This window comes from Streptomyces sp. NPDC015220 (assembly GCF_043079345.1).
GTDB lineage: Bacteria > Actinomycetota > Actinomycetes > Streptomycetales > Streptomycetaceae > Streptomyces.
In genome coordinates this window covers 1-112,299 of the sequence record NZ_JBIBUK010000026.1, presented here as the reverse complement: position 1 = coordinate 112,299, position 112,299 = coordinate 1, and the positions used below count along the sequence as shown (strand labels likewise).

Below are 112,299 nucleotides of genomic sequence, written 5' to 3'. Positions count from 1 at the left end.
AACTCGCTGCTCAGGTCGTTGAAGAAGCCGAGGTCGAGATAGACCTTGTCATCGGCAGAGCAGTAGAAGGGGCCGACATCGGAAGTCGCGTCCCCGCAACCGGTGTTCACACTGCCGGTGAACAGGAACGTCGGGGCCTGCTGGTAGGGCTTGCCGACGGCTGTCTCCGTCTGCTTCCAGAACGCCTGCACACTGTCGACCACGGCGACGATCCGGCACTCCTCCTTGCTGTTGGCGTCGGCACCTGTCCGGCAGTCCGCCGCGAGGTCCGCGGCCGGCTTGCCGGACGAGGACGTGTCGCCGCTGCCCGAGCCGAACATGTCGGGGTCGACACCCAAGAGCACGGACGCGACCAGCACCACGAGCCCGACCAGTCCCCCGCCGATGGTCTTCCCGCCGCCCGGGATCCCGCCCAGCGCACCGCCCCGACCGTCCTCGACCTCGGACGTGTCCAGAGCAGCATCGTCGTCGAACCGCATACGTTGACCCTCCCACAAGCACCGAGCCGGACCGCCCCGCGTCGTCTCGCTCGCCTACCCCGTACGAGCACATCCCCATCCCGTCCTCTTCCTGCTCCGCCTCTCGAAGGAGCCGGCAGGCGACGCCGCGACGCCGCTCCATGGGTGGACGGCGGACCGCCGCCCATGAGTGTCAGTACCTCGCGTTCGCGTGGTGTCAGCACGGCAAGGTCGCGGTGGACCGCGGGGAATGCCGGGCCCGCAGCAGTCCGTGCCGTACTGGTGAACACCTCCACCGGACCGCCCGCATCCTCATGACGCCGGCCGGGGCGTACGGTCCGGTGCCGACCGCCCGGCCTTCCGCGTCGTCGAGTCCCCGGCCCGTGAGCTGTTCCCAGGGATCCGGCTGCGTCCCCTGTGGCGCGGACCGTCCGGCGCGCACGCCAACGTGCTGGAGATGGAGGCGGGCGCCTCCTGGCCGCACCGCAACGTCCACGAGCCCGGCCCGGAAGAGGTCTACGTGGTCGCCGGCATCTTCAACGACGGAGCACGCGACTACCCCCGCCGGCACGTTCCTGCACGCCCCGGCCGGATCGTGGCACGTCCCCTCGACCACCACCGGCTGCACCCTGTTCCTCTTCTACCCGGAGGGCCGACCGTGCCGTCCGGGGAGGTCGTGGGCGGGCATGCGCGCCTCGGCCGAGGGTTTCGGGGACGGGTGAGGACCTTCCCGTCACCACGTCCGTAGACGTCGGGTGGCCGCGGGACGGCACCGCGCGAACCAGCGGCGCCCGGAACAGCCTTCCCGGTACCGAGGCGCACCCGAAGTGCCCCGACGGCAGGGAGATCCATCGGAGCGACGGGAGTCTCGTCATCGTCGACGATCTTCCGGGACTCCCCCACCGACATGTCCCTACCACGGGTGACGGCAAGTGGTGCGCCGACACGAGCACGGTGACCGCGAGAGGGCTTGGGGGGTTTCAGGGCAGGAACGCGTAGAACGGGCGGTCAGGCGCGAAGTCGCGAGAACACACCGTTACGTCCCTTCCCCTGAGATAAGCCAGGAACCAGTCGCCGAACGTCATCTCGTACAGGGTCCAGGCCGGACTGTCGAACTCCTGAATGACGACGCGCCAGGGCGACGAGGGCCCGTCCGGGACGCGCAGGAAGACCGCCTCCCCCGTCGTGGCCGATGCCACCGGCATCAGCTCACCGGGGTTCGCCCCCACCGGACTCGGCAGGAACTCCGCCATGTCCTCCTCGCGCCACAGCTCGAGATCCCCCCTGATGACTTCTCCCAGGCTGTGCAGAAGGTGACCGGCGGGATGCTGCAGGTACAACTGCCCGTTGACCTCGATCGAACCGTAGGCGTCCACGATCTCACGGAAGTCCGCGGGGAACTCGATGCCGAGTTCCCCCTCCAGCTCGATCCACGGAGCCGGATCCGACCAGTTGAACCGCGGCTCACCCAACAGGGCCGTTATCTCCGCAAGCGTCGCCACCACTGGGCTCCTTCTGCCGCATCGGGCCGTGCTCGTCGTGCAGTCGACCGCGGTACGGGAGAGAGTCTCCTTCATCCAGCGGGTGCCCGACGACCGGAACCGGACCGCGGCCCGGCGAGTCCACCGCTCGTGACTGAAGCCGGTGCGACGACGGTTCGGCCCGCTGACCGTGAGGAACCGCACCGCGGTGTCCGCCGCTCCGTTCCAGGCCCTTCGAGTGTGACAGCCGGGTCCGGCTCGCCGGCGAAGTCCGTCACCTCGCGGGGGCGTTGCCGCCGCCGGCGCGGGTGTGGCCGCCCTCGGGGTCCCGCCGGGGTGACGAAATGGCGCGCAGTCGCCCTCTGACGTCCGGCCACTCCTCGCTGAGGACGGAGTAGTAGGCGGTGTCGCGCACCGAACCGTCGACGGCCCGCGCATGGGCGCGGCGTACGCCCTCGAAACGCCCGCCGATCTTCTCGATCGCCGCGCGGGAACGGCCGTTGCGGGCGTCGGTCTTCAACGTCACCCTGAGCACGCCCCAGACGTCGAACGCATGGGTCAGCATGAGCAGTTTGGCCTCGGTGTTGCATCCGGTGCCCTGTGCACTGGCAGACAGCCAGGTGCTGCCGATCTCGGCCACCGTGGGGATGGCGTCCGGCCGGGGTGTCGTGCGCCCGGGCGGCCATGACGGGGGCCAGGTCCAGTAGTCCAGGTCCAGGAAGCGAGTGGAGCCCACGATCTGGTCCCGGCGACGGTCCCGGACGACGAAGGGCAGCGCCCATCCGGTGCTCTGATCGTCCAGGGCCGCGCTCACGTAGCGGGCCATCGAGTCCCGGTCGGCTGGTACCAGGGTGAAGCCGTAGGCGTCCCGTGATTCCGACGCGGCTCGCGTCAAGTCGGGCACATGGCCTGTCTCCATCGGCTCCAGGAAGACGCGTTCGCCGCGCAGGGTCACGTTCTCGGGCACGGCGCCACGGTAGACGGCTGACGACGCATTCCGCCACGGCATTACCGGGCGCTCTGCCTCGCCAGGCCGGTTTCAGCGGCACGCTTCCGGGCGCGGTCGGCCGGGGCGTGCGGCACCGCGCGCGGTGCCCGGTCGTCGCGGTGCCGCACGCCACACCGTGCGTGGGGTTCGCCGGAACGCCGGGGTCAGGACGCGGGACGGTTGCGCGCCTCGGCCACGTCGTCGACGGCCCCGGCCTGTCCGGCCGGCGGTCACGTCCGGGGCACGACCGCGACGGGGCACGGAGCGTGGTGCAGCAACGCGTGGTTGATCAGACCCAGTTGCAGGCCCGCGACGAGCTGTCGTCGGCGGGCCCCGACGATCAGCAGGTCCGCCTCCGAGGCGGCGTCCACCAGCGCCTGCCGGGCCGGCCCGTCGATCACCAAGCGGCTCGTCAGGGTGTCGCCGTACCGCTCCACCGGGCCGCGCAGAGCGTCGTCGAGCACCTGCGCGGGCGGGCGCCGGTGAGCCTCCAGGGCGTACCACGGCGGGACTTCAGGTGTGGGGGAAGCTCCGAACCGGGGGTTCCAGGCGTGCACGGCCACCAGGCGGCAGTGCCGTGTCCGGGCCTCCCGGAAGGCGAACTCCACGGCCGTGTCGCTGCCCTCCCCCTCCTCGACGCCGACGACGATGCTTCCGAAGCGGGCGTCCCTGTGTTCCGCCGCGCCGCGCACCACGATGATCGGGCAGTGGGCTCGCGCCGCCACGGCCAGACCGACCGATCCCAGGAGCAGTCCGGGGAGATCTCCGCCGAGCCCTCTGGATCCGAGCACCAGTGCCAAGGCGCTGCGGTCCTTGCCCACCAGGGAGGAGATCGCCTCTTCGTGCACGACCTCGCTCGACACCCGTACGGCCGGAGCCGCCGCTGTGGCACGTTCGGCCGCGGTGCGGACCACGTCGGACGCCTCGTGGTCGCCGACCGCCGCGTGCAGGACGTGGAGCGGGACACCGTGCCGCACCGCCTCGGCGGCGGCCCAGGCCACCGCCTCCAGGCTCGCCTCGGACCCGTCCGCCCCGACCACCAGGGGAAGCGTCACCGCGCATCGTCTCCTCTCGTGCCGGTACCGGACGTCAGCTTCTTACGGGACGGGGAACCCTGCCACGCGAGGGGTCCTCGCGATGTCCCGGGACTCCGCCGGACGCGCCGCGCGGGACGTGCCCTGCGGGGGCCGCGGCGACGTGGGACGCGGTCCGGCCCGCGGAGGAGGTCGTCGGGTGCGCCCCTGCGCGGCGGGCCCGCACCGGCCGAGTGGTCACTGCGGAGCGAACGGAGAGACGCTTGAGGGAAGGCGGTCGACGCGTCCTCCGGCGCCTCGTTCCCGAGCGCCGGGAAGACGTACGCGCGCGCAGGGGCCGACGGCGGACGGGAGGAAGCTCATGAAGGTCGGAGTGCTGACCGGCGGCGGTGACTGTCCCGGTCTGAACGCCGTGATCCGCAGCGTCGTCCGCAAAGGTGTCCAGGAATACGGCCTCGACTTCGTCGGAGTGCGGGACGGCTGGCTGGGCCTGCTCCAGAACGCCCTCGTCCCGCTGGACGTCGCCGGTGTGCGCGGCATCCTGCCCCGTGGCGGGACCATCCTCGGCTCTTCCCGTACCAACCCGTTCAAGCACGAGGAGGGATTGCGACGTGTGACGGACACCCTCGCCGAGCACGGCGTCGACGCACTGGTGGTGATCGGCGGCGAGGACACACTCGGTGTGGCGACCGAGCTGAGCGGTCAGGGGATTCCGCTGGTCGGCGTACCGAAGACCATCGACAACGACGTCTTGGGCACCGACTACACGTTCGGTTTCGACACCGCCGTGGGGATCGCGACCGAGGCCATCGACCGGTTGCACACCACCGCCGAGTCGCACATGCGCGCCCTGGTGGTGGAGGTGATGGGGCGGCACTCCGGATGGATCGCCCTGCACGCCGGTATCGCGGGCGGCGCCAACGTCGTCCTCATCCCGGAGCGGCCGTTCGACGTGGAACAGGTGTGTGAGCAGGTGAAGAGGCGGTTCGGGATGAACTACGCGCCGATCGTCGTGGTCGCGGAGGGCGCCGTCCCCAAGGAGGGACAGCTGATGGTCAAGGATCACTCGCTGGACGAGTTCGGGCACGTGCGGCTGTCCGGCGTCGGTGAATGGCTGGCCCAGGAGATCGCCGAACGCACCGGCAAGGACGCCCGCACCACGGTTCTGGGCCATGTCCAGCGGGGCGGGACCCCGAGCGCCTTCGACCGGTGGCTCGCCACCCGCTTCGGGCTGTACGCCATCGACGCGGTGAAGGACGGTGCGTTCGGCGTCATGGTCGCCTTGCGGGGCACCCGGATCGTCCGTTTCCCGCTGGCCGAAGCCACGGCGAGGGCCAAACTGGTCGATCCGTCGCTGTACGACGAGTTCGAGGTGTTCTTCGGCTGACCGGCGCGCCGCCCGGCCGGATCCGGGTCGGGCCGGACGGCGCACGCCGTCACCCGGCGTGCGGTACGACGGCCACCGGGCACCGGGCGTGGTGCAGTACCGCGTGCGTGACCGGGCCCAGTGCGTGGGGAACCGCGCGGTCCGCGCCCGCCGGCGGATCGGTGCGGCGGCCGACGACCAGCAGAGCCGCGCCCCGGGAGGCGTGCAGAAGCGCCTGCGCCGGGTGGAGCAGCACGACATCGGTCCGCACCGTCACCCCCGGGTGTCTCTCGCGCCAGGGCAGCAGCGCGTCGGACAGTCGCAGGACCTCCTGGTCCTCCCAGGTGGCACGGTCCTCCTCGGTCACCACCAGGGTCTGCGGAGAGACGGCCTCGGCCGGCAGAGTCCAGGCGTGCACCGCCCGCAGGTCCGCACCGTGTGCCTCGGCGGCGGAGAACGCGAAGGCGGCCGTCTCACTGACCGGGCGGTGGGCGTCGACCCCCCACACGACCTGGGAGTCCCGCGGCGTGTGCGCGCCCTCCGCACACGCGCCGCCGGGCCGTGCGGGGACCATCACGACGGGGCAGGGAGCCGCTGCCGCCACCCGCAGGGCGACCCAGCCGACCGCCAGGGCGTCGAAGCCGCCCGTCCCACGCGCACCGACGACGAGGAGTCCGGCCTCGCGGGCCGCGGCGAGCAGCGCCTGCGCCGGATCACCGTCGGCCTGCACGCCGCGCACCTCGACGTCCGGATGGCGGTCGCCGAGGCCGGCGGCCACCCGCTGGAGCAGGTGCGCGCCCATGCGCCGCAGCCGGTCCGCGGCCGGTCCCGGGACGGCGGCGTCGGGAAGCGGCGGGGACGCGTGCACGAGGCGGAGCGCGACGCCACGCGACGCCGCCTCCCGCGCCGCCCAGTCGACCGCCGCCAGGCTGGGCTCGGACCCGTCGACACCCGCCACCACAGGGTGGTCCATCAGTGTCCTCCTTCGCCCGGCCGGCTTCGCCGCGGCCGCCGTACGCGCGCGCTCCTCGCCTTCCACTGTTCCACAGCGGCAACGCGGCGGCCCCCGCAGGCGTGCCACGGTCCTCCCGGGTCAGGGCCCCTGTGGCCCGCCCCGCTCGTTCGGCCTGCCGCGCTCCGCCGCACCGCCTCGGTGGGCGAGCCGATCGACGTCGAAGTGGTGCGGTGGGGCCGGGGCGTTCCGGGACCCACCGGCCGGACGGCTGGAGGCGGACCGAGATCGGACGGACCGTCATCGCCGGCCCGGCGGCGACCCGTTCGGGCCCGGGCCGATGGGCCGTCCCTCTGCCGGGGACGGCCGTCGGGACCCCGGCACGCGGCCCCGACGGCTCCGTGCGGCGCTCGCGGAAGGCCGTGTCCGCGCCGGGGCCGTGTGCGGGTGGTCGGGGGCTGCTGGGCCGATGGGGTGACCGTCATCCGCAACGGCCCGCGTACCGGGCATGAATCATCGCATCCGTACACGGGCACCCGGCGGGAGCAGTCGTGTGCGGGTGACCTTGGACGAGAAGGGGTTGTGCATGCTGGGACTGCGGCCCACCGCGGCCGAACCGGTCGGAGCGGCCCACGTGGCCGCGACGAGCCCGCGGCGCTTCGACCGGAGCGGCGTCGAGCCCGCCGTGCGGCGGGAGTTCGCGGCACTGGCCGAGCGGGCGTCGGGGGCCGTTGTGGAGTGCGCCGGGGCGGCGGCGTGAGGACGGTACCGGGAACGACGGATCACGTGGTCGTGGTGGGCGCCGGGCTCTCCGGTCTGGCCTGCGCGCTGCACCTGGTGGGCGCAGGCCGCCGGGTGACGGTCGTCGAACGGGACGGCGGCCCCGGCGGCCGGGCGGGCCGTGTGCGCCTGGGCGGCTACGAGGTCGACACCGGGCCGACGGTGCTGACCATGCCGCACCTGGCCGACGAGGCGTTCGCCGCCGTGGGCGACCGCCTCGACCGGCACGTGGAGCTGACGGCCCTGCATCCGGCCTACCGGGCGTGTTTCGCCGACGGGACCTCACTCGACGTGCACACCGACGGCGAGGCGATGGAGGCCGAGGTCAGGCGGTTCGCGGGACCGGCCGAGGCCGCCGGCTACCGCGAGTTGCGGGACTGGCTGGAGCGGCTGTACCGGGCGCAGATGAGGCGCTTCATCGACACGAACTTCGACTCGCCCTTCCAACTGCTGCACCCGGACCTGGCCCGTCTGGCGGCACTGGGCGGTTTCGGACGGCTGGACCGCCGGATCGGCCGTTTCCTGGCCGACCCCCGACTGCGCCGTGTCTTCTCCTTCCAGGCCCTGTACGCGGGGGTCGCGCCGGCCAGGGCGCTCGCGGCCTACGCGGTGATCGCCTACATGGACACCGTGGCCGGCGTCTGGTTCCCCAAGGGCGGCATGCACGCGCTGCCGCGCGCCATGGCGGACGCGGCGGCCCGGGCGGGTGCCGAGTTCCGCTGGTCGGCCGGGGCGAGCGCGCTGGAACGCTCGGCGGGACGGGTCCGTGCGGTGCGTCTGGCCACGGGCGAGCGGATCGCCTGTGACGCCGTGGTGCTGACGTGCGAGCTGGCCGCCGCGCACCGGCTGCTGGGCCGCGCACCGAGGCGTCCGGTGCGGCTGCGTCACTCGCCGTCCGCCGTCGTCCTGCACGCCGGAACCGACCGCACGTGGCCCGCTCTCGCCCACCACACCCTGTCCTTCGGCGCCGCCTGGGAACGCACCTTCGACGAACTCACCCGCTCGGGGCGGCTGATGAGCGATCCGTCCCTGCTGATCACCCGGCCGACGGCGCACGATCCCGGCCTGGCTCCGCCGGGCGGACACCTCCACTACGTCCTGGCGCCCTGCCCGAACACCGACGTGGGCCCCTCCGCCGCCGCATGGCGCGGCCTGGGACCGCGCTACCGCGACAGCCTGGTCGCCGAGCTGGAGCGCCGGGGCCTCGAAGGGTTCGCGGACAGCGTCCAGGAGGAGCTGCTGGTGACGCCATCGGACTGGGCGGCGCGGGGGCACACCGCGGGCAGCCCCTTCTCGGTCTCCCACACCTTCGCCCAGACCGGCCCGTTCCGCCCGCGCAACCTGGTGCGCGGCCTGGAGAACGCCGTGCTGGCGGGCTGCGGCACCACCCCCGGCGTCGGCGTGCCGACGGTTCTCCTCAGCGGCAAGCTGGCCGCCGCACGTGTCACCGGCGGGGATCCCGGCACCCGTCGCGCCCGCCCGCGCACCCGTGCGGCGGCGAGCAGCGCCCGGGCCGTCGCGTCGACCGCCGGAGGCGTCCATGACCCGTCGTGAGCTGGACGCCGCCGGGATCACCGACCCCGGCCTGCGCGACGACTACACCCGGTGCCGGCGGCTCAACGCCCGTCACGGCAGGACCTACTTCCTGGCCACGCGTCTGCTACCGGTGGAACGCCGGCCGGCCGTGCACGCGCTCTACGGCTTCGCCCGCTGGGCGGACGACATCGTGGACGACGTCGACCGTCCCCGGACGGCCGAGGAGCGCGACCGTGCGCTGCGGCGCCTGGAGAGCGAGCTCGCGCACGGGCTGCGTACCGGCGAGGGGACCGAACCGGTGGTCCGGGCCGTCGCGGACACCGCCGAGCGGTACGGCATCGAGCACACGCTGTTCGGTGACTTCCTGGTCTCCATGCGCAGTGACCTGCACGTCACCGACTACGCGACCTACGCCGACCTGCGCGCCTACATGCACGGTTCGGCCGCGGTGATCGGGCTGCAGATGCTGCCGGTGCTCGGCACGGTCGTCCCCCGTGAGGAGGCGGCACCGCACGCGGCGGCGCTCGGAGTGGCGTTCCAGCTCACCAACTTCCTGCGGGACGTGGGCGAGGACCTGGACCGGGGGCGGGTCTACCTGCCCGCGGACCTGCTCGCCGCCCATGGCGTGGACCGGCCGCTGCTGGAGTGGAGCCGCCGCACCGGGCGTCCCGACCCGCGCATCCGCGCGGCCCTCGTCGCCGCGGAGGAGCTGACCCGAGAGGTGTACCGGGCTGCGGAGCCGGGCATCGCCATGCTCGACCCACGGACACGCCCCTGCATCCGCACCGCGTTCACCCTCTACGGCGGCATCCTCGACGCGATCGCGGACCAGGAGTACATGGTGCTGCACCGGCGTGCGGTGGTCTCCCGCGGGCGCCGCGCGGTCACCGCGGCCACCGGAGTCCTGCAGATCGCCGGCGCGCGCCGGCGCGCGCGCACCGGGCTCCAGGCGCCCCAGGCGGACGGCGCCGCTCTCCGGTGGAAGGGACCCGTGAGGTGAGCGGCCGAGCCGGCCGGGCCCGCTGGACACCGCCCCTGCGACGGCGCCGCCGGACGGACTGGGCGGCACAGGCCGCGACGTGGCGGGAGGCACGCCCGGCGCTGATCGCCGACGCGCTGAAGCGGGCATCGGCACGTCCCTCCGGCAACTGGTTCGTCGTCGGCGCCTCCCGGGAGGTACGCGCCGGTGGCCGTCCCCTCGGCAGGACGGTCGCCGGTGCCGAGGTCGTGCTGTGGCGGTCGGACACCGGTGAGCCGCACGCGGGTCCGGGTGTCTGCCCGCATCTGGGCGCGCCCCTGCGGGACGGCAGGGTGGTGTGCGGCACGCTGGTGTGCCACTGGCACGGACTGGCGTTGGACGGTGGGCCGCTCACCGGCTGGGACCCGTATCCGGTCCACGACGACGGCGTACTGGTGTGGGTCCGGCTGGACGAGGTCGGCTGCGAGGAGCCGTCGGACCGTCCGGCCGTGCCGGTGCGGCCGGCGAGCGGCGGCGTGGACGCCGTCTTCACGGCCGTCGGGCGGTGCGAGCCCCAGGACGTGGTGGCCAACCGGCTGGACCCCTGGCACGGTTCCTGGTTCCATCCTTACTCGTTCGTGGACCTGACGGTGTCCAGGCCGCCCCGGGGCGAGGAGGACGACGCGTTCGTCGTCGACGTCTCCTTCCGGGTGACCGGCCGTCTGGTGGTGCCGGTCCGGGCGGAGTTCACCGCTCCCGGGCCCCGCACGGTGGTCATGCGCATCACGGAGGGCGAGGGGTCCACATCGGTGGTGGAGACCCATGCCACACCCCTGACCCGCGAGTCGGACGAGCGGCCGCGGACCGCCGTCGTCGAGGCGGTCGTCGCCGCCTCGGACCGGCGCGGCTTCGCCCTCGCACGGGCCGCGGCGCCCGTGCTGCGCCCGTTGATGCGCCGGAGCGCCGGCCGGCTGTGGCGCGACGACCTCGCCTACGCGGAGCGGCGCTGGGAGCTGCGCAGCACGGGCCGGTTCCCGGGGTGAGCGCGGCGGGAGCCGGGGGTCCGCGGCCGTTCCGGCGCGGGGCCCCACCGGCCCGACGCCGTACGTCCGCGTATCCGCGCTGCCCGGCACGGCGCGGGGCGACGGTGCTCAGCGGCTGCCGGCTCCGCCCAGTGCCCGCAGTGCGGGTGAGCGGCCGGCCCGGGGTACCGTCCACAGCGTCTGTCCGCGGACGGCCCAGCCCGCGAGCAGGGCCCCGGCCGCCAGGAACCCGGTGGTGGCGGCGCGTTCCATCAGGGCCACGGGGAGGTCGCAGCGGATCGCGTCACCGGCGAGCGTCACCCGGGGGTGGGGAGTCAGTACGGCGGGCCGCCGGGCGTGGGAGCCGACCCGGAAGAAGGGGCAGTCGGAGCGCCATTCGTGCCGGGCGTCCACGATCCGTGCCTGCCGGGTCTCCGGGTAGACCTGGTACAGGCTGTCGACGAGGCGCCTTCGCACCGCTTCCGGCTTCGCGTCGGCGGCGACGGCGTAGGCGTGCAGTTCCACCACCGAGCCGCCGGTCCTGGCGGCCCAGCGGGCGGCCTCGCCCTCGTAGCGGTCGAGGACGCTGATGTTGTCGAGGCCGTCGTAGCCGCTGGTTCCGAGGAACCCGGAGCGGTCGGCGCCGACCGGCCGGTCCAGCCAGAGCCGGGAGACGAGGAAGGGCGGCGCGGTGTCCAGGGCGGCGACGTCCTCGCGCCAGGCCGGGGTGCCCAGCCCGGGGGAAGCCGCGACGAGCCCGCGCAGTGCTCCGGGGTCGAGGGCGAGCACCGCGCCTTGGTGACGGTCCACGGCGTCGTCGGTCCGCACCCGCACTCCCCCGCCGTCGCCCGGGTGGATGCCGCGTACGGGTGTGCCGGTGCGGATGTCCGCTCCGAGGCGCTGGAGGTACTCGCCGAGCGGCTCCCACAGTGCCTGGGGGAAGGGTTCGTTCGGCACGTCGAAGAGCAGTCCCTCGGCGGATCCCAGGAAGTAGATGTGGAACATCAGGAGCAGTTCGGCGGCGGACATCTCGCGCGGGTCGGCGAAGAAGCTGCGCGAGAAGACCTCGAAGGCCAGATGGCGCGCGGCTTCGGGGAAGCGGACGCGTTCCAGGAACGCGGTCGCGTTCATGCCGTCGAAGCGTTCGTAGACCTCGGGTACGCGGACGTCGAGGAGCGGCAGCGCGGCCCGGGCGTCGATGGCGGCGAGGTCGCGCCAGCCGAAGGTGGGGCTCAGCGCGACGAAGCCGAGCGCGCTGAACGGCGGTGTGCGCGGGACGCGGGCGAAGCTGTCGGTCAGCCCGTCGCGGTGCCGGAGCGGGTAGTCGGGCAGCGGACACAGACGGTCGAGCCCGGGATCGGTCCGCCGCAACAGGCCGCGCAGGTTGTAGTACTGCCGGAAGAAGGCGTGGAAACCCCGGCTCATGGTCACCACGGAACCGTCGGCGAGGCGGGTGCGCCGGCCCGCGAGGCGGCCACCGAGCGACTCCTGCCGTTCGTAGAGGGTCACGCGGGCGCCCCGTTCGGCCAGCAGGGTGGCCGCGGCCAGACCGGCGATCCCCCCGCCGACCACGGCGATGCCGGGCGCGTCCTCGGGGTCGAACCGGTCCCGGCCCGGCGCGGGCGTGATGACCTCGGCCTTTCGGTCGCGGCCTCGTCGGGCCGCGCGCCGCGGGGCGCTCACCGGGCGTCCTCAGCCCGCACGGCGGCGGCTTCGCGGGCCAGGAAGGTGTGCACGATACCCGTCTGCCATCCGGCGACCGGGAGGGCGCGCGCGCCGGTGAATCCCGCACCCGAGAGGCGCGTGGTGAAGGCGGGGACGGTGTCGAAGTCGAGGACGCTGCGCCACAGATGCCGGTAGAGAGCGCGGTCGCCGCTGATCGTGCCCGCCGGGATGATCACAGCCCGGCACACGGTCGTCCACAGGGCACGGTGTGCGGCGGAGCCGCTGAGACTGTACTCGTGGACGGCGAGGCGGCCGCCGGGCCGCAGCAGCGAGCGCACGGTCGCGAGGACGCCGTCCGGGTCGGTGACGTTGCGGAACAGGTAGGCGGCGAACACCGCGTCGTACGGTCCGTCCCCGGTCGTCGCCAGTTCCTCGGCGGTCAGATGCCGGAAGCGCACACGGGCCGGCCACGGCTTGGCCAGTGCCCGCCGCAGCATCCCCGACGAGGCGTCGACAGCCGTGATCCGGGCGCGGGGCGCGGCCCGCAGCAGGGCCCGGGTGGAGGCGCCGGTGCCGCAGCCGAGGTCCAGCACGTGCAGGCCGGCCCCGCCCTGCGGCAGCCGAAGACGACGCGCCGAACGCAGGAGGTCGGTGCGGTATCCGGGGTTGAGGGCCGTGAGGCGGTCGTAGGTGCGCGAGGCGTGGTCGAAGGCGCGTGCCAGGTCGTGATCGCGCAGCAGCGTCATCGGTGGCTCTCTCCGATTCGTGGGGCGGGTCGGCGGCGGCGGGGCAGAAAGGGCAGTTCGGCGACGGTCCGGAGCATGGGGCCGACGGGCGTGCGCAGCCCGATGCCCCATTCCTCCCACAGGGAGGTGTCGCCGTCGAGGAAGCGCAGCAGGCGCTCCGGCGGAACGCGCCGGAACAGGCCGGTGAAGAAGTCGGGGCCGTTGATCCGGCCGGTGTCCAGGGCCCGCAGCAGTACCGCGTCCATGGCGAGTGCGCGCCGTCCGTGCGGCGGGGGCACGGTCGCACGGCCCGCGCGCAGGGCGGCGGCGATGGCCCGGCTCTGCCGCTGGACCGCGGCGAAGGTGTATCCGGTCGCGGGGCGGGTGGCACCGCCCGCGGCGCCGATCCGGAAGACGGCCGGCCCCACCCGGCGGGCGAAGCGCGCGTCGGTCATGGGGATGACGCCTTGCTCCGCCGACTCCACGGTGAGCGCGCCGAGTCCCAGGACGTCGCGGCCGTAGTGGGTCAGCGCGGCCTCGTACGCCTCGACGGTCAGCGGGGTCCGGGAGAACTCGGTGTACTCGACGAGCGCCCGGTGCGGGGCCAGGGGCAGTACGTAGCCGAAGGCGAGCCCGTGGCGCGGTTGCGGCACGCGGAAGTCCATCAGGTCGGCGACCGAGGGGTCGAACCGGTCCGCGCGGGTGCGCACGAACCAGCCGCGGAAGTGCTGCATCAACTGGGTCCGGGCCGGCGGCAGTGCGCGCCGCGGGCGGGAGTCGAACACATGGCGGGCGCGCAGTGACAGATTCCGGCCGTCGGGGGTCGTGCAGCGCACCTCCGCGCCGTCGGCCGTGTTGCGGACCGTGTCCGCCGTCGCGCGCAGGACGCGCACGCCGGGGGAACGGTGCAGGCGGGAGTGGACCAGGCGTTCGAAATCCGTGGACCGGAGCATGCGGTAGCTCAGCGGGGACGGGTCCACGGTGATCGCGCGGCCGTCGGTGCCGTGGACACGCAGCCGGGACCAGGAGGCGCTGACCGCTTGGTCGAAGTCGCCGGTGCCGCGGTCCCAGTAGCACCACGTGCGCTCGGGAGGGCGCAGTGGGCCGTCGGGGGCCTCCACGAGGGTGACGGTGGGGGAAGCGGACGCGGTCAGCCGGTGGGCGAGGGCGAGTCCGGCCGCACCGCCGCCGACGATCACCACGTCACACGTCACGTCGGGCGTGCGGGGGCACCCGCTCATCCGGCGAGCCGTTCGGCGGCGGGTGTCCCGTCCGGGGCGGTGGGCGACGATCCGGCCCCTGCCGCCGGCACGTCGGCGGCAGCCGTCACGACACGGCGGGGGTCGCCTCCCGCCGGGATCGGCGGGACCTGGGCCGCCCGGCGACGGGCCACCGGTCCGAAGGCCGTCACCATGGTGTTCGGCCCGCCCGGTGCTCCCTTCGCATCGTGCGGGGCGCGGGCAGGGGACGCGGGGTCGTACGCCCCGGGAAGGACGCTCGGCGCACTCGGGCGTGACCGAGCGGTACGGGCGGTACCGGCGGCACTGGCGGTACGGGCCGGATCGCGTCCGGCGGGCGCAGACCGGGCTCCCCGGCCGGCCGGTTCGGCCGTGCGGGCATCGCCGAGGGCGCCGGTGGCGGCCACCGGTACGCGCGCGCCGTTGAGGTTCACAGTCCACTCCGATCGCAGGGGCCCGTCGCGCTCTTGCTCCTCCATGGTCCTTCGGCGGGCCCGCCGCCGTCGGATGCGGCGCGCGGTTCGGTTCGGCCCTCGGCCTCGGGCGGGGTCGCGGAGCTGTTCCCGGGCGGCCGGCGGGTCCCGGCGGTGCCCTGTCGCCATCCCGGCCCGGCCGGGCGGACCCGCTGACCGTGCGGGCTCTCGTCGCATCGACGGGGCGGTGCTCCGCGCGTCAGGACGCGGGGCGCGTCCGCGTCCGCCGCGCCGGCCGTCCCTCGCCGGCCAGGTCGGGCTCCAGGACCGGCCGACGACGGCTCGGTCCCGTGATCTCGCAGCGCACGTCCACGACGCCTTCGACCGAGCGGACCAGTCGGACGACCAGCGGCACCCAGGAAGTGTCCGGGACGCTGCCCGCGAGGGTGACCACCCCCTCGTGCACCTCCACGCCCAGCGACTCGAGCGGGACCGGGAACCGGCCGGCGACGACCTGGCGCCGGACCTCCTCGGCGATGTCGTCGTCGTCGCGGAGGAAGACGCTGAGCAGATCGGAACGGCTCACGATGCCCGTGAGCCGCCCCTCGTCGTCGACGACGGGCAGCCGTTTGACTCCGTGCCGGGCCATGAGCCGGGCGGCCCCGGCCAGGGTGGCGCCGGCGTGAACGGTGACCGGCGGGACCGTCGCCAGATCCCGGGCGGTCACCGCCCGCGCCTTGGCCGCGCCGTCCGGGCCGCCCGGCCGGCCGGGCAGGTCCGCGTCGTGGTCGCGGAACTCCTCCTTGCGCAGCAGGTCGGCCTCGGAGACCACGCCGATCACCCGGCCGCGGCCGTCCAGCACCGGCATCGCGCTGACGTCCCACTGCCGCATCGTGCGCACGATCTCCTTGAACGTCGCGCCGCCGGCCAGGGCGACGACGGTGCCGGTCATCACGTCGCTCACGGTGAACTGGGAACCCTGCATGGCGTCCTCCCGCCTGTCCGGTCGGCGACGGGTCAGAAGAAGGAACCGAGGCCGTACAGGCTGCGGCCGCCGACGAGTTCGCGGCCCGTGACCAGTTCCGGTTCGATGCGGACGAGGACTTCCCGGGGCGCAGGGGCCCAGGAGCGCGGCCCCTGCCGGGCCGGCGTCCGGAGCCGCCCGGGATCGGTCACCACGGAGACGGAGCCGGTGACGACGACGCTCCATCCGGACTGGGCGACCGCGTCCACTTCGTCGGCCCCGACGGCGACGACCGCGCCGTCGACCGCACGGACCAGTTCGGACGCGGAGGAGGCCCGCAGCAGCACCGCGCCGTCGTCGTCCAGGCAGAAGTCCACCGGGAGCACCGCGGGCAGGGCGTGGCGCGTGTGGACGATACGGCCCACCGGAACCGTGGCCAGCAGCCGAAGGCATTCCTGCCGTTCGAGTTCGCGGGAACCGTCGTCGCTGTACATCGGCCGATCCGCCCTCCTCCCGCTCCGTGATGACGCGGTGGCTGCCGTCGCGCCGCACCGCCCTGTCGGGGGCGCGATGCCCTGTCCGGGGCGCGACCCGGGCCCCGCACCGCCGACGCCGGGCTCGCCCCGACGGCTCCAGCGTGTCCGAGGGGCCGCGTGCGGCGCTTGGGCCGGTCGGCCCCACCGGTGCGCCGACCGGTGCGCCTCCGGCGGGCACCCGCGAACGTCGCCGTCGTCCTCCGCCCCTGCCGGGACCGTTGGGAGGCGGGACCCGCTCCGGGGCGGCCGGGGCCGGTCACCGCCCGCCCTGGGACGGGACCGTTTGGCGCCGAGTACCGCGGAACCGCGCGGGGATGCGTGTGCCGGGCCGGCCCGCCCGCCCGGCGGTGCTGCCGTCGCAACCCCGGCGCCTGCCCAGCCCCTCCGGACGGACGGCGGTAGGCCGACGCCGGAGCCGCGGGCGCTTCGGTCCCGGCGGAAGGGGCCGAACGGCCCTTCCCCGGCCGAGGCGGCCGGTCTTTGCTCTGTACATGGGCGAGAAGACCACCAGGCCGACGGTGAGTCACACCGTCCGCACGATCGGCGCCACCACGGTGGTGACCCTGCGCGGCGACGTCGACTTCGCCGCACGGATCCTCCTGGGCATGCGGCTCGACACGCTGTCCTCCGGGCCCCGGCCGGACCTGCTGCTCGACCTGCGGTCCGTGTCCTTCGTCGACTGCGCCGGGCTGGGCCTGCTGTGCCGGGTCCGCAATCGTGTGCTGGCCCGCGGTGGCCGGCTGCGGCTGGTCACCGGCAGTGCGCCCTTCCGGCGGCTCCTTCGGCGCACCGGCCTGGCCGGCGTCTTCGAGCTCCTTCCGGAACCGGGAGGGACGGAGCCGGCCCGGCCGCCGACGGAACGGCGCCCACTGGTCCCGGCGGTACGGGACTGACCGGCGCCTTTCCTGTCCGGAGCGGAGTCCGGCCGGACACCGTAGGCCGACCGGCCCATGCGGCTCCTCCCGTTGTCGAGGCCTGGATCGTCCTGGTGGTGTGGCTGGTGATCCTGATCGGCGGGGCGGTCGTGTGGACGGTGACGGCACGAGCCGCCGACCAGGAGTTCGGCGAGGGCGGGCGGGCGGTCAGTGCTGCGGGTGGGGGTGTGCGCGGAAGGCGGGCCGCCCCCGTTTGGCGGCGGTGCCTTTCGTCAGACGGCCCGCTTCGACACGCAACTGGATCGCGTGGAACACCTCGACCACCCCCAGGACGATCGCCATGATGCCGGTCACCAGGGTGAGCGCGGCGATCGAGCCGAACGGCGAGACGATCAGTACGACGCCGGCCAGCAGGGTGATGATCCCCAGGAACATCTGCCAGCCCCGTGCCGGTATGCCCGGCGACGCCCCGGCGGCCGCCGTCATCATGATGCCGCGCAGCAGCCAGCCGAACCCGAGCCAGAGTGCGAGCAGCAGGATCGACTCCAGGGTGCCCCGGAAGCAGACGAGGCCGAGCAGTACGCAGAGCGCGCCCGTGATGAAGTGCAGGGCCCGCAGGTGTCCGGGTACGTGCGTGCCGAAGGCGGAGGCCAGTTGGAAGACACCGCTGACCAGCAGGAAGACACCGAAGAGTACGCCGACGACACGCAGCGTCTCCCCCGGCCAGACCAGGACGATCACGCCCAGGGCCACCGAGGCCAGGCCGATGGTGAACAGGGCCTGCCAGCCGAGGTTCACCAGCGCGCTGAGGTTCGCGCTCTCCGGTGCGGCGGTCGGGGGCGGGGCTTCGCGTGGCGGGTTGTGGCCCGGGGATTCGGAGGGTGATGTCATGCCGTCCACCTCTTCCATGGCGCAGCACAGCCGAGTCGGAACATCTCCATCGTCACCCATGCGGCGCGGTCCCGCGCGCGGCGACGCGGCCCGACGGAATCCGCCCGTGGTGCCTGACCGCGCGGCAGGCCATCGACAGTCCGGTATGCCCAGGGCGCCCGCCTCGGGTCGCCCTGCCCGCTCACCGGTCCGGGCGGCCGCCCACCGGGTCGCACCGTCTCCAGGGTCGTCCGGAAGCGGGACCACGACCCGCCCAGTGCCCGCGAACGCGGCGGCGGTGCGGGTATGTTCCGCACACGTGCGCCGGACGCTCTCCAGCCGGCCGGAGTTTCCCTCCCACCTGTCCACCCGCCGGCGATGAAGTCCGTTCGGTCGCGCCGCCCGGGCGGTCCGGGCCGATGACCGCGGCCGGTGCGGCCGAGGGCGGGTCCGCCCTCGACCGGGCTCCCGGCAGCGTCGGGACCGGCCCGCCTGGAACTCGCGTGTTTCAGGGGCCGCGCAGCCAGTCGTCGACCATGCCCCGGGTCGTCGCGTCGTCGAACCCGATCCGTGAGTCGTCGACGCGGTAGGCGAGTTCGTCGACGACATCGACACCGGGGCCTGCGGCCGGAGCATGACGGCCCCGGGCGGTCGGCGGCTGTGACGCGGCGTCCGGCAAGCCGGGAGGGGAGCGTTTTCGCGCAGGGCGTGCGCGTGCCGGCCGCCCTGGGTGAGGGCGGGTCCGTCGGTCCAGGCCGTGGGCCGGCTCCGGGTCCACGAGCGCCTGGGCCGGAGCGTCCGCGAGCCCGCTCCGGCCCCCGTTCACCGCCCCGCCGACGTGGTCGGCCTCGAAGGCCGCCTCGTCGCCGACCGCCCGGGCGGGAGCCGAGCCGGACGTGGCGCGGGAGGGGCCGGCCTCGTCCACCACGCTCCCCCGCGATCCGTCAGTCGCCGGACGGTCCCCGTACATCGCTCACCGGAGCGTGCCAGACCAGTCTGGTGCCGCCGCCGTCGGGGCCGGTGAGCTCCAGGTCGCCGCCGAGTTGCCGGGCCCGCTCGGCCATGTTGGCCAGCCCGCTGCGGCGGCCCCCGGCGGGGATGCCCACCCCGTTGTCGGTGACGGTGAGGCGTACGGTCCTGCCGTCGGTCTCCAGCGCGATCTCGACCCGGTCGGCGTGCGCGTGCCGGGCGACGTTGGTCAGCGACTCGGACAGCACCGCGATCACGTGGTCGGCGGTCTCCCTGGGCACATGTGTGTCGAGCAGCCCCTCCATCCGCACACTGGGCGCGAAGCCCAGCACCCGGGCGGCCTCCCCGACCACCCGCACCGCACGCGCCCGCAGTCCGGGCGCCGCCTCGTCACCGTGGCTGCGCAGCCCGAAGATCGTCGATCTGATGATCTTTATGGTCTCGTCGAGGTCGTCCACGGCCCGCAGCACCCGTTCCCGGGCGCCCGCGTGGTCGATGAACCGGCCCGCGCTCTGCAGGGTCATCCCGGTGGCGAACAGCCGCTGGATGGCCAGGTCGTGCAGGTCGCGGGCGATGCGGTCGCGGTCCTCCAGCAGGGCGATCTGCTCGGCGTCCCGGCGCCGCTCGGCGAGCTCCATCGCCAGGGCGGCCTGCGCGGCGAAGCCCTTCAACGTCTCCAGCTCCTGTCCGGAGAAGTCCCTGGCCCCGCTCTCCCGGGCCAGCAGGACCACTCCGCGTACGTGGTCGCCGGCGCCGACGGGGACCGCCACGGCCGGTCCGAGGCCGGCGAACCGGGGCGGCCCGGCCGTGACGCGTTCGTCGTGCGCGACGTCCGGGCTGCTCACGGGCGCGCCGTCGGCGAACGCCTTCCCGGTGAGGGTGCCCTCCACGGGCAGCACCAGCCCGCGGTGGGCCTCGGCCTGCCGGCCGATGGCCAGTTCCACGGTGAGCGTGTCGGTGTCCCTGACCGGCGTGGACATCGCGGCGAGCACCGAGCCGGTGATCTCCCGGGCGCGTTCCGCGATCAGTCTGAGGACCTCCGCCTGGGCGGTGCCCGACATCAGGCTGCGGGTGATCTCCGCGTTGGCCCGCAGCCAGCGCTCGCGCAGCCGGGACTCCTCGTACAGGCGGGCGTTGTCGATCGCCACGCCCGCCGCCACCGCCAGGGTGGACAGGACCGACTCGTCCTCCTCGTCGAACTCCAGTCCGTCCCGTTTCTCGGTCAGGTACAGGTTGCCGAACACCTGCTCGCGCACCCGGATCGGCACCCCGAGGAAGGTGTGCATCGGCGGGTGGCCGGGCGGGAAGCCGTACGACGCCGGATGCTCGGACAGCTTCGCCAGCCGCAGCGGCTCCGGGTGCCGGATCAGCTCGCCCAGGACGCCGTGCCCTTCCGGGAAGGGGCCGATCCGGGCGATCTCCTCCTCGCTCACCCCGATGGTGTGGAAGGCGGACAGGCGCCTGCCGTCCGGGCCGATCACCCCCAGCGCCGCGTACCCGGCGTCGACCAGCGTCGCGGCCGCGTCCACGATGCTGTGCAGCACCTGCTCCAGGTTCAGCTCCCGGCCGACGGAGAGCACCGCCTCCAGGAGGCTGTGCACCCGGTCCCGGGTGCCGCGGGCCGCGTCCAGGCGCGCCTGCAACTCCTCCAGCAGCTCATCCAGCCGCAACTGCGGCAGCCGGACGCGGACCTCTCCCGACTCCTCGGAGCTTCCCACCGCTGACCCTCCGTCGCGAAGAGCCAAAAGCCGTTCCACCCCCTCGACCACGGTAGTCGCTGCCGGCCGGGGACGGCATCCGAACGTCGAGCGGGGCCGGCAGGCGGCGCCCGGTCCCGCCCGGGGTGCGCCGCGTCGTACGCCGGTCAGGTGTCGGCCGGGCGGGTCGTGCCGACGGGGCGTGAGCCGTCCGGCGACCGCCTCCCGGACTCCGGGGTCACCGGGGGTCGCCTTGGCACGTGGTGTCCTCACCGGTGTCGTCCCGGTCGTAGCCGAGCCGGCTCACCACCTCCACCACACCGTCGACGCCGTCGCACAGCCGCACGGCGACCGGGATCAGGCTCTTGCGCCGCACTGTGCCGCTGAGCACCACCCGGCCCTCGGCGACCTCGACCGTCAGCGCCGACGGTGGGAGGCCCAGCGTCCGGACGAGGACGTCCTCGAGGATCTCCTCCTGGATCGCACGGTCCCTGCGGAGGAACAACTGCACCAGGTCGCTCCGGCTGATCACGCCGACCAGCCGGCCGTCGCCGCCCACCACCGGCAGCCGCTTCACCCGGTGCCGCTCCATCGTCCGGGCGGCACGCACCGCGTGCCATCCGGGCTCCGCCACCACTGCGGGGCTGGTCATCAGTTCCCGGGCGGTGGTGCCCACACCGCCGGACGTGCGCCTGCGCAGCAGGTCCGCCTCGGACACCACCCCGACGGGCCGATCCTGGTCGTCGACCACCGGGACCGCGGTGATGTCGTACTCGTCGAGAATGCGCGCGATCTCCTTGAACGTCGTGCCCGGCCGCACGCTCACGGCGGCGGGCGTCATCAGATCGCCGACACTGCGCTGCCTCATGGCTCAGCGTCCTCCTCACCCCGCTGGGAGCTGCCTCGCCGACCCGCGGGGCGCGCCGGGGCGGTGGGGTCCGGGCGCGCCGGCTCGGCTGCCGGCAACCCCAGTCCACCGCACCGCTGCCCTTTCCGCTGAGGCCGAACAGCCCTCCCGGGAGCCCCGAAGGTCCTCCGTCCGGCGCGTCGGCTCCTGACGGGAGACGTACGCACGGAGGGAGCCTGGGTGGGCCGATGGCCGTGCCCCGCGCTCGAGTCACCGTCCGTCGACCCGACGACGGTCGAGGACGCGGCGGGGCTCAGCGCGGAATCACCCACTCGGGCGGGCCGGACACGGTCCAGCGCCGGTCCTGATCGAAACCGGCGCGGCGAAGGCCCCTTGACCGCGGCGAGCCGTCGGTGATCGTGGAGCAGAGTGTTCGAACGGGGGCGGGGAAGGAGTAGAGCGGGAGGGAGGACAGGAGACAACCGTGACCGCCCTCGCGATCTTTCTCCTCATCGTCGGGACGCTCTTGGTCCTGCTCGGAGCACTGCTGGTTCTCCTCGGGACGCTGTTGATCGCTGTCGGGGCGGCCTTGATCCTCATAGGGGTGGCCCTGATCGCCGTGGGCGCGTTCCTGCTCGTCCGGAGGCTTCTCGCCCGCGGTCGCACGCGATCCCACTCGTGGTGAACCGGGCGGCGGCCGTTCGGCACGGCCGCCACCGACCACCGGCGGCGGTGGCCCGCGACCGTCCGACGGTCGTCCGCATGGGCGCGCCGGGGCGTCCGGAGGCGCGCGGGCTGTACTGCTGCCTCGGCTTCCGGGAGCTCTCGCGTGACGTGTCTCTGGTCAAGACCACGGCCGCGGGCTGAGGACCGGTCGTCCGGGCGGCCACTGGTCAGGCACTGCGGCGGGGCTTCCTGGCAGCGGTCTTCTTCGCCGCGGCCTTCTTCGGCGCGGGGGTCTTCTTCGCCGCCGCGCTCTTCCCGGCCGCCGGCTCGCCGCCCCGCTGCCGTGCCGAGGCCTTCTTGGCCGGCAGTTCGTGCACCTCGGCTCCGCCCGCGTCGCCGCGAGAGGCTTTCGCCCGGGCCACGGACTCGTTCAGGGCGGCCATCAGGTCCAGCACCTTGCCCGGCTCGGCCTCGGGCTCCGGCGCTCCGGCCGGCTCCCGGTGCTCCCGCTTGGCCTCGATGATCTCCTCCAGCGCCTCGGTGTAGGTGTCGCGGAACTCCGGGCCGTCCAGGTCCTCGCGGGTCATGCTGTCCATCAGGGCCAGTGCCCCGTCGATCTCCTCCTCGGTCACCCGTACCTGGGGCGGGGCGACCTGCGCGGGGTCACGGATCTCGTCGGGCCAGCGCATCAGATGCAGCACCAGCACGTCCTCGCGCACCCGCAGCAGCCCCAGACGCTCACGGCCGTGCCACGCCCACTTGGCGACCGCGACCTTCGACGAGCGGGCCAGCGCCTGCCTCAGCAGCTTGTAGGGCTTGGCGGCGACCTGTCCGTCCGGGGCGAGGTAGTAGCCCTCACCGATGCGGACCGGGTCGACGGAGGCGAGCGGCACGAACGCGTCGATCTCGATGGCCTTCGCCGTCGGCAGCGGCAGGTTGTCCAGCTCGGCGTCGCTGATCGGGACGACCTGCGTGCTCGACCACTCGTACCCCTTGCCGATCTCGCCCTGCCCGACCTCACGCCCTTCCAGCTCGCACACCTTCCGGGTCCGGATCCGGCCCATGTCCGACAGGTGGTACTGGTGGAAGTGGACGCTGTGGTCCTCCGTCGCGGACTGGACGTGGATGGGCACGGTGACCAGGCCGAAGCTGATCGCGCCGGACCAGATCGTGCGAGGCATACCGGCAACCTCCGTCACGGGACCCCGAGCACTACCAGGCTACGAGCCCTCCCCGGCCGCGGCACACCCGGAGCGCGGCGCGGGCACCGGGGCGCCGCGCGCCGCGTCCCCGGGCTCCACGGTCGCGCCACGCGTCACCGCCGGGAGAGGAGACGGGCAGGAGGGTGTCCGGGGCGGGAGGAACCCGCGGTGATGGACCCCGCGGGTTCCTCCCCGGCCGCGTCGAGCGAGGTCCGCGCCAGTCGGCCCGGCCGGCCCCTGATCCGTTCGGCGGCCTGACCGGCCGGAAAAGTGACTGCGGGCGCGAAGGCGACCAAGTCAGCGGCTCGACCGTCTGGTTGACGCGCCGGGCCGCCCGGAGACGTCCGGACCACCACCCGGCGCGGGTGCCGTCCCCGGGGCCCGACCGTCGTCGTTCGAGACCGTGTCCGGCCGTGGAAAACCGACAACTCCGGAACCGTTTCAACTCTGGTAAGGGTCGCCGCCCCCGCCGGTGACACCTCCTCAGGGCAGATTGCCTGCTCAACTACCTTTTCCGCGCGCGACACTTGGCCCGTCGGCGTAATGTCGGACACGTAGTCTTCGCTCCGACGGATGGAGCCTCTCATGAGCATCAGAGGCATTGACGTGTCGTCGTTCCAGCCGGACGCCTACGACGTCTCAGGGCTCGACTTCGTGTTCATCAAGGTCACGGAGGGCCACAGCTGGACGAACCCCAAGTGGGTCGCCCAGCGGCAGACTGCCCGCAAAGCGGGACTGGTCACCGGCTTCTACCATTTCGCCCGCCCTGGACCGTACGAGGTTCAGGCCGACTACTTCCTGTCCAAGATCAACCTGGTGGACGGTGACATCCTCGCCCTCGACTGGGAAGATCCCAGAGTCTCCGGGGAGTGGAAGGACGCCTGGATCAAGCGGGTGCAGCAGAAGGCGCCCGGCCACAAGGTGATCCTCTACTGCGACCGGGATTTCTGGTTGAACCGCGATACGACCTCGTTCGCCGGTGACGGCTTGTGGATCGCCGAGTACAACGGCCACCCCGGCAGGCCCGACATCGAGCACTCCTGGGTTTTCCACCAGTACACCGACCATCCGGTGGACATGGATCTCGGGAACTTCGACGACAAGGCGGAACTGGTCACATGGGCCTGACAGCCGACCACCGCTGAACCAGCCGCCCCGCTCCCGGCGGATCTCGCACCTTCGCCTCACCACGGCCGTCGGGTGTGTCCGACGAGCACCGCCGTCGGGCATCAGGCGCGGATCGACCGGGAGATCGGCTCTGCCGTCCTACCGCTGCGTCCGTCCTACCGCTGCGTCCGGTCCGGAGGAGGGGCGGGTTCAGGCGTCGGTCCAGGTCCGTCCGCGCTCGTCCACCTCGATGCGCTGGAAGCGCGGCCCGGGAAGTGTGCCGTGCCGATGGCGACGTCTCCTCCGGCGAACCGGTCGAGGAGTTCCTGCCGGGTCTTCAGGGCGTGTCCGACGTCGACGTCGGAGAGGAAGGAGATGCCGGTGTCGTTGAGCTGGAGCGGGTGGTGGACGGAGTCCGCGATCGGATACACCTCTTGGCCCGCGTCGGTGATCTGCACCATGTAGTGGCCGGGGGTGTGACCGGGTGTGTGGTGGGCGACGACCCCGGCGGCCGACTTCGACGCCCTCCCGGTCCGCGACCGCGACGCGGCCCGCCACCTGTTCCTCGACGCCGAGGCCCGCACTCGGCTGCCCGACTGGGAGAAGGCCGCCCGGGACACCGTCGCCTCGCTGCACCTCCACACCGGTCGCCACCGCACCGACCCCGCCCTGCCCGCCCTCATCGACGACCTGTCCGTCCGCAGTGACGACTTCCGGCACCGGTGGGCGCGGCACGAGGTCGCCACCTGCACCCACGGCACCACCCGTTTCCACCATCCCCTCGCCGGCGGCCTCACTCTCGGCAATGAGTCCTTCGCCCCCACCGACGACCCGGACCTGCGCCTCCATCTGCTCACCGCCGGGCCCGGCAGCGCCGATGAACAAGCCCTCGGCCTCGTCGCCGGCAGGCCCTTCGCACCGACCGAGCCCCCCTCCGCCGGCAAGGGCCCGGCGAGCGAGGGCGACGGGTAACCGGCCGGCTGGAGCAACACGACCGCGCGCCTCGGGGAAGCCGTGTCCCGAGGAGGGCTGGGAGGGACGTACCCACCACCTTCCGCCGTGTTCGTCCGCACTGCCGGCCACCCGCTGAGCGAGGCGTGCCGACGCTGCCGGGAGGCGCCCATCCGTGCCTGTCTGTCTGCTGCCTGTCTGTGACGGCGCCGGGCACGACGCGACGGGCGCCGCGCGCGGCCCACGCCCCCCGGTTCGGCAGTGCCCGGGCGGGCGGCCGGGGAGGCGGGCGGCGCTCGGCGGCCCCGACGCATGGCGCCGAGGGGCCCACCGGCGCCGGGCGCCCGACCGAACGCCGCTGCCGAGGGGCACCGGCGGGGGCCCTACCGCCATCCGCACCACGAGCCTCCGCGAGCCGGCCCTTCCTCTCCCCTGCGACACCGGCGGACGGGGCGGGAGCACATGGGGGTCCGGCGCCCCGTGCCTCACATGGAACCTACGACGGTCCGCATGTCAAGCATCGACCATCGACTCGCCGGTGTTTTCCGTCGTCCCGGCACCCCAAGGAGTGAGCAGCCATCAGAAGATCACCTTTTAGGAGTAATTGTCATCCAAACTGCCCGTCGCCGCGCCGTTCTGACGTCTTCTCAGGTAGTCGCGGAGGTGGCGCGGTGGCGCTCCCCGTACCCCGATCGGCCCCCTGGGCCAAGAGATCCGACATGCCCGACATGACAGCTCTTGGGGGCGTTAGTACGTTCAAATGCATCGGCTGCCACAGCCGGCTTCTATCTGAGACTGAGACAGGAGAGCAAGAGACATGGCCATGACCCGTTCCCACGCGCTCGCCGCGGCCGTGGCGGCCGCCGCGGCCCTGACCGCGACCGGCATCACCTACGCCACCGCCGCGCCCGCGCCACAGTCGGCCCCGGCCGTCGTCCAGCAGGCCCCCGTCCAGGCCCCCGCCCCCGCCCAGGCCCCCCCGGCTGCCCCCGCCCCCATGGGCGGCGACGTCGGCGGCAACGGCGGCAACGGCGGCAGGGGCAACGAGGGCAATGAGCGCGGCGGCAACGAAGGCAACGAGCGCGGCGGCAAGAACTTCGAGGAGGGCTGGATCCACATCAACGAGCGGTCCTACTCCGCCCGTCCCGGCGGTTGCATCACCGTCGTCAGCGGTCTGGGTTCCAAGAGCCTGAACATCCGCAACGACAGCCGCCGGACCGTCGAGGTCTTCCGCGGCGCCACCTGCGACAACGGCGCCCCGATCGCCACCGTCGGCCCGCGCAGCTCCAGCGACGGCGTCCGGACCGGCCACGTCGAAGGCGGCGTCCACGTCAAGAACGGCGTCGTGGGCAGCTTCCGCGTCGTCGAGCGCCACAAGGGCGGCGAGTACTGATCCGGCGCACCACCGCGACACACGACACACCGGAGAACGCCGGCCCGCCGTAATCAGGCCGGGGCTCCACCACCAGGCGCATGACACGAGAACCCCGGCCCGTCAAGATCGGGCCGGGGTTCTCGTGCGGGTCGGCGCCGTACGGGACGCCGTCCGTCCGCGGGCCGGGCCCGCAGCGGAATCCAGGGCGGGGGCGGCCGGACGACCGGGGCAGCGGCCGCGACGACGCCGGGAAGGGCGCGGCCGCTCCCGGCTCACCGGGTCGCGACGGCTCGTGTGGTCTTGCGTTCAGCCGGTCGACGGCACGCTCACGGCGCCGCGTTCCCCGTGCCCGCCGTCACCCCGTGGCGAGCATGCCTTCGCGCAGACGCGCCAGGCAGCGCGAGAGCAGACGTGAGACATGCATCTGGGAGACGCCCAGACGTTCGCCGATCTGGGCCTGGGTCAGTTCCTCGACGAACCGCCAGTGGATGATCCGGCGGTCGCGTTCGTCGAGCGTGGCGATCAGCGGGGCCAGGGCGTGGAAGTCCTCCACCAGTTCGAGCGCCGCGTCGTCGACGCCGATGAACTCGGCCAGGGGCGTCTCGCTGTCGTCGCTGGTGCTGAGCGCGGCGTCCAGCGAGGCGGCGCTGTAGCCGTTGGACGCGATGCGGGCTTCGACGACCTCTTCCTCGCTCAGGCTCATGAGCTCGGCGAGTTCCTTGACGCTGGGAGTACGGCCCATCCGGCTGCGCAGCTCCTCGGTGGCCCGGGCGAGGTGGACGCGGGCTTCCTGCAGGCGGCGGGGAACGTGCACCGCCCAGGAGGTGTCACGGAAGAAGCGCTTGATCTCGCCGACGATGTACGGCACGGCGAAGGAGGTGAACTCCACCTCGCGGGCGAGCTCGAACCGGTCGATCGCCTTGATCAGCCCGATCATGCCGACCTGGACGATGTCCTCCATCTCCTCCGGGCCCCGGCTGCGGAACCGGCCGGCCGCGAAACGGACGAGGGACATGTTCATCTCGATCAGCGTGTTGCGGGCGTACTGGTACTCGTGCGTGCCCTCGTCCAGAGTGGCGAGCCGGTCGAAGAACAGCTTCGACAGCTCCCGGGCGTCCCTGGGGGCCACCTTGGCGGCGTCGCCGATCTCCGGCAGCGCCGTCCGCTCGCTCTCCTGGGTGCTGCTGGCCGTGATCGTCATCGTCGGTGCCCCTCCCGCCCTTGTGTCCGGGCCTGGTTTCCACTGTCTCGAGGCCGCGCTTACCCCCAGCGCGGCCGGTCATGTGCGGCAATCCCTCATTGGCCGGGGAACGTCGCAGCGAATGACAGCCGTGCGCGTCGTCCGTCACACGCGGCAACCGTCTTCGTCGTCCGTCACACGCGGAGGCCGTATTCGTCGTCCGTCACACGCGGCCCTCGCCTCTCGGCGGGCGGGATCCGCGCCGGCGCCGCGGCCTTGCCGCTGCCCCGCGCGGCGCCCTACTTCCGTCCCGCCTCGTCGCGGGCCTGCTGGAAAGCGTCGGAGATCGTCTGCGCGGCGCCGGACAGAACTCCCTTGGTCGCCCCGCGGGCCCCCGACTCGGAGATACGTCCCGGAAGTTCGGTGATCCCCGCGGGCTTGCGCGGACCCGATTCCAGATCGAGGCGGTTGCACGCCTCTGCGAAACGCAGATAGGTGTCGACGCTCGCCACCACGATGCGTATGTCGATCTTGAGTATCTCGATGCCGACGAGGGAGACCCGCACGAACGCGTCGATCACCAGTCCCCGGTCGAGAATCAACTCCAGCACGTCGTACAGACCGCTGGAGCCTCCCCCGCCGCCCCGCTGCGTCGCCACGGTCATCCCGGTCAGCCCTTCGCCATGGTGTGCGGTCGTGCCCCGACCGTTCTCCCGGTACCCGGCTGTGTCCGGAAAGGCCGCGGCGCCCTGGAAGAGCCGGTGGCTCCCCTACCGCCCTCCCAGACCCGGATAACCGCGAGGTCCGTTCTCAAACGGAAGCCGGCGACCGACCGGCCCGTCGCGCCACCGGGTCGGCTCCTCGTCACCGGCCCCGGCGCCACCGGCACCGTGCTCAATCACCGCCGTCCGTGGGACGTGGGAGGTCACAGCCGTGGATGGTGGTGAGCTCGGCCAGACCGGAGATGGTCAGCACGGGTGCCAGGAGGGGGTTCGCGACGAGTTCGATGCGGCCGACGTGGCTGAAGAGCACGCTGAGGCCCGCGCTGTCGAGGTACTCGACGCCGGTCAGGTCGAGGACGAGGCGGCCGGTCGTGCCGGCGAGGGCGTCGGCCAGGACGTCGGTGTTGCTCATGTCGATCTCGCCGACCGCGGTCAGCAGCGCGGTCCCGTCGGACCGTCGGCCGGGCGTGAGGGTCAGGGGTGCGGTCATCAGGCGATCCTCGTATGCATGTCGACGGTCGTGCCGGACGGGCCGGAGGTGACGGTGACCTGGCGCATCAGTGCGCGCATCAGGCTCATCCCCCGGCCCCGGTGGGTGTTGAGCTCGGGCTGCGGAGTCTTCCAGCGTCCGGTGTCGGCGATGGTCAGGTGAAGGTCGTCCACGAACGCCTCGGCCCGGAAGTACACGGTCTCGCCGGGGCTCTCACGGTGTCCGTGCTCGATGGCGTTGGCACAGGCCTCGCCTGCGGCGACCAGCACGTTCTGCACGGTGCCCGGTGGCAGGTCGCACTGGTCGAGCCAGCCGCGCAGGGCCTTGCGGACCGGTGCGAGCTGAGAGGACTCCGCCGGGAAGGACATCTCCAGGGGCGCCGGATGCCGGTACAGCAGCAGGGCGACGTCGTCGTCGTACCCGCTGTCGGGGGCCAGCCTGGCCATCACCTGGGTGGCGAGTTCGTCGACCGCGGTGTTCCGGCCGTCCTGGAGGGCCTCGCCGGCCTGGCCGATGCCCGCGCTCAGCGGGCGGCGGCGGCGTTCGACGAGCCCGTCGGTGTAGAGCAGCAGGGTTCCGCGCGCGGGAATGGTGCAACTGCCCTCGGGACGCTCTCTGCCGGGGCGGACGGCCAGGGGGAGGGAGCGCGCGTCCTCCAGGAGCCGGGTGGCGCCGTCGGGGTGGACGAGGATGCCGGGCGGGTGTCCGGCGCTGGAGTAGGTGAGCTGTCCGGTCTCGGCGTCGAGGACTCCGCAGAAGACCGTGGTGCAGACCGCTCCGGGAATGCCGGCGGCGAACCGGTCGAGGGCCATCAGCGTCTGGGCGGGGCTCGCGTCCTGCAGCAGCAGGGCCCGGCAGGCGCTGCGCAGCTGGCCCATCACGCTGGCGGCTTCCAGACCTCGGCCGACGCAGTCACCGACGACGATGCCGATGCGGCCGTCGGCGAGGGTGACGGTGTCGTACCAGTCCCCGCCGACCTCCAGGGGCCGGGTGGCGGGCTCGTAGCGGACGGCGAACCCGTCGGGCAGGTGCGAGGGGCCGAGGATGGCGCGTTGCAGGGCGATGGCGGTCTCGCGCTGCTGGTCGATCTGGTGAGCGCGGGCGAGGCCCTGGGCGAGGTGGCCGCCCAGCAGGGACAGCAGCAGCTGGTCCTCGCCGGTGAAGGGCCGGTGCTCGCCGAGGTCGATCCACAGGGCGAGCGGCCCGTCGGGGTGCTCCAGCAGGATGCCCGCCCCGTTGTGGTCGGTGACCGGGGTCAGGAGCGGTCCGCGGCGCAGGTCGGCGAGGAGTCCGCGGCGCTCGGCGGGCACCTGCTGCCAGGTGAGCGACGGGTCGGTGGCCGTCAGTGTCGGTTCGTCGCCGTGGTCGAACCCCGCGGCCATGACGGTCCGGGCACGCCACAGCTTCTTCAGCTCGCCCAGCGCGCCGCTGAGCGCCTCGTGCAGGCTGACGGCCCGGGACAGGCAGGTGCTCAGCGCCGCGAGGGCGCTCTCGCGCTGGATGGCGTAGTGCTCCGCGGTCACGTCGCGGAAGGTGCCGACGACGACCTGGCGGTCGGAGTCGGGGTCCCGCACCTGGTTGAAGGTGGCGCTGACCCACAGCCGGTGGCCGTCCTGGTGGGTGACGGGGATGGTGTAACTGCCCCGGGTCCGGCCGAGCAGTACGGCGAAGGCGTTGGCGACCTGCCGGTGGGCCTCGGGGTCCGTTCCGGCGTCCGGCCACCACGGGTGGACGGGCTGGTAGGGCAGGCCCTCGGGACCGTAGCCGAGGATGCGGGTGAACGCGGCGTTGATCTCGACGACCGCGCCGTCCTCGTCGCAGACGAAGAAGGCTTCCTGGAGGGAGTCGACCAGCGCGGTGCGCCACCGGGCGTGATGGGTGCGCAGCCGCGCCAGCTCGATGTTGGCGCGGACGCGGGCGAGGAGTTCGGCCGCCGCGAACGGCTTCACGAGGTAGTCGTCCGCTCCGGCCTGGAGGCCCTCGATGGACGCCTCCTGCCCGGCCCGGGCGGAGAGCAGCAGCACCGGCAGGGACGCGGTCCGTGGATCGGTCCGCAGCTCCGCCACCAGGGCCAGACCGTCCAGGCGGGGCATCATGACGTCGCTCACGACGAGGTCGGGAGCGTCCACGCGGATCGCTTCCAGGGCCTGCCGGCCGTCCTCGGCCGTGCTGACCCGGTAGCCGGCGCCGCGCAGCAGCCGGGTGAGGTACTCGCGCATGTCGGCGTTGTCGTCGGCGACGAGCACCCGTGCGTCGGCCGCCGGACCGGCCACGGACCGTACGTCGGCCGGCTCCGCCGTGTCCCGGAGCTGCTCGGTCGGAGCGGTTTTCCGCGCCGTGTCGCCGGGCAGCCAGCGCAGGGCTTCCTCCACGTAGGGATCGGTCGTGGACGGGGTCGGGGTCCTGGCCGAGCCGGCTTCCGGGAGCAGGGCGTCGGCGGGCAGGTGCGCGGCGCCGAACGGCAGACGGATGGTGAACCGGGTGCCCTCGCCCACGGCGGAGGTGGCGGTGATGGTGCCGCCGTGCAACCCGACCAGTTCCTTCACGAGGGCCAGGCCGATGCCGCTGCCCTCGTTGGAACGGGAGCGGGCGTTCTCCATGCGGTGGAACCGTTCGAAGAGCCGGGGCATCTCCTCGGCCCGGACACCGATCCCGGTGTCCGCCACGGTCACCACCGCCTCGTCGTCCTCGGCGCGCACGCCGACGCGGATCGAGCCGTCGAAGGTGAACTTCAGGGCGTTGCTGAGGAGGTTGAGCACCACCTTCTCCCACATGCCCCGGTCGACGTAGACCGCCTCGGGCAGCGGGACGCAGTCGACGTGGAAGTCCAGGCCCGCCTTGTCGATGGCGGAGCGGAACACGCTCGCCAGTTCACCGGTGACCGCGGCCAGGTCGACGGGCTCGTAGCTCGCCTGCATCCGGCCGGCCTCGATGCGGGAGAAGTCCAGCAGGGTGTTGACCAGTTTGCCCAGCCGCAGCCCGTTGCGGTGGATGATCTCCAGTTCCTCGCGCACGTCCGCGTCGGCGTCGGCGAGGCGGGTCCGCAGTTCCTGGACCGGTCCCATGATCAGCGTGAGCGGGGTGCGGAACTCGTGGCTGATGTTGGAGAAGAAGGTGGTCTTGGCGCGGTCCAGCTCCGCGAGTTCCTCCGCGCGCCGCTGCTGCGCCTGGTAGCTGCGGGCGCTGGCGACTCCCGTGGCGACGTGCGCGGCGACCAGTTCCAGGAAACCGCGGTAGGCGTCGTCCAGGGCCCGGTAGCGGTTCAGGCCGACCACCATGAACCCGTACGAGGGGCCGCCCTGCCGCAGCAGGGGCACCACCAGCGCCTGGGTGGGCGCCTCCGTCCAGGCCCCGGTGGGCAGGTCGGTGAAGAGCGGTCCGTCCAGCGGCATCAGCGCGGACTCGCCGCGGGCCGGCGCGGCCGTGGGCCACACCGTCCCGGCCTCCGGCCGGACGGTCCGCACGGCGGCCGGATGGCCGGCCGGTATCCCGGTGGCCGCGGCGAGCCGGGCGCTGCCGTCGTCCTGGAAGAGATAGGTCAACGTGAACGGCAGATCACGCGGGTTCCCGTCCATCTGCTGGCGGGCGAAGTCGAGCATCTCCTGCTCGGTGCGCACCACGCTGGGGTCGGAGCCGAGGTCGCGCAGAGTGGCCATGCGCCGCTCGCCGATGACCCGCTCGGTCTCCTCGCTGACCACGCACAGCATGCCGACCACGTGGCCGGCGTCGTCGCGCAGCGGGCTGTAGGAGAACGTGTGGTAGCTCTCCTCCGGGTATCCGGCGCGTTCCACGAAAAGCAGCAGCGCCTGGTCCCAGGTGGCGTCGCCCGTGGTGAGGACGGTGTCGATGCGCGGGCCGATGTCGTCCCAGATCTCCGCCCACACCTCGCTCGCCGGCCGTCCCAGGGCCCACGGGTACTTGCGGCCCAGGGTGGCGCGCCGGTAGGCGTCGTTGCAGAAGAACGTCAGCTCCGGCCCCCACGCCATCCACATGGAGAACTTCGACGAGAGCAGGATGCTCACGGCCGTCCGCAGGCTCTGCGGCCACTCGGCCGGATCGCCCAGCGGGGTCGCCGCCCAGTCGACCGCCTCGAGGTCCCGGCCGACCTCCCGGTCGGCGGTGAACACGTCGGCCCGTCCACGCGACGGCACGTCGAGTTCGGCGTCCTCGGAATGTGCCACTGCCCACCCTTTCCATCGCGTCCGTCTCTCGCGGAAGCGCCGTCCATCGGCCGCGGCCATTGTGCCGTCCGGTCGCGCGCCGGAAGCCTCCGGAACCGTGACAGCGTGCCCCGACCGTGGGGCACCTGCACGAGTTCTTTGACGCGATCCGTAGGATAGGGCAACCGTGCCTCGGGCTGACGGGCACGGCAGCCGGGGAGGGACGGAGAAACCATGAAGGCGACCGAGGACGACTTCCATACGGGTATGGGAGCGGCCTCGGACGACGAGGACCGGCTCGCCGCGGTGCGCCGTTACCGGATCCTGGACACCGCGCACGACGGCGCGTTCGACAGGATCGCCGCCCTCGCCGCCCGTGTTCTGGACGTTCCCATGGCCGCGGTGGCGATCGTGGACAGGGACCGGGTGTGGTTCGTGGCCACGCACGGCCTCGACGCCGGTGAGATCGCCGACGCCCCGGGGCTGTGCGCCTCCGCCGTCCCGCACGGGGAGCCCCACGTCGTCACCGACACCCTCACCGATCCGCGTACCGCCGAACACCCCCTCGTCCGGGGCGGCGCCGGCATCCGTTTCCACGCCGCCGCCGCGATCACCACGGCCGACGGTCACCGTCTGGGCACCGTCAACGTCCTCGACACCCGTCCCCGCCGCCCCACCGACGACCAGCTCGAGGCGCTGCGGGAGCTGGCCGCACTCGTCATGGACGAACTCGACCTGCGCCTGGCCGCGATGCGCACGGTCGCCGCCGAACGCGAGCGGCGCACCGACGCCGAGCGTCTGGCCCGCACGCTCCAGCGCACTCTGCTGCCGCCGACCCTGCCGTACGTGCCCGGGCTCCACGCGGCCGCCGCCTACCACACCGCCTCCTTGGACGAGGTCGGCGGCGACTTCTACGATCTGTTCCCGCTGGACGGCGACCGCTGGGGCTTCTTCCTCGGCGACGTGTGCGGCAAGGGCGCGGAGGCGGCGGCCCTGACCTCCCTGACCCGTTACACGCTGCGCGCCGCGGCCATCTACGACCCCGATCCCTGTGCCGCCCTGCGCAACCTCGACACGGTCCTCAAGGGCGAGTACCAGGGCGACACCCCCCGGTTCTGCACCGCCGTGTTCGGCGTGCTCCAGCCCGCGCCCGACGGATCCTTCAGCGTCACATTGGCGGGCGGCGGCCACCCTCCGGCCCTGGCGATACGCGCGGACGGCTCCGTCGAATCCGTGGCGACGACCGGCGGCCAGCTGATCGGTATGCTGCCCGACCCGCAGTTCGTGGAGGTCACCACCCGGCTCGCACCCGGCGACGTGCTCCTGCTGTACACCGACGGGCTCATCGAGGCCCATACCGCGGAGGGCGGCATGCTGGGCGAGGACGGGCTGGCCCGTCATCTGTCCCTGCACGCCGCTCAGGGAGCGGACGGCCTGCTCGCCACGGTGGACAAACTCATCACCGACCTGGGGGCCGGGGTCAGTGACGACACCGCGCTCCTCGCCCTTTCCGTCCCGCCGAGCCGCGTTCCCCCAGCCGCACAGGAGAAAAGGTGACAGACCGCACTCTGACCACCGCCCGTCACACCCACCCGTCCGGCGCCGTGGTGCTGGCGGTGGCCGGCGAACTCGACCACCACACCGCCCCCGATCTGACCCTGGCGATCCAGGAGACCGCCTTCAGCCAGGACGCTCCGGTGGTGATCGACCTCTCCGACCTCGCCTACTGCGACTCCACCGGCATCACCGTGCTGATCACCGCCTACCGTCGTGCCGGGGAGGCGCGCACCCGGCTCGCCCTCGCCGGGCTCAGCGCCGATCTGATGCGCGTCTTCCGCATCGTCGGCCTCGACCAGATCTTCACCTTCCACCCCGACGTGGAAGACGCCATCGGCGCCCTGTCCTCCTGACGCGCCGCCGCCCCGCGCGGTCCGCGGGAACCGGCTCCGCACCCGCACGGCCCGGCCTGGCCCTTGTACCGCTCGCGGCCGCTGCCGGGGCGCGTGGGCGACCGCGCCGGCAGCGCGCCCGGGTGCGGTCGGCCGCCGGCCATGCCACGGCCGGCGACGACAGGACCGGCCGGCCGCTGGCTCTCGCACGGGCTCGGGCCGGGATCCGCCGTGGGGCGGATCGGCGTGCCACCGGGGCGGGCCGCCGCCCGACGCCGTCCGGAAGATCGCCGCGGCCCGTCCGCCGCGCCCTCCTCGCGCTCACGCCCGCGAGTCGCGGCGGACCCGCCGGGCGCGGTGCGACTCACCGGGGGCGATCAGCAGCAACGCCGCCCACAGGGCGGACTGGACCGCGGAGCCGAGCACGGTGCGCACGCCCGCCCCGGTGGCCATGGCGGAGGCCAGAAGACCGACGGAAAGGACCAGGAACGCGAGGTAGAACAGCGGAGCCGAGCGGAGGATCACGGCCGCCCATGCGGAGAACCGCGACGCCCCCCGTTCCTGACGCGGCGTCATGAAGCCGCTCGGACGATCGTTCATGTCATCACTCCCAGGAAAACCGATCGGACCGCTCGCGGTGTCCCGCCTCCCCCGGCCGGTGGGCACGGTCGCGTGGCCCTCGACGGACGGCCGCCGAAGCGGCCGGTTCGTCCTTCACGGCGACCGCGACTGCGGCCCGAACGCCCGCGCCAGGTCCACCGCCGCCGTCGTACACGGCGGAACGACGGAACTCACGGCGTTCCTGCCGCGTCCGGTGTCTTCGCCGCACCGGCTTCCCCGCCCGGCCGGCGGGGCCCCCGCTTTGTTACGGGTGCCCCGGCGCAAGCCGTGGACACTCGTTGCCGGGGGCCGTCTCTGCCGGGTGGCGTGGCCGTGGGGCCCGCCCGGAGCGCCGGCCCCGGCGCATCCGGCTTGTCCTTCCTCCGGAGTTCCGGCCTTCTCCGGCCCGCGCGCCCGGTCGCGGGGGGCGTCCGGGCGAGGTGGGTCGCCGTACCCGGCGCCATACCCGAAAGGCGCACGTCTGAGCTGCGGGAACAGGGGTATCCGAGGCCGGAACCTGGTCGCCCTAGCAGTGGGGAGTCACCGTGTCGTCCACCGACGTCGTCGAGCTCATCCTGAAGGACCATCGGCGGATGGAGGATCTGTTCCGCACCATGCGCAACGCGGAGGCCGACCGAGCCGCCGCTCTCGAGGAATTCGCGCATCTGCTCATCGCCCACGCCTCGGCCGAGGAGGACGAGGTCTATCCGGCCCTGCGGCGTTACAAGAACGTGGACGGCGACGACGTCGACCACAGTGTGCACGAGCACCACGAGGCCAACGAGGCGCTGCTCGCCCTGCTCGAGGTCGAGGACACCGGCTCCGAGGAGTGGGACGAGAAACTGGAAGAACTCGTCACCGCGGTCAATCACCACGCGGACGAGGAGGAGCGGACCCTGCTCAACGACGCGCGGGAGAACGTCGCCGCCGACCGCCGTTCCCAGCTCGGCGCGGCATTCCGCGAAGCGCGCGCCAAGTATCTGGACAGCGGGTGCGGCAGCGTCGACAACGTGCGCGAGCTGGTTGCTTCCGTCCGCGGGTGACCTTCTCCTGCGGCGAGCGGCCTGAGGAGCGGTCGGCTGCCCCGGACGTACGGGCCGGGCCGCCGTGTTCGCGGGGCCGGGGACGCCGGGCGGGCGGCCGCCGGGGCGCGCGCGACAGCGGACCCGGTTCCGCGGCTCCGAGCGGTGCCGCTCGGGCCCTGGCCGGACGTCAGGGGGCGGGCCGGCCGGACGTCGCCAGGGGGCGCGCTCGGGCGATGAGAAGGGCCACGTCGTCATGGCCGTCGGGGTGCCGGAGCTGCTTCAGGAGCTGGTCGCAGGTCTCTTCCCCGGAGCGGTTCGGCGCCGCGAGCAGACGCAGCAGGTCTTCCAGGCGTTCGTCGATGGGGTCGCCGCGGGTTTCGACCAGTCCGTCGGTGTACAGGACCAGTCGATCGCCGGGCCGCAGGCCGAGGGCGGTGGTCTCGAAGGGGACGCCGCCGACTCCCAGCGGGGTGCCGGTGGGCAGGTCGAGGAGTTCCGGTGACCGTTCGGCCCGGATGAGGACCGGCGGCAGGTGGCCGGCCGAGGCCACCCGCAACTGGGCGTGGTGGGGGTCGTAGACCGCGTACACGCAGGTGGCGATGTAGGGGTCGAGACCGTGCGTGATCCTGTCGAGGTGAGTGAGGATCCGGGCCGGGTCGAGGTCGAGGTCGGCGAGGGTGGAGGTGGCGGTGCGCAGGCGGCCCATGGTGGTGGCGGCCTGGATGCCGCTGCCCATGACGTCGCCCACCGCCAGGGCGGTCCGGTCACCGTCCAGCGGAATGACGTCGTACCAGTCGCCGCCGACCTCGCTGAAGGCCTGTGCGGGCCGGTACCGGGCGGCGACCTCGAGCCCGGGGTGGCGGGGCGAGAGCCGCGGCAGCAGACTGCGCTGGAGGGTTTCGGCGGCGTTGCGGATGTGCTGGTGCAGGACGGCGTTGTCGATGCTCAACGCGGCGCACGAGGCGAGCTCGCAGGCGAGGGTGAGGTCGGCCTCCTCGAAGGGCCGGGGGTTGCGGGCGCGGGCCAGTCCCATGACGCCGATCATGTGCCCGCGGGCGATCAGGGGGATCGCCATGTCGGTGTGGACTCCGGCCTTGGCGAGCAGTCGGGCGGCCTCGGAGTCGGCGGCGATGCGCGCCAGGTCACCGCCGTCCAGGTGGCTGATCAGCAGGGGCCGGCGGGTGCGGATGCAATGGGCCGCCGGGTGGGCCGCGTGGTAGGCGGTCAGACGGCCTGGCGGAACGAGCGCCCGGGCGGCCTCGGTGGGGTAGGCCATCTTCACCGCCAGGGCGCGGAACAGCGCAGGATCATCCTCGGCGGCGCCCGTGTGCCCCGTGTGCATGACGGAGTCCAGCAGGTCCACCGCGACCATGTCGGCCAGGTCGGGCACGAGCACGTCGGCCAGTTCCTGTGCGGTGCGCTCCACATCCAGGGTGGTCCCGATGCGGGCGGAACCGGTGGCCATCAGGCGCAGGCGCCGCTCAGCCCGTTCGGCTTCCCTGGCCGCCCGGTAGCGGTCGGTCTCGTCCACCACCACGGTGACGATGCCCAGCACTCGCCCGTGGTGGTCCTCCAGCCGGTAGAGCGACATCGCCCAGGCGTGGACGTTGTGCGGGTCGGCGGGAGTACGGCCCACCACCTCCTGGCCCACCACGGGAACGCCGTTCGCCAGCACCTGCCGCATCGCGGCCTCCGCACCGGAGAACGGCGCGCTGGGCAGGATCTCCCTGAAGCGCCGGCCGATGTGGTCGGCGTCGGCGACGCCGTGCATCTCCGCCAGGGCAGGGTTGACGGCCAGGTACCGCAGGTCGGTGTCGAGAACGGCCAGCCCGATCGGCGCCTGGGCGACCAGCCGGGAGGACAGGGCCACCTTGCGTTCCAGATGCTGCAACGTGGACCGGTCGGTGGCCAGGCCCAGCGCGTAGTGGTCGCCGAGGCTGTCCGTCAGCCGCATGTTGCGGAACTCGATCATCCGGGTGCTGCCGTCCTTGTGCCGGACGGGGAAGGCGCCCGCCCAGCCGCGGCCGGTCTCCATCACCTCGGCGAACAGCTCGATCGCCGCGTCCCGGTGTTCGGGGTGCAGGAGCAGCGGCGCGGCGTACTGGCCGACCGCCTCGCCGCGGGCGTAGCCGAACAGCTTCTCGGCCTGCGGACTCCACATGTCGATCCGGCCGTCGGCCTGCACCAGCACGGCGGCGACGCCGAGCACATCCATCAACCCGCTCGGGCCCGCCGCCACGCCCTCCGGACGATCCGGCCGCTCGGGGCGCTGCTTCGCTCGGCTCATCGCACTCGCTCCTTCCACCCGCCGGCCTCACCGGAGCGGCCGCGGCGGTACGGCGGGCAGGCGCGGCGGACTTCCCGCTGATCGGCGCTCCCGTCCACGGGCGCGCGGCGGAACCCGCGACGGCCGGGGGGACACGCCGGGGAGGACGCCACGTCCGGAGTCGGCCCCGCGTCCCGGGCGATCAGCACGAGATCCATGGTGGGCTCACCTCACCGGGCCGGTCATCACTTCACTCCTACCCCGCCTCGCCGCCGACGGTCCTGGGCGACGCCGGCAGTGACGCACGGCCGACGGTGGGTGACGTGTGCCCACGGGCGGCAGCGGGGGCAGTTTCCGCATGCCCGGTAATGGCTCCGTTCATCATTCACTCACTTGGGGGAATTTCGTGGGATTGTCCGACCGCAGGCGGCCGTCGACCGGACAGGGAGAAGGGCGCGGGACGTCCGAGGTGCGGACGGGTCGGCCGCCCGGCGGCCGATCGTTTCCGGAGCCCTTCGACGGTGATCCGGTGGAGCGCGGTCGATGGAAGGGTCACGGGTCTGTTCGCATGGGGGTGGCCGACTGGGCCGAGTGCGTTTCCTCCTCGGTCGCCGGGGATGGCCTCGACGCTTCCGGGACCGATGACTCCGGTCCCGGGCGAGCCGTGTCGTCGTGGCGGCACGGACACCGAACTCTCACTGAACTCTCACTCGAATTATCCAGTATCCCCCGGGCGGGTCGAGGTGGCGGCCCGCGGCTCGTCGTCGAGGACGGCCGCGTTCGGGCACGGGCTTCTCCACGGCCTGTCGGCCGTTGCCGGGCGGCGCGCGTGCCGATTCCCGTCGGTCTGCGTGCGGACCGGGCGGGAGCACTGACCGACGCCGGCTTCGACGCACCGGTGTCAGGTGTTGGAGCCGCCGTTGGTGCGGCGCTGTCCTGAACGGCTGCCGTGCCAGTCCAGCACCAGGGTGGTGGCATCGTCCGTCAGCTCTCCCCCGCAGGCGTCGTCGGCCGCCGCGGTCAGCGCCCGGACCACTTCGCGGGGGTGTTCGTCACGGGTTTCGCGGATGAGGGCCGGCAGGTCGACCGCGGCGGCGTCGCGCTCGTGCATGCCGTCGGTGATCAGTACCAGGCGGTCGCCCGGCTCCAGGCGGAGGTGCTGCACCCGGTAGGTGACCGGAACGGGCACCCCGAAGGGCAGGTCGACCTTGACGGCCAGCTCCTCCACGTGATCACCGCGCAGCCGCAGCGGCCAGGGGTGGCCGGCGTTGACCAGCTCGCAGGCGCCGGTCTCCAGCTCGACGCGCGCCAACTGTCCGGTGGTCATGCCGCGGGCGTTGCCGGTGATCGCCCGGTGGGCGGCGTACGCCTGGTCTAGGAGGCCGAGGCCGGCGCGGCGGGCGCCGCGCAGGGCGTTGACGGTCAGCGTGGCCAGCAGTGCGGAGGCCGTGTCGTGCCCCATCGCGTCAGTGATCGACAGATGGAGGACGTTCTGGTCGAGGGCGTAGTCGTAGGTGTCGCCACCGATGTCGTCGGCCGGGGCCAGGCCACCCGCCAGGGTGAAGTGGGCCGCCTCGCAGCAGGACGCCGACGGCAGCAGCTGGTGCTGGATCTCCGCGGCCAGGCTCACGACGGTGGTGCGCCGGCCCCAGTGGTAGAGGTCGGTGAAGCGGCTGTCGGTGACCACTATGTACGCCAGTGCGTGCGCTGCCTGCGTCACCGCCTCGCGGACCGTGTCGTCCGCGTGCGGCACCACCATGTCCAGTACGCCGATGCAGTCGCCGCGGTTGGTCACCGGCGCCACCAGCCGGCAGCCGCCCTCCCCCGCTTCCTCCTGGTGCAACCGCTGGGAGCGCAGCACCCGGGCGTAGACGCTGCCCGCCAGTTCGATGCGCTCCGCCGCGCCGGGCACCTGCCCCACCGGTCCGGCCCTGGGCAGCCGAACGGCTTCCCGGCCGAGCATGTCGACGAAGAGGAACGACACCTCCATCGCGGAGAACCGCTGCGCCAGGTTCCGGGCCACCACGTCCACCGACTCCACTGGAGCCGCGTCCTCCGCCGCCCGCAACACCTCGTCCAGGCCCAAGCCCTCATCACCGGCCACAGGCACCTCCCCGGTCCGTCCGCCCGGGTTCCCCGCGGTCCGGCCCGGATGCGCCGGAGCGCGCGGTGACCGGGACGGCCGGCCCGGCACGGCGGACCCGACGGACGGGGAGGAACGCGGCCGACGCCGGGCGGGAGCCGGTCGTGAAGGCCCGGGGGCGGGCCGCGGAGCCGTCCGCGGCAGGACGGCTGCGGCGGTCGGGGCGAGCGTGAGCGCGGGTGGGCTCAGCGACGGCCGCCGCGAGCGGCGTCCGGTGGACGCTCGCGCAGTGCGCCGTACCCCAGGAAGTAGGCGGGGAGACGGCGGGTCAGCGGCGACCCGGCGAGCAGGCCCGCCGTGCGCCGGGCCCGGTCCGCGCCGCCCAGGGGCTGCTGTCCCCGCAGGATCGGGCCGATGAGCTCGGCGTGGGCCATCCGCTGGAGCGCCTGGGTCGCCACCGTGGTGGGACGGCGGCGGCGCTGTACCGCACGCACGTCGCCCAGGCCCACGGTCCCGCTGCGCAGCGGCTCGACCAGGTGCCGGGCGGCGGCGACGGCGTCCTGCACGGCGAGGTTGATGCCGATGCCGAAGACCGGGGACATCGCGTGGGCGGCGTCGCCGATGCAGAGCAGGCCGGGACGGTGCCAGCGGCGCAGACGGTCCATGCGCACGTCGAGGAACTTGACCTGCTCCCAGGAGCGCAGGACGTCGCAGCGGTCCGCGATCCAGGGAACCGCGGCGGCGAAGCCGGCCGAGAAACGGCCCAGGCCGGCGGCGCGGCGCTCGGCATCACTGCCCTTGGGGATGAGGACGGCGCACTGCCAGTACTCGCCGCGGTCGATCAGCGCGGCCATGAACCGGTCACCCGCGGCGCCGACGAGCCCGCTCGGGTCGTCCTCGTTCCGCGGCAGCCGGAACCACCAGGCGTCCATCGGGCAGTCGAAGCTGCGCAGTCCCAGTTCCGGACGGGAGCGGGCCAGTGATCCGCGGCCGTCGCAGGCGACCGTCAGGTGGGCGCGCAGCTCGCCGTGGCGGCCGTCGGCGTCGCGGTAGCGCACCCCGGTCACCCGTCCGTCCTCGACCAGGAAGGAGGTCGCCTCGGTGCTCATCCGCACCTGGAAGGACGGCTCGCGCCGGGCCTGCTCCACGAGGAGGTCCAGCAGGTCCCACTGGGGCACCATCGCCACGTAGTCGTACGGCCCGCGCAGCACCCCCAGGTCGGCCACCGTGACCATCGACCGGTCGGCCCCGACCGGCAGCCGGACCGTGCGCACCCGCCGCTGGGGCAGCCGGGCGAAGTCCTCGGCCAGGCCCAGGTCGTCAAGAAGTGCCAGCGTGGACGGGTGGACCGTGTCGCCGCGGAAGTCGCGGAGGAAGTCGCCGTGTTTCTCCAGCACCGTCACGGCGATCCCGGCCCGGGCCAGCAGCAGGGCGAGCACCATGCCCGCGGGGCCGCCACCCACCACACAGCACGTGGTCCGATCCATCACTGCCCCGCCTTTCCGGAGAGCGGTAATTCATCGTGTGATGAAAATTTTACCCCTTACCTGCCCGGCGGAACCCGCGGCCGGTGTGCGGGCGACGCCGCTTCCGGCCCGGGGGCGCGCCCGTGCGGGCCGCGGGGCCGTGGGGCTGTGGGTGGGGCGTGCGCCCATCACCGAGGAGAGCTCTCAGCAGGGGGTCGCCGGCGGCACAGGGCGCCGCTGCCCAGGGCCACGGTCGCGCGGACGCGCATCGGGCCGTCCTCCCGGCGTGAGAGCAGCACCACCTCGGTGACCTGGGCGGACAGCGTGCCCAGCCGGGCGGTGCACTCGGCGGCGAGCTCCCTGGGCCGCCGGGACCGGCCCAGGGAGAGATGCGGGGTGAACACGGCGTGGGGACCCGCGCAGCTCGGGAACCGCTCGACGAGCGCCTGCCGGAGTCCGGTCCACGGCGTCGTGCCCGCCGCGGCCGGGTCGAGCCAGACGGTGGCGTACGCCCGGTGGCGGAAGACGCGCACCCCGGCCAGCCGCGCGGCGAAGGGTTCGGTCAGTGCCAGGGCGGCGGACAGCAGCGGGGCCGCCCGGCCGAACTCCTCCTCCGGTACGAATCCGAAGAGCAGATTGACGTGTGGCGGCCACCGTCGCACCTGCGGGTCGTGCTCCCGGCGGATGTCCTGGATCGGCGGCCACAGCTCGGGCGGCGGCAGCCACGCCACCGCCGTGCGCGGCGTCGGCGCGGCGTCCAGGACGGCCTGGGACGGCTCCGTCTCCATGCCGCCATTGTCCACCGCCGCCCTCCCCGTGGCGGCCCGCTCGGTGCGCGGGGACGGGGCCGCCGGGGCGGACCGCGCCTCGGGCCGGCGTGGTCCTCGGCCCCCACGCCTGCCCCACGCTCACCGCGCCCCGGTGCCGGCGGGGCGCCTCGATCCGCCGGACGCCATCGGTCGGCGAGCCGGCGGGACAAGACACGAACTGTTCATACGGAGAGCGGAATCGACGTGTTCCTCAGGGTCGTTGACACCGTCATGACTGTGGGAGCGACCATCGACACGACCGGATCCGCCCTGCCCGTCGAGGAGGTGGTACGTCAGGCTCGCGAGGCGCGGGCGTCCGGCCTGAAGTCCCTCTGGTTCGGCCAGACCTTCGGCTACGACTCCCCGACGATCGCCGCGATCGTCGGCCGGGAGGTACCCGACATCCACCTCGGCACCTCCGCGCTGCCGGTCTTCGGCCGCCATCCGCTGCTCGTCGCCGGCCAGGCCCGCACCGTCCAGGCCGCCACCGGCGGGCGCTACCACCTCGGAATCGCCCTGGGCACCAAGCTGTTCACGGAAGGCGCCTTCGGGCTGCCCTTCGACCGGCCGGTGGCCCGGTTGCGGGAGTTCCTCACGGCGTTGCGTCAGTTGACGGAGTCGGGCCGGGCGGACTTCGAGGGCGAACTGCTCACCGCGCGCACCCCGCTGCCGGCGGCCGTACCCGGCGCCGAGCCACCGGTGCCCTTGCTCGTCGCCGCGATGGGACCGCAGGCGCTGCGGGTCAGCGGCCGGCTCGCCGACGGCATCCTGCCCTACCTCGCGGGGCCCCGGGCCCTGGCGGAGCACATCGTCCCGGCCGTCACCCGCGCCGCCCAGGAGGCGGGCCGTCCCGCACCGCGCGTGGTCGCCTTCGTCCCCGGCGTCGTCACCGGCGAGCCGGACCGGGTGCGCGCCACGGCCCACGAGGCACTCACCTTCTACCAGCAGATCCCGTCCTACGCCCGGGTCATCGAGCAGTCCGGCGCCGCCCACCCCGTCGAACTCGCGGCCATCGGCGACGCCAAGCACCTCGCCGAGACGGTCCGCCGCTATCGCGACGCCGGTGCGACGGAGGTCGTCGTCTCCGGCAGCGAGCTGGGGGGCCGGGACGACCGGCTGCGTACCTGGGAGGCGCTGGGCGAACTGGCCTGACGGTCCCGGCGCGGCCCGCGCGGTGGCGGGGCCGAACCGGCGGGCGCCGACGGTGTACGGCCGCGGCACGGCGCCCGCGCCGGCACCGCGGCCCGTCCACCGGGCGGGTGGGGCGCGACCGCCGGAACCGCCCGCGGGCACCGATGTCAGTGGTGGCTGGGAAGCTGTGGGCATGGACAGGGACGAAGAGCTGCTGCGTGGCCGGGTGTACGGCCAGGACCACGACGACCCCCGTCAGGGGCCGCAGCCCGGCCGCACCTACGCCGAACTGGTGGGCGGGCCGCTGGACGGCCTGTTGCTCGACATAACGGACTGGTCGCCGGGCGACGTCGGCACGGGTGCGGCCCTGCCGACGGAGCTCGGGCGGTTCGGCGCCGGCGGACGGGCGCTGTACGATCCGCGCCCCGGCGACGGACGCCGCTGGGACTGGTCCGGCGACACGCCCTGACGGTCGCTCCGGTGACCGCCGCTCAGGGGCCGGGTGCGCGGCGGGGCCGGGCGTGCGCCCGCGGCCCCCGGGACCGCGGAGCCCGTGGACGGCCGCGGACCGCGGGCGGCGAGAGCCCCGGTACGCCTGTCCGCCCGTGCCCCTGGCGGCCGTCCGCTGCCTCGCCGCTTCTGCGACGATGAGGATCGCCGCAGGTGCGACGGTTGGGAGAACTGGCCGGTGAACGACGTGACCCCGGGTGTCGAGGCCGTGGGCCGAGGCGCGGACGGCGCGACCCTGCGCGCACTGCTGTCCTTCGACGACGGAGAGGCCGTACGCCTGCTGTGCGCGCCGGCCGGTCCGGACACCGCGGTCGGCCGGGTCGCCGTGGGCCTGGACGACCTGGGCGCGGGGCAGGAGGACGCCCTGCTCCTGGCCGTCGGAGCCCCCGCCGTGCCCGAGACGGTCCGGCAGGCCGCCCGGCAGGGTGCCCGCGCCGTCGTCCTGGGTGGCCCGGCGGGCGAGGCGGACGGCCGTGCGGAGCTGGTCGCCGCCGCCGAGGAGAGCGGTGTCGCCCTGCTCGTCCGCGCCGGGGGCGCCGACTGGGCCCAGGTGGCGGCCCTGCTGCGCAGCGCCCTGTCCTACGCCGTCGCGGGGAACGCCGGCCCGGACGGGGCGTCCGGCTCCGGTTCCGGGACGGTTCCCTCGCTCGGTGTGCTCGCGGCCCGGGTGGCCGCCCAGGTGGGGGGTTCCATCACCATCGAGGACACCCGGTTGCGCGTGCTGGCCCATTCCGCCACCGGGGAGGCGGCCGATCCGCTGCGCCGCACCACCATCCTCGGCGGCCGGGTGCCCGAGTGGCGCGTCGCCGAGCTGCGGCACAGCGGTCTGCTGCGCGCCCTGTGGACCTCCTCGGAGGTGATCCACCGGCCGGCCGACGCGGACGGCCCCGAGCGTCTGGTCGTCGCGGTGCGCGGTGGACAGGAGGTGCTGGGCTCCATCTGGGCCGCCGCCGACGGTGGCGCGCTGTCCCCGGACGCCGCCCGGCACCTCAGGACGGCCGCCGGACTCGCGGCACCGCTGCTCGTCGGCGAGCGGCTGCGGGAGAGCGGTACGGCGCACCGCCGTCAGTCCGCGCTGCGCGGCCTGCTGAGCGGTCTCGGCGACCGCCGGACGCACGCCTGGTCGCTGGGCCTGTCCCCGGACGCGGCGTGCGCCGTCGTCGTGGCCGAGCGCCGGAGCGCCGCCGCCGGCGCCGACCGGGGGCTCGACCTCCTCGCCCTGCGGGCCGCGGCGCTGCGTCCGGGCAGCGGGGCGCTGCGCGACGGGGACCGCCTGGCGCTGCTGCTGGTGTGCGACCCCCGGCCGGCGGACCCGGACGAGCGGGAGGAGGACGTCCTCGCCGTCGTCCGCGAACTGGGCCTGCTCGTCCCGGCGGTGCCGGACGCCGCCCCGGTGTGGCTGGGCGCCGGTCCCGTCGTGCCGTCGGTGCGGGCGGCGGAGTCCCGGGAGCGCGCCGAACTGGTCGTACGGGCGCTGCGGGATCGAGAGACCCGCGCCCTGGCCGCCGGCCGGTCCCGGCCGCCGCGGCACTCCGGTCCGGCGGGGGTGGGCACGTCGGTGGAGCTGCTGCGCGTGCTGGACGCCGCGCGGCCGGTGTGGGAGACCGGCTCGGGTCCGGTGCACGAACTGGTGCGCTCGGACCTCGCCGCGGGCGGTGAGCTGCTGCGGACGCTGGCCGCCTACCTCGACACCGGGGGCGACGTACCGGAGGCGGCGCGGCGGCTCGTCGTGCATCCCAACACCCTGCGCTACCGGCTCAGGAGGGTCCGCGAGCGCCATGGTGTCGACCTGGACGATCCGGACACCCGGCTGCTCGTCGCGCTGGCCGCCCGGCTGACCGCTCCCCCGGCCGGGTGACCGGGCCGCCGGCCGGCCCCGGCTCGGCGACCGCGCGGCCCACGGGACCCGTCCGTCCCTGCTCGGGCTCTGGCACCGCGTCTTGCCACGGGTCCGGTCACCGTACCCGCCCGGCGCGTCGGGCGTCGGCCCCGGCCCGGGTTGTGCGGGTGTACGAAGGAAGCGCCCGACTTTGTGGCGCGGTCCGAAGACTCGCACACCGGCCGGGCGCGACGCTGGTGCACGTCCGCCGACCCGTGCCGCCGCGCGCCCGGGCCCCTGCCGTACGCCCGCGCCGCTGTCCGACCGAGGAGACCCCCGGATGTCCACCCCCTCCCGGAACACGCCGAGCCGACTGTCCGTCGAGCGTGCCCTGCGGCACGCCGTGGCCGACGGGATCATCGGTCCCGATCGCCCCGTGGCCGGGTTCGTCGACGTCCAGGGCGTGCGTGACAGCGTCGCCGCTCTGCACGCGGCGTTCGCACACGTGCCCGACGTCCTGCACACCTTCGCCGTGAAGGCCTGCTCCCTCGTCCCGGTGCTGCGGCTGCTGCGCGAGACCGGGATGGGCTGCGAGGTCGCCGGCCCCGGCGAGCTGCGGCTGGCACTGGACGCGGGCCTGGCGCCGGAGCGCATCGTGCTCGACGCTCCCGCCAAGACCCGTACGGAGATCCGGGAGGCCCTCGCCCTGGGCGTCGCGCTGAACGCCGACAACCTCGACGAGCTGGACCGGATCGGCGCCGTGCGCCCGCCCGGGAGCGCCTCCGTGGTCGGACTGCGCGTCAATCCGCAGGTCGGCGGCGGGTCCATCGGCGCCATGAGCACCGCGACACGGCACTCCAAGTTCGGCGTGGCGCTGCGCGACCCGGGCGCCCGTGAACGCGTCGTCGACGCCTTCGCCCGGCGCCCCTGGCTGACCCGGCTGCACGCGCACGTCGGCTCGCAGGGCTGCCCGCTGCCGCTGATCGCCGAGGGGCTGGCCGCCGCCTACCGGCTGGCCGAGGAGATCAACGAGCGGGTCGGCCACCGGCAGGTCACCAGTCTCGACCTGGGTGGCGGGCTGCCGGTGAACTTCGCCGACGACACGGTGGCCCCCACCTACGCCGACTACGTGGCCGCCGTCGAGGCCGTGGAGCCGGGTCTGCTGGACGGACGCTACCGGCTCGTCACGGAGTTCGGCCGCTCGCTGCTCGCCAAGAACGGTTTCGTCGCCGCGGTGGTCGAGTACGTCAAGGACGCCGGCGGCCGGCGCGTCGCCCTGACGCATGCCGGGGCGCAGATCGCCACGCGCACGGTGTTCATGCCCGACGCCTGGCCGCTGCGGGTCTCGGCGCACCGGCCGGACGGGAGCCCGAAGCGGACGCCGGTCGTACGGCAGGACGTGGCCGGCCCCTGCTGCTTCGCCGGGGACGTGGTGGCGCACGATCGTGAGCTGCCCGAGCTGGCCGAGGGCGACATCGTGGTGCTGCGCGACACCGGGGCCTACTACTTCTCGACGCACTGGGCGTACAACAGCCTGCCGCGACCCGCGGTGTACGGCTGCGCCGAGGCGGACGGCCGGGTGGTGTTCGCGACGATCCGGCGCGCGCAGACCATGCGGGAGATCTCCGAGGAGAGCGGCCTGGACCAGGCCGACGCGCTGCTGGGGTCGTTCGCGGCCGAGCGGTCACTGCCGTGACGGGGGCGTCCGGCGTTCCCCGACAATACGTAGCCGAAGCGAGTTCCGTTCCGATCCGCCGGGTGTCCGACCCGGCGGCCCGTGTCCCGGCCGAGGAGCCCCAGTGGTCCACCAGTCCGACGTCCCGCCCCTCGATCTGCTGCTCACCGGCGGCTCGGTGCTCGACGGCACGGGAGCCGACGCCGTCGTGGCGGACGTCGGTGTCCGCGACGGGCGGATCGCCCACCTCGCACCGGCCGGGCCCGGAGCGGCGCCCGCGGCGCGACGCACCGTGGACGCCGCCGGTCTGACCGTGGCGCCGGGCTTCGTCGACCTGCACTCGCACGCCGACTTCACGGTGCTCGCGGACGCGTCGGCCGAGGCCTGTCTGCGTCAGGGCGTGACGACGCTGGCCACCGGGAACTGCGGCATGTCCCCGTTCCCCGCCGCCGCACCGGGCGCGCCGGGACAGTGGGCGGACCTCGGCGTCTTCGCCGCCGCGGTGGACGAGGCCCGGCCCGCGGTCAACATCGCTCCGCTCGTCGGGCACGGCGCGCTGCGTGCCGCGGTGCTCGGCCAGGAGCGGCGCGCCGCGACCCGGGCGGAGCTCGGCCGGATGCGGGGCCTGCTGGCGTCGGCGGCGGAACAGGGCGCCTTCGGGCTGTCGACGGGCCTGATCTACGCGCCCGGGTCCTTCGCCGGCACCGACGAGGTCGTCGCCCTGGCCCGTGAGGCGGCCGGCCGGGGACTGCTGTACGCGACGCACATGCGCGACGAGGGCGACCGGGTCATCGAGGCGCTGGACGAGACCCTGGCCGTGGGGCGGGCCTCGGGCGCGCGGGTCCAGGTGTCCCATCTGAAGGCCATGGGGCCGGCCAACCACGGCAAGGTGCGCCCCGCCCTGGAGCGGATCGCCGCGGCCGCCGCCGGGGGCGTGGACGTGGCGTGCGACGTCTATCCGTACACGGCGTCCTCGACCCGGCTGACCTCCCGGTTGCCGGACTGGGCGATGGACGGGGGCGCGCCCGCGCTGCTGGAGCGGCTGGCGGACCCGGTGGTCCGGCGGAAGGTGCTGTCCGAGGTGCGCGAGGCGGTCGGCCGGACCTTCCTGCCCGAGGGGGTGGTCATCGCCCAGGTGCTGCCCGGTCCCTACGCGGGCCGGGTCGGCGACAGCGTCGCGGACATCGCCCGTGACGAGGGCGTGGAGCCCGCCGAGGCGGTGCTGCGCGTGCTGGCGGCACACCAGGGCGAGGCCATGATCGTCAACCACGCGATGGCGGATGCGGACGTGGACGCGGTCCTGCGCCACCCGGACACCGCGGTGGCCTCCGACGGCTGGGTGCTGAGCGCGCCCGGCGACGGGCATCCGCATCCGCGCAACTTCGGGACGTTCGCGCGCGTGCTGGGGCACTACACGCGCGAGCGCCGGGTCCTCGGCCTGGCCGACGCGGTGCGCAGGATGACATCGCTGCCGGCCTCGCGGCTGGGTCTGACGGACCGTAGCACGGTGGCGGTCGGCGCGGTCGCGGACCTGGTGGTCTTCGATCCGGACGCGGTCGCCGACCGGGCCACCTACGCCGAGCCGTGGCAGTACGCCACCGGGGTGCGGGACGTGTTCGTGGCGGGCGAGCAGGTGCTGGCGGGCGGTGCGGCCACCGGCGCCCGGCCGGGCCGCGCGCTGGCGCGCCCGGCCTGACGGCCGGTCCCGTGGTGGCGCGGGGCCCGGGCCGTGCGGCCGGCCGGACACGCCGGCCGCCGGACCGCTCGCGCCGGACGCCACGCGGCCGGACGCCCGCTGCCGCGGTTGCCCGGCCTCTGACCCACCGGTTCCTCCGCCGTCCGGGCCAGGGGCCTCACGCCGGGCCCGCGCCGCCCGGCTCGCCCGGCCGCCGGCCCAGCAGCGCCGCCCCGGCGCCGCCCAGCGCGCACACGGCGCACGCCAGCCACACCCCTACGTACGCCCCCTCGCCGGGGGTGGCGCCGGCCCCGGCCGCCGACGCGGCCAGGAGCGCGGCGATGAGGCCGCTCGCGACCGACCCGCCGAACGACTTCACGTTGTTGTAGAGCGCGGTGGCCACGCCGCCGCGCGTCGGGTCGGCGGCCTCGACGACCACCGTCGGCATGGCGCTCAGGGCGATGCCCAGGCCGAGACCGGCCAGCAGCTTGGTCGCCACGATCTCCCACAGCACCGCGTGCCGTGCCGCCAGGATCGCGAAGCCGGCCGCGACGAGCACGAACGCCCAGGCCAGGACCTGCCGGTAGCCGATCCGCCGGGCCAGTGCGACGGTGACCGCGGAGCCGACGACGGCCGCGACGACGGCGGGCAGCAGGGTGAGGGAGATACTCGTCGAGGAGAGCGCGAATCCGTAGCCCGCCGTGCGCGGGTCGGCCGCGAGGAAGGTCGCGTCGGGCGCCTGGCTCGCGAAGTAGACCACGCCGAACGCGCAGCCCGCGAGGTAGAACGGCCCGGCCCGGCGGTCCGCCAGGGACCGGACGTCGACCATCGGGTGCGGGGTGCGCAGTTCCACCCGCACCCACCAGGCGAGCAACAGGACACCGGTCACCACTGCGAGCACCACGCTCGGCCCGACCCCCTCCTCCCGCTCCAGCGCGAAGACCCCGAGCAGGAGGGCGGTCGCGCCCGAGGCGAGCAGGGCGAAGCCGGGCCAGTCCGTCGCCCCGGCGCCGCCGTGCGGCGGCGACTCGGGTACGGCCGTGAAGGACAGCGGCACGCAGAGCGCCGCCAGGGCGGCGGGGATCAGCAGTGCGGTCCGTACGCCGCCCAGCGCGCCGGCCGCCGCACCCATCACGGCCGCCCCCAGCAGTCCGCCCACGGTGAGCGCGCCGACCAGACGGGCGATCGCCCGGCGGGCGTCGGCCACCGACAGCCGGCTGCGCACCAGGGCGATCTCCAGCGGCAGCAGGGCCACCAGTGGGCCCTGCAGCGCGCGCCCGGTCCACAGCAGGGCGGGCGTGGGCGCCAGGGCGACCAGCAGCGAACCGGCCGCGACGCAGCCGAGCGCGACGCGCAGCAGGCGGCGATGGCCGTGCAGGTCGCCGAGCCTGCCGAACAGCGGCACGCACACGGTGGCGGCCAGCAACTGCACCGCCCCGACCCAGTTGGCCGCCGAGTCGCCGAGGCGGTAGGCGTCGGCGAGATCCGGCAGCAGCGGGGTGACGCCCATCTGCGTGAAGCCGCTCATCACTTCGAACAGGACGAGCAGGCCGACCGCCGCGGTCACCGAAGTCTCCCCCTCGGACCCTCGTGTGCGGGGCGCGGCGGCGCCTGTCATGGTGTCACCGCCGCGGTCTCCCCACCCGGCCGGCGGTCCGCGGCGGCGCGCCGCAGGCGTCCGGCGGCGAGGTTGGCCAGCAGCGCCGCGGCCACGGGCAGGACACCGTCGTCGAAGGAGGCGTCCGGGGAGTGGTTCATCGGCGCGGTGGCGGGGGCGCGGTCGGCGGGACAGGCGCCGACCCCCAGGAAGGCGCCGGGCACCCGCTCCAGGACGTAGGAGAAGTCCTCCGAGCCGGAGATCGGCTGCGGTGCCAGCAACGTCCGCCCGGGCCCGAGGAGTTGTTCGGCGACACCGGTGGCGAACGCCGTCTCGGCCGGGTCGTTCACGGTGACCGGGTAGCCGTCCTGGTAGTCGACGTCGGCCCGCACGCCGTGCGCGTCGGCGATGCCCCGCACGGTGCGCAGGACCGCCTCGCGCACCTGGGCGCGGACGGTTTCGGAGACGGTGCGGACCGTCGCCCTGAACGTCGCCGTCTCGGGGATGACGTTGCGGGCGTCGCCGGCGTGCAGGGATCCGACGGTGAGGACGGCGGGGTCGAACACGTCGACGGTGCGGGTCACCATGGTCTGCAGCGCCGTGACCATCTCGCAGACCACGGTGATCGGGTCCTGGGCGGTGTGCGGGGAGGACCCGTGGCCGCCGCGGCCGGTGACGGTGACGTCGAAGCCGTCGGAGGCGGCGAGCACGGTGCCGGGGCGGGTGGCCACGACCCCGGCGGGCAGGGTGTTGGCGAGGACGTGCAGGGCGTAGGCGGCGACGACGCGTCGGCCCGCCGCGTCGAGGACGCCCTCGTCGATCATGAGGCGGGCGCCGCCGTGGCCCTCCTCGCCGGGCTGGAACATGAGGACGACGTCCCCGGCGAGGTCGTCCCGTCGCTCGGCCAGCAGCCGGGCGGCGCCGACCAGTGCGCTGACGTGCAGGTCGTGTCCGCAGGCGTGCATGGCGCCGGGGTGGCGGGACGCGTAGGGCAGCCCGGTGGTCTCCTGCACCGGCAGTGCGTCCATGTCGGCCCGGAGCAGCACGGCGGGGCCGGGCCTGCCACCGCGCAGGACGGCGGTGACCGAACTGAGGGCCGTGCCGGTGGTGATCTCCAGGGGGAGCCCGTCGAGCGCGGCGAGCACGGTGGTCTGTGTCCGCGGCAGGTGCAGTCCGAGTTCGGGTTCCTGGTGCAGGGTGCGGCGCAGCCGCCGCAGGTCGTCGGTGAGCGCGTGGGCATCGGTGAGCTGGAACATGGCGGGTATCCTGCGGCCAGGAACCACTTCGCCCCCTGTTACGCCTGGATCCGCCGATGTTCATCGACCGTTTGCCGGAAACGACCGTGCTGGACGAGCTGGACGTCAGGCTCGTGTCGGTGTTGCAGGGCAGCCCCCGCGCCGACTGGAAGCAGGTCGGCGCGGCTCTGGAGGTGGACCCGTCGACCGCGGCGCGCCGGTGGGGGCGGCTGTCGGCGGCGGGCCACGCGTGGTTCAGCTGCTATCCGGTCAGCATCGAGGGTCTGCCGCTGATCGTGGCCTTCATCGAGATCGACTGCGTGCCGGGGCGGTTGTACGAGGTCGCGGCGGAACTGGCCGCGGATCCGCACGTGTTCACCGTCGAGCACGTCACCGGCGGCCGGGACCTGGTGCTCACCTGTGTGTTCGGCAGTCTGGCGGAGCTGGCCCGCTACACCGGGATGCGTGTCGGCGCGTTGCCCGGTGTGGCCGCGGGGCGCACGCAGATCGCCACGGCCCTGCACACGGAGGGCAGTCGCTGGCGTCTGGACAGGCCCGCCGCGGCTCCCCGGCGCGGTGCGGTGCGGGTGGCGGTCGGCGCGGAGCCCGGCCGGTCGGCGGTGCGTCGGGAGGAGCAGGGGCTGGTGCGGGCGCTGGCCGACGACGCGCGGCAGAGCGTGGCCGACCTGGCCCGGCGGACCGGGCTGAGCCCGACGACGGTGCGCCGGCGGCTGCGCCGGCTGGAGGAGTCACGGGCGCTGGTGTTCCGCTGCGAGGTGGCCCGCGGTCTGTCGGGCTGGCCGGTCAGCGTCAGCCTGTGGTGCGCGGCGCCGCCGGCCGAGACGGCCCGGATCACCGCGCATGTGTCGGCGATGCGCGAGATCCGGCTGTGCGCCTCGCTGTCGGGGCCGCACAATCTGCTCTTCGCCGCCTGGCTGCGCTCGATCGACGACCTGCACGCCTTCGAGTCACGGCTGGTAGCGCCGTTCCCGGAACTGACGGTCGCCGACCGGGCGGTGACCCTGTGGCCGGTGAAGCTGGCCGGTCACCTGCTCGATCCCTCGGGCCGGCGGCTGGGGTCCGTGCCGCTGGGGCGCTGGGACGAATCGGCGGTCGCGGCACAGGAGTCGGAGCTGCTCGGGCGGCTGCTCGGGCCCCGGGGCTGAGGGCGGTGCCGGGCCCGTGCTCGTCCTGGTCCCCGCCCTGTCCGCTCCTCGTGGCCGTCGCCCCTCCCTCCCCCGGTCTGCCGTCCGCGGCCCGCGGGCGGCCTCGGCTGCGGAATTCGGGGAGGCGGTGTTCGTACCGGAGAAGGGGGAACGGAGACTTGGTCACGGTGACCGCGGAAGCGGTGACGCGGTCCGCCCGAACGGGGCGCCGCGGAAGGAGGGGACCGGTGAGTGAGCAGCAGGGCCGCGACTGGGTGGGGATGGCGCCGGCGGACTTCGACCTGGACGCGCCGCTGCGCCTGGCCGTGAGCGGTGGGCCCGTCCCGGTGCCGGCGGAGCCCGACGACTGCGGCACGCAGCCGCTCTTCGGCGAGGAGCCGCCGGCCCGTCTGCCGGGCCGCCGCCGTTCCCGGCGGCCCGTTCAGCAGGACCGGCTCTTCTGACCGTCCGGCCGGCGCTCGACGGCCCGGCCGTCGGGCAGTCCGGCCGGCCGGGGCCGGGGCCGGCCGCCTGGTCCGCCCGGCCGGCGAAGACACGCTCACGCCGGACGCGCTCCCCCGCGTTTCGGGCGGGACCGGGGCCCTGGCCGACGGCAGGCTGACGGCGCGGACCCGTGGCCGTCAGCGGTCAGCGGTCAGCGGTCAGCGGTCAGCGGTCAGCGGTCAGCGGTCAGCGGTCAGCGGTCAGCGGTTCGAGCGTCGGGTGGCCGGCGCACGCGGTGGCAGGAGTTCCGCCGGCCCGGCCTCCGCTCCGCCGGGCCGGGCACGGTCGCCGGCGGACGGGCGCGGTGCGGGGCACCGTCTCCGGCTGTTCAGCTCGATCTCACTCGCCGGTCTGGCGTTGCCCCACCGGCTCGGGCACCCTGTGCGCGGTGTGCCGCAGGGGCACTCCGGCGACGAGGGTGGGGCGAATGACACCGATCAGCCGACGAGGCTTCGTGGGGTTCGGCGCTTCCGTGGCGGCGGGCGCGGCGCTGGGCGCGGGGACGCGGACGGCGGCCGCGGCCCCGAGCGCCGCGACCGGCACCATCCGGGACGTGCGGCACGTGGTGGTCCTGATGCAGGAGAACCGCAGCTTCGACCACTACTTCGGCCGTCTGAAGGGAGTGCGCGGCTTCGACGACCGCAGCGGCATCACGCTCGCGGGCGGCCGTTCGGTCTTCGACCAGCCGAACGGCGCGGGCCGGCAGTACCCGTGGAAGCTCAGCGCCACCCCGGCCGCCGGCGGCAAGGACGGCGAGACACTGGCCCAGTGCAACGGCGACCTGCCGCACTCGTGGGCCTCGCAGCACTCCGCGTGGAACAAGGGCCGTCTGGACAACTGGGTCTCGGGAGTCGGCAACGTGCGCTCCCTCGGCTATCTGGACCGCTCCGACATCCCCTTCCACTACGCGCTCGCCGACGCCTACACGATCTGCGACGCCTACTTCTGCTCCACCCTCAGCGCCACCGGCCCCAACCGCACGTACCTGTGGAGCGGCAAGGTCGACGCCTCCAGTTACGACGGCGGCGACGAGTCGGGCCTGACCTGGCAGAACTACGCCGAGGCGCTCCAGGCCGCCGGAGTGACCTGGAAGGTGTACCAGAACGCGCAGGACAACTACGGGGACAACGGCTGCGCCTACTTCAAGAACTTCACGAACGCCCGTCCCGGCGACCCGCTGTACGACCGGGGCATGTCCTCCGTGCCCCGGGTCACCGGCTCGACCCCGGACGACATCGCCGCCGCCATCAAGGCGGACGTCCTGGCCGGCACGCTCCCCCAGGTCTCCTGGGTGGTGCCGAACCAGGCCTTCTCCGAGCACCCCTACGCCACGCCCGGCGACGGTGCTCATTTCGTCCACCTGGTCTACCAGGCCCTGGCCGCCGACCCGGACGTCTTCGACTCGACGGTCCTGTTCCTCAACTACGACGAGAACGACGGCTACTTCGACCACGTTCCGCCTCCGGCGCCGCCCGCGGGCACGGCCGGCGAGTTCCTGGGCGGCGTGCCCTACGGGTTCGGGTTCCGCGTTCCGATGGTCGTCATCTCGCCCTGGACGCGCGGCGGCTGGGTCTCCTCGGAGGTCTTCGAGCACTCCTCGGTGCTGCGCTTCCTGGAGACCTGGACGGCGGCCCTGGGCAAGCCGGCGAAGTGCCCCAACATCAGCGAGTGGCGGCGCCGGGTCAGCGGCGACCTGACCGGGGTCTTCGACTTCGCCAACCCGGTGCGCGGCACCGTCGCCCTGCCCGCGACGAGCGTCATCGGCTACGCGACCTGCGGCCCGCTGCCCAACCCGGTGCCCACCACCAACGCGCTGCCCGCCCAGGAACCCGGCACCCGGCCGGCCCGCGCGCTGCCCTACCAGCCCAACGGGTACCTGGACCGCCTGGAGTTCGGCTCGAACGGCAAGGTCCTCGCCTGGTTCGCCATGGCCAACCAGGGCGCGCCGGCCTCCCGGGCGGCCCACTTCTCCATCCACCCCAACGCCTACCGCGACAGCACGCCCTGGCAGTACACGGTCGACGCGGGCGGCACCGCCTCCGACTACTTCAACATCGGCTCCGGGTACGGCGACGGCAGGTACGACTTCACGATGGCGGGCCCCAACCGCTTCCTGCGCCGCTTCCGCGGCGACGCGACCAAGGCCGGCGGATCGGCCGAGGTGAGCACCCGTTACGCGGTCGCGGCGGACACCGGGAAGCTCGCGCTCTGGTTCAGGATGACGAACTCCGGGACCGCTCCGGTGACGTTCACCATCACCTCCGGCCACTACCGCGGCGACGGCCCCTGGACGTACGCCGTTCCCGCGGGCGCCACGGCGGAGGACCACTTCAACGCCGTCGCCTACCAGAACGGCTGGTACGACTTCACGGTCACCGTCGACTCCGACACGACCTGGTCGCGCCGGTTCACCGGGCACCTGGAGACCGGCGCCCCCAGCGTCAGCGGCTGACGGCGGCGGGCCGGGGCCGCCGGGACCGGGCGGCCCCGGCGACACCGCATCGGTGCGGGCACCGCGGTCCGGCCCGCCCGCTCGCGCGGGCCCGGACCGCGGAAGCGGGGTCCGGGACCGGCCGGCCGCTCCACCGCGCCCTCCCAAAGATTCGCTTTGATGTTCTCAAAGTACAAGTGTTAACGTTTCTGTCATGAAGACAGCAGCCGCGCACCGCGCCGACGCCTCATGGGGCGCCGGCCGCGCCGCCATGGGCGTTTCGCTCGTGGCGCGCCTGCATGTCGACCTCTGCCGCTGCATGTCCGCGGCTTGTCGCGCCTGATCGCGAATCCCCGATGCAGCGGCGCCGTTGACACTTCCTCGCGGTCGCCGTTTCCTGCACGTTACCGCTCATCCTTCCCCGCGCGTCCCCCACTGGAGTGTGTCCGTGTCCACGAGCACCGCTGATCCGAAGCCCGCGAAGTCCGGCTTCCGGATACCCGTCCCGTTCTGGGCCCAGGTCCTGCTCGGCCTCGTCGTCGGCCTGGTCCTCGGCTACGTGGCCCGTACCTACGACGTGTCCTGGCTCGCCACCACCCTCGACAAGGTGGGCGGCATCTTCGTGCAGCTCCTGAAGCTGGCCGTGGCCCCGCTGGTCTTCTTCGCGATCATGGTGTCCATCACCAACCTGCGGAAGGTCAACAACGCGGCGCGCCTGGCCGGCCGCACCCTGCTCTGGTTCATGATCACTTCGCTGATCGCGGTGGTCATCGGACTGGTCATCGGGCTGGTCTCCAACCCCGGCTCGGGCTCCGACCTCACCGCCGCCGACGGCGCCAAGCCGGACCACGCCGGCAGCTGGCTCGACTTCCTCACCGGCATCATCCCGACGGACGTCGTCACGCCGTTCACCGAGCTCAACGTCCTGCAGATCGTCTTCATGGCGGTCGTCGCCGGTATCGCCGTCCTGAAGATCGGCCCGAAGGCCCAGCCGGTCCTCACCCTCTCCGAGTCCATCCTGGAGCTGCTGCAGAAGGCCCTGTGGTGGGTGATCCTGCTCGCCCCGATCGGCTCCGCCGGCCTCATCGGCCGCGCGATCGTGCAGTACGGCTGGAACCTGCTCGGCAACTACGCGACCTTCACCGCCGACATCTACATCGGCTGCGCCCTGGTCCTGTTCGGCGTCTACCCGCTGCTGCTCGCCTCCGTCGCCAAGCTGAACCCGGTGCAGTTCTTCAAGGGCGCCTGGCCCGCCATCCAGCTCGCGTTCGTCTCCCGCTCCTCGGTCGGCACCATGCCGGTCACCCAGCAGTCGGCGATCCGCCTCGGCGTCCCGAAGGACTACGCCTCCTTCGCCGTGCCGTTCGGCGCGACGACCAAGATGGACGGCTGCGCGGCCATCTACCCGGCCATCTCGGCGATCTTCGTGTCCCAGATCTTCGACGTGCAGCTCGGCGTCAAGGAGTACCTGCTCATCGCCTTCGTCTCGGTGATCGGCTCGGCGGCCACCGCCGGTCTGACGGGCGCGACCGTCATGCTCACGCTCACCCTGTCCACCCTCGGCCTGCCGATGGAGGGCGTGGGCCTGCTGCTGGCGATCGACCCGATCCTGGACATGATGCGCACCGCCACCAACGTCGCGGGCCAGGCCCTCATCCCGGTCATCGTCTCCGCCCGGGAGAAGATCCTGGACCGTGCGAAGTACGACAACGCGTCGGCCTCGCCGATCGACGACATGGAGAGCGTCTACAGCGAGCCGCAGCCCGCCGCGTCGGCGGCCGCCTGACGTTCCCGGATCCGGCTGTCCCCGGCCGGGGTCCTCGACTCCGGGCCGCCGTGGGACGCCGGGCCCGACCCGCCTCCTCAGCCCTGCCGGCCACAGCCGGCAGGGCTGAGCGCTGTCAGGGGCCGGCACGGCCCCCGGGCAGCGCCCGGGTTCGCACAGCTGGGCGGCGGGCAGCCGCGGACCGTACGGGGCGCGGGCGTCGACGGTCGGACGACGGGCGGGGCGGACGCTCACCGGCGGCCCGTCCGCCCGCGGCGTACGCTGCGCGCATGGACGCACGCGCGCTGCCCGATCCGCCGACTGCCGCCACCGCGCGACCGCGGTCGGCGTCCGCCGACGCCGACCGGCTCTCGGCGGTCGAACGGCTCCTGGCCGACGGGCGCGTCCTCGTGCTCAGCGGCGCCGGCATCTCCACCGAGTCCGGCATCCCCGACTACCGCGGGCCCACCGGCAGCCGTCGCCGGCACACCCCGATGACCTTCCAGGAGTTCACGGGCAGCGCGGAGAACCGCCGCCGCTACTGGGCCCGCAGCCATCTCGGCTGGGAGACGATCGACCGGGCGCGGCCGAACGCCGGGCACCGCGCCGTCGCCCGCCTCGCCTCGGCGGGGCACGTGTCCGGCGTCATCACGCAGAACGTGGACGGCCTGCACGCGGCGGCCGGCACCCCCGAGGCAGTCGAACTGCACGGAAGCCTCCACCGGGTCATCTGTCTGACCTGTGGGAACACCGTCTCCCGCGCACACCTGGACCAGCGGCTGCGGGAGGCCAACCCCGGCTTTCGCGACATCGCCGCCCGGGTCAACCCGGACGGCGACGCGGATCTCGCCCGTGAGCAGGAAGCGGACTTCCGCCCGGTGCCCTGTCAGGTGTGCGGCACCGGAACGCTCAAGCCGGACGTCGTCTTCTTCGGCGAGAGCGTCCCGAAGCCGCGTGTCGCCCGCTGCTACGAGATGGTCGACGCCGCGGCGGCGCTGCTGGTGGCCGGTTCCTCGCTGACGGTGATGTCCGGCCTGCGGTTCGTGCGGCGCGCGGCGAAGCAGGGCAAGCCGGTCGCGATCGTCAACCAGGGCCCGACCCGCGGCGACGCCCTGGCCCGCGTGCGGCTCGAACTGCCCCTGGGCGTCACGCTCACGCGGCTGGCCGACCGCCTCGGCGCGTAGGGCCTGTCGTCGCGTCCCCGCCCGCACCGCGACGCCTGGCACGCTCCCGGGAGCCCTCCGGGCAGAAGGTACCCGTACTCGCCGCCCCGGGCGCATGCCCGGGCACGTCCGGTACGAGGGCTTGCGGCCGGCACTCCCCCGGCCTTCGGCCCGGTCCCGGGGTACGCGCCGGACGCGCGCAGACGCGCTTCGGACGACGGGGTCTCGACGGCGGGCTCCAAAGGCGGCGCACGGGTCGGGCGGGCGGCGGCCTCAGGCCGCCTTCCGGGTGGCGCGGTAGAGCGCCTCGGACGTGGCGAGCAGTTCGCTCCGCTCCTGAACCGAACCGACCATCGGCCGGGAGCCGTCGAGCGGCACCTGGGCGGTCTCCGGCAGGAACCTCACGGTCACCAGGCCGATGGCACCGGCCGCCATCAGATAGTAGGCGGGCATCATGACGTCCCCGGTGATGCCGACCAGCGCCGCGGTGACCAGCGGGGTGGTGCCGCCGAACGCGGCGACGGCGAAGTTGAAGCCGATGCCCATGGCCGCGTAGCGGACCGCGGTGGGGAAGAGCGCGGGCAGGGTGGCGGCGCTCGGCGCGGCGAAGCAGGCCAGCAGCGTGGACAGGATCAGCACCCCGAGGACCGGCGGCCAGGTGCCGTGCATCCTGATCAGCAGGAAGGCGGGGACGGCGAGGACGATCATCGCCGCCGCCGCGACCGCGTAGACCGGGCGGCGGCCCACGTGGTCGCTGAGCCTGCCGATGAAGGTGATGAGCAGCACGATCCAGACCATGCCGATCAGCACCAGGAGGTCGGCGGAGCCGCCGGCGCGGTGCAGGGTCTCGGTCTGGTAGGTGGGCAGGTAGCCGGTCACCATGTAGTTGGTGACGTTGTACAGGAGCACGATGCCCATACAGGTGAGCAGGGCCGCCCAGTGCCTCCTCACGATGGTCCTGAACTCGCTGCCCGCCGACTTCTGGGCGAGGCTCTTCTCGTGCTCGTCGAGCTGCTGCTGGAAGGCGGGCGACTCCTCCAGCCTCAGTCGCATGTACAGGCCGATGACGCCGAGCGGGCCGGCGATCAGGAACGGCAGGCGCCAGCCCCACGCGAGCATCTGGGCGTCGGTGAGGACGAGGTTCAGCACGGTGACCAGGGCGGAGCCCAGCGCGTACCCGACGAAGGTGCCGAAGTCGAGCCAGCTGGAGAGGAAACCGCGCCGGCGGTCGGGGGAGTACTCGGCCACGAACGTGGTGGCGCCGCCGTACTCGCCGCCGGTGGAGAAGCCCTGGACCATACGGGCGAGCAGCAGGAGCACGGGCGCGGCGATGCCGATGGTCGCGTAACCGGGGATGAGGCCGATGGCGAACGTGCCGATCGCCATCATGATCATGGTGGTGGCGAGGACCTTCTGCCGGCCGAGGCGGTCGCCGAGGGGGCCGAACACCAGGCCGCCCAGCGGTCTCACCACGAAGGCCGCCGCGAAGGTCGCGAAGGACGAGATCACCTGGGCGCCCGGTGAGGCGCCGGGGAAGAAGACCTTCCCGATGGTGGCGGCGAGGTAGCTGTAGACCCCGAAGTCGAACCACTCCATGCAGTTGCCGAGCGCGGAGGCGCCGACCGCCCGCCTGAGCAGCGGCGGCTCGACGACCTGGACGTCCTCCTCCTCCAGGGCACGCCCCTTCCGCCGGAGCCTGCGGGTCAGCTCTTCGCGCACCTGCCGCGGCGCCGCCGCGACGGTCTCGCGCGGCCCTTCGGTACCGGAGGGGCCGGCCTGCCCTTCGGGTGTCACATCCGCCACCACACCACCATGTCCCGTTCACCCGGTTTTGTAACGTACCGGTGGGTCGCGGAGGAGCGGCGAGCGGTGTGTCCGGGCTGCCGCCCGGCTCGGACCGCCTCAGGCGGGGAGCCGTTTCGGGAAGGGGGAGCCGGCGGCGGCCGGGCGGGCCCGGCGGGCCCGCCCGGTTCACGCCTACGGGCGCTGTGGTCACTCCTCCGGGGCGATCCGGGCTCCGGTGCCGCGGTGGGTCACCAGGATGGCCTCCACGGGACAGGACTCCGCGGCGTCCACCACCTCCCGCGCCGGGGCGACGCTCTCGGAGGTGGGGTGCGAGGCGCCGTCGCGCAGCTCGAACCGCCCGGGTGCGGTGCCGGCGCAGATGCCGGTCCCCATGCACGCCTTCGCGTCGACCCGCACCTGCCACACCTCATCGTCCGGCCGGCCTTCGGCGCCGGGAGCGGGCCGTTCCCGTCCGGCCCCGCCGCTCATGCCTCGTCCCAGGTGATCAGCATCTTCGTCAGGCCCTTCACCCCGGACCCGGTCTTCCACACGAGGTCCTGCGCGGTGCCGGCCAGCCGCAGGCCGGGCAGCCGGGACAGCAGCGTCCGCAGCGTCACCTGGAGTTCCATGCGGGCGAGCTGTGCGCCCAGGCAGTGGTGCGGGCCGTGGCCGAACCCGACGTGCGAGGCCTCCTGACGGGTCAGGTCGAGCGCCTCGGGGCAGGTGTAGACGGTGCCGTCGCGGTTGGCCGACACGTTGGAGGTGATGACCGGCTGCCCGGCGCGGACCACTCCGCCGCTCAGCTCCACGTCCTCCAGGGCGTAGCGGGCGATGCCGCCGTCGCCCAGGGGCACGAACCGCATGAGCTCCTCCACGGCCTGGGGCACGAGGTCCAGGTCGGCGCGGAGCCTGGCCAGCTCCTCGGGGTGGCCGAGCAGCGTGTGGACGAAGTTCGGGATCTGGCTGGCGGTCGTCTCATGGCCGGCCACCAGCACGCTGACACCCATGGCCACGAGCTCGTCCTCGGACAGCCGGTCCTCCTCGTCGCGCGCCGCCACCATCACGCCGAGCAGGTCGTCCTTGGGTTCCTTGCGCCGCTCGACGACCAGGCCGGCCATGTAGGCGGACAGCTCGTCGGCGTACCGCTCCACTTCCTCGGGGGTGAAGCGCGTGGTGGAGAGCAGGGCGTCCGACCACAGCCGAAAGCGCGTCCGGTCCTCCAGCGGCACCCCCAGCAGCTCGCAGATCACCGTGACCGGCAGCGGCAGGGCGAAGCCGGCGACCAGATCGGCGGGGGCGCCCTGAGCGATCATGGTGTCGACCAGACCGTCGGCGATCGCCTGGGTGCGCACGCGCAGCTCCTGCACCCGGCGCGCGGTGAACGCCTTGGCCACCACGCGCCGGAGCCGGGTGTGCTCGGGCGGATCGAACTCCAGGATGTTGCCGGGCAGGCCCCGGTGGTAGCGCGTCCGGGGCTCGTCGCGGGTCCGGGCCAGGGCCCGGCTGAACCTGGGATCGCCCAGCACGGTCTTCACGTCCTCGTACCGGGTCACCAGCCAGGCGGGCTCGCCGTGCGGCAGCCGCACCGGGCACAGGGGCTCGCTCTCCCGGAGCTGCTCGAGACGCGGTTCGACGTACAGCTCGTCGGTCACGTTGAACGGGAAAGGGTGGGGGTTGTCGATGGTCATGCGGTGCCGCCTCTCGCGGGGAGAACCATCCGCACGGGACGTGCGCGCCGGCCGGTCCGCCGCGGGGGCGTCGGCCGGCGCGCACGTCTCGTGCCCGGACCGTCACGTTCCTCCTGGATGCGGGCACCCTAAGTAATCCCGCCGGGGCAGGCAATATCGCTTTCGGACGCTTCGCCCGGGCGGGCGACGGCCGCTCGCGCCGGCGTTCCACGGGAGCGGGCGAGGGCGGGCGGGAAGCGGCGGTCGATGGTGACGCGCGGGACGTGGACCGCGGTGTCGACGCGGAAGCCGTCGCCACCGATGTCGATGTACTTGTCGTGGGCGCCGATGAGGCACCTCGGGGTTCTCGGTGTTGAAGTCGGCGAGGTCGTCGGCGGCGAGCCAGCAGGAACGGGAGTCCTCGCCCTCCCGGTTGCCGATCGTCCGTCCGGGCCGCCGTCACCCCGGCCGCCCCGCCCGCACGCCCACCTCCGCCACCGGGCCCCAGCCGTACCCGGGTCCCCCGCGTCTCCCCGCGCGGTGGCGGCCGGCCGGACCGGCGGCAGGGCGACGTCCGCGGCGCCCGCGGCCGGTGGCCGCTCCCCGGTCGCCGGCCGTCCCGGCCCGGTCCGGGACGCCCCGTCCGGGGCGTCCCTGTCCGGGGCGTCCCGGTCCGCGTGGTCGGGCGCGTCCGGTGGTGCGAGGCTGGGACGGAGAGGTGTCCGGGCAGGGCAACCCTGGAGGGCCGATGGGACGGGACGTCCCGGCGCAGGTCTTCACCCGTGAGGACCGCCGCCGGTACCGGATCAAGATGCAGGAGTGCCTCGATGCGTTCGCGCAGATGCTGCGCGAGTCACGGTTCGAGTCCGAGCGCCCCCAGGTGGGACTGGAGATCGAACTGAACCTCGGCGACGACGAGGCCGAACCGGCCATGCGCAACAGCGACGTGCTCCAGGCGATCGCCGACCCCGCCTGGGCCACCGAGCTGGGGCGGTTCAACCTGGAGATCAACATTCCGCCCCGCCGTCTGACGGCGGGCGGCCCCGACTCCTGGGAGTCGGAGATCCGCGACGCGCTGAACCACGCCGACCGGCGTGCCGAATCGGTCGGCGCGCACCTGATCATGATCGGCATCCTGCCGACGCTGCGCCAGGAGGACGTCGGCGAGGCGGCGCTGTCGGAGAACCCGCGCTACCGGCTGCTCAACGACCAGGTCTTCGCCGCGCGGGGCGAGGACCTGCGCATCGAGGTGGACGGCGTGGACCGGCTGCGGACCTACGCGGACACCATCACGCCGGAAGCCGCGTGCACCAGCACCCAGTTCCACCTCCAGGTGTCCCCCGAGGAGTTCGCCGGCTACTGGAACGCGGCGCAGGCGATCGCCGGGGTCCAGGTCGCCCTGGCGGCCAACTCGCCCTTCCTGTTCGGCAAGGAGCTGTGGCACGAGACCCGCATCCCGCTGTTCGAGCAGGCCACCGACACCCGCCCGCAGGAGATCAAGGTGCAGGGGGTGCGACCGCGGGTGTGGTTCGGGGAGCGGTGGATCAACAGCGTCTTCGACCTCTTCGAGGAGAACCTGCGCTACTTCCCGGCGCTGCTCCCCCTGTGCGACGAGCAGGACCCCGCCGAGACCCTGGACCGCGGCGACGTTCCCGAACTGGCCGAGCTCACCCTGCACAACGGGACCATCTACCGCTGGAACCGCCCGGTGTACGCGACCGCCCACGACAAGCCGCATCTGCGGGTGGAGAACCGGGTGCTGCCCGCCGGGCCGACTGTCGCCGACACCCTGGCCAACGGCGCCTTCTACTACGGACTCACCCGCGCCCTGGTGGAGGAGGACCGGCCGGTGTGGTCGCGCATGTCCTTCTCGGCCGCCGAGGAGAACCTGCACACGGCGGCGCGGCACGGCATCGAGGCCCAGCTGTACTGGCCGGGGATGGGCGAGGTGCCGGTGGCGGAACTCGTCCTGCGGCGCCTGCTGCCGCTGGCGCACCGGGGACTGGAGCGCTCCGGCATGGACGAGGCCTGGCGGGAGCCGCTGCTGGGCATCATCGAACAGCGGTGCGTCACGGGCCGCAACGGAGCGCTCTGGCAGAAGGAGATGCTCCATCACATCGACGCCTCCACCCGCTGCGGACGGCACCAGGCCCTGCGGCGGATGACGCAGGTGTACGTCGACTACATGCACCTCAACGCCCCGGTCCACACGTGGCCGGTCGACTGACGTCCACCGGCCGGTAGCCCCGAAGGGGTGAATCCGAGCCGAGATCCGCATGTCGTGATCTCCGTGGCCACACACTGCCAGATGCCCCGTCGGGGCAGCGCCGGCAGGCCAACGGAGCGGCAACGGGGAGGACTTGGTGCAGCAGCGCACTGGGCTCGCGGACAGGGCACGGTACTGGTTCGACGCCACGTTGGCACGCGGCGCCTCCGCGCTCGTCGGCTGGCTCGCCGTGGCCTGCCTGGGTGTCGTCGTCCCGGCGAGCGCGATCCTGGTGTGGACGGACCCCCAGGGCCCCGCGTCGGTCTCCTCGAAGCTGGCCGCGGTGTGGCGGCTGACCGGTGAGACCCTGCGGCTCGGCGGCGCGACGGGCACTCCGTTGCGGGTACTGCTGTCGGTGCTGCTCGCGCTGATGGCCCTGCTGTACGTCTCCACCCTGGTCGGGTTGATCACGACCGGACTCACGGAACGGCTGACCGCCCTGCGCCGGGGCCGGTCCACGGTGCTCGAGCAGGGCCACGTGGTGGTCCTGGGCTGGTCCGAGCAGGTGTTCACGGTGGTGCGTGAACTCGTCGCCGCCAACGCCAACCAGCGGCGCGGCGCGGTGGCCGTGCTCGCCGACCGGGACAAGACCGAGATGGAGGAGGCGCTGTCCACCAAGGCGGGCCCCACCGGCCGCACCCGGTTGATCTGCCGCAGCGGCCCCATCACCGACCCCGCCGTGCTCGCCCTGACCAATCCGGCCGCGGCCGGCGCCGTGCTGGTGCTCCCCCACGACGAGCCGGACGCCGACGCCGAGGTGGTCAAGACGCTGCTGGCGCTGCGTGCCGTGCTGCCCGCCGAGGAGGCCGGGCCACCCGTCGTGGCCGTCGTGCGGGACGACCGCTACCGGCGGGCCGCGGTCCTGGCCGCCGGGCCGCACGGCACCGTGCTGGAGAGCGACACGGTCACCGCCCGGCTGATCGTCCAGGCCGCGCGCCGCCCCGGGCTCTCCCTCGTCCACCGTGAGCTGCTCGACTTCGCCGGGGACGAGTTCTACTGCACCTTCGACCCGGCCCTGGCCGGATGCGCCTTCGGCGACGCGCTGCTCCGGTACGACACCGCGTGCGTGGTCGGCCTGGTGCGGGACGGCGCTCCCGTCCTCAATCCGCCCGCGGGGACCGTGATCCGCCCGGACGACCAGCTCGTCGTCGTCACCCGCGACGACGACACCGCGCGGCTCGCCGACTGTTCCGCGCTGGTCGACGAGTCGGCGTTCGCGACGCGGCGCACGGTTCCCGTCCGGCCCGAGCGGGTGCTGCTGCTGGGCTGGAACCGCCGGGCCCCGCTCATGGTCGAGCAGCTGGGCCGGGGCGCCCCGCCCGGTTCGGTCGTCGACGTGGTGGCGGGCCGGCACGAGACCTCCGTCGCACAGGTGCGGGACATCGGTGCGTGCGTCGGCTCGGGGCTCACCGTGACGCTCCGGGAGGGCGACGTCGCGCGGACGGAGACGCTGGAGGCCCTGGACCTCGACGCCTACGACAGCGTCATCGTGCTCAGCCAGGACCCCGCCGACGGCCAGGGGGCGAACGAGCCCGACAACCGCACGCTCGTCACCCTGCTGAGCCTGCGCCACCTCCAGCGGACCGCCGCCCGTGAACCGCAGTTGGTCACCGAGCTGACCGACGACCGCAACCGGCCGCTGGCGCCCGTCAGTCCCGGCGCCGACGTGATCATCAGCGGCAAGCTGATCGGCCTGCTGATGGCGCAGATCTCCCAGAACCACCACCTGGCCGCGGTGTTCGAGGAGCTGTTCTCCGCGGGCGGCAACCAGGTCCACCTGTTCCCCGCCGCGGAATACGTGCGTCCGGGCGCCGAGGCTTCCTTCGCGACGGTCGTGGCGGCGGCCCGAGTCCGGGGCGAGTGCGCGTTCGGGTACCGCAGTCACGACCCGGCCGCGACCGGCCCCGAGCACGGACTGCGGATCAATCCAGACAAGGCCGAGCGGCGCCGGTGGAGCGAACACGACGAGGTCGTCGTCATCGGCAGGGGCTGAGCACGACGGGGCGGGCGCGCGGGGGTGGGGGCCGAGGGCCCCCACCCCTTCGTCACGAGGTGGTGCAGCCGACCGAGCCGACCGGTTGGTCGTTGCCGGTGGACGTGGCGGTGAAGCCGAAGGTGACGCTGCCGTCGGCCGGCACGACCCGGTTGTAGTCCGCGTTGCGGACCGTGACCGTGCCGTCGGCGGCGGTCGTCAGGGAGCCGTTCCACGCGGTCGCGATCCGGGTCCCGGCGCCCGGTTTCCACGTCACCGTCCAGCCGTTCAGCGGCGCCGTGCCGTGGTTCATCACTTCCACGGAGCCCTGGAACCCACCGCTCCACGAGTTCGTCACGGTGTACACGGCCATGCAGGATCCGGTGCTCGGATCGGTCGGGGTCGGGGTCGGAGTGGGCGTGGGTGTCGGGGAGCCGTGGTCGCGGATGCCGGTCACCTCGCCGTGGCCGCCGTCGAAGACGACGTCCGAGCAGGAGAAGAAGTTCTCCCGGCTGTCGGAGCGTACCCACTGCACGAAGACCAGCGCGTCACCGGAGCGGCCGGAGGGCAGCGGAAGATTCCAGTAGTAGTGGCCGCCGTCGGTGCCCGGCGAGCCCTGCTGGGGCGGGTTGGTGACGGTCTGGATCAGCTCCAGGTCGGCCCAGCGCAGCTGGGACGTCGGCGACCAGCCCGGCTTGGTCAGGTAGACGCGGAAGTCGCCCGGGTGCGCCGCCCAGTTGCTGTACTGGGCCTGGATGGTCGCCCCGGAGGTCAGGTGGGTCCGTGGCCAGTCGCCGCGGGCGGCGTTGTAGGCCGAGAAGTCGTACGGTGAGCGGTCGCCCGCACTGCACAGGGTGCCGTCCGGTACGTAACCGGCCCCGCGGCCACCGGCGTTGGAGTCGAGTACGGCGAACCAGTTGTACAGGGACGTGGCGCCGCTCTTGGCGAGCGCGTCCCGGCAGGCCGGGTTCGTCGGGTCGAGTGCGCCGGAGCTGGTCTGGGCGTCCAGGTAGCACAGGTAGGTGCGCGATCCGGGCAGCATCGCCACCCCGTGCGCTTCGGCGCGGCTCTGCCCGAGGAGGGTCAGACCCAGTGCCGCGAGGAGGGTGGCGAAGGAGGCCGCCACCGACAGGAGTCTGCTGCGTCGAGCCACGTTCTGTCCTTCCTTCCAAGGATGGTGTCCGGTCCGTTCTCTTCGTGCGTGCCGTGCGCGGGTGGTCGCTGGAGCCCCCGCCCGCCGGGGAGACTGCCGCCGGGCGGACGGGGAGGACGCGGGGCGCGGGAGCGTCCGCTGCCGTGCCGGGCGGGTCAGCCGGTGGCGCACGCGGCGCCGTTCAGGGTGAAGCCGCTCGGCTGGGCGAAGGCGCCGTCGTAGCTGCCCTGGAAGCCGAAGGCCTGGCTGCCGCCGGGGGCGATGTTGGCGTTGTGCGCCGACGCGGCGGCCGTGACGGTTCCCGACGACGCGGACATCGTGGCGTTCCACGCGTTGGTGATCCGCTGCCCGGCGGGCAGGGTGAAGGAGAGCCGCCAGCCGTCGACCGGGGCCGTACCGGTGTTGCTCACGGTGACGTCGGCGGTGAAGCCGCCCGGCCAGACGTTGGCCGCGTACCGCACCTCGCAGGCCGCCGGACCACCGGGGCCGCCGGGGTTGCCGGCGCCGGTGTTCACGGTCGAGGAGAAGGACGTCACGGCGAGCCCGGTGCCGTTCTGCCAGGGCTCGAAACCCGCCTGAATGCTCGTCAGGTACCAGTCGCTCCGGGCGAGTTGGCGGGAGACCGCCTGACGGACGAAGTCCATGACGTCGAAGCTCCAGCTTCCGATCGCCGAAGGGGCCACGAAGGACAGCACGTCGTTGGAGCCGTTGTTGCCGGACCACACCTGCCAGGAGCGGCCGGCGACCGTGGCCGTGCCGGCCTGGGAACCCACCGGCTGGACGGGCCCCGCCTTGTTCAGCCAGACCATGATCTCGGTCCGGTTCACTCCGTCGGTGCGCGGCGTCGGATCGAGCCAGATGTCGTAGGCGGCGTCGTAGACCGCGTCGTTGACGTAGCCGTACGAGATGGCGGTGGGCGCGCTGGAGATGGTGCTGAGCCGGGCCGGCAGCGCGGTGCCCGGTGAGCAGTTGGTGTAGTGGCAGCCGTTGTACACCGACGGGTACGCCTTGGGCGCGCCGTTGGTGGGCACGGAGCCGTCGGCCCGGCTGATCCGGAAGCCGGAGTCGGTGACGGTGACACACTGGGCGGCGTCGGTGCCCCAGCGGTTGTTCTGGACCACGTACCGGCCCTGGATCGTGGTCGACCCGAAGGCGTCGCAGATCTGCGTGTCGGCCCGGGCCGGCGGGGCGGCGGCCACCAGGGCGGCGACGAGGGCGAGAACGGTGAGCAGCACGCCCGACAGCCCGCGGGTGGCGTCGGGCCGGTGCGGCAACGGTCGCATGGGGGGGGCCTCTCGGGGAGGGTCGACGTCGAAGGGGAGGCGCTCCGCGCGGACACCGCTATGGGAGCGCTCCCATTCACCGGTTGGTTCGGGACTGTAGAAGCGATGCATGTCCCTGACAAGACGGTGGGCGCCATCGAATCGGGGGGAAACGCGAAGGGCCTGCTCAAGCGCCACGGGCCAGGGGCGCCGGCCGGCCGCTCCCGGCGCCGGGAGGGCGCCCGGGGCATCCGGCGCGGGCGCCGGTCCCGCGGCCGATGCGCGGGCGCGGCCGGCGGAACCGCTCTTCCCGCGCGCGTCGTTCCCGGTCCGCCCGGGCAAAGAGGTGACCGGTGGCGGTCGGCGGTGCGTCGCGCCCGTGACATTCCTGGTGGGGCGGGTAGGTGATGTTCCAGCCAGTGAATCGTGCGAGACAGTGGAGGACGCCATGTTCGAGGCCCAGGACCTTCGTCAGTGGCGGGGACACGCCGTGCACGGTGTCGACGGCAGCAAGATCGGCGAGCTGGAGGCCGTCTACGTCGACACGGTCACCGACCAGCCGTTCTTCGCCACCGTGAAGACGGGCATGCTCGGACGTCAGCGGCTGGTCTTCGTTCCCCTCGCGGGAGCGACCGTCAGCCCCGGCCATCTGAACGTCGCCTTCGACAAGAAGCTCGTCAAGGACGCTCCGTCCATCGACACCGACGGGGAGCTGCCCGTCGGGGACGAGCCCGCGATCTTCGAGCACTACAGCCTGCCCTACGCGACCGGATCGGGCGGGGAACGGCGGCTGGCCCGCCGCTGAGAGGCCGCTCGGCCCGCGGCCGGCGGCCCCGGCCCGAGCCCGCGAGTCCCTGACAACGGCCCCACGGCAGCCGCCTGCCGGCGAGCCGGGAAAGCGATCGGAAAATGCTGGCTCTCTTCCTCTTCCTCATCCTCGTGGCCGTCGCGCTGGGAGTGATCGGCGTCGCCGCTTCCGGTCTGACGTTCCTCCTGATCATCGGCATCGTGGTCTTCCTCGCCGATGTGCTCCTGCTGGGAATCCGTCTCGGGGGACGCCGTGGCAGGCGCCCGTCGCGCTGACGCCGGAGCACCGCCGTCCGGCCGGCTCTCCGGGGCCGGCCGGCCCCCGCGGCCGTCAGAACCTGGGCGTCGGCGCCTGGCTCTCCACCAGCCGGGCGGCTTCCTCCGGCGATGCCACCGAGGGCGGGGAGCCCGCCAGGGGCCGGCGCGCCGTCTCCTTCATGCACGCCACGGAGACCACTCCGACGAGCGCCGCGGCCATCGCGTAGTAGGCGGGCATCAGATCGCTGCCCGTGGCGGAGATCAGCGCCGTGATGACCAGCGGGGTCGTCCCGCCGAACAGGGACGCGGAGAGGTTGTAGCCGATGGACAGGGAGCCGTAGCGGACCTGGGTCGGGAACAGGGCCGGCAGCGCCGCCGACATCGTCCCGAGCAGGCATACCAGGGACAGTCCCAGCATCAGCATCCCGCCCGACACAGCCACCAGGCTGCCCTGCTGGACCAGCAGGAAGGCCGGGACCGACAGCAGGAGGAAGCCGAGCATGCCGGTCATCAGCACCGGCTTGCGCCCGAACCGGTCGGACATCTTGCCCACCTGGTTGATCAGCAGCATCAGCACCACCATCGTGACGATGAGGATGAGCAGCCCGTGGGTCTCGGAGTAGCCCATCTCGTCCGAGAGGTAGGTCGGCATGTACGACAGGAGCATGTAGTCGGTGATGTTGTAGGCGCCGACCAGGCAGACGCACAGGACGAGGGACGGCCAGTACTCCCGGAAGATCCTGGCCAGGTCACCCTTGGCCGTCGTCTCCACGGCGGACGCCGCCTCGGAGGCCCGGTGGACCGATTCGTCCTCCAGCTTCTGGAACGCGGGCGTCTCGTCGAGGCGGAGCCGCAGGTACAGGCCGATCAGTCCGATCGGGCCGGCCACCAGGAACGGCACCCGCCATCCCCAGGACTCCATCCCGCCGTCGCCGAGCAGCGCGGTCAGGACCGTGACCAGGCCGGCCGCTCCGACGTATCCGGCGAGCGTGCCGAGCTCCAGGAAGCTCCCGAAGAAACCGCGCCGCCGGTCGGGGGCGTACTCGGCGATGAACGTGGAGGCGCCGCCGTACTCGCCGCCCGTGGAGAAACCCTGCACCAGCCGGAAGAGGATGAGCAGGACGGGCGCCCAGAAGCCGACGGTGGCGTACGACGGGATCAGGCCTATGGCGAACGTGCCGACCGCCATCATGATCATGGTCAGTGCGAGGACCTTCTTACGGCCGACCTTGTCGCCCATCGGGCCGAACACCATGCCGCCCAGGGGACGCACCAGGAAGGACACGGCGAAGGTCGCGAACGACGAGAGCAGCTGGACGGTGTCGTTCCCGGAGGGGAAGAACACGTGCCCGATGGTGACCGCGAGATAGCTGTAGATGCCGAAGTCGAACCATTCCATGGCGTTGCCGAGCGAGGCGGCCTTCACCGCGCGTCTGACGGCGCTCTCGTCGGTGACCGTGATGTCGGTCCGCCGCAGCGGGGGATTCCGGCGCCGCTGGACGGCCCGGAACAGCGTGCGGTGGCGTTTGAGGGCGTCGGGGTCGGTGTCGATCTCCCGAAGACCGTCTGCGTTGTCCGCCATGGTGGCTCCTCTCTGCCTGCGCACGGACGTGCAGAGATCGTTTGCTCACTCGTGACAGTGGCAAACGGATCGTCCGGCGAGAGCGAGATTCGCCACCTCGTCCCGCCCGGCCCACCGGGCACCGACGGGTCCCCCGCGGGAGGCGGCGCTCCCCGGGGAACCCGGTCCGGCCGGCGCGTGGCCGGACCGCGGAGGGGCGAGGGAATCGAAGCCGTGCCGGAGGGAGCAGCCTGGTTCCGGCCACGCCCGTGGCCATCCATCCGGTCAGGTCCGTGGGCCCGCTCCTCGCCGCGCACCACTCGGCGCCGTTTCGGGCCGCCGCCCGCGCCCGCGCCCGCTTCGACGCGGCCACGGGTACGGATGCGCATACGGGTACGGACCGTCCGGCCCGATCCCGGGAGCCGGCCCACGCCCGCACGGGGGGCGACAGGGCGGCAGGGCGGCAGGGCGGCAGGGCGAGGCGGCAGGTGCCGACGACCGGCCCGGCCTAATCGTGCCGGGCCGGATCGGGCCGGGCCGGATCGGGCCGGGCCCGCGAGTCGCCGCCTCTTCAGTCGAGCCGTGTGCAGCGCAGGAAGAGATGTTCCTCCGGGGGTACGTCCGCGCCGTCCGGGGCGTATGTCCGCGAGGATTCCTCGACGATGCCGAAGCGCGCCTCCTCGACCACCTCGCGCAGACGGGCCCGCGGGTAGCCGGAAACCCTGATCCGCCCGCCGAGGAACGGGATCGGGACGTCGTCCACGTCGGCCTCCACCATCGACAGCGCGAACCGCCCGCCCGGCGTGAGCAGCTGCCGGATCGTCAGCAGTGCGACGGGGATCTCGGCGCGGGGCAGCATGAGCAGGGAGAAGAAGGCCGCGACCGCGTCGAAGCGGCCAAGGTCGAGCGGGCCGCCGGGCCGCAGGTCGGCGATGTCCGCGTGGTGGAACTCCGCTTCGGGGACGTTCTCACGGGCCAGTGCGACCATCGCGGCGGACAGGTCGACGCCGACGACCTCCAGTCCGGCCTCGGCCAGCCGGCGAGCGGTCGGCAGTCCGGTGCCGCAGCCGAGGTCCAGCACGCGCGATCCGGCGGGCAGGGTCTCGACGAGCCAGTCGGTGGCCGCGATCTGGCCCTCCTTGTGCGGGAAGGCCTCGTCGTAGCGGTCGCCGATGGCGTCGAACGCCTCGGCCTGGCCGGTGCGGTCGCGCGGCCGGCCCCCGTCGTGGAGGTCGCCGGTCGGGCTGGTCATGCCCTGTCTCCCGTTCACTCGTGATGGTCCGTTCTTCCGGGGGCGGCGCCCTCGGGGTCGGGCGTGCCCGGACGGGCTCCGGCGCGCGGGAGCGCGCCGACCGCGGCGTCGTCGCCGAGCTCCGCGGCCGCTACGGGACGTCCGGAGAGTCTCTTCCGCCGCCGCCTGTTCACGCTCGCCGAGACTACCCGGCGGACGGCTCGGCGAGCGAGGCCGCGGGGTGCGGAACCCCGGGGAGACCGTTGGGCGTTGGGCACTGCCCGCCTCCCGCGCCGCGTCAACGGCGGCGGTTGCCGTTCGCATACGGGGACGAATCGGCGAACCGGGTGGCAGTTGTGGGCGACGCCGTGCGTTCCAGGCACACTTTGCCTGTCACACGTTCCACCACAAGAGGATGATCAACGCATGATTACGCTGACGAAGGAAGACGGCCCGGCGGACCTCGACGGTGTCACCCACCTGTCCATCGGGGTGTCCTGGGACCCCACCGCAGGTGCCAGCGGCGGGGTCGTCGGCATGCTCCGTCGCAAGACCGGCACCGATCTGGACCTCATCGCCGTCGCCATGCAGGGCGCGGACCCGGTCCGTATGGCGGGCCTCGACTCCCTGGACCCCATGGGCAACGGTTCCCTGGTGCACAGCGGCGACAACCAGACCGGCCGGGGGGAGGGCGACGACGAGACGGTGACGGTGGAGTTCGCCCGGATACCGTCCAACGTCACCTCGATCGTCTTCGTCGCGGCCGCCTTCAAGAAGGGCAGTTCCTTCCAGAAGGCCCGCAACATCAGCTTCAAGGTGTACGACGCGACCGGGGGCAGTTCCCAGCAGGTCGCCGACATCTGGCCGAGCCTCCTGACCCAGGACAACGGCTGCGCCGTGGCCAAGGCCGTGCGGGTGGGCGGCGCCTGGAAGCTGGAGGTGATCAATGTGACCGGGAAGATCAAGCAGGGTGACGAGCACGCCCTGATGCGGTTCGCCGTCAGCAAGTAGCGCCTGTCCCCCGGGCGCCAACCGCTCGGCGGCGCCGCGCCGCGGGGGCTGCTCCGCCGAGCGGTCGGCGCGTGCGCCGGGACGCGGCGGGGCCGTCGCGCCCGCCGGGCGTGCTGCCGTCCGGGGCATTCGGGCTGGGCCCGGTCCTTCCCGCCCGTGTGTGTACGGCGGCCGTTCCCTGCGACGGGGCGGGCGGCCCGGTGGGGGGTGACGGACGGGAAGGACCGGAGATCACGGGTGCGGACCGTGGCGCGGGCCGCGGGCCGCACCGGGGAGCCGGCGCGGGGTCAGCGCGCCGCCTTCAGCTCCTTCAGGGCCTTGGCCAGGCCGTTGGCCCAGAGCTGGTTGACCCGCGACCGCTCGGTGGCGTTCGGGTAGCGGTTGGTGCAGGACGGGCCGGGGCCGCCGCCGGACATCAGCTCGCTGCACGGGCCGCTGTAGTGGTCCGGCAGGCCCAGCACGTGGCCGGTCTCGTGGGCCGCGACGCGGATCGAGTCGTACTGCTGGTTCTGCGCGTAGTCGAGGAAGATGTAGCCGCTGCCGTGGCCGTTGGTGGAGGCGTAGGAACCCCGCGAGTCGCTGCCCTCGTAGTAGGCGAAGTCCGCGCTGCCCGTGGTCGACTGGAGCTTGACGTTCGTCACCGAGCTGTTCCAGACGGAGGCGGCGCTCGATATCTGCGAGCGGAAGCTCGGCGCCTGGGAGGCGTTGTAGTAGACGGTCACCGACTGCAGGTTCGGGTGGGCGGCCTGCTTCTTGGCGACCGACTTCAGCACGGCCTCGAAGAACGCCTTGTTGCCGGCGGCGTTCTCGGCCGAGCCGGCGTACCGGGCGTAGCCGGCGGTGGCGGACGGGGCGGTGGACGTCTGTGCGGTGGCCGGGACCGCGGTGCCCAGCGCGGCGGACGCCAGACCGAGGCCGAGGGCGAGGGCGAGGAGTCTGCGGGGGGACTTCGGGGACGACGGCATGGGGGGCTCCTACTCGTTCTTCGTGGGGTGTGAACGATCGGTTGTGCAGGAGTCTCGGGCAGACCGGCGGTGCTGCGGATGATGGCAACCGGGGATAGCACGGGGCTATCGGGGGCCGACTCGTGCGGTTCCGTCGGGGTTTGAACGTCTGGTGCGCCGTCCCCGGGCCGCCCTACGCTCCCCCCATGGAGCTGGAGGTCAGACACCTGCGCGTGCTGTGCGCCATCGCGGACACCGGCAGTCTGCACCGGGCGGCCCGGGAACTCGGCATGGCACAGCCCTCGTTGAGCACCCAGTTGCGGCGCATCGAGCAGGCGCTCGGCGGTCAGCTCTTCGTCCGGGCGCGCACCGGGTGCCGGGCCACGCCGCTGGGGTGCGCGGTGCTGAGCCGGGCCAGGCCGCTGGTCGCCGAACTGGCGGCGCTGGTCACCGACACCCGGGCGGCGGCGGCCCGGGCGGCCGGCGGGCGCCGGCTGCGTCTCGGGGCCACCGCGAGCCGGGCGATCCCGGGCTGGCTGCGCCGGCTGCGCACCCGCGTGCCGCGGACCGAACCCACGCTCCAGATGGACGTGTCGGCGAACTCCCTGCTGCGCATGGTCGCCTCGGGCCGGCTCGACATGGCCTTCGTGCACGAGGTCGAGGGCAGCCCGCTGCGCATCCCGGCCGGGCTCTGCGTGCGGGTGCTGGTCGAGCGCGAACCGCAGTTCGTCACCCTCGCCTCGGACCACCCCGCGGCCGCGCGGAGCGAGGTGCGGCTCATCGACCTCGCCGGTGACCGGTGGATGGTCGACTCCACGGTCGACGGTGAATGGGACGCGCTGTGCCGGGTGCTGCGGGCGGCGGGGCTGGAACCCGACATGCTGCACGGCGACTACCTCACCGCGTACTCCCTGGCCGCCACCGGCGAGGTGGTGACGGTGAGCCAGCCCACCGCGCACCCGCGCTCCGACCTCGCCATCCGGCCCCTGCGGGGCGACCCGATCGGTGTGCGGCTGCTGCTCGCGGCGCGCACCGAGGCCGAACTCGACTGCGCTTACGCGGAGTTGGCTGATGCCTACTGGGAGGTGGCCCGTGCGGCGCCGGCGTACCGGGCATGGCTGGAGCGCTCGGAGGCGTCCGGCGCGGCGCGGGCTCCGGGGGCGCCCGGGACGCAGACCGCCCGGGAGGGCGCCCGCTCGGGCCCGCCGGGGCGGGAACGTCCCGTGACGGTCGGTGCGCCGGTGTCCGTCGTCGACGCCGCGCGGGCCACCGGACGGCGGGAGCCGAGCCGATGACGACCGTCCGCACCCACAGCCCCTCCCCCGCCGCCGCGTGCGGCGGGGACGCGTCGCGGGGCGGGGGAGGACGTCATGGCGGAGTCAGGACGACCAGTACCCGAGCGGCCGGGGGCACCTCGCTCGAACGGCTCGGCGGAACTGCCCGCGGTCCGCGCGTGTTCCGGACCGGAGGGCTCAGTCCGCCGCCGTCAGCCCGCGCATCGCCCGCGCGGTGGCGACCGGGTCGTAGCCCTCGGGGACGCCGGGGACGAGGATGATGTCGCCCTCGATGTGGCGTGCGCGCAGCGGCGCGATCTCCTGGTAGGCGGGCGAGTCCCACCAGTTCCGCGCCTCGTCGATCCCGGGGAAGCCGATCATCACCACGTGCCCGGGCCATCTGCCCTCCTTCACCTCGTGCTGCGCGACGTGCACCAGGAAGCGGCCGCCGTACGGCTCGAAGGTGGCGCCGATGCGCTCGATGTACTCCGCGATCTCCGGGTGGGGAGCCGCCTCTCGCAGGTGGGCGATGACATAGGCGGTCATGGCGTCCTCCGGTTCGGTGGGCTGCTGTACGACGACGAGCCTGGCAGATGCCGGGACGGGGGTCGATGACCTGTCGGGTAAGCGCCGCCGGTCACCGGGCCGCGTGGGCCGGAACCGCCGGACGGCCTCCGGGGTGGCGGTGCCGCCAGGCCCAGAAGACCGCGCAGGACAGCACGGCCCAGCCCGCCAGGACCAGGAAGGGGAAGGCGTGCTGGTGACCGGCGAAGTACACGGCGGTGTGCTGGGCGTTCACCGATGCCCCGGGCGGCAGCCACCGGCCGATGACGCCGAGCGGGGAGGGCAGCAGCGGCCAGGAGACCGCGCCGCCGGAGGAGGGGTTGCCGAGCAGCACCATCAGCCCCCACGTCGGCAGCATGGCCCAGCGCCCGAAGAGGGTGTTGAACATGGAGAAGACCATGCCGGACGCGAACATGGTCAGCGCCAGGATCATCCAGGACTCGACGAACGGCAGTTTCACGGCGTCCAGCATCCAGTCCACCACCGCGGCGATCACGAATCCGCCGAGCAGGGCGTAGGCGGCCGTGAAGAGGATCCGCTCCGAGGGGTTGAGCGCACGGGCGTGCACACTGAGCTGGATGGCGCCGACGAAACCGATGATCACGGCCGCGAGGGAGATGTAGAAGATCGCCAGGCCCCGCGGGTCGCCCTTCTGCAGCGGTTTGAGGTCGTGGACGGTGACCGGGGTGCCGGTGGCCCCGCCGACCTTCTGGGCCGCTTCCTGGAGCACCTGGGCGACCGTGGCCCCCGAGGCTCCGGAGACGTAGAGGGCGACGGCGTTCCCGGCCGTGGGGATGTCGAGCACGGCGAACACCCGCTGGTCGTCGACCGCCGTCCGAGCCGCGCCCAGGCTGTCGTAGGCGTGCAGTCTCAGGGAGGCGGCCAGCGCCTCCTCCATGCCGGCGATGAAGCGCCGACCGTGCGGCTGGTCGTAGGCGCCGACGACCGCGGTGGGGACGGTGCGCGGGGTGGGGTTGGCCATGGCATAGGTGTACGAACCGGCGAAGAGCCCGGCCGCGGCGGCCAGGATCAGGGTCAGCACGGTCGCGGGCAGGAAGGGCGAGGCGCGAAAGGCGGCCCAGCGCTCGGCCCGGGTGGGCGGCCGGCCGTGCTCCCCGTGCGGCGAATCTGACATATCGCCCACGCTAGATCATTCCACGGCCACCTCCCGCTCTCCCCTGCCCCGGGAGGCGTCGGCGGCGCACGGGCACCACGGGCTCCCGGGCCACGCGCGTGCACCGCCCGGCCACACCTGTGCGCCGCCCGGCCACACCCGTGCGCCGCCCGGCCGCGCTCGGCTCCACCCGCCCTCCCCGCCACACGGCGCCCGCACCCGCCCCGGACGCCCTGACCAGCCCGCGGTCGGCGGAGCGGGCCGCGCCGGGGAACGGCCGCAGCCCACGGCCGTCCGGAGGATTCCCGGCCCCGAAAACGCGGCGACGCACTTTTTGCGGCGCCAAGTGGAGTCATACGGGACAAAAGAGTGTGATTTGGAGCCACCTCGTGGCATGTCGGACCATGGGGACCGTCCGGCGACCCTGGACACCAGTTCGACGAGAGGCGCACCACTCCATGCACGTCACCGGAACCGCCCCGCAACCGGCTCCGGCTCCGCGGGAGAACCCCGCGGCCCCCACCCCCGGCAGTTCCGTCCAGGACTCCCCCGGCACCCCCGGCAGGCACGCCCGCCGGTTCGGGCTGCCCGTCGCCACCGCCCTGGTCATGGGCAACATCATCGGTGGCGGCATCTTCCTGCTCCCGGCCTCCGTCGCCCCGTACGGCACGGTCAGTCTGGTCGCCTTCGGTGTCCTGACGGCCGGCGCCATCGCGCTCGCCCTGGTCTTCGGCCGGCTCGCCGAGCGCGACCCGCGCACCGGCGGCCCCTACGTCTACGCCCGCGAGGCCTTCGGCGACTTCGCCGGGTTCCTCGCCGCCTGGGCGTACTGGATCACCACCTGGGTGTCGAACGCCGCCCTCGCCGTCGCCGCCGTCGGCTACCTCGACGTGCTGATCCCGGTGAACGGCCACCGCTGGACGGCGTGCCTGGCCGCGCTCACCCTGCAGTGGCTGCCCGCGCTCGCCAACTTCGCGGGGACCCGTTACGTCGGCGCGGTGCAGCTCGTCTCGACGGTGCTGAAATTCGTCCCCCTGCTGCTCGTCGCGGTCGGCGGGCTGTTCTTCTTCGACCCGCGCAACCTGGGCCCGTTCCACCCGGGCGGCGGAAGCGCGATCGGCGCCGTCTCCGCCTCCGCGGCGATCCTGCTCTTCTCCTACCTCGGCGTGGAGTCCGCCGCCGTGAGCGCGGGAGAGGTCAAGAACCCCCGGCGCAACGTGGGGCGCGCCACCGTCATCGGCACCATGGGGGCGGCGCTCGTCTATCTCCTGGGCACGCTCTCCGTCTTCGGCACGGTCGCCCACGACCGGCTGGTGAGGTCCACCGCGCCGTTCTCGGACGCCGTGAACGCCATGTTCGGCGGCTCCTGGGGCGGCTGGGCCGTCGCGGTCGCCGCGCTGGTGTCGATGACCGGCTGTCTGAACGGCTGGACCCTGCTGAGCGCCCAGACCCCGTACGCCGCGGCACGCGACGGCCTGTTCCCCGCCGCGTTCGCGCGCCGGCGGCGGGGCGTGCCGACGGTCGGCGTCGGCGTGACGGTCGTCCTGGCCTCACTGCTCACCGTCTACAACTACACGTCGGGCTCGGCCAGGGTCTTCCAGGTCCTGGTCCTGGTCACCACGTTCACGGCGACCGTGCCGTACCTGCTGGCCACGGCCGCGCAGATCTTCCATCTGGTCTCGGGGCGGGGCGAGCTGGTGAACCGGGCCCGGCTGGTGCGCGACGCCGTGGTCGCGGCGGTCGCGGCCGCCTTCTCGCTGTGGCTGGTGGCGGGCGCCGGTTACGCGGCGGTGTACCAGGGCGTGCTGTTCCTGTTCGCCGGTGTGGTCGTCTACGCCGTGCAGGCGGGCCGCAAGCAGCGGGCCGCGCGACTCGGCGGGATCGAGGACGCCGAGGAGGCGGAACGGCCCTGACCAGGGCGCCGGGGGGTGCACCCAGGATCGTGGCCGGGCGGCGGCGATGACGCCGACCGGGTGAAGTCGGTCCCGGCCACCGCGTTGACGGCCGAGAACCGACCGTAGATCGTCAGATGTCACGGTGCGACGATCACGGCACATCTCCAGGGGACCGCCGGTCCGCCGGCCACTCTCCCCTCCCCGTGCACCTCCCCCGGCCGGCCCGGGCCGCACGGCGCCGCGCTGGTGGCTGGAGCGCCTGCCGGTCGATGGGACTTCCCGGACCGCACCCACCACGGTCACCGGCGTCCGGCGTGTTCCGGGCGCCCCGGCCCGTACGACGGTCCCGCACCCGCAGCCGGCCGGCGTCCACCGGCTGCGGGTGCGCGTGTCGCCCGGCGCCCTCGCCGCCACGGTGGACGGCGGGGCGACGCTCGCCCGGTGGAGGCCCGCCGCGGATCCCGGGCTCACCGGCGGCGGCCCGGCCCTCGCCGTGCGCGACGAGGATCCGCAGCGGCCGTGGCCCCGGGTGGCCGCGCCGCGGATCCTGCCGTGCACGGGGGTGGCCGGGCCGCGCCGTGCGCGGGCGGCCACCGCTTGCGGGCCGGGCCGCGTGTCCTCAGCGGCCGAGGAACTCCAGCAGGTCCCGGTTGAACCGCTCCTTGTCGCCGTCCACCATGGCGATGCCGTGGCTGCCGCCCTCGTACACCTTGAGCTCGGCACCGGAGACGAGCCGGGCGGTCTTGCGGCCGGTGGCGTCGATGGGGACGACCTGGTCGTCGTCGCCGTGCACGACCAGCGTGGGGACGTCGAACTTCTTCAGGTCCTCGTGGAAGGGCGTCGCGGCGAAGGCGTCGACACAGGCGACCCCGCCCTCGATCGTCTCGGCCATGGCCATGTGCCAGAACGCGTCCTTGTTGCCCTGGGTGACCCTGCCGCCGGAGTCGCCGGCGGAGAAGAAGCCCTCGGCGGTGTCCTTCCAGAACTGCGAGCGCTCCTTGAGGATGCCGGCCTTGATGTCGTCGAAGACGTTCTGCGGGACGCCCTCCGGGTTGTCCTCACCACGCAGCATCAGCGGGGTGATGGCGGAGAGCAGGACGGCCGAGCGCACCCGTCCGGTGCCGTGCCGGCCGATGTAGCGGGCGAGTTCGCCACCGCCCATGGAGTGCGCCACCAGAGTGACGTCGCGCAGGTCGAGGTGGGTGATCAGGTCGTTCAGGTCGTCGGCGAAGGTGTCGAAGTCGTAGCCGTCGTAGACCGGTGTGGAGCGGCCGTGGCCGCGGCGGTCGTGCGCGATGCCCCGGTACCCGGCGTCGGCGACCGCCTTGAGCTGGTCCTGCCAGGCGTCCCCGTTCAGCGGCCAGCCGTGGATGAACACCACCGGCCGTCCGCTGCCCCAGTCCTTGTAGAAGATCTCGACACCGTCACGCATGGTGCACACGGGCATGCTGGTCACCTTTCGCCTGCGCGGGAGGAAGGGGAGCGCACCCGTCCGGCGCGGCCGGAGGCGGGTGCGGACGTACGGCGGAACACCTCCGCCGGGCTGGCGCGCCCCCTCCATCGTCCCCGCACGCGCCGTTCCCGCAATCCGGGCTCCCGCGCTCCGGGGCAGGAGGCCGGGCGGCCGGACCCGGCTCCGCGGACCGCGCAGCGGACGGGGCCGGAAGATCGTCCGCCGGCCATGCCGGACGGCAGGCGTGTGCGCCGGCACCCGGCGCCGCCGGACCCGAGCACCGGAAGGTGGCACGAGGTCCAGCGGCCCGTCCCCGCACGGCGGCCTCGCCGACCTCGACCGCGATCCGCACGCCCACCCCGAGCCGGCCTTCACCGAGCACCGCACCGCCCGGATCGTGGCCGAGCGGCTGCGCGCCGCCGGGTACGAGACCGCCACCGGCGTCGGCGGCACCGGCGTCGTCGGAGTGCTGCGCAACGGCGAGGGGCCCACGGTCGCGCTGCGCGCCGACATGGACGCCCTGCCGGTGGAGGAGCGGACCGGCCTGCCCTACGCCCGCACCGCGCGGACCACGGACGGCGGCGGCCGCGTGCTGCCGGGCCCGGAACCGCGCGGGCCTCGGCAACCGCACGGAACGCCGGGGAGCGCCCGGCGGTGGTCCGCCGGGCGCCCCGGGCCCGCACCCGGTCGCCCTTCGCGGGCGGAGCGGTCCTCAGCCGACCTCGATCAGCAGGTCGCCGCCCTCCACCTGCTGGATCCGGTTGACGGCCAGCCGGGTCACCCGGCCGGCCCTCGGAGCGGTGATGGCGGCCTCCATCTTCATCGCCTCGATGGTGGCCACGGTCGCCCCGGCCGCCACCTCGTCGCCCTCGGCGACGGCGAGCGTCACCACGCCGGCGAACGGCGCCGCCACATGGCCGGGGTCGGCGCGGTCCGCCTTCTCCGTCACGGGTACGTCGGAGGCGGCGGCGGCGTCGCGCACCTGGATCGGGCGCAGCTGCCCGTTGAGCGTGGCCATCACGGTGCGCATGCCGCGTTCGTCCGCCTCGCCGATCGCCTGCAGTTCGATGAGCAGCCGGACGCCGGGTTCGAGGTCGACGGCGTACTCCTTGGCGGGGCGCAGTCCGTAGAAGAAGTCCTTGCTGTCCAGCACACCGGTGTCGCCGAAGGTCTGGCGGTGGGTCTCGAACTCGCGCGCCGGGCCCGGGAAGAGCAGCCGGTTGAGGGTGGAGCGCGGGGACTTCTCCAGTCCCTGACGGTCCTCGGCCGTCAGCTCGTTGACCGGCCTGGCGGCCGCCCGGCCCTTGAGCGCCTTGGTGCGGAACGGTTCGGGCCAGCCGCCGGGCGGGGTGCCCAGGTCGCCGCGCAGGAAGCCGATGACGGAGTCCGGGATGTCGAAGCGGTCCGGCGTCCGCTCGAAGTCCTCCGGCGCGACCCCGGCGCCCACCAGGTGCAGGGCCAGGTCGCCGACCACCTTGGACGAGGGGGTGACCTTGACCAGCCGGCCCAGGATGCGGTCGGCGGCCGCGTACATCGCCTCGATCTCCTCGAAGCGGTCGCCGAGGCCGAGCGCGACCGCCTGGGTGCGCAGGTTGGACAGCTGTCCGCCGGGGATCTCGTGGTGGTAGACGCGGCCGGTCGGCGAGGCAAGGCCCGCCTCGAACGGCGCGTAGACGCGCCGGACGCCCTCCCAGTACGGCTCCAGGTCGCCGACGGCCTTCAGGTCCAGGCCGGTGGGGCGCTCGGAGTGGTCGGTGGCGGCGACCAGCGCCGACAGGGACGGCTGCGAGGTGGTGCCGGCCATCGAGGCGACCGCGCCGTCCACCGCGTCGGCGCCCGCCCGGATCGCGGCGAGATAGGTGGCGAGCTGGCCGCCGGCGGTGTCGTGGGTGTGCAGGTGGACCGGCAGGTCGAACTCGCTGCGCAGCGCCGAGACGAGCTTGGCGGCGGCCGGTGCGCGCAGCAGTCCGGCCATGTCCTTGACGGCGAGCACGTGCGCGCCGGCCTCGACGATCTGCTCGGCCAGGCGCAGGTAGTAGTCCAGGGTGTAGAGGCGCTCGGCCGGGTCGGAGAGGTCGGCCGTGTAGCACAGGGCGACCTCGGCGACGGCCGTTCCGGTCGCCCGTACGGCGTCGATGGCGGGGCGCATCTGCCCCACGTCGTTGAGCGCGTCGAAGACGCGGAAGATGTCGATGCCGGTGGCCGCGGCCTCCTGGACGAAGGCGTCGGTGACCTCCGTCGGATACGGCGTGTAGCCCACGGTGTTGCGGCCGCGCAGCAGCATCTGGAGGCAGATGTTGGGCACCGCCTCACGCAGGGCGGCCAGACGTTCCCAGGGGTCCTCGGCGAGGAAGCGCAGGGCGACGTCGTAGGTGGCGCCGCCCCAGCACTCCAGGGAGAGCAGCCCGGGCAGGGTGCGGGCCACGACGGGCGCGACGGCGAGCAGGTCCCTGGTGCGCACCCGGGTGGCGAGCAGTGACTGGTGGGCGTCGCGGAACGTCGTGTCGGTGACGCCGATGGTGGGCGACTCGCGCAGTCGGCGGGCGAAGCCCTCGGGGCCGAGTTCGATCAGGTCCCGGCGGGATCCGGCGGGCGGTTCTCCGGCGGGCAGCGGCGGAAGCTTGGTGACGGGGTCGACGGTCTCGGGCCGTTCGCCGTGGGGCTTGTTCACGGTGACGTCGGCGAGATAGGTGAGCAGCTTGGTGCCTCGGTCGGCGGAGGAACGGGAGGTGAGCAGGTGCGGGCGCTGTTCGATGAACGAGGTGGTGACCCGTCCGGCCTGGAAGTCGGGGTCGTCCAGGACGGCCTGGAGGAACGGGATGTTGGTGGCGACGCCGCGGATGCGGAACTCGGCGACCGCACGCCGGGCCCGGCCGATGGCAACCTTGAAGTCCCTTCCCCGGCAGATGAGTTTGACCAGCATCGAGTCGAAGTGGGCGCTGATCTCGGTGCCGGCGTGGGTGGTGCCGCCGTCCAGCCGGATGCCGGAGCCGCCCGGCGAGCGGTAGGCGCTGATCCGGCCGGTGTCCGGGCGGAAGCCGTTGGCCGGGTCCTCGGTGGTGATCCGGCACTGCAGGGCCGCCCCGCGCAGGGTGATGCCCTCCTGGGAGAGACCGAGGTCCGCGAGCGTCTCACCGGCGGCGATGCGCAGCTGCGCCTGTACCAGGTCGACGTCGGTGACCTCCTCGGTCACGGTGTGCTCGACCTGGATGCGCGGGTTCATCTCGATGAAGACGTGGTTGCCGTCGCGGTCGAGCAGGAACTCGACGGTGCCCGCGTTGCGGTAGCCGATCTCACGGGCGAACCGGACCGCGTCGGCGCAGATCCGTTTCCGCAGCGCCGGATCGAGGTTCGGGGCGGGGGCGAGCTCGATCACCTTCTGGTGGCGGCGTTGCACCGAACAGTCGCGTTCGAACAGGTGGATGACGTCGCCCCGGCCGTCGGCGAGGATCTGGACCTCGATGTGGCGGGGTTCGACGACGGCCTTCTCCAGGAAGACGGTGGGGTCGCCGAACGCGGACGCCGCCTCGCGGGAGGCCGCCTCGATGGACTCGCGCAGCGCGGCCGCGTCCTGGACGCGCCGCATGCCGCGCCCACCGCCGCCGGCCACGGCCTTGACGAAGACGGGGAAGCCGATGTCCTCGGCGGCGCGGACCAGTTCGTCCACGTCGGTGGAGGGCGCCGAGGAGCCCAGCACGGGCACCCCGGCCGCCCGGGCGGCGGCCACCGCACGGGCCTTGTTGCCCGTCAGCTCCAGCGTGGCGGCGTCCGGCCCGACGAAGGTGATGCCGGCCTCCGCGCAGGCGCGGGCCAGTTCCGGGTTCTCCGACAGGAACCCGTAGCCCGGGTAGACGGCGTCGGCGCCCGCCCTGCGCGCCGCCCGGACGATCTCCTCCACGGAGAGGTAGGCCCGCACCGGGTGGCCCGGTTCCCCGATCTCGTACGCCTCGTCGGCCTTGAGCCGGTGCAGCGAGTTGCGGTCCTCGTACGGGAAGACGGCGACGGTGCGCGCGCCCAGTTCGTAGCCGGCGCGGAACGCGCGAATCGCGATCTCGCCGCGGTTGGCGACCAGTACCTTGCGGAACATCCTGGATCCCTTCGGCCTGCCGGTGACGAGGACCATGGTGTCGGCGACACCCCTGCCACGCCATGTGAACCGGGCCACTCACCGCGGTGTCGCACGCGGGCGGGGGCGGGTCCGTCGGCCGTACCTCGCGCAACCGGGGCGAATCGGTGGATCCCGACGGCCCGTCAGGCCGCCGTCGGCGCCTCGGCCCGCCGTCCGGCGGCCGGTTCCCCACGGAATTGTCAGTGATCGGTAACAGCGGGATCCCGCAGGACCTTTTCCTCGTCATCACAAGTGCACGGCAGAACAAGGACGGCGAGAAGCGGGGCGGGGACATGGTGCGGCACGGCGGACGGGGTGGTTGGCACGGTCGGGTGCTCGGGGCGGCGCTCGGGGTGACCGCGGTGGCGGCCGCCGCCTCGGTGTGGACGGCGCAGGCGGATCAGACCGGGGACGGCCGAGCGCGGGCCGGCTCCTCGGCGAGCCCCTCCGCGCAGGGCGGCGCCCAGGCGGCCGGCGCGGACACCGCCGCCAAGGTGTCGGTGACCATCGCGCACGCCTCCGACCACGGCGCGCGGGGCGTCAACATCACCATCGACGACGGGCCGGACCCGGTCTGGACGCCGCAGGTGCTCCAGGTGCTGCGGGACAACGGCGTGAAGGCCACGTTCTGCATGGTGGGCCCGCAGGCCAAGGCGCACCCCGATCTGGTCCGGGCGGTCGTGGCGGCCGGGCACCGGCTGTGCGACCACACCGTGTCGCACGACACCGCCATGGACCACAAGTCGCAGGCCTACCAGTCGCAGCAGATCCTCGACGCCGAGCGCATGATCACCGAGGCGTCCGGGGGCGTGCGGCCGATGTACTACCGGGCTCCGGGCGGCGCGTTCACCCCGTACAGCCGCTCTCTGGCCGCGTCCCACGGGATGCGGCCGCTGGGCTGGAACGTCGACTCCAAGGACTTCGAGCGCCCGGGCGCCGCGGCCATGGTCGCCACCGTCAAGAGGGAGATCTCCAACGGTCCGACCGTGCTCTTCCACGACGCGGGCGGCGACCGCTCCCAGACCGTGACCGCGCTGCGGGAAGTGCTGCCCTGGCTGAAGCAGCAGGGTTACTCGTTCGGTTTCCCGGTGCGCTGAACGCGTCCGGGCCGCACGCGGCGTGAGGACCCGTCAGCTCGGGCCGGCTCGTCGCATCCGCCGCCGGCCAGGGCCGCGGTCGTCAGGGCGGCCCAGCCCAGGGCGCTGCCGACCGCCGCGGCCCGGCGGACCCGGCCGGAGACGGTGCGGCCGAACAGCACGGCGTCGCCGACGTCGGAGGCGATCCGCACGGCCGTGGCGGTGACCAGGGCCGGGCCCCGGGGAGCGAGGAGCATGGACAGCCCGCTCACCGCGTCGCGCCACGCCAGCGGGCGCAGCGCCATGGCGGTGTGCCGGTGGGTGCCGCCCTGCGGGTCCGTCATGCCCACGGGGCGGGCCATCCAGTCCGGCCGGTACACGGCCACCGCTCCATAGGCGACCGTCGCCGCCCCGATCATGCGCAGCAGTCCTGTCCGCACCGCACGCACCTCCGCAAAGTCGATCGCCGGCCGGGTCCGGCCCTGTTCCGGTGAGTGCGTACCCACCCCGGTGCCGGGATACCCGGTGAGGCGGCCGACCGGCCCAGTGGCACTCAGCCGCCCGGGCGGTCGCCGCGCGCACCGCTACGGCGCTTTGTCACCGTTCCGGGTGCACAGTGGAAGCAGCACTATCCTCGACGGAGGCGGTCATGATCGTCCTCGGTGTCATCCTGCTGGTGGTCGGGTTCGTCACCGGCATCTCGGTCCTGTGGACCATCGGCATCATCCTCGCCGTGATCGGCGCGGTTCTCTGGCTCCTTGGCAGCATGGGGCACGCGGTGGCCGGCCACCGGCACTACTGGTGACCGACAGGGGCGCAAGGCTCAGTCCCCTTCCCCGGCACCGCCCGCACCCGAGTGCGGCGGGCCCGCGCGCCACGGCGTGCGGGCCCGCCGCGCGGTGTCGGCGGGCCCGCCGCGCGGTGTCGGCGGGCCCGCCGCGCGGTGTCGGCGGGCCCGCCGCGAAGGCCCCTGACGCCGCACTCCCAGGGGCGGAGCCGCGGGCCGGACCGTCACCTGGAACGTCGCCCCCGGCGCGGGCCACCACTCGCCCTCGGCCGGACGGCCGGCCTCCGGCTCCCGTGGCGCGGGCCCGGTCTATTCCTCGCCGGGCGGGGTAGCCGCAGAAACGAAAGAGCAGTAACACACTGTGACACTTTGAGGCAACCATATGGCCGTCCCGCTTAGGCAGAAGGCGTCGGACGAGCCGGACCGGAACAGGAACCCGCATGGCACGCTGCGTTGGGACGCCCATTGGGGAAGTGGCACGATCAGTGCCGCCGAAGCCCGCGCCGCCGTCCGCCGTTTCCTGGACCGAGTCCGTGCCGTCGACCGCGTCACCATCCCCGACCGCGTGGCGCAGGACGCGCAACTCGTGGTCAGCGAACTGATCACGAACGTCATACGGCACGCCCCCGGAGCCTGCGGAATGGGCCTGGAGGTGCGGCCCGGCAGCGGGCTCGTGCAGATCAGCGTGTGGGACAGTTCCTCCCGGCCGCCCCGGCCGCGGCCGCCCGACGGCCGCCGGGTGGGCGGCCACGGTCTGGAGATCGTGGGTGCGCTCAGCCACCTCCTGACGGTCACGGACCGTGACCCCGGCAAGCAGGTCACCGCACAGCTCCTGCTGCCCGGCGCGCCCCTGGAGGGGTGAGCGCGGCGCGCGCAGGCGGCCGCCCCGTGCGCCGCCCCTCGGCCCGGCCGGGTCCGCCGGGTCCGAAGGGCGTCGGCCGTGGCACCTGCGGATGCGGCCCTTCGGGTGGTCGTCCATGCTGGGAGTGAACCCCGCCGCGAAGGAGTGCGCGATGAGCATGATGGACAGGCTCAAGGGCCTGCTGAAGGGGCACGAGCAGCAGACCGGCAAGGGCATCGACAAAGGCGGCGACTACGTCGACGACCGCACCCGGGGCAAGTACCGCGGTCAGGTCGACACCACTCAGGACAGGCTCAAGGAGCAGCTGGGCGATCAGGACCGGGGCCCGGACCAGCCGCCGCGGTGACGCGCCGCGCGCCCGGCCCGACAGGGCCGCCGCTGCCCGCGTCGTGCCCGGCCGGCCTCCGCGCCGGCCGGGCACGACGCGTCGAGGCCCGCCGGCTCCCCGTGGACGGCTGGATGTTCCGATCGGGGCGGACATGTACGCTCGCCCCACGCGGACCAGCCAGTTCCGTCAGGCCGGCCGTTCGCCGTGGACGCGGTGGGGTTCCGCGTCGGCCCACTTGACGTCCAGACCGAGCCCCGGCCGGCCGGTGTCCGGCCGCAGGGCGCCGTCGACGGGCGACAGCGTGCCGTCGAACACCAGGTGCTCGAACCGGACGTGGTCGTGGAAGTACTCCAGGTGCCGCAGCCGGCGTACGGCGCAGAAGGCGTGGGCGGAGACGGCGGGCGCGCAGTGGGCGGACAGGTCCAGGTGCCGGGCCGCCGACAGGCCGGCGACCTCCAGCAGGCCGGTGATCCCGCCGCAGCGGGTGACGTCCGCCTGGAGGCAGTCCACCGCGGCCCCCTCGACGAGATTGACGAAGTCCCGCGTGGTGTAGGCGTACTCCCCCGCCGCGACCTCCAGCCGCGCCGGGCCGTGTTCCCGCAGCATGCGCAGGCCCTCGATGTCCGCCGAGCTCACCGGTTCCTCGAACCACCGCACGTCCCACTCGGCCTGGAACCTGTGGGCCCAGTACAGCGCCTCCTTCCGGCCGAGCGCGCCGTTGGCGTCGGTGAACAGTTCCGGTTCGTCACCGATGGCCTCGCGGACCGCGGTCAGCCTCCGCGGGTCCTGCCCGGGATCGCGCGAGGTCTTCAGTTTCACCCGCCCGATGCCCTGTTCGGTCCAGCCGGCGAGCTGCTCGGCGAGACGATCGAGGGAGTAGTTGGTGAAGCCGCCGCTGCCGTAGACGGGGACCCGGTCGTGGTGGGCGGGCAGTGCGTGGACCAGCGGTACGTCCAGCAGCCTGGCCTTGAGGTCCCACAGCGCGATGTCGACGGCGGAGACCGCCATCGCCCCGAGACCGGGCCGGCCCGCGTTGCGGATCTGCCGGCCCATCAGCTCCCACAGTACGGGCGGCGCGGCGGGGCTCCGCCCGGTGAGCAGCGGGGCGAGTTCACCGGAGAGGAAGGTCGCGGCCGACACGTCCCCGTAGGTATAGCCGACACCGGTCCGTCCGGCGGCGTGCACCCGCACCAGGACCATGGTGGTCGAGTCCCATTCCAGGGTCCCGTCCTGCTCCTTGCCGTCGGGGCCGTCGGTGGGCAGCTCGAATGCGTGTACGTCGACGGAGTCGATCCGGCACTCGTCGAGGGCCGGGGCCGCACCGGTCGCGATGTCGCCCATCAGCGGTCACCCGGCAGGCGCTCGGCGGGGCCCGGCGCGGCGGCACGGCGGCCCGCGTTCCCGGCGGACCCGGTGTGCGCGCGGGCCGGGAGCGCGGCCGTCTCCTCGCGCCGGGTCCGGCCGAACTGCCGGCCGGGCGCGCCGGGCGCCCTCCGGCCCGTGTCACTCACGAGTCCGTGGACCCGTCCCGCGCCCCGGCCGTCGGGGGGTCGCCGGACGAAGTCGGCCACCAGCGCCATGCCGCACTCCTTCGAAGCCGCCTCTGCCGTCACCAGCGGGTGACCCACGGGGCGGGTGCGTAAACGGCGGAAGCGGCCACGTCACTCCGCCTCGCGCGGGCGGCCGCACCCGCCGCGGGCACCGTGCCGCGCCCCGAGCCGGATGCCGGCCGGGGCGGCACACGGCCTGCGCGGCACACCCGGGCCTGGGCGACACGCCCGGACCGTCTCACCCGTGAGACGGACAGTGCGGTGCAGGCGGGCGTATGTCCGCATGAGACGGAGGGGCAGCGGGATCGAATGAATCATTCAATGCGCCTATCAGACCCGTCATGGACGCCAGGCGCAGTCGTCCACCGATGGGAAGCTAGCTTTGCAGACCTCGACGACCGTCCCGCTGCCCGGTACCCGTCGCACCCTGCCCTCCCACCACTCCGGCACGTCCGCGGACCAGGAGTTGGTGTACCGGATGGCCTCGTGCCCGCCCGGACCGGCGCGGGAGACGCTGCGCGAGCAGGCCATCCGCGCCTTCCTGCCGATGGCGCGCAGGATCGCACGACGCTACGGCTCCCACGCCGACAGCGACGAGGACCTGTACCAGGTGGCCTGCATGGGCCTGGTGAAGGCCGTCGACCGGTTCGACCCGGAGCGCGGGCACGCCTTCCTGTCGTACGCGGTGCCGACCATCGACGGCGAGGTGCGGCGTCACTTGCGTGACTCCGCCTGGGACCTGCGGGTCTCGCGCGCCCTGCAGGACAAGCACCGGCGGCTGCGGGCGGCCCAGGAGGCGCTGCGCCGACTGGGACACAGCGACGGCGGCACGTACGCGGAGCTCGAACGGGTCACCGGAATGGCCGAGGAGGACGTGCGTCTCGCGCTCCAGGTGGACCGGGCACGGCGTTCGTCGTCCCTGGAGGAGGAGCGCGGTTTCGACCGGAGCCGGCCGCTGGCCGAGACCCTCGGCGCCGAGGACCCCGCCCTCGACCTGGTCACCGACCTGGTGGCGCTGCGGGCGCTGCTGCGCGGACTGCCCGTAAGGGAGCGTCGTGTGCTGGGCCTGTACTACCTCGAGTCGCTGACCCAGCAGCAGGTGGCCCAGGCGGTCGGCCTGTCCCAGATGCACGTGTCCCGGCTGATCGCGCGGACCTGCGCCCAGCTGCGCGCCCGCCTGGTGGAGAGATGAGCGGTCAGGACCGGGCGGCGCGCCCGCTCCGGTGCCGCTGGGCCGCACGGATGACCTGCGTTTCGGGCCGGACCGAGCGGTTACTCCCCCGCGTCCCGCCCCGGAGCCCGAGGTGACCCATGCGCGTCCTGCTCGTTCATCCCAGTGCCCTGATGTACTCGGAGATCTTCCTCAGGCTGGAGCCGCTCGGTCTGGAGCGGGTGGCCGCGGCGGCCCGGGACGCCGGGCACCAGGTGCGGGTGGTCGACCTCCAGGTGCTCCGTCACCGGGACCTGCGCCGGGTCGTGCACTCCTTCCGGCCGCAGGCGGTCGGCTTCGGTCTGAACTACCTGGCCAACATCCCCGAGGCGATCGACCTGTCACGGGCGATCAAGCGGGTGCTGCCGGACTGTTTCGTCTTCTTCGGCGGCCACAGCGTCTCCTTCGTCGCCGACGACGTGCTGCGCCAGGCGCGGGGCGCCGTCGACGCCGTGGTGCGCGGCGAGGGCGAGCCCGCGATGGCTCCGCTGCTCCAGGCGGTGGGCGACGGCGGACTGCGGGAGGTGCCGGGCATCGTGACCGCCGACGGGCACGGACCGGCCCCGCGCATGCTGCACGGCATCGACGATCCCCGTCCCGCCCGTGACCTGATGCGCCACCGGCGCCGCTACTTCATCGGCGAGCTCGACCCCTGCGCCTCCATGGAGTTCACCCGCGGCTGCCCCTGGGACTGTTCCTTCTGCTCCGCCTGGACCTTCTACGGCCGCAGCTACCGCAAGGCGAGCCCGCGGGCCGCCGCCGAGGAACTGGCCTCCATCGCCGAACCCAACGTCTTCATCGTCGACGACGTCGCCTTCATCCGCCCCGAACACGGCGACGACATCGCCGCCGAGCTGGAGCGCCGCCGGATCCGCAAGCAGTACTACCTGGAGACCCGCGCCGATGTGCTGCTGCGCAACACCGAGGTGTTCGAGCGCTGGACCCGGCTGGGGCTGCGCTACATGTTCCTCGGCATGGAGGCCCTGGACGCCGAGGGGCTGGACCTGTTCCGCAAGCGCGTCAATCCCGACGACAACTTCCGCGCCCTGGAGACGGCGCGGCGGCTGGGCATCAACGTGGCCGTCAACCTGATCGTGGATCCGGCGTGGGACGCCGAACGCTTCCGGCTGGTGCGCGAGTTCGCCCTGTCCGTCCCGGAGATCGTGCACCTGACGGTCATGACCCCCTACCCGGGCACCGAGATCTGGCACACCGAGTCCCGCCGGCTGACCACCCGGGACTACCGGCTGTTCGACATCCAGCACGCCGTGGTCCCCACCACCCTGCCCCTGGAACGCTTCTACGAGGAGCTCGTGCGCACCCAGTCCGTCATCAACCGCAAGCACCTCGGTCTGCGCACCGCGTTCGGCGCGGCCCGCATCCTCACCGACCGGCTGGCGCACGGCCAGACCAACTTCGCCCGCATGCTGTGGAAGTTCAACCGCGTCTACAACCCGCAGCGGCAGCTCGCCGACCACCGCCGGCCCGTCCACTACGAGCTCCCGCTGCCGCCGCGGGCCCCGGTCGGCAGCCGCCGGGAGCTGTACATCCACACCAGGCAGGCCCCGCGCTCCGGACCGCCCTCGCGGCCGTCCGGGGGCCCGGCCGGCCGGCCGCAGTGAGACGAGTCGCAGCCGCAGCGCGTGGAGGGCGCTCATGTCACAGACACAGTCCGGCGTGGACGAGCCGCGGGAGACCGCCCGTCCGCCCCGGGCCCGTACGGGCGAGAAGATCCACGACTACCTGACCACGACCGACCACAAGAAGATCGGCCACCTGTACCTGGTCACCGCGTTCGCCTTCTTCATGGCCGCGGGCATCATGGCGATGCTGATGCGGGCCGAACTGGCCCGGCCCGGACTGCAGATCATGAACCAGGACCAGTACAACCAGCTCTTCACCATCCACGGCACGATCATGATGCTGCTGTTCGCGACGCCCACGTTCGCCGGGTTCGCCAACGCCGTGATGCCGTTGCAGATCGGCGCGCCCGACGTCGCCTTCCCCCGGCTGAACGCCCTCACCTACTGGTTCTTCCTGTTCGGCGGGCTCACGGTGCTGTCCGGCTTCGCGGTCGACAACGGGGCGGCGCCCTTCGGCTGGTTCGCCTACACGCCGCTGAGCAGGGCCGAACACAGCCCCGGCCACGGCGGCGACCTGTGGGCGATGGGCCTGGTGGTCGCCGGACTGAGCACCACGCTGGGCGCCGTCAACTTCATCGCCACGATCCTGTGCCTGCGCGCGCCGGGGATGACCATGTTCCGGATGCCGATCTTCACCTGGAACATCCTCTTCACCTCGATCCTGGTGCTGTTGGCCTTCCCGGTGCTCACCGCGGCGCTGCTCGCCCTGGAGGCGGACCGCAAGCTCGGCGCCCACATCTACGATCCGGCCAACGGCGGAGCCCTGCTGTGGCAGCACCTGTTCTGGTTCTTCGGCCATCCGGAGGTCTACATCGTGGCGCTGCCGTTCTTCGGCGTGGTCACGGAGATCATCCCGGTCTTCAGCCGGAAACCGGTCTTCGGCTACGTCGGCATGGTGGGGGCGACCATCGCGATCACCATGCTGTCGGCCGCCGTCTGGGCCCACCACATGTTCGCCACGGGCGCGGTCCTGCTGCCGTTCTTCTCCCTGATGTCGTTCCTGATCGCCATTCCCACGGGGGTGAAGTTCTTCAACTGGATCGGCACCATGTGGCACGGCAGTCTCTCCTTCGAGACGCCGATGCTGTGGTCGGCGGGATTCATGGTCACCTTCCTGCTCGGCGGGCTCAGCGGCGTCGTCATCGCCTCCCCGGCGCTGGACTTCCACCTGACCGACAGCTACTTCATCGTCGCGCACCTGCACTACGTCCTCTTCGGGACGATCGTCTTCGCCATGTTCGGCGGGTTCTACTTCTGGTGGCCGAAGATGACGGGGAGGATGCTCGACGAGCGGCTGGGGAAGATCCACTTCTGGACGCTCTTCGTCGGCTTCCAGACCACGTTCCTCGTCCAGCACTGGCTCGGCGAGAGCGGCATGCCGCGTCGCTACGCCGACTACCTGGCCGCCGACGGGTTCACCGCGCTGAACGGCGTCTCCTCGATCGGCGCCTTCCTGATCGGCCTGTCCACGCTGCCCTTCCTCTACAACGTGTGGAAGACCGCCCGCCACGGGACGAAGGTGGAGGTGGACGACCCCTGGGGATACGGCCGGTCCCTGGAGTGGGCGACCTCCTGTCCCCCGCCCCGGCACAACTTCCACGCGCTGCCGCGCGTGCGGTCCGACTCGCCCGCCTTCGACCTGCACCATCCGGAGATCCTGCGGGAACTGCCCTCGGCCGGGCACGGGACCGTGGAGCCCACTCCCGACACGATGGGGAAGCAGAGCGAATGAAATCCGAGGCGTACCTCTTCGCCGGCGTGGCGGTGTTCTTCCTCCTCACCGACGTGGCCTACATCTGGTTCGCGCGGGAACCCGCCGGCATCGCCGCGTTGACGGTGTCCTGCTTCATGTCGTCGGTCATCGCGTTCTTCTGCCTGATCAACCACCAGCGCAAGGGCGAACGCCCGGAGGACCGGCCGACCGGGGAGATCCACGAGCGCAGCGGCCACGTCGACTTCTTCCCGCCGCACAGCCGCAACCCGGTGGTGACCGCCGCCGGTGTCACGATCTGCGCCGTCGGCGTCGTCTACGGTTTCTGGCTCTTCATGATCGGAGTCGGCGTGCTGGCGATCGGGCTGCTCGGCATGGTGCTGGAGTACGTGGGACGCGAGAGCGACTGACCGGCCGCGCGAGGCATGCCGAAGACGGCGGAACTTTGCGCTGATAATCTACGTAAAAGGGGCATAAGTCACCCGGACGGGGGAACTCTTGCACAAGGCAACGGAACCCTTTTGGAGAGGAGACGACAGCAATGTCGTATCCACATCGCTCCAGTGACATGGGCACCCATCCGGAGATGATGGGCTCGCATCCCGAGATGGCCGAGATGCGCGAACGGCTCGAGCGCACCGCGTCGAGCGGCCCGGCGATCGCCATCGAAGGACTCGTCCTTCTGACAGGCCTCTACGCCGCGATCTCCCCCTGGGTCGTGCACTTCGCGATCCAGCCGGCCATCACCGTCAACAACCTGATCGTCGGCATCACCATCGGCCTGATCGGGCTCGGCCTGGCCCTGGCGCCGGAGCGCATGTTCCGGCTGTCGTGGGCGCTCGTGCCTCTCGGCGTGTGGCTGTTCATCTCCCCCTGGGTGGTGACCCTCACGCACTCCGCGCGGGCGGGCATCATCTGGAACAACTGCTGGGTGGGCGCGGTGACCGCCGCGCTGGGCCTGGCCGCCATGGGCCTGACCATCGGCATGGGGCGCCGCAAGGGCCGCCGGTGACACAGCGGAGCGGGCCGTGTCCGCGCCTGGGCGCGTGGACACGGCCCGCCGCCGGTCGGTCGGCTCACCCCGGCGAGGAGCCGGCCTCCGGCGGTGAGCCGGTTCCGCCCGACACCGGGTCGGCCGTACGGCCGGTGATCTGCAACCGCTCCTCGGCCGTGGTGGGCGCGTCGACGCGCTCGCCGTAGTACCAGGCGCTGAGCGCGGCCCGCAGCCGGCGGCCCAGCGGCGCGTCGGCCCCGGGACGCTCCAGGGGCAGCGGAATCTCCCTGACCAGGAACTTGTAGCGGCGCCTGACGTCGATGCCCACATGGCTCTCGGCCATGCCGCCGGGCAGGTCCTGGTACACCTCGCCCGACTCCTCACCCTCCTCGAGCAGCCGGCGCTCGTGCAGTTGCAGCGCCAGGCAGACACGCTTGGTGATCAGATAGGCGAGGACCGGACCGACGAAGAACAGCACCCGGAAGATCCAGGTCAGGACGTTGACGGAGAGCTGGAACGTGGTGGCGATCACATCATTGCCGCCCGCCAGCATCAGGACGGCGAACCAGACGACGGCGCCGACACCGAGGCCGGTGCGCACCGGCCGGTCACGCGGCCGGTCGCACAGATGGTGCTCGACCAGGTCCCCGGTGACCCAGCGTTCGAAGAACGGATAGGCGTAGAGGACGAGGAACAGCAGCGCGGGCAGGACCACCGCCGGCAGCAGCACGTTCCACATGAAGGTGTGCCCGGCGACGTTCCACTCCACCCCCGGCGTCAGACGCAGCGCGCCCTCCAGGAACCCGACGTACCAGTCGGGCTGGGCGTCGGTGGACACCTGGTCGGGGCGGTACGGCCCGAAGGCCCAGATGGGATTGATCTGGGCGATGGCCCCCGCGACGGCCAGGACCCCGAAGACCATCAGCGACAGCCCGGTCGACTTGCCGACGAAGGAGGGGAACATCGGCTTCCCCACCACGTTGCGGTTGGTCTTGCCCGGCTCGGACCACTGGGTGTGCTTCAGATAGACCACCATGAACAGGTGCACGGCGATCAGCGCGATCAGCAGGCCCGGCACGAACAGCACATGCACGATGTAGAGCCGCCGGATGATCGCGTCTCCCGGGAAGGGGCCGCCCCAGGCGAAGAAGGCGAGGTAGGTCCCGATCACCGGGATCGACTGCACGATGGAGTTGGCGGTGCGCAGCCCGGTGCCGGACAGCAGGTCGTCGGGGAGGGAGTAGCCGCAGAACCCTTCCAGCAGCGCCAGCATGAACAGCGTCACGCCCACCAGCCAGTTGGTCTCGCGCGGCCTGCGGAAGGCGCCGGTGAAGAAGATCCTGAGCATGTGCACACCGATGGCCGCGACGAACACCAGTGCGGCCCAGTGGTGCATCTGACGCATCAGCAGCCCACCGCGCACGTCGAAGCTCAGGGAGAGGGTGGTCGCGTAGGCCTTGGACACCAGCAGACCCCGCAGCGGCTGGTACGTGCCCTGGTACCGCAGCTCGGCGAGGCTCGGATCGAAGAAGAGCGTCAGGAAGGTCCCGGTGAGCACCAGTACCGCGAAGCTGTACAGCGCGATCTCGCCGAGGAGGAACGACCAGTGGTCGGGGAAGGCCTTGCGCAGCAACTGCCCGGCCAGCTCGGAGACGGGCGCGCGCCGGTCGGCGACGACGTAGGCCTGGAACGCGGTCTGCCGGGCCCTCGCCTCGACCTTCGCCCTGCGCCGCCGCATCAGCACGCCCGCCTCACACTCCTCAGGTGTCGTCCCCGGGCCCGACGGGCAGCGCCGGCGGCGCGACGGGCACCCGGGAACGCCCGCCTGCCAGGTGTTCCCATCTTGGAGGTGCGGCCCGCGGGCACGGCGCAGGCATGCCGGGGACACCCCCATTGCCGCAGCGACGGTGCTTCCGGTTCCGGCCCGACGCCGCGCGGGCCGCCCCACCGCGCGTCACGGGCAGGCACGGCGGGCCGTCGCGGTCCATGGTGGTACTCGGTGGTCGCTGCGGAGCGCCGAGCGGCCGGCACGTCAGCGAGGAGCGGGAGTGGACAGTCGGAGCGGCAGCATCGTGGACGAACTGACGGCGGACCACGCCCGGATCCGGTCCCTGTTCGACCGGATCCGGGCGGCGCGTCCCGGCGGCCCCGAGCGGCCCGCCCTGGTGGAGCAGGTGTCCATCGGGCTGGTCCGCCATTCGGTGGCGGAGAAGGCCCACCTGTACCCGGCGGTGCGCCGGTTCCTGCCGGACGGTGACCGCTGGGCCGAGCGTGAGCTGCGCGAACACCGGGAGGTCGAGGAGCTGCTGGTGTCGCTGGAGGCAGCGGACCCGGCCGGGGAGGAGTACACCCGTCTGCTGCTGGCGGTGGTCACCCGGGTGACGCGGCACGTCGTCGAGGAGGAACAGGTGTTGTTCCCGCGGCTGCAGGTCCTGTGCCCGGCCGACGTGCTGCGGGAGCTCGGGGCGAAGGTGCGCGAGGCCGAGGCGTCCGCACCGACCCGGCCCCGTTCCGCGGCTCCGGACGCGGCGCCGCTGGTGAAGCTCACCGCCCAGGTGTGGGGACCGCTCGACCGCCTGCGCGACCTGACCGCCCGGCGCGGCCGGCGCTGACGCCGCCGGACGCGCCGTCGGCGCCTGCCGGGCCGACAGCCGCCTTCGCGCAGGGCAACGGAGCAGGTGTGCGCCGCGCGGGCGCCGTACGCCGGCCCCGGGCCCCGCGCGGTGCGGGGACGACGCCCGTGCCGCACGCGGTGCGGGGACGACGCCCGTGCCGCACGCGGTGCGGGGACGACGCCCGTGCCGCGGCCCTCGCCGCACCGCGAGCGCGCGGTCCGGTGCCAGTGGCGGTTTTCCCGCGTGACCGCCTGCCGCGGGGGTACTGCGGAGCTACGGACCGCATCGTCCCCGCCCGGGCCGCAGCCTCTCTCGCGCCCACACCGGGCGCCGGTCCCGCGCGGACCGCCGGGGAGTCACCGCCGTATCCGCCGTGTCGCCGGATCCGAGGAGCCCCCGTGAACTTCGAACGCGAACTCGCCCAGATCGAGAAGCAGTTGGTGACGCAGGACCCCCTCCTCGCGGAGAAGCTGGAGACATTCGAACAAATAACCGCCCCTCGGCCGAGAACCGGACAGCGGCGGCACGTCCTCCTCCTCGCCGCCATCGTCATCGTGCTGCTCGCCCTCACCTCCGCCCTGGCCGCCGACCCCGTCGTCGAGCATCCCAAGCCGTCCCAGGTGGTCAGGGAAGAGCCGCCCGGGTCCGGCTAGGGCCACGACCGGAGAGGCCCGCCGGTGAACCTCTCCGGCCGCGGCACCACCCGCCCGCGGACGTGCCCGGATGGGTCGCGGCGTTCCGGGAACCCGGTGCCACCCGGACGGTGGGGGCCACCGCGGGCCGGGAACGGCTCGGCCGAGGCGCTGTGACCACTCGGCGGTCGTCCCGCGCGGCCGGGTCGGCCGGCCCGGGGCCGTCTTCCTGGTATGTGTGGTGACGGCCGTCGGCGGCCGGGCCGGCGGGACACGGCGGCGGTGCGGAACGGGTGGCCGGACGGTCCGCCACGGCAGCCGCGCGGCCGCGGACCCAGGACCCCGAGGAGCGGCGGGATGACCGGTGACACGACGGGGCGGCGGCCCGGGAACGGCGGCCGGCCGACCGCCCGTGCGGGGTGGCGGGTGTGAGGCGCCATCTGCCGCGGGTCCGGCGCGCGGTGCTCGCGCTGGAGCACCGGCTCGGCGCGTTCGCCCTGGTCCGGCGCGGCCGTGACCTCGAGCTGATGCACCGGGCGATGGGTTTCGCCACCCTCTCGCTGGTCACCCTGGCACCCCTGCTCATCGTGATCGCCGCGGCCGATCCGCTGCGCGAGGGCGGTTTCGCGTCCTGGCTGGTCGACGGCATGGGGCTGTCCGGCCGGTCCGCCCGGGTTCTCACCGACATCATCAGCCCGCCGGTGAAGGTGATCGGCACCACCAGCGTCTGGAGCGGGGTCCTGCTCGCCGTGTTCGGCGTGTCCTTCGCCGGCAGCGTCCAGAACGGCTACGAGCGGATCTGGAGCCTGCCGCCGGGTCCGTGGCACCGTGTGTGGCGGCAGCTGACCTGGCTGGGCCTGCTCACCGCGTATCTCTACCAGGAGGTGCTGAACCGGCACGAGTTCCAGGGCTGGCCGCGGGTCGCGGTCTCCGGGACCACCGGCGCGCTGTTCTTCTGGTGGGGGCAGCACTTCCTGCTCGGCGGCCAGGTCCGCTGGCGGTCCCTGCTGCCGGGCGCGCTCGCCACCATGGTGGGCCTGGGCGGCCTGCGCGTCTTCTCCTACCTGGTCTTCACACCGCTCATCGTCGACAACGCGCTCAGTTACGGCACGGTCGGCATCGTCCTCGTCGTGGAGTCGTGGCTGACCGGCGTCGGCTTCGTCGTCTACGGGGGCTCGATGTTCGGCCGCTGGTTCTGCGAGCACCACTGGCCGCCCCGTCACGGGTAGCGCCGGCGGGCGGCGGGACCAGCCGGCCTCCCCGGGGCCGCGAGGACACCGGCCGCCGCGGCGCGTTTGGGGCGTTGGTGCCGGGATACTCCGTGACGGCCCAGCCCGTTCGAATCCCCGGGTGGCCGCAGCCCCGGCTGCCTCCCCCCGGCCTTCACCGTCGCAGCCGAGGTCAGCCACCGTGTTCCACGCCCCCTCCGGGTTCCGGTCCGCCGCTGTGGCGCGCTTCGCCGACCGGGTCCGGGAAGCCGGGGCCGCGCCCACGCTCCGGGAGGACCGGGCCGGGCCGCCGGGGCACGCGTCCCGTCCCGGCGGGCCGCGGCGGGGTCCGGGCGGCCACCGGTGAGCGCCCTCACCATCGCGCTCGCCCTGCTCGCGGCGCTGTCCAACGCCTCGGCCTCCGTGCTCCAGCGGCGCGCCGCGACGGACGAGTCCTCGGCCGGCTCCGGCGCCCGGCAGGCGGTGCGCTGGCTCGCCCGGGTGCTGCGGCGGCCGTACTGGCTCGTCGGCGCCGGACTGCTGGGGCTGTCCACCGTGTTGCAGGCGGCGGCGCTGGCCGTGGGCAGCCTGTCCCTGGTCCAGCCGCTGCTCGCCAGTGAGCTGCTGTTCACCCTCGCCGTCGGCAGCGTCGTCTTCCGCCGCCGCCCGGACCGGCGGACCTGGCTGGCGTTCGTCGCCCTCGCGGTGGGGCTCGCCCTCTTCCTGGGAGCGGCCTCGCCCTCGGCGGGCCGGTCCACCGCGGAGCCGGAGCTCTGGCTGGCGGTGGGCGCGGCGCTGCTGGGCCTGGTCGTCGTGGTCCTGGCAGCGTCCCGCCTGGTGACGGGCGCGCCGCGGGCCGCGCTGCTCGGACTGGCCTCGGCGGTGTCGTTCGCCGCTACGGCGGCACTGCTCAAGGAGGTCATGGGACGGCTCGGACAGGGCCTGGACGTCCTGCTGACGCAGTGGCCGCCGTACGCCACCCTCGTCGTCGGAACGCTGAGCTTCCTGCTGTTGCAGAGCGCGTTCCGCGCCGGGAGCCTGACCGCCTCACAGCCCGCGCTCACCCTGGGCGACGCCCTGACCAGCGTGGCACTGGGCTGGGTGCTGTTCCAGGAGTACATCGGACTCGGGGTGCGGGTGCTGCCCGAGGCGATCGGCGTGGCGCTCGTCGGGGCGGGCAGCATAGGCCTGGCGAGTGCCGCGGCCGCGGGCGAGGAGTGGGACACGGCACCGGACGAGCGCGACGGTCCCGGCGCCCAGCGGTCCGCCCGTCAGCCGCCGTGACCCCGGCCGCTGCCCCCGACCGCTGCCACCTCGTCAGTCCGCCCGGGTCCCGCGGCCCGTCCGTCCGGCCCGGACTGCGGCCGCCCGGCCGGACGGCGGCCGCCCGGGCCATGGGGCCCGGGCGAGCGGTTCTCAGTCCTCGGCCAGCAGGGCCCGCACCGCCGTGTCCAGTTCGGCGGGCGTGGTGCCGCCGACGGTCCGCACGACACCGCGCGCGTCGACGAGGACGTTGGTCGGAACGCCGCGGATGCCCAGGCGCGCGGCGTACTCGCCCGTGCCGTCCAGCAGCACGGTGGCTCCGATGTCCCAGACGGCGGCGAAGTTAGCGGCCTCCTCCCGCGGGTCGGTGTTCTCCCACACGTTGATCATGACGACGTCCAGCCCGGACCGGGCCGTACGGCGGCGCAGCTCCTCCAGGACCGGCGCCTCCGCGTTGCAGGGGCCTCACCAGCTCGCGAAGAAGTTGATCACGTACTTCCGCTCGGCCCACTCCCGTGACGTGCGGATGCGCCCGCCGCGCAGGTCCGGCAGCGCGAAGTCGGGCAGGGACCTGCCCACCAGCGGGTGCACGGGGGGCTGGACGGGGCCGGGCAGCCAGGGCCGGTGGACGAAGGTCACGGTGCCGCTGCCGGCGTTGGACACCAGCAGGGTGCCGGAGACGGGGTCCAGGGCGCAGTCGCCGGGGGCGTTGCCCACCGTGACTCGGTGGATCTCCCGGCCCGGCCCGGTGTCCAGCACGCTGACCGTGCCCGCACCCCGGTTGCAGACGTAGAGCCGCTCGCCCGTCCCGTCCACGCACATCCCGACCGGCGCCCGTTCCACCGGCATCTCGTCGAGCACCGTGCCGCCGTCGAGCGCGATCCGGCTGATGGTGCCGTGCAGGGAGCTGGCCACGTACAGGTGCCCGGTGGCCGGGTTGGCCACCGCCTTGCAGGGCCCCTCACGGACCGCGATCCGCTCCAGGGGGCGCAGTGTGGCCGCGTCGAAGACGGTGACCGATCCCGCCATGAAGTTCGCGCAGTAACCGCGGTCGCGGGCGATGTCCATCCCGATGCTGCCCGCCCCGAGTTCGGCGGGCACCGTCCCCACCACCTCCAGCCGGTCGGCGTCGATCGCGGTGATCGTGCCGTCGGCGGTGTTGCCCGAGAACACGCGGCGCAGTCCCGGGTGGTGGCCGAGCCCGGCCGGGTAGCAGCCGACCGGGAGCTGGGCGAGGCGGGCCCCGGTGTCGGCGTCCAGCACCGTCACGGTGTCCGAGCGGGCGTCCGCCGAGAACAGCCGCCGGGTCGGCAGGTCCAGGACGACCGGGATCGGCTCCCGGCCGACCGGGGCCCGCCACACGGGCTCGGCCCGGTCGAGGTCGAGGGCGACGACCGCGTTGCTGCGGGAGCAGGCGACGAAGGCACGCCGCCCGCCGGGATCGACGACGACCGCCTCGGGTCCCTTGCCCACGGGGCAGTGGGCCCGGACGCGGTGGGAGAGGTCGACCGAGCAGGCCGGCCCCTGTGCTGGCGTGTCGGGGTGGTCCATGTCTGAGGGGTGTGCGGATGCGTGTTTGTTTAAACAGACCGTTCGTGCGCTCGGGCGGCGGTGGCCGGGAGCCGGAGGACGGTGCGCGGCCGGTGTGCCGCCGGGCCCGGCGGTCTGTCCGGTGACCGGGCCCGGCGGGGGCGGCCGGGGCGGGCGTCCCCCGGGTCACTGGCCGGCCTTGGCGCCGGGCATGCCGTCGGCGTACTCGATGGGGCGGGTCTGCCGGTGTCCGGGGAGGTTGCCGCGCAGGCTCCACCGGCCCATCGGCAGGACGACCCGGCCGCCGTACGCCTGCTCCAGCATCATCGCGCCCGCCGTGTACCAGGCGGCGGCGGAGGAGGCGATCAACACCCAGCCCGCGGTCACGACGAGGCTGTGGACCGAGCCGAGGAGGCCGGCCGCGAGCAGCGCCGAGCCGGCGGTCAGCAGGATCAGGGTGAGGAACAGGCCCAGGTTCCGGCCCAGCGCGGCGAGCGCCCCGAACAGGGTGGTCACCGCGAGCACGATCCACCAGAAGCCGAACGCCTGGCTGACGGTGGTGCTCAGGGGCAGCAGACCGTTGGCCACCATCAGCTGTGTCATGCCCCAGGCGAGCCAGAACGCTCCCCAGGTGCCGTGCATGGCGGTGGCGACGCCGTCGCGCGCGCGGTAGGCCCACATGCCGGCGGCCAGTTGGGCCAGCCCGCCGAAGAAGATGACCAGCGGCGCCAGGATCAGAGGTGCCAGGAACCGGTCGCCCCACCACTCGGCGAGATTGGAGGCCACCATGAACATCGAGGAGGCGAAGCCGAACAGGCCCAGGATCGACGGCGCGGCTATCGGGGTCAGCACCATGCGGCTGCGGGCGAGCCACGCGTCGTAGCCCTCCGGTCCGTCGGTCACCGGCCCGCCGGTCCCGGCCCCCGCGCTCCCCGGCCCTTCCGGTCCGGGCCGGCCGGGACCGGGCTCGGACGGCGGGCGGGAGGTGTCCGCCCGCCCCGGCGGGACCGGTTCGGGCGGCGGCTGCTGTCCTGGGTACTCGCTCATGGGGTGTCTCCTTCGCGATGAACTGGTCGGCTCTCGCCGGGACCACTTCAGAAGACATCCCGGGCACGGTCCGCGCATGCCGTGGAGCACCTCGTGCGCGCCGGGACCGCGCGCGGTCCGGGCGGCGCAGGCCATGGGCGGCCCGGGTCCGTGCCCCACGACCGGCTGCGCCGAATGCTTGACCCGCCCGGGTGAACGGACCCGCCGGGCGGGGCGTCCCCGGCGCCCCGCCGGGCGGGGCGTCCCCGGCGCCCCGCCCGGCGTGCGGGCGCGCCCGCACCGCGTCACCTCTCCCGGTGAACTATGACGTGTGCACCTCCAGCGCGGCCCGTACGCCCGATTCCACGGCGCCCTCGATCCAGGACGGCTTGACCGAGGTGTGGTCCCCGGCGAAGCGCAGCGGGCCTTCGGGGGCGCGGATGTGGGCGAGGAGCTCGGTGTGCTGGCCGGGGAGCAGGACGGACGCCTCGCCGTACGCGTACGGGTCGCGCAGCCAGCTCTGGGTGCGGCCGGCTCCGGTGTAGAAGACCTCGACGCGCTGTCCGTAGACCTGTTGCAGACCGCGCAGCGCGTGCGGGTAGCGGGCCTCCTCGTCGAGGGAGTCCCAGCGGGCCGCGTCGTCGGCCCAGCTGTAGGAGGCGAGGACGACGCCGCCCTTGCTGCCCGGGACCGGGTGCGAGGGGTTGATCATGAACCGGTTGGAGTTGTCGGAGACGGAGCCGCCGCCGACGATGTGCGCCGCCTCGGGCTGGTCACGGCCGGCCCAGCGGTTGGCCGCGTAGTGGACCCGCTGCGCCTGGCTGATGTGCCCGTCCGGGACCGAGGGGTGCGCGCCGAGCAGGCTGCCGTCGGCGGGCGCCCGGCCGCGCCGGTAGTCGTCGTACAGCCCCGGGCGCACCGCGTCGAGTTCGCGTTTCCAGTCGGCCTCGGTGAACTCCCACCAGCGGCGGCTGAACTCCAGCAGCACCTTGGTCGCGCTGTCGTAGTGCAGCTCGGCGACGGCCCGGCGTTTGCCGTACGACATCAGCGGGCCGACCTGCACCTGCCGCAGCCCGGAGAACGGCACGGTGACGATCGCCAGGTCGCCGGTGAACTGCTCGCGCACTACCTTGCCGTCGCGGCCCTCGGACACGGTGTCGATCCACACGTGCGGGCCGTCGCCGTGGACGTGCGAGGTGTCGTCGCCGGTCGCCCGCCGGCGGTCGGGGTCCCAGTACTCGATGTGGGTGGCGCGCCGGTCCAGCCGCAGCACGTCGGTCACCTGCCGGAGCAGCGCGTCGGGCAGGGTCGCGGTGCCGCCGGCCAGCTCCCAGAAGGCGGTGTCGGGGCTGATCAGGGACTGGCTGATGAAGCTGTGGATGAAGGACAGCGGCAACCGGGAGGTGAGGTTCTCCAGGGTGCCGACCAGGTCGATGGTGCGCTCGTCGAAGCCGGCCTGTTCGGTCAGGAACCGGTACATGGACCAGTCCCCGTACTTCTGGACGACCCGTGCCCAGCCCCGCACCCGCTCCGGCATGGGCTTGTCCACGCGCTTGCCGTCCGGTCCGGCGGTGCTGAACTCGTCGCGCACCGGGTCCAGGACGCTTCCCAGGATCCTGGAGGACGGCGTGTCCCAGTACTTGCGGGGGACGCCGAACGACTGGTTGACGCGCCGGGGTGCCTTGGCGTAGTCGGAGCGGCGTACCCGGATGCCGTTGACGTGCAGCCAGGCGTGGTTGACGGGCTTGCCGGACGCGTCGACGTCCACGAGGTGGAACGGGCGCTTCTTCAGGCCGAGTTGATCGATCAGACGCATCACCAGCGGGTGGCTGCCGGGGATGCGCATGGCGCCGGCCTCGGCGTACTGGCGGGCGTCGGCGAACGCCCGGCCCGCCCGCTCGTGGCCGCCGGTGCGGAAGGTCTTGATCCGGCCGCCGACCCGGTTGCCGTTGGCCTCGATCAGCGTCACATGATGTCCGGCGCGCTTGAGCAGCCAGGCGGCGACCAGACCGGCCGGCCCGGCGCCCACGACGAGGACCTTCTTGGCCCCGGTCCGGGCACGGGGCAGCCCGGAGGCGAGGATCTTCTCGTAGACCGGGGCGAGCGGCTTGTCCTGGGCGTCGACGACCAACAGCGCGCGGGCGACGGCGAGGCAGGTGTCCCAGTCGGCCGTCGAACGGGCCGCGCCGGGCGCCTGCGCCGGGGCGGCGGGCGCGGCCGGGGCGGCGGGCGCCGCGGTGGCCGGGTCGGCGGCGCCCAGCCCGAGGGCGGTCGCGCCGGCGGCCGTCCCGGCGACGGTGGTGAACCGCCGCCGGGACAGGGGCGGATGGCTGGCTGGGGTACGGAGTTCGTCCATGCCTCCTGGATAGGGCCCGCCGGGGCATCGGGGACCGGACATGATCGACGATCACCTGAACGTGCGAGCGCGGAGCTCGTCTCCCCTTGGCGCGCGGCCCGTTCGCAGGACCGCCAGTGCGTCCGTACGCCCCCTTTCCACCACCGGCCGACGGGTGGGCCAGGTTTGCGCGCGGGACAAGCCGTACCGGTCCGTCGACGTCTCCGCGGCTCCGGCTCGGCGGCCGGCGTCCGGTGATCGGCGACCGGTGATTGGTGATTGGTGATTGGTGGTCGGCGACCGCTGCTTGGTGGTCGGTGTTCGCCGTCCACGGCGCGCACGGCGCCCGACGTTCCCTTCGGCGCCGTCCACGGCGCGCACGGCGCCGGACGGAACGTCGACGCCGAACCCGTGGCGACGGCGCGGCCGATCCGCACACGCGGGCGATGCGCGGGAAGGTCGGTGCCCGGTCCGGGAGCCGCCGCCGGCGTGCCGCCGAGACGGTGTCGAGCACGGCCGCGGGAAGCGGTGGTCCGACGAGGCCGAAGTCGTCCGGCGGCGCTTGGGGGTGGAGTGCCCGGGGAGCCGGTCAGGGACCGGAGGGTGCTCCCACCGCCGGACCCCCCGCCGTCGGATCCGTCGCCGCCGGGTCTCCCGTCGTCGGAGCGGACGTCGGGACCTCCGCCGTCGCATCGGTCGTCGGACCCTCCGCCGTCCGATCGGGTGGCGGACCCCCCGACGCTCCGGGTGTCGGACCGGCCGCCGTCGGAGCGGGTCCCGTCGGGTCCGGTACGCCTTCGGCCAGGGTCAGTTCCACACCGCCGACGCAGCGCGCGATCAGGTTGTAGAAGAAGGCGCACAGCGTCGTGAACATGGTGACCAGCACCACCGTCACGGTCGCGAGCACCAGTCCCCAGCTCGGGGGCGGCCACGGGTCCCGGCCCAGCGCGACGAGCAGGATCCACACGGGCGGCAGGGTGACGCCCGCGCACACCACCAGCCCCAGTGAGACCAGGAAGCTCGCCGCCAGCACCGACCAGGGGCTCGTCCATGCCATGCGCGTCCGGATGCGCCTCGGCCGTGTCGCCGTCCCGGACGACGGGCGCGGATCGTCCGCCGCGCACGCACCGGCGGAACGGAGGCCCCCGCCGGACGACGGATCCTCGGCCCGCGGCCGCTCCACGGGAACCGGGCCGCGTGGCCCGGCCGCGGAGGTGGCGGGGGCCTCGGCGGCGGTCCCCGTCCCGGGCGCCGCGGTCGCCGCGGGTGCCGGGGAACGCGGCCGGGCGCCCGCCTCGGAGGCCCGGCGGCCGGCGTCCAGGGCTTCCGGGACGTCTGGAGCATCCGGGGCGTTCGGGGCCTCCGAGGCGTCCGGAGCGTCCAGGACCTCCAGGACCTCCGGGGCCTCCGGGGCCTCCGGGGCCTCCGGGGCCTCCGGGGCCTCGGGGGCGCCGTCTCCGCCCGTGTCCCGTCCGCCGCTCGTCTCCTCGCCCGTGCGGCGCGGTGCTCGCCTGTCGCGGCCCATGTCTGTCTCCTCCTGGTCACGGACGGGGGGCGGGCGCGGCCTCGCTCCGTCAGGCGGCCCCGCGCAGGCCGCGGGAGGCCACGGAGGCGACGTGGTGCCGGGTGACGCGGCCCGCCTCGTGCCAGAACGGCCTCGCTGTCAGATAGGCGCCAAGCACGGACATGACGCCGAGCGAGACGTCGACGCTGATCCGGCCCTGCCTGGCCCAGTAGACGTCCTGGAGGTCCAGGAGCAGGGCGAACTCGTCGCAGATCAGCGCTGTTCCGCAGCCGTAGGCGGCCGCCACGGCGGGGTGCCCGATCGCCTGCTCGTCACCGCGCACGGCGATCAGGCCCACGCCCGCGAGAGTGGCGATGCCGATGTTGTAGTGGTGCAGGTGCTCGCCGCCCGCGGAGATGTTGCCCCAGGGCAGCCAGCCGCCCCGGATGCCGTGGGTGATGACGCGCACGGTCCCGAAGGTCACTCCGAAGGTGATCCATGTAATGAGCAATGACCGCTGCATCGGCGAGAGATGACGGTTCGCCGCCTCGCGCCACCGCTCCGAGAGCCGCGGCCGGGCGCGGTCTGCGCGGTGCCGCCTGGTGAGTTGCATCATCGACCGGCCTCCTGGGCCAGAGGCGCGGCGGCGGACGTCGTCCGGGCCGCCTGCGAGGTCCCCCGCTGGTTGCGGTTCCGACGCTATGCGCGCCCTCACCGCCCCGCATCCGCGGTTCACCCGGACAGGGCCGCAGGGCCGTGGAGCGACGCCTGTCCCCTCCGTCGGCCGCACCCGGCGTTCCCGGTCCGCCGCCCGGCCGGGACGCGGGCCCCCGGCCGGCGCGGTCGTCGGCTCACCGGCCGGTGCGGTCGTCGTGCCGCCGGGCGACGGCGGGCCGCACGGTGGAGGACCGGCGCGGAGACGGGCGGATTTGCCGAACCGGCAACAGAGCTCGCCCCCGCGGGGCGGCACGGACAGGATCGCCGTACGACCGCCGCCCACCCCGCACCGGCCTGCGACGCGGCGTCGCGCGCCGCACGGCAGGCCCGTACTCCAGGAGGATTCATGACACGACCCGCACTGGCCACGAGCGCGGTGCACCGTCTGGTGCCCTCCCCGGCGGGCCGGATCCATCTGGTCGAGCAGGGCACGGGGCCGCTGGTCCTGCTGGTGCACGGCTTCCCGGAGTCGTGGTACTCGTGGCGGCACCAGCTGCCGGTGCTGGCGGCGGCCGGGTACCGCGCGGTCGCCGTCGACGTGCGCGGCTACGGCCGCTCCTCGCGGCCCGAGGACCCGGCGGCCTACCGGATGCTCGACCTGGTGGCGGACGGCACCGCCGTGGTGCGGGCCCTCGGCGAGGAACGCGCGGTGATCGTCGGCCACGACTGGGGGGCGGCCGTCGCCGCGAACTCGGCCCTGCTGGAGCCCGAGGTGTTCCGCGCGGTCGCGCTGCTGAGCGTGCCGTACACCCCGCGCGGCGGACCGCGCCCGGGCGAGGTCTTCGCGCACATGAGCGGGGACGAGGAGTTCTACGTCTCCTACTTCCAGGAGCCCGGCCGCGCCGAGGCCGAGATCGAACCGGATGTCCGGGGCTGGCTGGCCGGTTTCTACGCCGCCCTGTCCGCCGGCACCATGCCCGGCCCCGGCGAGCCCGACCCGCACTTCGTCAGCCGGGGCGGCAGGCTGCGCGACCGGTTCCCGGCCGACGGTCCACTGCCGTCCTGGCTCGGCGAGGACGATCTCGACGTGTACGCCGGGGAGTTCGAGCGGACCGGTCTGACGGGCGCCCTGAACCGCTACCGGAACATGGACCGGGACTGGGCGGACCTCGCCGCCCTCGACGGAGCGCCCATCACCCAGCCGTCGCTGTTCCTCGGTGGGGCCCTGGACGCCTCCACCACCTGGCTGGCCGACGCGATCGCCGCCTACCCCACCACCCTGCCCGGACTGCGCGCCTCGCACGTCCTCGACGGCTGCGGCCACTGGATCCAGCAGGAACGGCCCGAGGAGGTGGGCCGGCTCCTGGTCGACTGGCTCGGCTCGCTGCCCGCCTGAGCGGGGCAGGCGCCGCCGATGCCCCACCACGACGCCGGGCATGGGGGACGCGCCCGGCGTCGGGTGTGCACCGAGCCGCCGCGCCGTGGGCCCGCCCGGCCGTGGCCCCGCCGTGGACGGTCAGTGCGCGTGGCGGGCGCCGGGGCGGAGGCCGACCATCCGCCAGATCCTGATCTCGCGCAGCAGCCCGGGCATCTCCTTGACCAGCAGGGCGAGTACCAGCCCGCCGAGCACGGCGGCCTCCACCGTCAGCACCTGTTTGCCTGTCATCCCCGTTCCTTCCCTGTCCGTGGGTTCCGGCTCGCGCCGTCGGTCCGTGCCATGTCCGTGCCCGGGGCCCGGGCGTGCCCGGGCCGGGTCGTGTGCTGCGCCTGACCGGCCGGTCATCCGGGCGAGATGTTCGGCATGGCCTTCAGGATCGCGTTGTGCTTCTTCCAGTGGATGCCGGTGGACCGGCGGGCGTCCGAGGTGCCGTCCTTGTGGTGCCCCTGCTGCCGGTGGTGGGGGCCCTCGTTGCCCTCGTGCAGTCCCGCGATGTGCTTCGGGGTGTCGGGCTTCACGTCGGGCCTGCCGACTCTGATCGTGCCCATGATCCGCTCCTCACTGTCGTTCGGTCAGCTGCGCGAAGAAGTCCTCGACGGCGGGCCACACCCGGCCGCCGCCGGACAGGCCCCGCCACTCCCGGCGGACGACCGCCACCATCCGGAAGCAGTCGTCCACCGGGGTGATCCAGTGCTGGTCCGCACCGCGTGCGGTGTTGACCAGAAGGGCTTCCACCTCGGGCTCGAGGGCCGCCAGTGGCGGGCACCCGGCGACCAGCCGTTCCCAGGCGCCGGCGTCGGCCTCCCAGCGGGCGGCCCCCGCCGGACTCGGGTAGTGGGCGGTGACCGTGCCGTCCCGCCGCACCACGAAGAACGCCAGACCGACGGGCACTCCCAGGGCCGTGGTGTCGACCGCGGGCAGCCGGACCCGGCGCCGCGGCACCAGCCGGTACCGCCCGTCGCCCGCCGCGGCCCCGGTGAAGAGGAGCGAGCAGGGCCGGCAGGCGCACAGCAGTTCCTCTCCCCCGTCCGCCGCGGTGTCGAACAGGTGCCGGTGTTCGTCGGACACCGGCTCGCCGCACAGGGCACAGTGCTCGGCGGCCCGGGCCCGCAGGCCGGCGGCGCCGCGGATCACCCGGGCCAGCGCGCCGGCGGTCATGGCGCCGCCAGGGGCCGGGCCGACCGCTCACCCGCGACGGCCTCGGCGGCCGGGCGGTCCTGCGGCCCGGGACGCAGGCCGTGCAGGTCCATCAGATGCCCCAGCAGGTGGTCGCCGGCCATCCGCTCGGCCTGCCGGGGCGCCGCGCCGTCCAGGACGCGGGCCAGCGCCTCGCCGTACACCTCGCTGAGCGTGCCGACCGTTTCGATCGCCGCCCTCGCCGTCGGCCCGGCGGCGTCCTCGACCCGTTCGAGCAGTTCGTCGATCCGGGCCAGCCGCTGCCGTACGGCGCTGTCGTCCAGCCGGGCCCCGGGACTGTCGGCGTCGGGGCTCTCGTGCCTGGTGCCGGGTGTGTGGTGCTGCCCGGCGTCGGTCATGGGGTGGCTCCGTAGGTGGGGGTGTGGTGGGTGGTGAGGGTTTTGCCGTTGCCGA

General features: G+C 73.6%; 97 protein-coding genes and 4 pseudogenes (1 of these 101 only partly in view). 47 read left to right on the top strand and 54 right to left on the bottom strand.

Annotated features, from left to right (window positions below):
- Positions 1 to 479: the 5' portion of a neutral zinc metallopeptidase gene (locus tag ACF061_RS33810; protein WP_392270831.1), read on the bottom strand. It extends 409 nt beyond the left edge of the window; only the first 479 of its 888 coding nucleotides appear in the window; it begins with the start codon at positions 477 to 479; its stop codon lies off the left edge, out of view.
- Between the two features lie 367 nt (positions 480 to 846).
- Between ACF061_RS33810 and ACF061_RS33805 the strand changes: the two are divergent.
- Positions 847 to 1,111 (top strand): annotated as a pseudogene (locus ACF061_RS33805) (cupin domain-containing protein); the annotation flags it as partial.
- Positions 1,112 to 1,438: 327 nt separating this feature from the next.
- Here the strand turns inward: ACF061_RS33805 and ACF061_RS33800 are convergent.
- The 3 genes from ACF061_RS33800 to ACF061_RS33790 form a co-directional block, all read right to left on the bottom strand.
- Entirely contained in the window at positions 1,439 to 1,960 is a 522-nt protein-coding gene (locus ACF061_RS33800; RefSeq protein WP_392270830.1) for an SMI1/KNR4 family protein, read from the bottom strand.
- A gap of 253 nt (positions 1,961 to 2,213) precedes the next feature.
- Positions 2,214 to 2,906 (bottom strand): GNAT family N-acetyltransferase, encoded by a 693-nt coding sequence (locus ACF061_RS33795; protein ID WP_392270829.1) that lies wholly within the window; start codon positions 2,904 to 2,906, stop codon positions 2,214 to 2,216.
- A 251-nt stretch (positions 2,907 to 3,157) separates the two neighbouring features.
- A complete protein-coding gene (locus tag ACF061_RS33790; RefSeq protein WP_392270828.1) occupies positions 3,158 to 3,982 on the bottom strand; it encodes a universal stress protein in 825 nt (274 codons plus the stop codon).
- Positions 3,983 to 4,322: 340 nt separating this feature from the next.
- On the opposite strand from ACF061_RS33790, the gene ACF061_RS33785 reads away from it, so the two are divergent.
- Entirely contained in the window at positions 4,323 to 5,348 is a 1,026-nt protein-coding gene (locus ACF061_RS33785) for a 6-phosphofructokinase (protein WP_392270827.1), read from the top strand.
- A gap of 49 nt (positions 5,349 to 5,397) precedes the next feature.
- Here ACF061_RS33785 and ACF061_RS33780 read toward each other — a convergent pair whose 3' ends face one another.
- Positions 5,398 to 6,300 carry a universal stress protein gene (locus ACF061_RS33780; RefSeq protein ID WP_392270826.1) on the bottom strand — a complete coding sequence of 301 codons (903 nt, stop codon included), beginning with the start codon at positions 6,298 to 6,300 and terminating at the stop codon, positions 5,398 to 5,400.
- 532 nt (positions 6,301 to 6,832) lie between these two features.
- On the opposite strand from ACF061_RS33780, the gene ACF061_RS33775 reads away from it, so the two are divergent.
- From ACF061_RS33775 to ACF061_RS33760, 4 genes are read left to right on the top strand one after another with little or no spacing between them, the layout of a single operon-like run.
- A complete protein-coding gene (locus ACF061_RS33775; protein ID WP_392270825.1) occupies positions 6,833 to 7,039 on the top strand; it encodes a hypothetical protein in 207 nt (68 codons plus the stop codon).
- A complete protein-coding gene (crtI, locus tag ACF061_RS33770) occupies positions 7,036 to 8,613 on the top strand; it encodes a phytoene desaturase family protein (RefSeq protein ID WP_392270824.1) in 1,578 nt (525 codons plus the stop codon). The genes ACF061_RS33775 and crtI overlap by 4 nt, the downstream gene beginning before the upstream one ends.
- A complete protein-coding gene (locus tag ACF061_RS33765) occupies positions 8,600 to 9,595 on the top strand; it encodes a phytoene/squalene synthase family protein (RefSeq protein ID WP_392270823.1) in 996 nt (331 codons plus the stop codon). The genes crtI and ACF061_RS33765 overlap by 14 nt, the downstream gene beginning before the upstream one ends.
- Positions 9,592 to 10,596 (top strand): DUF5914 domain-containing protein, encoded by a 1,005-nt coding sequence (locus ACF061_RS33760; protein WP_392270822.1) that lies wholly within the window; start codon positions 9,592 to 9,594, stop codon positions 10,594 to 10,596. Before ACF061_RS33765 ends, ACF061_RS33760 begins: the two co-directional genes overlap by 4 nt.
- A 108-nt stretch (positions 10,597 to 10,704) precedes the next feature.
- On the opposite strand, the gene ACF061_RS33755 is transcribed toward ACF061_RS33760, so the two are convergent.
- From ACF061_RS33755 to ACF061_RS33735, 5 genes are all read right to left on the bottom strand, one after another.
- Positions 10,705 to 12,258, bottom strand: coding sequence for an FAD-dependent oxidoreductase (locus ACF061_RS33755; protein WP_392270821.1), 1,554 nt, complete (start codon positions 12,256 to 12,258; stop codon positions 10,705 to 10,707).
- Positions 12,255 to 12,986 carry a methyltransferase domain-containing protein gene (locus tag ACF061_RS33750; protein ID WP_392270820.1) on the bottom strand — a complete coding sequence of 244 codons (732 nt, stop codon included), beginning with the start codon at positions 12,984 to 12,986 and terminating at the stop codon, positions 12,255 to 12,257. Before ACF061_RS33750 ends, ACF061_RS33755 begins: the two co-directional genes overlap by 4 nt.
- Positions 12,983 to 14,206, bottom strand: coding sequence for a lycopene cyclase family protein (locus tag ACF061_RS33745; protein ID WP_392270819.1), 1,224 nt, complete (start codon positions 14,204 to 14,206; stop codon positions 12,983 to 12,985). Before ACF061_RS33745 ends, ACF061_RS33750 begins: the two co-directional genes overlap by 4 nt.
- 669 nt (positions 14,207 to 14,875) lie before the next feature.
- Positions 14,876 to 15,601, bottom strand: a complete 726-nt coding sequence (locus ACF061_RS33740) for a CBS domain-containing protein (protein ID WP_392270818.1) — start codon at positions 15,599 to 15,601, stop codon at positions 14,876 to 14,878.
- Positions 15,602 to 15,633: 32 nt separating this feature from the next.
- Positions 15,634 to 16,074 carry a pyridoxamine 5'-phosphate oxidase family protein gene (locus ACF061_RS33735; protein WP_392270817.1) on the bottom strand — a complete coding sequence of 147 codons (441 nt, stop codon included), beginning with the start codon at positions 16,072 to 16,074 and terminating at the stop codon, positions 15,634 to 15,636.
- A 533-nt stretch (positions 16,075 to 16,607) separates the two neighbouring features.
- On the opposite strand from ACF061_RS33735, the gene ACF061_RS33730 reads away from it, so the two are divergent.
- The gene (locus ACF061_RS33730) at positions 16,608 to 17,009 is read left to right on the top strand and encodes an STAS domain-containing protein (RefSeq protein ID WP_392270816.1); all 402 of its coding nucleotides are present in this window, start codon (positions 16,608 to 16,610) and stop codon (positions 17,007 to 17,009) included.
- 189 nt (positions 17,010 to 17,198) lie between these two features.
- Here ACF061_RS33730 and ACF061_RS33725 read toward each other — a convergent pair whose 3' ends face one another.
- The 4 genes from ACF061_RS33725 to ACF061_RS33710 form a co-directional block, all read right to left on the bottom strand.
- On the bottom strand, positions 17,199 to 17,882 hold the full coding sequence (locus ACF061_RS33725) for an HdeD family acid-resistance protein (protein ID WP_392270815.1): 684 nt from the start codon (positions 17,880 to 17,882) through the stop codon (positions 17,199 to 17,201).
- 487 nt (positions 17,883 to 18,369) lie between these two features.
- The gene (locus ACF061_RS33720; RefSeq protein ID WP_392270814.1) at positions 18,370 to 18,540 is read right to left on the bottom strand and encodes a hypothetical protein; all 171 of its coding nucleotides are present in this window, start codon (positions 18,538 to 18,540) and stop codon (positions 18,370 to 18,372) included.
- A gap of 265 nt (positions 18,541 to 18,805) precedes the next feature.
- Entirely contained in the window at positions 18,806 to 20,548 is a 1,743-nt protein-coding gene (locus tag ACF061_RS33715; RefSeq protein ID WP_392270813.1) for a GAF domain-containing protein, read from the bottom strand.
- A gap of 217 nt (positions 20,549 to 20,765) precedes the next feature.
- Positions 20,766 to 21,395 carry a CBS domain-containing protein gene (locus ACF061_RS33710; protein WP_392270812.1) on the bottom strand — a complete coding sequence of 210 codons (630 nt, stop codon included), beginning with the start codon at positions 21,393 to 21,395 and terminating at the stop codon, positions 20,766 to 20,768.
- Positions 21,396 to 21,858: 463 nt separating this feature from the next.
- Here ACF061_RS33710 and ACF061_RS33705 point away from each other — a divergent pair, with 463 nt between their 5' ends.
- Entirely contained in the window at positions 21,859 to 22,059 is a 201-nt protein-coding gene (locus tag ACF061_RS33705; RefSeq protein WP_392270811.1) for a hypothetical protein, read from the top strand.
- A 208-nt stretch (positions 22,060 to 22,267) separates the two neighbouring features.
- Here the strand turns inward: ACF061_RS33705 and ACF061_RS33700 are convergent, their stop codons facing one another.
- Entirely contained in the window at positions 22,268 to 23,221 is a 954-nt protein-coding gene (locus ACF061_RS33700) for a Ku protein (RefSeq protein WP_392270810.1), read from the bottom strand.
- Positions 23,222 to 23,827: 606 nt separating this feature from the next.
- On the opposite strand from ACF061_RS33700, the gene ACF061_RS33695 reads away from it, so the two are divergent.
- A complete protein-coding gene (locus ACF061_RS33695) occupies positions 23,828 to 24,370 on the top strand; it encodes a glycoside hydrolase family 25 protein (protein ID WP_392270809.1) in 543 nt (180 codons plus the stop codon).
- A 155-nt stretch (positions 24,371 to 24,525) separates the two neighbouring features.
- Here the strand turns inward: ACF061_RS33695 and ACF061_RS33690 are convergent, their stop codons facing one another.
- Positions 24,526 to 24,810, bottom strand: coding sequence for a hypothetical protein (locus ACF061_RS33690; protein WP_392270808.1), 285 nt, complete (start codon positions 24,808 to 24,810; stop codon positions 24,526 to 24,528).
- A gap of 25 nt (positions 24,811 to 24,835) precedes the next feature.
- Between ACF061_RS33690 and ACF061_RS33685 the strand changes: the two genes are divergently transcribed.
- Entirely contained in the window at positions 24,836 to 25,321 is a 486-nt protein-coding gene (locus ACF061_RS33685) for a hypothetical protein (RefSeq protein ID WP_392270807.1), read from the top strand.
- 796 nt (positions 25,322 to 26,117) lie between these two features.
- The gene (locus ACF061_RS33680) at positions 26,118 to 26,693 is read left to right on the top strand and encodes a hypothetical protein (protein WP_392270806.1); all 576 of its coding nucleotides are present in this window, start codon (positions 26,118 to 26,120) and stop codon (positions 26,691 to 26,693) included.
- A gap of 337 nt (positions 26,694 to 27,030) precedes the next feature.
- Here the strand turns inward: ACF061_RS33680 and ACF061_RS33675 are convergent, their stop codons facing one another.
- The 4 genes from ACF061_RS33675 to ACF061_RS33660 form a co-directional block, all read right to left on the bottom strand.
- Positions 27,031 to 27,876: an RNA polymerase sigma factor SigF gene (locus ACF061_RS33675; RefSeq protein ID WP_392270805.1), complete on the bottom strand. Its 846-nt coding sequence runs from the start codon at positions 27,874 to 27,876 to the stop codon at positions 27,031 to 27,033.
- Positions 27,877 to 28,154: 278 nt separating this feature from the next.
- Positions 28,155 to 28,520, bottom strand: coding sequence for a gas vesicle protein GvpJ (gvpJ, locus tag ACF061_RS33670; protein WP_392270804.1), 366 nt, complete (start codon positions 28,518 to 28,520; stop codon positions 28,155 to 28,157).
- A gap of 229 nt (positions 28,521 to 28,749) precedes the next feature.
- On the bottom strand, positions 28,750 to 29,067 hold the full coding sequence (locus ACF061_RS33665) for an STAS domain-containing protein (RefSeq protein ID WP_392270803.1): 318 nt from the start codon (positions 29,065 to 29,067) through the stop codon (positions 28,750 to 28,752).
- Positions 29,067 to 33,248 (bottom strand): SpoIIE family protein phosphatase, encoded by a 4,182-nt coding sequence (locus ACF061_RS33660; RefSeq protein WP_392270802.1) that lies wholly within the window; start codon positions 33,246 to 33,248, stop codon positions 29,067 to 29,069. Before ACF061_RS33660 ends, ACF061_RS33665 begins: the two co-directional genes overlap by 1 nt.
- 213 nt (positions 33,249 to 33,461) lie before the next feature.
- On the opposite strand from ACF061_RS33660, the gene ACF061_RS33655 reads away from it, so the two are divergent.
- Positions 33,462 to 34,784: a PP2C family protein-serine/threonine phosphatase gene (locus ACF061_RS33655; protein ID WP_392270801.1), complete on the top strand. Its 1,323-nt coding sequence runs from the start codon at positions 33,462 to 33,464 to the stop codon at positions 34,782 to 34,784.
- A complete protein-coding gene (locus ACF061_RS33650) occupies positions 34,781 to 35,137 on the top strand; it encodes an STAS domain-containing protein (protein ID WP_392270800.1) in 357 nt (118 codons plus the stop codon). Before ACF061_RS33655 ends, ACF061_RS33650 begins: the two co-directional genes overlap by 4 nt.
- Positions 35,138 to 35,437: 300 nt before the next feature.
- On the opposite strand, the gene ACF061_RS33645 is transcribed toward ACF061_RS33650, so the two are convergent.
- Entirely contained in the window at positions 35,438 to 35,716 is a 279-nt protein-coding gene (locus ACF061_RS33645) for a hypothetical protein (RefSeq protein ID WP_392270799.1), read from the bottom strand.
- A 545-nt stretch (positions 35,717 to 36,261) separates the two neighbouring features.
- On the opposite strand from ACF061_RS33645, the gene ACF061_RS33640 reads away from it, so the two are divergent.
- Positions 36,262 to 36,759 carry a hemerythrin domain-containing protein gene (locus ACF061_RS33640; RefSeq protein ID WP_392270798.1) on the top strand — a complete coding sequence of 166 codons (498 nt, stop codon included), beginning with the start codon at positions 36,262 to 36,264 and terminating at the stop codon, positions 36,757 to 36,759.
- Between the two features lie 169 nt (positions 36,760 to 36,928).
- On the opposite strand, the gene ACF061_RS33635 is transcribed toward ACF061_RS33640, so the two are convergent.
- The 4 genes from ACF061_RS33635 to ACF061_RS33620 all read right to left on the bottom strand — a co-directional run bounded on the left by ACF061_RS33635 (position 36,929) and on the right by ACF061_RS33620 (position 43,344).
- Complete coding sequence (locus ACF061_RS33635) at positions 36,929 to 39,028, bottom strand: SpoIIE family protein phosphatase (protein WP_392270797.1); 2,100 nt, start codon at positions 39,026 to 39,028, stop codon at positions 36,929 to 36,931.
- 880 nt (positions 39,029 to 39,908) lie between these two features.
- Positions 39,909 to 41,111: a PP2C family protein-serine/threonine phosphatase gene (locus tag ACF061_RS33630; protein WP_392270796.1), complete on the bottom strand. Its 1,203-nt coding sequence runs from the start codon at positions 41,109 to 41,111 to the stop codon at positions 39,909 to 39,911.
- A gap of 224 nt (positions 41,112 to 41,335) precedes the next feature.
- On the bottom strand, positions 41,336 to 42,577 hold the full coding sequence (locus ACF061_RS33625) for an FAD-dependent oxidoreductase (protein ID WP_392270795.1): 1,242 nt from the start codon (positions 42,575 to 42,577) through the stop codon (positions 41,336 to 41,338).
- A gap of 167 nt (positions 42,578 to 42,744) precedes the next feature.
- Entirely contained in the window at positions 42,745 to 43,344 is a 600-nt protein-coding gene (locus tag ACF061_RS33620; RefSeq protein ID WP_392270794.1) for a 2'-5' RNA ligase family protein, read from the bottom strand.
- 252 nt (positions 43,345 to 43,596) lie between these two features.
- On the opposite strand from ACF061_RS33620, the gene ACF061_RS33615 reads away from it, so the two are divergent.
- From ACF061_RS33615 to ACF061_RS33595, 5 genes are all read left to right on the top strand, one after another.
- Complete coding sequence (locus ACF061_RS33615) at positions 43,597 to 44,517, top strand: LLM class F420-dependent oxidoreductase (RefSeq protein ID WP_392270793.1); 921 nt, start codon at positions 43,597 to 43,599, stop codon at positions 44,515 to 44,517.
- A 172-nt stretch (positions 44,518 to 44,689) separates the two neighbouring features.
- Positions 44,690 to 44,965 carry a hypothetical protein gene (locus ACF061_RS33610; RefSeq protein WP_392270792.1) on the top strand — a complete coding sequence of 92 codons (276 nt, stop codon included), beginning with the start codon at positions 44,690 to 44,692 and terminating at the stop codon, positions 44,963 to 44,965.
- A gap of 219 nt (positions 44,966 to 45,184) precedes the next feature.
- Positions 45,185 to 46,864, top strand: a complete 1,680-nt coding sequence (locus tag ACF061_RS33605) for a PucR family transcriptional regulator (protein ID WP_392270791.1) — start codon at positions 45,185 to 45,187, stop codon at positions 46,862 to 46,864.
- Between the two features lie 301 nt (positions 46,865 to 47,165).
- Positions 47,166 to 48,521: a diaminopimelate decarboxylase gene (locus ACF061_RS33600; RefSeq protein WP_392270790.1), complete on the top strand. Its 1,356-nt coding sequence runs from the start codon at positions 47,166 to 47,168 to the stop codon at positions 48,519 to 48,521.
- Positions 48,522 to 48,624: 103 nt separating this feature from the next.
- On the top strand, positions 48,625 to 50,196 hold the full coding sequence (locus ACF061_RS33595) for an amidohydrolase family protein (protein WP_392270789.1): 1,572 nt from the start codon (positions 48,625 to 48,627) through the stop codon (positions 50,194 to 50,196).
- Positions 50,197 to 50,353: 157 nt separating this feature from the next.
- Here the strand turns inward: ACF061_RS33595 and ACF061_RS33590 are convergent, their stop codons facing one another.
- Positions 50,354 to 51,742 (bottom strand): MFS transporter, encoded by a 1,389-nt coding sequence (locus ACF061_RS33590; RefSeq protein WP_392270788.1) that lies wholly within the window; start codon positions 51,740 to 51,742, stop codon positions 50,354 to 50,356.
- Between the two features lie 47 nt (positions 51,743 to 51,789).
- Complete coding sequence (locus ACF061_RS33585) at positions 51,790 to 53,028, bottom strand: M20 family metallopeptidase (protein ID WP_392270787.1); 1,239 nt, start codon at positions 53,026 to 53,028, stop codon at positions 51,790 to 51,792.
- A 56-nt stretch (positions 53,029 to 53,084) separates the two neighbouring features.
- Here ACF061_RS33585 and ACF061_RS33580 point away from each other — a divergent pair, with 56 nt between their 5' ends.
- The 6 genes from ACF061_RS33580 to ACF061_RS33555 all read left to right on the top strand — a co-directional run bounded on the left by ACF061_RS33580 (position 53,085) and on the right by ACF061_RS33555 (position 60,036).
- Positions 53,085 to 54,173 (top strand): Lrp/AsnC family transcriptional regulator, encoded by a 1,089-nt coding sequence (locus ACF061_RS33580; RefSeq protein ID WP_392270786.1) that lies wholly within the window; start codon positions 53,085 to 53,087, stop codon positions 54,171 to 54,173.
- A gap of 227 nt (positions 54,174 to 54,400) precedes the next feature.
- Entirely contained in the window at positions 54,401 to 54,616 is a 216-nt protein-coding gene (locus ACF061_RS33575; protein WP_392270785.1) for a hypothetical protein, read from the top strand.
- Between the two features lie 467 nt (positions 54,617 to 55,083).
- Positions 55,084 to 57,108 carry a phosphocholine-specific phospholipase C gene (locus tag ACF061_RS33570; RefSeq protein ID WP_392270784.1) on the top strand — a complete coding sequence of 675 codons (2,025 nt, stop codon included), beginning with the start codon at positions 55,084 to 55,086 and terminating at the stop codon, positions 57,106 to 57,108.
- A 193-nt stretch (positions 57,109 to 57,301) separates the two neighbouring features.
- On the top strand, positions 57,302 to 57,430 hold the full coding sequence (locus ACF061_RS33565; protein WP_392270783.1) for a hypothetical protein: 129 nt from the start codon (positions 57,302 to 57,304) through the stop codon (positions 57,428 to 57,430).
- Between the two features lie 99 nt (positions 57,431 to 57,529).
- Positions 57,530 to 58,873: a dicarboxylate/amino acid:cation symporter gene (locus tag ACF061_RS33560; RefSeq protein ID WP_392270782.1), complete on the top strand. Its 1,344-nt coding sequence runs from the start codon at positions 57,530 to 57,532 to the stop codon at positions 58,871 to 58,873.
- 269 nt (positions 58,874 to 59,142) lie between these two features.
- The gene (locus ACF061_RS33555) at positions 59,143 to 60,036 is read left to right on the top strand and encodes an NAD-dependent protein deacetylase (protein ID WP_392270781.1); all 894 of its coding nucleotides are present in this window, start codon (positions 59,143 to 59,145) and stop codon (positions 60,034 to 60,036) included.
- Between the two features lie 252 nt (positions 60,037 to 60,288).
- Here the strand turns inward: ACF061_RS33555 and ACF061_RS33550 are convergent, their stop codons facing one another.
- The 4 genes and pseudogenes from ACF061_RS33550 to ACF061_RS33535 all read right to left on the bottom strand — a co-directional run.
- A complete protein-coding gene (locus ACF061_RS33550; protein WP_392270841.1) occupies positions 60,289 to 61,809 on the bottom strand; it encodes an MFS transporter in 1,521 nt (506 codons plus the stop codon).
- 198 nt (positions 61,810 to 62,007) lie between these two features.
- Positions 62,008 to 62,289 carry a ferredoxin gene (locus ACF061_RS33545; protein ID WP_392270780.1) on the bottom strand — a complete coding sequence of 94 codons (282 nt, stop codon included), beginning with the start codon at positions 62,287 to 62,289 and terminating at the stop codon, positions 62,008 to 62,010.
- A complete protein-coding gene (locus ACF061_RS33540) occupies positions 62,286 to 63,488 on the bottom strand; it encodes a cytochrome P450 (protein ID WP_392270779.1) in 1,203 nt (400 codons plus the stop codon). Before ACF061_RS33540 ends, ACF061_RS33545 begins: the two co-directional genes overlap by 4 nt.
- Positions 63,489 to 63,709: 221 nt before the next feature.
- Positions 63,710 to 63,908 (bottom strand): annotated as a pseudogene (locus tag ACF061_RS33535) (hypothetical protein); the annotation flags it as partial.
- 307 nt (positions 63,909 to 64,215) lie between these two features.
- Here ACF061_RS33535 and ACF061_RS33530 point away from each other — a divergent pair.
- Together ACF061_RS33530 and ACF061_RS33525 are read left to right on the top strand one after the other, a co-directional pair.
- Positions 64,216 to 65,694, top strand: a complete 1,479-nt coding sequence (locus ACF061_RS33530; protein ID WP_392270778.1) for a glutamate-cysteine ligase family protein — start codon at positions 64,216 to 64,218, stop codon at positions 65,692 to 65,694.
- 133 nt (positions 65,695 to 65,827) lie between these two features.
- Positions 65,828 to 67,726 (top strand): NAD-binding lipoprotein, encoded by a 1,899-nt coding sequence (locus ACF061_RS33525; RefSeq protein ID WP_392270777.1) that lies wholly within the window; start codon positions 65,828 to 65,830, stop codon positions 67,724 to 67,726.
- Between the two features lie 52 nt (positions 67,727 to 67,778).
- Here ACF061_RS33525 and ACF061_RS33520 read toward each other — a convergent pair whose 3' ends face one another.
- Together ACF061_RS33520 and ACF061_RS33515 are read right to left on the bottom strand one after the other, a co-directional pair.
- Positions 67,779 to 68,858 (bottom strand): lytic polysaccharide monooxygenase, encoded by a 1,080-nt coding sequence (locus ACF061_RS33520; protein WP_392270776.1) that lies wholly within the window; start codon positions 68,856 to 68,858, stop codon positions 67,779 to 67,781.
- Between the two features lie 155 nt (positions 68,859 to 69,013).
- Positions 69,014 to 70,141, bottom strand: a complete 1,128-nt coding sequence (locus tag ACF061_RS33515) for a cellulose binding domain-containing protein (RefSeq protein ID WP_392270775.1) — start codon at positions 70,139 to 70,141, stop codon at positions 69,014 to 69,016.
- A 427-nt stretch (positions 70,142 to 70,568) separates the two neighbouring features.
- On the opposite strand from ACF061_RS33515, the gene ACF061_RS33510 reads away from it, so the two are divergent.
- Together ACF061_RS33510 and ACF061_RS33505 are read left to right on the top strand one after the other, a co-directional pair.
- Complete coding sequence (locus ACF061_RS33510; RefSeq protein ID WP_392270774.1) at positions 70,569 to 70,925, top strand: PRC-barrel domain-containing protein; 357 nt, start codon at positions 70,569 to 70,571, stop codon at positions 70,923 to 70,925.
- Positions 70,926 to 71,029: 104 nt separating this feature from the next.
- Entirely contained in the window at positions 71,030 to 71,203 is a 174-nt protein-coding gene (locus ACF061_RS33505; RefSeq protein ID WP_392270773.1) for a hypothetical protein, read from the top strand.
- 55 nt (positions 71,204 to 71,258) lie between these two features.
- On the opposite strand, the gene proP is transcribed toward ACF061_RS33505, so the two are convergent.
- Positions 71,259 to 72,767, bottom strand: coding sequence for a glycine betaine/L-proline transporter ProP (gene proP / locus ACF061_RS33500; protein ID WP_392270772.1), 1,509 nt, complete (start codon positions 72,765 to 72,767; stop codon positions 71,259 to 71,261).
- Positions 72,768 to 73,317: 550 nt separating this feature from the next.
- Positions 73,318 to 73,998, bottom strand: coding sequence for a class I SAM-dependent methyltransferase (locus ACF061_RS33495; RefSeq protein ID WP_392270771.1), 681 nt, complete (start codon positions 73,996 to 73,998; stop codon positions 73,318 to 73,320).
- Positions 73,999 to 74,403: 405 nt separating this feature from the next.
- On the opposite strand from ACF061_RS33495, the gene ACF061_RS33490 reads away from it, so the two are divergent.
- On the top strand, positions 74,404 to 74,988 hold the full coding sequence (locus tag ACF061_RS33490; RefSeq protein WP_392270770.1) for a TerD family protein: 585 nt from the start codon (positions 74,404 to 74,406) through the stop codon (positions 74,986 to 74,988).
- A 287-nt stretch (positions 74,989 to 75,275) separates the two neighbouring features.
- Here ACF061_RS33490 and snpA read toward each other — a convergent pair whose 3' ends face one another.
- Positions 75,276 to 75,953: a snapalysin gene (gene snpA / locus ACF061_RS33485; protein ID WP_392270769.1), complete on the bottom strand. Its 678-nt coding sequence runs from the start codon at positions 75,951 to 75,953 to the stop codon at positions 75,276 to 75,278.
- Between the two features lie 185 nt (positions 75,954 to 76,138).
- On the opposite strand from snpA, the gene ACF061_RS33480 reads away from it, so the two are divergent.
- Complete coding sequence (locus ACF061_RS33480; protein ID WP_392270768.1) at positions 76,139 to 77,227, top strand: LysR family transcriptional regulator; 1,089 nt, start codon at positions 76,139 to 76,141, stop codon at positions 77,225 to 77,227.
- 177 nt (positions 77,228 to 77,404) lie between these two features.
- Here the strand turns inward: ACF061_RS33480 and ACF061_RS33475 are convergent, their stop codons facing one another.
- Complete coding sequence (locus ACF061_RS33475) at positions 77,405 to 77,752, bottom strand: DUF1330 domain-containing protein (RefSeq protein ID WP_392270767.1); 348 nt, start codon at positions 77,750 to 77,752, stop codon at positions 77,405 to 77,407.
- A 91-nt stretch (positions 77,753 to 77,843) separates the two neighbouring features.
- Complete coding sequence (locus ACF061_RS33470) at positions 77,844 to 78,905, bottom strand: ABC transporter permease (RefSeq protein WP_392270766.1); 1,062 nt, start codon at positions 78,903 to 78,905, stop codon at positions 77,844 to 77,846.
- Positions 78,906 to 79,342: 437 nt separating this feature from the next.
- Between ACF061_RS33470 and ACF061_RS33465 the strand changes: the two genes are divergently transcribed.
- The gene (locus tag ACF061_RS33465) at positions 79,343 to 80,797 is read left to right on the top strand and encodes an amino acid permease (protein WP_392270765.1); all 1,455 of its coding nucleotides are present in this window, start codon (positions 79,343 to 79,345) and stop codon (positions 80,795 to 80,797) included.
- 601 nt (positions 80,798 to 81,398) lie between these two features.
- Here the strand turns inward: ACF061_RS33465 and ACF061_RS33460 are convergent.
- On the bottom strand, positions 81,399 to 82,226 hold the full coding sequence (locus ACF061_RS33460; protein ID WP_392270764.1) for an alpha/beta fold hydrolase: 828 nt from the start codon (positions 82,224 to 82,226) through the stop codon (positions 81,399 to 81,401).
- A 250-nt stretch (positions 82,227 to 82,476) separates the two neighbouring features.
- Between ACF061_RS33460 and ACF061_RS33455 the strand changes: the two are divergent.
- Positions 82,477 to 82,830 (top strand): annotated as a pseudogene (locus ACF061_RS33455) (hypothetical protein); the annotation flags it as partial.
- 114 nt (positions 82,831 to 82,944) lie between these two features.
- Here the strand turns inward: ACF061_RS33455 and ACF061_RS33450 are convergent.
- The gene (locus ACF061_RS33450) at positions 82,945 to 86,319 is read right to left on the bottom strand and encodes a pyruvate carboxylase (protein ID WP_392270763.1); all 3,375 of its coding nucleotides are present in this window, start codon (positions 86,317 to 86,319) and stop codon (positions 82,945 to 82,947) included.
- Between the two features lie 314 nt (positions 86,320 to 86,633).
- Between ACF061_RS33450 and ACF061_RS33445 the strand changes: the two genes are divergently transcribed.
- Positions 86,634 to 87,437, top strand: a complete 804-nt coding sequence (locus ACF061_RS33445; RefSeq protein WP_392270840.1) for a polysaccharide deacetylase family protein — start codon at positions 86,634 to 86,636, stop codon at positions 87,435 to 87,437.
- Here the strand turns inward: ACF061_RS33445 and ACF061_RS33440 are convergent.
- Positions 87,410 to 87,856 (bottom strand): hypothetical protein, encoded by a 447-nt coding sequence (locus ACF061_RS33440; RefSeq protein WP_392270762.1) that lies wholly within the window; start codon positions 87,854 to 87,856, stop codon positions 87,410 to 87,412. The two genes, ACF061_RS33445 and ACF061_RS33440, sit on opposite strands and share 28 nt — an antisense overlap.
- A gap of 209 nt (positions 87,857 to 88,065) precedes the next feature.
- On the opposite strand from ACF061_RS33440, the gene ACF061_RS33435 reads away from it, so the two are divergent.
- The 3 genes from ACF061_RS33435 (at position 88,066) to ACF061_RS33425 (ending at position 89,411) form a co-directional block, all read left to right on the top strand.
- Positions 88,066 to 88,221: a DUF6131 family protein gene (locus tag ACF061_RS33435; protein ID WP_392270761.1), complete on the top strand. Its 156-nt coding sequence runs from the start codon at positions 88,066 to 88,068 to the stop codon at positions 88,219 to 88,221.
- Between the two features lie 364 nt (positions 88,222 to 88,585).
- Positions 88,586 to 89,065, top strand: coding sequence for an ATP-binding protein (locus ACF061_RS33430; RefSeq protein WP_392270760.1), 480 nt, complete (start codon positions 88,586 to 88,588; stop codon positions 89,063 to 89,065).
- A 151-nt stretch (positions 89,066 to 89,216) separates the two neighbouring features.
- Positions 89,217 to 89,411, top strand: coding sequence for an antitoxin (locus ACF061_RS33425; RefSeq protein WP_392270759.1), 195 nt, complete (start codon positions 89,217 to 89,219; stop codon positions 89,409 to 89,411).
- A gap of 168 nt (positions 89,412 to 89,579) precedes the next feature.
- Here ACF061_RS33425 and ACF061_RS33420 read toward each other — a convergent pair whose 3' ends face one another.
- Both ACF061_RS33420 and ACF061_RS33415 read right to left on the bottom strand, forming a co-directional pair.
- Positions 89,580 to 90,734: an enolase C-terminal domain-like protein gene (locus ACF061_RS33420; RefSeq protein WP_392270758.1), complete on the bottom strand. Its 1,155-nt coding sequence runs from the start codon at positions 90,732 to 90,734 to the stop codon at positions 89,580 to 89,582.
- Entirely contained in the window at positions 90,734 to 90,973 is a 240-nt protein-coding gene (locus ACF061_RS33415) for a hypothetical protein (protein ID WP_392270757.1), read from the bottom strand. Before ACF061_RS33415 ends, ACF061_RS33420 begins: the two co-directional genes overlap by 1 nt.
- 352 nt (positions 90,974 to 91,325) lie before the next feature.
- Between ACF061_RS33415 and ACF061_RS33410 the strand changes: the two genes are divergently transcribed.
- From ACF061_RS33410 to ACF061_RS33390, 5 genes are all read left to right on the top strand, one after another.
- Positions 91,326 to 92,135 (top strand): sigma-70 family RNA polymerase sigma factor, encoded by an 810-nt coding sequence (locus ACF061_RS33410; RefSeq protein ID WP_392270756.1) that lies wholly within the window; start codon positions 91,326 to 91,328, stop codon positions 92,133 to 92,135.
- Between the two features lie 119 nt (positions 92,136 to 92,254).
- On the top strand, positions 92,255 to 93,775 hold the full coding sequence (hpnR, locus tag ACF061_RS33405; protein WP_392270755.1) for a hopanoid C-3 methylase HpnR: 1,521 nt from the start codon (positions 92,255 to 92,257) through the stop codon (positions 93,773 to 93,775).
- Between the two features lie 34 nt (positions 93,776 to 93,809).
- Positions 93,810 to 95,528 (top strand): cytochrome c oxidase subunit I, encoded by a 1,719-nt coding sequence (ctaD, locus tag ACF061_RS33400; RefSeq protein WP_392270754.1) that lies wholly within the window; start codon positions 93,810 to 93,812, stop codon positions 95,526 to 95,528.
- Positions 95,525 to 95,917, top strand: a complete 393-nt coding sequence (locus ACF061_RS33395) for a cytochrome c oxidase subunit 4 (RefSeq protein WP_392270753.1) — start codon at positions 95,525 to 95,527, stop codon at positions 95,915 to 95,917. Before ctaD ends, ACF061_RS33395 begins: the two co-directional genes overlap by 4 nt.
- A 131-nt stretch (positions 95,918 to 96,048) precedes the next feature.
- The gene (locus tag ACF061_RS33390) at positions 96,049 to 96,519 is read left to right on the top strand and encodes an SPW repeat protein (protein ID WP_392270752.1); all 471 of its coding nucleotides are present in this window, start codon (positions 96,049 to 96,051) and stop codon (positions 96,517 to 96,519) included.
- A 64-nt stretch (positions 96,520 to 96,583) separates the two neighbouring features.
- On the opposite strand, the gene ACF061_RS33385 is transcribed toward ACF061_RS33390, so the two are convergent.
- A complete protein-coding gene (locus ACF061_RS33385) occupies positions 96,584 to 98,239 on the bottom strand; it encodes a cytochrome bc complex cytochrome b subunit (protein WP_392270839.1) in 1,656 nt (551 codons plus the stop codon).
- A 310-nt stretch (positions 98,240 to 98,549) separates the two neighbouring features.
- On the opposite strand from ACF061_RS33385, the gene ACF061_RS33380 reads away from it, so the two are divergent.
- The 4 genes from ACF061_RS33380 (at position 98,550) to ACF061_RS33365 (ending at position 102,240) form a co-directional block, all read left to right on the top strand.
- Complete coding sequence (locus tag ACF061_RS33380; RefSeq protein WP_392270751.1) at positions 98,550 to 99,113, top strand: hemerythrin domain-containing protein; 564 nt, start codon at positions 98,550 to 98,552, stop codon at positions 99,111 to 99,113.
- 401 nt (positions 99,114 to 99,514) lie between these two features.
- Complete coding sequence (locus ACF061_RS33375; RefSeq protein WP_392270750.1) at positions 99,515 to 99,769, top strand: DUF3040 domain-containing protein; 255 nt, start codon at positions 99,515 to 99,517, stop codon at positions 99,767 to 99,769.
- Between the two features lie 407 nt (positions 99,770 to 100,176).
- Positions 100,177 to 100,977, top strand: coding sequence for a ribonuclease BN (locus ACF061_RS33370; protein WP_392270749.1), 801 nt, complete (start codon positions 100,177 to 100,179; stop codon positions 100,975 to 100,977).
- A 342-nt stretch (positions 100,978 to 101,319) separates the two neighbouring features.
- Positions 101,320 to 102,240 (top strand): DMT family transporter, encoded by a 921-nt coding sequence (locus ACF061_RS33365; RefSeq protein WP_392270748.1) that lies wholly within the window; start codon positions 101,320 to 101,322, stop codon positions 102,238 to 102,240.
- A gap of 132 nt (positions 102,241 to 102,372) precedes the next feature.
- On the opposite strand, the pseudogene ACF061_RS33360 reads toward ACF061_RS33365, so the two are convergent.
- From ACF061_RS33360 to ACF061_RS33335, 6 genes and pseudogenes are all read right to left on the bottom strand, one after another.
- Positions 102,373 to 102,672, bottom strand: a pseudogene (locus ACF061_RS33360) (TlpA family protein disulfide reductase); the annotation flags it as partial.
- Between the two features lie 12 nt (positions 102,673 to 102,684).
- The gene (locus tag ACF061_RS33355; protein ID WP_392270747.1) at positions 102,685 to 103,770 is read right to left on the bottom strand and encodes a hypothetical protein; all 1,086 of its coding nucleotides are present in this window, start codon (positions 103,768 to 103,770) and stop codon (positions 102,685 to 102,687) included.
- Between the two features lie 165 nt (positions 103,771 to 103,935).
- A complete protein-coding gene (locus ACF061_RS33350) occupies positions 103,936 to 104,796 on the bottom strand; it encodes an acetate uptake transporter family protein (RefSeq protein WP_392270746.1) in 861 nt (286 codons plus the stop codon).
- Positions 104,797 to 105,097: 301 nt separating this feature from the next.
- A complete protein-coding gene (locus ACF061_RS33345; protein ID WP_392270745.1) occupies positions 105,098 to 107,131 on the bottom strand; it encodes a flavin monoamine oxidase family protein in 2,034 nt (677 codons plus the stop codon).
- 568 nt (positions 107,132 to 107,699) lie between these two features.
- The gene (locus tag ACF061_RS33340; protein WP_392270744.1) at positions 107,700 to 108,167 is read right to left on the bottom strand and encodes a DUF3566 domain-containing protein; all 468 of its coding nucleotides are present in this window, start codon (positions 108,165 to 108,167) and stop codon (positions 107,700 to 107,702) included.
- Positions 108,168 to 108,684: 517 nt separating this feature from the next.
- Positions 108,685 to 109,230 carry a hypothetical protein gene (locus ACF061_RS33335; RefSeq protein ID WP_392270743.1) on the bottom strand — a complete coding sequence of 182 codons (546 nt, stop codon included), beginning with the start codon at positions 109,228 to 109,230 and terminating at the stop codon, positions 108,685 to 108,687.
- Positions 109,231 to 109,677: 447 nt separating this feature from the next.
- Here ACF061_RS33335 and ACF061_RS33330 point away from each other — a divergent pair, with 447 nt between their 5' ends.
- The gene (locus ACF061_RS33330) at positions 109,678 to 110,667 is read left to right on the top strand and encodes an alpha/beta fold hydrolase (RefSeq protein WP_392270742.1); all 990 of its coding nucleotides are present in this window, start codon (positions 109,678 to 109,680) and stop codon (positions 110,665 to 110,667) included.
- A 120-nt stretch (positions 110,668 to 110,787) separates the two neighbouring features.
- Here the strand turns inward: ACF061_RS33330 and ACF061_RS33325 are convergent, their stop codons facing one another.
- From ACF061_RS33325 to ACF061_RS33310, 4 genes are all read right to left on the bottom strand, one after another.
- Positions 110,788 to 110,937, bottom strand: coding sequence for a hypothetical protein (locus ACF061_RS33325; RefSeq protein ID WP_392270741.1), 150 nt, complete (start codon positions 110,935 to 110,937; stop codon positions 110,788 to 110,790).
- Between the two features lie 113 nt (positions 110,938 to 111,050).
- Positions 111,051 to 111,257, bottom strand: a complete 207-nt coding sequence (locus ACF061_RS33320; protein ID WP_392270740.1) for a hypothetical protein — start codon at positions 111,255 to 111,257, stop codon at positions 111,051 to 111,053.
- A gap of 10 nt (positions 111,258 to 111,267) precedes the next feature.
- Positions 111,268 to 111,867 (bottom strand): DUF5947 family protein, encoded by a 600-nt coding sequence (locus tag ACF061_RS33315; protein ID WP_392270739.1) that lies wholly within the window; start codon positions 111,865 to 111,867, stop codon positions 111,268 to 111,270.
- Complete coding sequence (locus tag ACF061_RS33310; protein WP_392270738.1) at positions 111,864 to 112,244, bottom strand: hypothetical protein; 381 nt, start codon at positions 112,242 to 112,244, stop codon at positions 111,864 to 111,866. Before ACF061_RS33310 ends, ACF061_RS33315 begins: the two co-directional genes overlap by 4 nt.
- Between the last annotated feature and the right edge of the window lie 55 nt (positions 112,245 to 112,299).

What these genes read in the sequence shown, in the direction of transcription:
- ACF061_RS33695 (WP_392270809.1), top strand. Translation starts at nt 23,828, where the DNA reads ATGAGCATCAGAGGCATTGACGTGTCGTCGTTCCAGCCGGACGCCTAC.
- ACF061_RS33325 (WP_392270741.1), bottom strand. Translation starts at nt 110,937, where the DNA reads ATGACAGGCAAACAGGTGCTGACGGTGGAGGCCGCCGTGCTCGGCGGG.
- snpA (WP_392270769.1), bottom strand. Translation starts at nt 75,953, where the DNA reads ATGCCGTCGTCCCCGAAGTCCCCCCGCAGACTCCTCGCCCTCGCCCTC.
- ACF061_RS33620 (WP_392270794.1), bottom strand. Translation starts at nt 43,344, where the DNA reads ATGGAGACGGAGCCGTCCCAGGCCGTCCTGGACGCCGCGCCGACGCCG.
- ACF061_RS33415 (WP_392270757.1), bottom strand. Translation starts at nt 90,973, where the DNA reads ATGGCGCTGGTGGCCGACTTCGTCCGGCGACCCCCCGACGGCCGGGGC.
- ACF061_RS33765 (WP_392270823.1), top strand. Translation starts at nt 8,600, where the DNA reads ATGACCCGTCGTGAGCTGGACGCCGCCGGGATCACCGACCCCGGCCTG.
- ACF061_RS33580 (WP_392270786.1), top strand. Translation starts at nt 53,085, where the DNA reads ATGTTCATCGACCGTTTGCCGGAAACGACCGTGCTGGACGAGCTGGAC.
- ACF061_RS33690 (WP_392270808.1), bottom strand. Translation starts at nt 24,810, where the DNA reads ATGGTGCAGATCACCGACGCGGGCCAAGAGGTGTATCCGATCGCGGAC.
- proP (WP_392270772.1), bottom strand. Translation starts at nt 72,767, where the DNA reads ATGGCGGACAACGCAGACGGTCTTCGGGAGATCGACACCGACCCCGAC.
- ACF061_RS33680 (WP_392270806.1), top strand. Translation starts at nt 26,118, where the DNA reads ATGGCCATGACCCGTTCCCACGCGCTCGCCGCGGCCGTGGCGGCCGCC.
- ACF061_RS33515 (WP_392270775.1), bottom strand. Translation starts at nt 70,141, where the DNA reads ATGCGACCGTTGCCGCACCGGCCCGACGCCACCCGCGGGCTGTCGGGC.
- ACF061_RS33585 (WP_392270787.1), bottom strand. Translation starts at nt 53,028, where the DNA reads ATGTTCCAGCTCACCGATGCCCACGCGCTCACCGACGACCTGCGGCGG.
- ACF061_RS33635 (WP_392270797.1), bottom strand. Translation starts at nt 39,028, where the DNA reads ATGAGCCGAGCGAAGCAGCGCCCCGAGCGGCCGGATCGTCCGGAGGGC.
- ACF061_RS33600 (WP_392270790.1), top strand. Translation starts at nt 47,166, where the DNA reads ATGTCCACCCCCTCCCGGAACACGCCGAGCCGACTGTCCGTCGAGCGT.
- ACF061_RS33490 (WP_392270770.1), top strand. Translation starts at nt 74,404, where the DNA reads ATGATTACGCTGACGAAGGAAGACGGCCCGGCGGACCTCGACGGTGTC.
- ACF061_RS33530 (WP_392270778.1), top strand. Translation starts at nt 64,216, where the DNA reads ATGGGACGGGACGTCCCGGCGCAGGTCTTCACCCGTGAGGACCGCCGC.
- ACF061_RS33385 (WP_392270839.1), bottom strand. Translation starts at nt 98,239, where the DNA reads ATGCGGCGGCGCAGGGCGAAGGTCGAGGCGAGGGCCCGGCAGACCGCG.
- ACF061_RS33570 (WP_392270784.1), top strand. Translation starts at nt 55,084, where the DNA reads ATGACACCGATCAGCCGACGAGGCTTCGTGGGGTTCGGCGCTTCCGTG.
- ACF061_RS33350 (WP_392270746.1), bottom strand. Translation starts at nt 104,796, where the DNA reads ATGAGCGAGTACCCAGGACAGCAGCCGCCGCCCGAACCGGTCCCGCCG.
- ACF061_RS33740 (WP_392270818.1), bottom strand. Translation starts at nt 15,601, where the DNA reads ATGCAGGGTTCCCAGTTCACCGTGAGCGACGTGATGACCGGCACCGTC.
- ACF061_RS33675 (WP_392270805.1), bottom strand. Translation starts at nt 27,876, where the DNA reads ATGACGATCACGGCCAGCAGCACCCAGGAGAGCGAGCGGACGGCGCTG.
- ACF061_RS33475 (WP_392270767.1), bottom strand. Translation starts at nt 77,752, where the DNA reads ATGACCGCCTATGTCATCGCCCACCTGCGAGAGGCGGCTCCCCACCCG.
- ACF061_RS33315 (WP_392270739.1), bottom strand. Translation starts at nt 111,867, where the DNA reads ATGACCGCCGGCGCGCTGGCCCGGGTGATCCGCGGCGCCGCCGGCCTG.
- ACF061_RS33555 (WP_392270781.1), top strand. Translation starts at nt 59,143, where the DNA reads ATGGACGCACGCGCGCTGCCCGATCCGCCGACTGCCGCCACCGCGCGA.
- ACF061_RS33355 (WP_392270747.1), bottom strand. Translation starts at nt 103,770, where the DNA reads ATGGACCACCCCGACACGCCAGCACAGGGGCCGGCCTGCTCGGTCGAC.
- ACF061_RS33445 (WP_392270840.1), top strand. Translation starts at nt 86,634, where the DNA reads ATGGTGCGGCACGGCGGACGGGGTGGTTGGCACGGTCGGGTGCTCGGG.
- ACF061_RS33345 (WP_392270745.1), bottom strand. Translation starts at nt 107,131, where the DNA reads ATGGACGAACTCCGTACCCCAGCCAGCCATCCGCCCCTGTCCCGGCGG.
- ACF061_RS33780 (WP_392270826.1), bottom strand. Translation starts at nt 6,300, where the DNA reads ATGGACCACCCTGTGGTGGCGGGTGTCGACGGGTCCGAGCCCAGCCTG.
- ACF061_RS33310 (WP_392270738.1), bottom strand. Translation starts at nt 112,244, where the DNA reads ATGACCGACGCCGGGCAGCACCACACACCCGGCACCAGGCACGAGAGC.
- hpnR (WP_392270755.1), top strand. Translation starts at nt 92,255, where the DNA reads ATGCGCGTCCTGCTCGTTCATCCCAGTGCCCTGATGTACTCGGAGATC.
- ACF061_RS33430 (WP_392270760.1), top strand. Translation starts at nt 88,586, where the DNA reads ATGGCCGTCCCGCTTAGGCAGAAGGCGTCGGACGAGCCGGACCGGAAC.
- ACF061_RS33545 (WP_392270780.1), bottom strand. Translation starts at nt 62,289, where the DNA reads ATGAGCGGCGGGGCCGGACGGGAACGGCCCGCTCCCGGCGCCGAAGGC.
- ACF061_RS33435 (WP_392270761.1), top strand. Translation starts at nt 88,066, where the DNA reads ATGATCGTCCTCGGTGTCATCCTGCTGGTGGTCGGGTTCGTCACCGGC.
- ACF061_RS33495 (WP_392270771.1), bottom strand. Translation starts at nt 73,998, where the DNA reads ATGACCAGCCCGACCGGCGACCTCCACGACGGGGGCCGGCCGCGCGAC.
- ACF061_RS33505 (WP_392270773.1), top strand. Translation starts at nt 71,030, where the DNA reads ATGCTGGCTCTCTTCCTCTTCCTCATCCTCGTGGCCGTCGCGCTGGGA.
- ACF061_RS33625 (WP_392270795.1), bottom strand. Translation starts at nt 42,577, where the DNA reads ATGGATCGGACCACGTGCTGTGTGGTGGGTGGCGGCCCCGCGGGCATG.
- ACF061_RS33565 (WP_392270783.1), top strand. Translation starts at nt 57,302, where the DNA reads ATGAAGACAGCAGCCGCGCACCGCGCCGACGCCTCATGGGGCGCCGGC.
- ACF061_RS33540 (WP_392270779.1), bottom strand. Translation starts at nt 63,488, where the DNA reads ATGACCATCGACAACCCCCACCCTTTCCCGTTCAACGTGACCGACGAG.
- ACF061_RS33785 (WP_392270827.1), top strand. Translation starts at nt 4,323, where the DNA reads ATGAAGGTCGGAGTGCTGACCGGCGGCGGTGACTGTCCCGGTCTGAAC.
- ACF061_RS33320 (WP_392270740.1), bottom strand. Translation starts at nt 111,257, where the DNA reads ATGGGCACGATCAGAGTCGGCAGGCCCGACGTGAAGCCCGACACCCCG.
- ACF061_RS33735 (WP_392270817.1), bottom strand. Translation starts at nt 16,074, where the DNA reads ATGTACAGCGACGACGGTTCCCGCGAACTCGAACGGCAGGAATGCCTT.
- ACF061_RS33655 (WP_392270801.1), top strand. Translation starts at nt 33,462, where the DNA reads ATGAAGGCGACCGAGGACGACTTCCATACGGGTATGGGAGCGGCCTCG.
- ACF061_RS33465 (WP_392270765.1), top strand. Translation starts at nt 79,343, where the DNA reads ATGCACGTCACCGGAACCGCCCCGCAACCGGCTCCGGCTCCGCGGGAG.
- ACF061_RS33330 (WP_392270742.1), top strand. Translation starts at nt 109,678, where the DNA reads ATGACACGACCCGCACTGGCCACGAGCGCGGTGCACCGTCTGGTGCCC.
- ACF061_RS33480 (WP_392270768.1), top strand. Translation starts at nt 76,139, where the DNA reads ATGGAGCTGGAGGTCAGACACCTGCGCGTGCTGTGCGCCATCGCGGAC.
- ACF061_RS33750 (WP_392270820.1), bottom strand. Translation starts at nt 12,986, where the DNA reads ATGACGCTGCTGCGCGATCACGACCTGGCACGCGCCTTCGACCACGCC.
- ACF061_RS33335 (WP_392270743.1), bottom strand. Translation starts at nt 109,230, where the DNA reads ATGATGCAACTCACCAGGCGGCACCGCGCAGACCGCGCCCGGCCGCGG.
- ACF061_RS33510 (WP_392270774.1), top strand. Translation starts at nt 70,569, where the DNA reads ATGTTCGAGGCCCAGGACCTTCGTCAGTGGCGGGGACACGCCGTGCAC.
- ACF061_RS33745 (WP_392270819.1), bottom strand. Translation starts at nt 14,206, where the DNA reads ATGAGCGGGTGCCCCCGCACGCCCGACGTGACGTGTGACGTGGTGATC.
- ACF061_RS33665 (WP_392270803.1), bottom strand. Translation starts at nt 29,067, where the DNA reads ATGACCGCACCCCTGACCCTCACGCCCGGCCGACGGTCCGACGGGACC.
- ACF061_RS33425 (WP_392270759.1), top strand. Translation starts at nt 89,217, where the DNA reads ATGAGCATGATGGACAGGCTCAAGGGCCTGCTGAAGGGGCACGAGCAG.
- ACF061_RS33390 (WP_392270752.1), top strand. Translation starts at nt 96,049, where the DNA reads ATGTCGTATCCACATCGCTCCAGTGACATGGGCACCCATCCGGAGATG.
- ACF061_RS33710 (WP_392270812.1), bottom strand. Translation starts at nt 21,395, where the DNA reads ATGAGGCAGCGCAGTGTCGGCGATCTGATGACGCCCGCCGCCGTGAGC.
- ACF061_RS33645 (WP_392270799.1), bottom strand. Translation starts at nt 35,716, where the DNA reads ATGAACGATCGTCCGAGCGGCTTCATGACGCCGCGTCAGGAACGGGGG.
- ACF061_RS33730 (WP_392270816.1), top strand. Translation starts at nt 16,608, where the DNA reads ATGGGCGAGAAGACCACCAGGCCGACGGTGAGTCACACCGTCCGCACG.
- ACF061_RS33470 (WP_392270766.1), bottom strand. Translation starts at nt 78,905, where the DNA reads ATGTCAGATTCGCCGCACGGGGAGCACGGCCGGCCGCCCACCCGGGCC.
- ACF061_RS33450 (WP_392270763.1), bottom strand. Translation starts at nt 86,319, where the DNA reads ATGTTCCGCAAGGTACTGGTCGCCAACCGCGGCGAGATCGCGATTCGC.
- ACF061_RS33725 (WP_392270815.1), bottom strand. Translation starts at nt 17,882, where the DNA reads ATGACATCACCCTCCGAATCCCCGGGCCACAACCCGCCACGCGAAGCC.
- ACF061_RS33700 (WP_392270810.1), bottom strand. Translation starts at nt 23,221, where the DNA reads ATGCCTCGCACGATCTGGTCCGGCGCGATCAGCTTCGGCCTGGTCACC.
- ACF061_RS33610 (WP_392270792.1), top strand. Translation starts at nt 44,690, where the DNA reads ATGGACAGGGACGAAGAGCTGCTGCGTGGCCGGGTGTACGGCCAGGAC.
- ctaD (WP_392270754.1), top strand. Translation starts at nt 93,810, where the DNA reads ATGTCACAGACACAGTCCGGCGTGGACGAGCCGCGGGAGACCGCCCGT.
- ACF061_RS33420 (WP_392270758.1), bottom strand. Translation starts at nt 90,734, where the DNA reads ATGGGCGACATCGCGACCGGTGCGGCCCCGGCCCTCGACGAGTGCCGG.
- ACF061_RS33460 (WP_392270764.1), bottom strand. Translation starts at nt 82,226, where the DNA reads ATGCCCGTGTGCACCATGCGTGACGGTGTCGAGATCTTCTACAAGGAC.
- gvpJ (WP_392270804.1), bottom strand. Translation starts at nt 28,520, where the DNA reads ATGACCGTGGCGACGCAGCGGGGCGGCGGGGGAGGCTCCAGCGGTCTG.
- ACF061_RS33340 (WP_392270744.1), bottom strand. Translation starts at nt 108,167, where the DNA reads ATGGCATGGACGAGCCCCTGGTCGGTGCTGGCGGCGAGCTTCCTGGTC.
- ACF061_RS33395 (WP_392270753.1), top strand. Translation starts at nt 95,525, where the DNA reads ATGAAATCCGAGGCGTACCTCTTCGCCGGCGTGGCGGTGTTCTTCCTC.
- ACF061_RS33615 (WP_392270793.1), top strand. Translation starts at nt 43,597, where the DNA reads ATGACTGTGGGAGCGACCATCGACACGACCGGATCCGCCCTGCCCGTC.